Origin of the sequence: Bradyrhizobium sp. CB1717, assembly GCF_029714325.1 — a bacterium.
Lineage (GTDB): Bacteria > Pseudomonadota > Alphaproteobacteria > Rhizobiales > Xanthobacteraceae > Bradyrhizobium.
In genome coordinates this window covers 7,413,249-7,528,591 of record NZ_CP121666.1, presented here as the reverse complement: position 1 = coordinate 7,528,591, position 115,343 = coordinate 7,413,249, and the positions used below count along the sequence as shown (strand labels likewise).

Genomic DNA, 115,343 nt, shown 5'->3' with positions numbered 1-115,343 from the left:
ACAGCGTTTGATCCAACGCAACCGAACAGCACCGAGTCTCGCCCGCACTACCTGCGACCTGAGACTGATCGCCAAGTCACCGCCCTGTCTTGGTAGTTGCTCTAGGGCAGTCGTCCGGAGAATACACCGCTGTCAGCTTCTTGCCCTCGCTTGAAGCTGATAAGTTAGCGGCACGTGGCAGGGACAGCGCTTTATCGGTCCACTTCAAAGCGCCGAGTCACGTGGCCGCTAACGTTCCCGCTGTTTAGGTCGCGCGGCTGCCACCGTGAGCCCGGTGTGATCCTTGAGGCTATCGATTACCTTGAGCGCGGCTTCGAGTTCATCTCGAAGACGCTTCGTAATCCGCAGAATGCCGCTCGCGAGCTCCTCTCGGCTGATTTCTGCACCGTGAGCAACTTTTTATTCGAGGTCTTATAGCTTCGCACTTGCGTAGCGAGATGTGCTAAGCATCATCCGGCTCCGTCCTGATTAAGGGGTCCGGCATCCGCCGAAAATGTCCCCTATATCCCTAGAATCTACGCATTCTTTAGGGATTTGGCCCCATGTCTCAGTTCAACGCGCCCCATTTCCAGACCCACGAAGCCGCCCGCGCTTACCTCGAAAAGCTGCGCTGGGGCGACGAGCGCGTTTGCCCGCACTGCGGCACGGTCGACCACTCATACGAGAATGCCAAGAAGCCCGGCGTCTACCGCTGTGCCTCCAAGGAGTGTCGCAAGGACTTCACCGTCACGACCAAGAGCGTGATGGAGAGCAGTCATATCAAGCTGCAGATCTGGCTTCAGGCGTTCTTCCTGATGGCGTCCAGCAAGAAAGGCGTGAGCGCCCGTCAGCTTCACCGCACAATTGGCTGCGCCTACAAGACGGCTTGGTTCTTGGCCCATCGTATCCGCGAGGCTATGCGCGCTGGCGGCTTGCTTCCGCCGATGGGCAGCGGTGGCAAGCCGGTCGAGGCCGACGAAACATTTTTTGGCCGCCTTGAAGGCGTGAACAAAGGCAAGGCTGCGTGGGCTCATAAGAACTCGTTATGACCCTTGTGGAGCGCGGCGGCTCTGCCCGTTCCTTCCATATCGATGGCACGCGCGCTGGCGACATCATGCCAGTCATTCGCGAAAATCTCTCGCGTGAAGCGCACCTGATGACCTACAAGTACATTGCCGAAGTCGAAGGCTTGCAGCACGACACAGTGAAGCACTCAAAGGACGAATATGTCCGCCGCGATGGCGACAAGGTGATCTCGACCAACACCGCTGAGGGCTACTACAGCATCTTCAAATGCGGCATGAAGGGCGTCTATCGTAAGCGGCGTGTTTCCCGCACCTTGTTGCTGTTGAGCAGATCGGCAATATGCGTTCCGTCTTGAAGAGGACGGTTTGTATAGATGATCGAGCGTGTTTTCGACGCATCGCAGCTACGGGTCCAGCGGCGCTGGAGCGACGAGGTCAAGAGACGGATTGTCTCGGAATCCTTTGTGCCGGGCGCGATCGTCTCGGACGTCGCGCGGCGCCATGATCTGTCGCCGCAGCATTTGTCGGCCTGGCGCAAGGCGGTGCGCGACGGGTTGTTGAAGATGCCGGAAGGCACAGAGCCGGTGGCGATGGAGCCGGCTGGATCGGTCGCGATCCAGGAAGCGAGTTCATCAAGCGGTGAGGCTGTTAGCTTGCTCGGCGCTCCACGCCCAGGGCATGAGTTCGTCCAGACGCGAGGCCGGCCAGAGGTTGACGAGTCTGGTGAGGACGTCGGTCAGATAGGCCTGCGGCTCGACGCCGCAGAGCTTGCAGGTCTCGATCAGCGAAGCGATGCAGGCCCAGTTCTCCGCGCCCTCATCATGCCCAGCGAACAGCGCATTCTTGCGATTAAGGACAAGAGGACGGATGCTCCGCTCGACAATATTTGTGTCGAGCTCGATGCGGCCGTCGTCGAGGAATCGCGTCAGGCCACCCCAGTGGTTCAAAGCGTAACGGATGTGCTCGGCGATTGTCGCTTTGCCCGAGACGCGGGTGAGTTGCTGCTCGAACCAGGCCTTGAGCGCCGCGACCTGCGGCTTGCTGCGCTCCTGGCGGACGGCACGGCGCTCATCGGCGCTGCGGCCCCTGATCGTCTTCTCGACGGCATAGAGAGCGGCGATACGCTCGAGAGCTTCACTGGCGATCGGGGCAGGACCGTCCTGGACAACGTCGAAGAAGCGCCGCCGCAGATGAGCCCAGCAGAAGGCGAGCGTGATCGCCGCGTCAGGCGCGGTGTTGGCAATGGTCTTGTAGACGGTATAGCCGTCGCATTGCACGATGCCGCGATAACCGTCGAGCAGCTTCAGCGCGTGGACGGCGCCGCGACCGGGCGCGTAAGTGTAGGCCACTGCCGGCGGATCGGCTCCGCCCCACGGCCGATCGTCGCGTGCGATGGCCCAGAAGAAGCCCTTCTTGGTGCGGCCGCGGCCGGGATCGAGCACTGGCGCTGTGGTCTCGTCGACCGCGATGTTGCGCGCGGTCAGAATGGTCTCGCGCAGCCTGAGCCAGAGCGGACGAAGCTCCGCGGCCGCATAGCCGACCCAGAACGCCAGAACCGAGCGCTTGATGTCGATGCCCTGCGCCAGCAGCATCTGAGCCTGCCGATAGAGCGGCAGGTGCCAGGCATATTTGGCGACCAGCACATGGGCGACCATCGCCTCGGTCGGCAAGCCGCCCTTGATCAGCCGCTCCGGCGCCGGCGCCTGAACCACGCCATCCGTGCAGGCCCGACAGGCGTATTTGGGACGGTGGGTGACGATCACGCGGAACTGCGCCGGGACGACGTCGAGCCGCCGTGAGGTCTCCTCACCGATCACATGCAGAGGCGCGCGGCAGCACGGGCAGCAGGTCACTTCCGGGGCAATCGTGACGTCGATATGCGGCAGATGGGCCGGAAGCGCACCACGGCTGGCGCGACGCCGTTCAGCGCGCTGGCGTGCGCCTGCCGTGTCCTTCCGGTCCTGAGCCGCCTCGTCGCTGGCAATGGCCTGCTCGATGTCTTCGATCGCCAGCTGCAACTGCTCAGGATCGAGCTTCTCCGAGCGGCGACCGAACTGCGCGCGTTGCAGCTGGCGCAAGAGATGCTGAAGGCGATCCATTTGCGACAGCGCCTGGTCGCGTTCGGCGATCGCAGCGTCGCACTTTGCGATCGCAGCGTCGCACTTTGCGATCGCAGCGTCGCACTTTGCGATCGCAGCGTCGCGCTCCGCGCATGCCGCGGCAACCAGCGCCTGCAGCGCCTCAATATCGGTCGGAAGCTGATCCGTGGTCTCGCTCACGCCCGGCACTCAAGCTGATTCGTGGGCCGTTGTGGAATATTGCAGCCGACGTGATTCAATTGGTCAAAGGGTTTATGACGTTGCGGTCGGCTGAGCAATGTCGCGGGCATGCAGGCGCGACCAGTCCAGGCCGTCCATCAGCGCGGCGAGCTGTGAGGCAGACAAACGCATCACGCCATCGCTGATCGGTGGCCAGCGGAACGAGCTATGCTCCAGCCGCTTCCACAGCAGCACGAGCCCGGACCCGTCCCAGGCAAAAATCTTCAAACGATCCGCGCGCTTTGAACGGAAGACGAAAATCGTTCCCGCGAATGGATCATCATGGAGTTGCTCGCGCACCAGCGCGGCCAGACCATCCGCACCTTTACGGAAGTCCACCGGCCGCGTCGCGATCATGATCCGTACGCCCGCCGAAGCCGCGATCATGTCGTCGCCCTCACGGCCCGCAGCACATCGCGCACCCCGGATCGACCCCGGCCGCTGCCCGAACCACCGCATCACCAATCTCGATGCTGATCGTTGTTGCGTTCCGCCTTGCCGCTTCCGCGGTCGTCCCAGCGGCGGGGTGCAGCTCCGATACCACCGGAACAAAGAATGGCCCATCCTCCGCCGGCAAGCTCAGCACACCGGCACGCGCGGCCTTGCGCCAAACGAAGAGATGTTGCGGCGCGAGGCCGTGCCGGCGCGCCACCTCGGACGCAACAGCGCCCGGCGCATACGACTCTGCCACGATCCGCCCCTTGACCGCGTCGCTCCACCGCCGCCGACGCCCCGCTCCGACCTGGATATCCACCCGGCCCCGTGGCTCCGAAGCGTCAACCATATCGTCAACCATATATGCGAACCTAACTGTAAATGACGGCTCGCATGTTGCCGATCAGCTCACGCCGAACAAGGTGCGGGAGACACGCCGCTTACCGTCTATCAACATTGCAGCGAGAAGCACCTGCATCGCTATCTTGCAGAATTCGACTTCCGATATTCAAACCGCTCCGCGACTGGCGTTGAGGACGGGGAACGTGCAGGCCTTGCTGTCAAAGGCGCGGCTGGCAAGCGTTTGACGTATCGGGGTCTCACTAAACCCGACTTCAAGCGGCTGGCACGGCGCTTCCTCAAGTGGCGCGCCAAGAGATATGCACAGCGTAACCGCAAGCGGATACGTGGGAAATACGGATCGTCACGTTAGCATCCACAGGGGTAGACAAACGTGCAACCGTTGAGACACTCGCGCGAATCACTGGTAAATTGCAACCGAGTCGGGGGCGCTCCGCCAAGAGCTAACCCCCGATCCTGCCAATTTCAGCTTAGGGGCTGACGGCAGGCTTTGGTCGGTACCAAGCAGGACTATAACCCCTGACTCGCCCATAACGTCAAGTCGGCCCCACATTTTGAAAGGGGCCAGAATGGCTTCGAACTACAGCGTCACTTTTCGTCTCGCGACAAAACCATCAACGGTAAGACTTACGAGGAGCGTCGGCAGATGCTCATCGACAATGTCAGAACCGATGGTCTTGGCTACTGGGATGAACCGACTTCATTCTTCTTGGTCGAATCCCGTTTGAACACAGATCAATTCGCAGCAAAGGCCTGCAAGGGTTTGAGCGCGAGCGAAGACTTGGTTTTCGTGTTCGATCCAGAAGACAAATCTGCTAGTTACTTTGGCGCGGTCAAACACGTTGAGGTGTTAAGGTCCTTTTTCCCCAAGCTGAAAAAGGTCCCTTGAACCTCAACTGGCACTCTGAGCAATCTGGCAAAGCGCATCACCAAGCGCAGACGGAAAATTCTCATTGTGCCTCGCGATCAGGAAGTCCGGCTTTTGCCGGGCTTCTTCTTGGCCTTCTTCACCTACGGCTTTTCCTTCAACGGCGTCGGCGCGTGCAAGAGGCCGCCACGCAAAGCAGCCTCAAAGCGCTTCTGCGCTTCCTGTTCATCGTATTCGCTTCCGCCGCGAGGCTTTTTAGACATGTCAGAGCCAACGGATTGTGAAATTGAGCTGATGCCTCAGCTTTTAGCTTGCCTGAAGAAAGAACAGGATAGAGCCATATTCACCGCTATCGGCATCGCTCTATCTGGCTTCGCTCGACTAGAAGAAAACTTGGTCACGGTTGCAGCCACACTGCTGGGCGTCAACAAACGCAAAGTTGGCCTAATCTTGTATTCCATCATCAACTTCCAAACCTGGCTCTCGATTATAGACCAACTGTTTGCCGAAGATGAGATTTATGGCGCCCTAGCGCCGCAATGGACAAAGATCAGCTCAGGAATCCGCGCGATCAAGGACGACAGAGATCGATTTGCTCACCACTCCGCACTAGGAGCGGCATCGCATACGGGAAACTAACCCCGTCTCGGTGGGACTCTCGAACAAAATCAGTAAAGCAAGGGCAGATGTCCACAGACGAGGTTTATGAGTTCATTACCAAGGTTACGCGTCTGGCAGAAACTGACCAACCTAATCGACGCCATGACGGCGATTGCGAGAGCATCGCGAGGTAGACCCGCGTAACCGCGTCACGATCAGCAAGAACGCAAGGGTTCTCGACGGCGCCAGTTTCCCATAGCACACCGACGCCCGCGTCGATCATATCGGGCGTCAGTTCAACATCGGGCGCGCCAGCCCCCGGCTTTCGCCGGTGACGGGCTCGTACCTCTGAGCGCCTCGAATTCGTATAAGGTCGAAAGAGGGCAATCCGCGAGATGGGGACAGATGTTCCCGCAACGCCACGGGAATTATACGCCAACCGCGTCCATTTCTGAGCCGATAACTTCAGCCCGGGATCGCCAATCGGCCAGCTGTTCTTCAGTTCGCTGTGGCCCCTACGTGTCTTCTGCCGGTGTATGGCTTGGCCTACGGAGGTAGTCCGTGAATGCTTGGATTGCCGCTGCCACTTCCGTCCTAGGCACGGCGGTTACTCCTATGAGCGGAGCCAGCTCGAACAGTTGCAGGCCAAGGGTTTTAATATGACAGGCACGCCGGGAAGGCGGCAACCCACTGGTGCGGGTAGGTGCCCTCCGGTAATTTTTCGACGATTTTGCTTTGGTGGCCCCTTGGGAATTTAAGCCTCTCGGGAGCGAGCGCGGTCAGCTTTGCTACCAGACGGAACGCTGGCCGTGTTGAAGTTAACGGTGCGTGGCAGAGACAGCCGCTCATCGGTCCACTTTCAAGCCCGCCGAGTCACGTTGCCGCTAACTTCACTGGCAGCGCGGGCGTGGTGGGGACAGCGTCCGATCCCTCCCAGCTGACCGGCGCCGAGTCGCGCCCGCGCTGCCTACGGTCACTGAGATTGAGATCATTCGGGGCACTCGGCTAGGAGCGGGAGAACATTGTCTGGTTGAATGTCGTCGGCCGTTGTCTTGATGTACTTGTGCCCGTTGTGCGTGGCTCCAACCACACCAACCCTGCGTCCATTTTCTTCGACATAGAACTCCCATTCGGCGCTCTCGATATCTTTGACAACCTGGTCGATGGACCGCTTCCACGGCTTTCCATCGGGGTTTACTCCGCCGACATGTGTTATTCTTTCGTGAGGATTCTTTCTGTCCGTCTTGTTGGCGTAACGAATGCGTGCGCGTTTGGCCATTTGAGTCTCTCCCAAATCTGCAAGCCTGAGGCACTAGCTTAGACCGGAGCAGTCAATTCGACCGGCTGCCAATTCAGGTAGGTGCTTCCAGTCCTTCTCAGCGATACTCCTTGATCGCACCCCTTGGGAAATTGAGCCTCTCGGGAGCAAAGGTGGCCAGCCTCACTCTTCGAGGACGGGCTGGCCACCGAAGTTAGCGGCTCAAATCCATGGGCGCAGTACGGGCTAACGGATGCACGTATTCGAGCGGCACATCACGTCCCTGCGGTCGCAAGCGTGCGGCCAATCAGGCCCACGCGGTCGATCCGTCTCTGAGCCCATCAGATCGCCAAGTCGCGACATCTAAGGCCGCTGAGGCTCAGGCAATGGGGGACATACTCGATTACGTGAAACCCAATCTCGGGTCGAAGGAGGCACAGAAGATCACTGCACGCATACGCGCTCTTCTAGGGGCGCCGCGTGAGTGCCAACCGGTTCGGGTGGGATGCCTGTGAGACTTTCGCCAGCGCGCCGCGCCCGCACTGCTCCCGGTGTGCGGGTTAGTCATAAAGGCACTGGGTGCGCTCGCGATAGCTGGCGAAAGGCTGGCGGACTGTCTTGCTTCAATCACGACCGACAGTCTGCCAGGACTCCAAGTCGTCCCCGAATGAGGTGCCCCAGCGCAGGTAGCATGCCGGGGCGAGAGTTGGGCTGCGGTAAGCCAGAAATCGAGCCACGACTCGATCATCATGACCGAGTGAATGTAGAGCAGCATCACGCACCGCTCAAAATCGCAGCGCGTTGCAAATCTACGTCATACTCCCTGCAGCGGCGGTAGGATACTCGTTCGCGCTTTGAGGTGCAGTCCAAGCACGCAAGAAAACGGCAGTTGCCAACCGCGCATAGGTGCGTCCCGCTCTGATATGAGCGCATGACCGTCGCGGTGGAAAGCTCTCCTATGCAACGCTACTACTTCCCGATCATTCGCGCCGGGCGCCTACAGCCAGACGAGGAGGGTGAAATGTTCGGCTCGGCAGATTTCGCCAGTCAATATGGCGCTCTGCGTTGGCCAACCTCACACCTGGCCCACCGACGATAGATTGGCCGTCGTTGAGGAAGATGACGCCTGCAGATTCGAGGGCGCGCTTCAGCACATCAAGGGTAGCGTGCTGCGGGGTGGATTTACTGCCCTCGAAATTTCTGATCGTCGCGTTGCCGACTTTGGACGCATCGGCCAATTGCTGTTGTGACCACCTCTGATTATAATGGTTTGATCAAATCTAGCTAGTCCTAGCGGTTGCCGCTTGCATTGATGCCCGCTATCGCTAGCGATATCGAAAATCGCTATATCGCTGAATGCCGCAGACCGCCGAACGCCCCACCACGCTCTCCCAATATCTTTCCACCCACGAAAAGGTGCGAAACCTGGCCCGTGGCCTGCTTCCCGACGCCGTCGTTGAAGAGATGACGCACACAGCGTGCGGGATCGCCGAAAGGGTGCTCGATGCGCCCGCGCAGACTGGCGCGAACTGAGCCGGAAGGTCCTGGTGCTGAATGATGAGTTGCCCTATGAGCCTGAGTGGCTTGATCGTAGCTGTGAGAGCCTCCGGGAGGACGCCGCACGCCTGCCGCTGGCTGCGTCGGCTGACGGGATGTTCGCGCAGGCGGCTGAATAGCCGGAAGCGGATTAACGAGAAAACGGGCCGACACAAAAGTGCCGACGGGGGCGTTTTTCTTGCCTATTTGCCGCCCAGCGCTAACGCTCTAAGGACCGCGTAAGGGGATACGGTGAGCAAGGCACGCGAGTTTATAGATTTCTGGACCGAGAACAGTATCCACGCTGTCGAGCAGTATCGAACTGCCGGCGCCTCGCAGGATGTGGCGGAACTCTCGCGGCGTCTAGTCGAGGCTGCCAAGGGGCAGGATATTTCAGAAGCGGATTTGCAGGCTGAGATTGGCGAAATCTCGGACTACATTAGAGACCGGCTCAAGGCCGCGAACAAGGCTGAAAGCGAAAGGTGGAAGCCTTCTTAGGCCTTGTCCAGAATATCCCCGGGTTCCAGGTTAAGCTCCTCAAACGTGCGCTGCTGCTTGGTGTCAGGTCGACACTCAATACTTCCGCAGTCCATCCTTCAGGAACGGCGGAGAGGACCAGCGTCAGCGCTTGGCTGGGCTTGCTACGGCGAGCCAAACCTGCGTTTCATCGTCATCACCGGTCGCCTCAACGACCGTGAAGACTTGCCAAAGGACTGTCCCACGACAGCCAATCCTGTCAGCGACGGTTGAATGGCAAACTGCCGTCTTAATCTGGCGGCCTCAAGCCCCGCGAGTGGAGCCACTCGCTTATATTATGGGAGCCAGTGTTGAGCGCCGATGCGTCCGACTAGCCAGCCTCGGGAAGGCTACCATTCAAGTGCATATTCGGTGGACAGCCGACACGAGAGTTTCGACCTCCTGGAATGTATTGTAGTAGTGCGGCGATGCGCGGACGATATCAGGAAGGTCTCTGCGCGTTGAGTCTAACGGGGTGCTTGTTGGTGGTGAGACTGACACATTGATTTTCCCTGCTGCCAACCGACGCATGACCTCGCGTGCACCCACATTGCGAATGGTGAAGGAGACGATTGAAGCGGGACGATCTCCGAGATCGTGCAGCGACACTCCCGGGATTGCGCCGAGTGCTGCGCGCAATTCGTTCGCAAGCAGGCGGCAACGTCGTTCGATTCTATCGATGCCGATTGAAAGTGCGTAATCGACAGCGACCCCAAGTCCAACCCGGGCCGCATAGTTCGCTTCCCACGTCTCGAATCGTCGTGCGTCCGATCTAAGTTCGTAGCGCTCAGGTCCAACCCAAGGTGCGCCGAACAGATCTATCATGGCCGGTTCAATGTCCTTTAGGAAATCGTCGCGCATGTAGAGGAAGCCGGTTCCGCGCGGACCACGCAAGAATTTCCGACCTGTTGCCGTCAGCATGTCGCAACCAAGTGCGCGGACGTCGACGGGGATCTGGCCAACAGCCTGGCACGCATCCAGCAGGTAGGGAACACTATGAGTGCGCGCAATGCGTCCCACGGTTTCCGCTGGGTTCACCAAGCCGCCGTTGGTCGGTATCCACGTGATGGCGATCAGCCTTACGCGCTCATCAATCATTCGCTCGAGCGCCTCCGGGTCCATAACCTGATCGGCGTCGTCGGGTATAACCTCGACCCGTGCGCCCGTACGGCGGGCGACCTGCAAGAACGCAACATAGTTTGCCGCAAACTCTGCGGAGGTGGTCAGAATTCGGTCGCCAGGGCCAAAGCGGAGCGAATAGAAGGCGCGCTGCCATGCCAGAGTGGCATTCTCAGTCAGCGCAATTTCTTCGCGCTTTGAGCCGACTAGTCGAGCAATGCTATCGTATACGCCCTCCAAACGCGCCGTGCTTTCAGCACTCGCTTCGTAGCCGCCGATTGTGGCTTCGCGCCGGAGGTATGCGACCATGCCATCGACGACGGGGCTCGGCATCAACGCAGCGCCGGCATTATTGAAGTGGATTCGGTGTGCAACGCCGGGCGTATCCGCTCGCAAGCGAACGACGTCGGCATCGGAAAGATCGCTGATCGAGCTTGCAGTTTGCTTTCGAATATTATGCACCCGAAGTCCCTTCTTCGCGACGCGGTAGATGGACAGATTCGCAGGCACTACCGGTCTTCGATCAACATCTCTGGAAACATGCCTGACAGAAGAGCCCAAACCCGCCATTTTAAGGCCCACATTGCCAAAATCCGTCATTTGCGGCTTCATAGATTGCGCCAAACGGCCTCACGGGTTGGCAAAGTACGGTCCGAGAGGATCGTACTTGCTTGCCAGGAGGATGACTTTGGTACCCACCTCAAAGCCCGCGGGAACTCCGTCGGAAACGCTTGCCAATCATCGGCCCTTTCTGCTGCGCAATCGTTCACCCGGCTTAAAACAGGCTCCTTGGTGGTGCGACCGCAACGCAGGAAATGAGCCCCTCCGCCTCCTTCAGGCCTGCCCGCGCTATGCACCGACCAGCCTGATTTCTCTGCCGCGTACCGCCGAAAAGCTGGGGCTCGGCGAAATCTGGATCAAGGATGAGACACAGCGGCTTGGCATAGGCAGCTTCAAGGGGCTCGGCGGAGCCTACGCAGTGCTGAAACTCGCAATGAAGCACGTTGAGAGGCGGACTGGACGCTCGATTCTGCCTGCAGAATTGGCGGAGCCGGGCGTACGATCTATGCTTTCAGGGCTCACATTTTCATGTGCTTCGGACGGCAACCATGGCCGTTCGGTTTCGGCCGGAGCGAGGCTCATCGGAGCGCGGGCGGTCGTATATCTCCACGCCGGCGTGAGCGACGAGCGGGCCGCTCATATCTCGCGGCTCGGCGCTGCGATCGTGCGCGTGGCCGGAGACTATAACGACTCGGTCGAGGCTGCGGCCAAGGCTGCCTCGCAGGACGGTTGGATCGCTGTCCCGGATACGGTCGGCCCCGGGGAGGACGACACCGCTTGCACGTTTGTGGTCCAGGGGTATGCGATACTGATCGATGAAATCATTGCGGCCACGGCAGGACAGTCAAAGCCGTTTACGCATGTTCTGGTTCAGGCTGGTGTTGGAGGTCTTGCAGCTAGCGTGTTCGGCCATGGCTCGGCACGGGGTCTATTCGGCCGCGATACCCATCTTTGGATCATCGAGCCAGAACGGTCGGCATGCCTTTACGAAAGCGCCCGAGCCAAGATGCCCGTGCGGCTCCCGCCTGGGCCTGCGACGAACATGTCGATGCTTGAATGCCAAAGCCCATCGTTATTGGTCTGGCCGATCATCGAAGAGTTGACCAGCGGCTACATCACGGTAACGGATGAAGAGGCCGCGGACGCGGTACGTTTGCTTAATGAGGGCGTTTCAGGCGATCAGCGTCTTCGCGTCGGAGAGTCGGGAGCGGCGGGATTGGCGGGCCTCTTAAGGGCAGCCGAAGTGAAGGACAGAAAGAGACTTGGCCTCGATCAGTCCGCCAAGGTTCTGCTCTTTGCCACGGAAGGGCCCACCGACCTATCGGTTTGGAGCGGAAACGAAAAGGCATGAACAGGGCCCGGCCAGTCAGGATACGTCAAGATTGATGCGGGTGGTGAACTTGACCGTCTGCATCGACACATATGTGTTGAATGACTTGATGTTCTTGTCGGGAAAGAATGCTCGCTCAGTGAAAGCCCCATATTCCTCCATAGAGGCAGTGTTGACGACCAGAATGAAATCAGCCGAACCCGTTACGTAGTAGCACTGCGTAACCTCAGGATAGGCGCTCATTCGATTTTTAAAGGTGTGCAGAAGGTCGAGCTGCTCTTGCTCGAGCGCAACAAGCACGATCGACGTGACCCGTTTGCCGGCGACCGAAGGCGATATGATCGAGACGTCGGACATGATCGCCCCGTTTTCGCGCAATCGCCTGAGTCGACGCAGGCAAGAAGTCGGCGAAAGTCCCACGCGTTCTGCCAGTTCCTCAGAGGTCTGCAGATTATTCTCCTGCAGCAGCATGAGAAGCTTCAGATCGAGGCGATCGAGGTCAGTGCGCGTGACAGCCATTTAATATTTCAATTTGCAGTTTTCTGGCATTTTGAGGGGGCAGAACGGCGGATTCAGCCACCCGCTTGTCGGATTATATGCGCAAAGCCGGATCGAGCAAGGCATTAGCCGCACACAACGGAGTGGAGCATGGTGGATATCGTCAGACGCAAGCTGCTTCAGGGCACCGCCTTGGCCGGGGGACTAGCGGCCGCGCGCTCGCTGTTTCCCGCCCCCGCGATTGCGCAAATCCCGAAGGGCACCGGTGAGGTCGTGGTCTACGACGGCGGCGGATCTTGGGGCGAGGCCAAGCGGATCGCCTATTTCGAGCCGTTCGAGAAAGAGACCGGCATCAAGGTCATAGCTCAACCGCGGACCGACACGGGAGCCGTGCGAGCGAGCGTGTTGGCCGGCGCTCCCCGATATGACGTGACGATTCTTCCTGGCGGCAAGGCCCCGACTTTCGAGCGGGACAATCTTCTGCTTCCGATCGACTATGGCTACTTCGAAAAGGCAGACCTCGGCGCGTTCAGTCCGGTCAAGGTCGGCAAGTTCACTGTGCCCGCGATCATCTATTCGCTGTTCATTGCGTATGACGCGTCGAAGTTTGCCTCCGATGCTCCGAACTCTTGGGCGGATGTCTGGGACGCCCAAAAATTTGCGGGACGGCGTTCACTCATGGCAGGAACCTGGGCCTCGGACGGCGGCACGTTCGAAGCAGCTCTGATGGCGGACGGTGTTGATCCGTCGAAGCTCTATCCACTTGATTGGGATCGCGCGTTCAAGAGTCTCAGCCGGGTCAAGCCGAGCATCTTGAAATGGTGGAACACCGGCGCGGAAGCTCCGCAGATGATCATTGATAAGTTGATCACGGCCGGTAGCGCCTGGAACGGCCGGGTTTCGGCAGCCAACGAGCAGGGGGCCAAGATCGGCTACACCTGGAATCAGGGAATGCTGCAGTACGACACCTGGGTGGTCCTGAAAGGCACGAAGAATGCGGACAATGCATTCAAGTTTCTTGCGTTCTCAGCGCGAGCCGAAAATCAGGCGAAATTCGCCCAGCACATTCTCTATGCGCCACCGAACTCGCGTGCATTCGAGCATGTGCCGTCTGAACGGGCAAAGCTCCTGCCGACCTCCCCCGAAGCACGGAAGCTGCAGTTCGTCCAGGACTACGAGTTCTGGAACACTGTGAGCTCCAACGGCAAGGCCAACAATGAAATTGCCGTTGCTCAATGGGAGCGTTGGATTTCCGGCGTACGGTAGCTCAAAATGGTGGATGCGAGTCTGGCTATGCCGCATAGGAGAGACACCTCAGGATGGGCGCGCTTGGTGCCCATCCTCCTTCTCTTGCCGATCGTGATCCTGTTCTCGGTCGGCTACGTCGTGCCGCTCGCGCAACTCGTGCTCAAGAGCCTGCAGCACGATGGTGCCTGGTCGCTCAACAGCTACATCGAGATCTCCAACTCGCCGGCGTTTCTATGGATCGTCCTCAGGACAATCGCCCTAGCAGCGACCGTGACGATCGTCTGTTTGCTCATTGCTTATCCTCTCGCTTACGCCATATCGAAATGTTCTCCGCGCGCGGCTTCACTTCTTCTGCTTATTGTCACGCTTCCATATTTAACGAGTGTCTTGATCAGAACCTACGCATGGATTGTCCTGCTCAGCCCCAACGGGCCTATCAACCAGCTGTTTTTGCGCCTCGGCCTCATCTCCGAGCCGCTGCAAATGGTGTTCAATTCAGTCGGCGTCTATGTCGGCATGGTGCAGGTCCAGCTGCCGCTCATGGCATTTCCTCTCTACGCTGTCTTGGCACGGGTTGATCCAAGCCTTGCAAAAGCGGCACAAAGTCTCGGAAGTCCTCCTACCGACGCCTTCTTGAGGGTCACGCTGCCCGCCTCGATCCCCGGCGTGATTAGCGGCTGCACGCTCGTGTTTCTGTCCAGTCTCGGCTTCTATATTACGCCAGAGCTTCTTGGTGGACCGGATAGCTATCTGATCGCTCAGGGCATTAGTCTGCGCGTGCTGATCCTCGGAAATTTCGATGAAGCCGCAGCCCAATCATCGATCTTGATGTTCGCTGTCATCGCGGTCTTCCTGATATTTCGTCAGCGGATTGCGGAAGAGCTGGACGATCGACCACATAACAACATTTCCCTGGTCGGCAAGTCGACATCCGGTCTCTCCGCGCGGTGGCCGATCCTGGTGCGACTGACGGCGGTTTTGCATGGCCCGTCAACGAGGCTGCATGAGGCCTTGACGGTCGCGCGCCGACCCGCGTTGTACGTTAGTGCAGGGCTGACGCTTCTTTTTCTGGTGCTGCCCTTCGTGGTCGTAATTCCTCTTGCATTCAGCGATGCACCATACCTCACCTTTCCGCCGCCCGCCTACTCATTGCGGTGGTTCTCAAGTTTGCTCAAGAATACGCAATGGCTCGATGCCCTAAGCTTCAGCCTGAGATGGGCAGGACTGTCCGCTCTCCTGAGCGTGGCCATTGGTGTGCCCGCCGCCTTCGCTCTCGTGCGGTACCGGTTCTCTGCGCGCGTGCCTGTCTATCTTCTCCTGATTTCCCCGCTGATTGTTCCTCATGTCGTAATCGCAGTTTCCCTGTTCTTCGCTCTCGCCGGATCCTCGCTGATCGGCAATCCGCTGGCATTTGCTCTCAGCTATACGATCATTGGCGCACCATATACGGTCGTTGTCATGATCGCGGGGCTCAAGCGCTTCAATCGCACCCTGGAGCTCGCTGCCGCGAGCCTAGGCTCGAGCCCTCTCGTGACGCTGAGAACGGTGACGCTTCCATTGCTGTTGCCGACGCTAGCGAGCGCGGCGCTCTTCGCGTTCATCGTGGGGTTCGATGATGTTGTGTTCGGTCTGTTCCTGAGCGGGCCCACCGCGACGCCGTTGCCCATGAGAATGTGGGACAACATCCGCCTGGAAATCAGCCCCCAGATCGCCGTCATCGCCGTTCTGTTTCTCATCGTACTTGCGCTTCTAATGCTTCTGCGGCTCTTCGTGGGCGCTGTCGTTCAAGGTCGTCGCCCGCAGGAAAGCCTCCATCGTTGAGCAGATCGATGGATTGCGCCTGTGCATTGCTCATCCTACGAGGAAGCCAATGGCGCCTTTACTGAAGCAATCCTCTCGACCCAATCTGGGCCGAGGTCCCGCAGTCGTAACGGAGCATCGACCATGAGCCGCGACCTCACTTTCTCCGTCGAGGAGTACAAGCGGCGGTGTGACGCCGTCCGAAAACTGATGGCAGAGCGTCGTCTTGACTGTCTCATCTTTGACGAGCCCGAGATGATGTCCTGGCTCTCGGGCTATACAGTCTCCGAAAATCTCTGGCGAGCGTGCATCGTTCCGGCATCGTCCGAGCCGTTCCTGCTGGTGCGCAAGCTTGATATGCCACCAGCGCGGCAGCGCACGTGGATGGATAACATCGTGGGGTTTGGCGATTGGGACGATCCGCTGGCGGTGCTGGCGAGCACCTTCCGGGAAAGTGGTTCGGTGCCCGCCCGGATCGGCGCTGAATTTCAATCGAATTCGTTCACGATCCACAGACTCCAAGCGCTTCGCAAGCTCTTGCCGGATACCGAGTTCTTTGACCTTGAGCGTTCGGGATGGGATCTCAGGCGATGCAAGTCGCCGGAAGAGATCGCGCATATGTCCCGGGCTGGTTCACTTTTGGATGCGGCCTTCGATGCGACTGTCAAGGAGGTGGCGAGTGGCAAGAGCCAACGTGATATCGCTGCAGCTGCCGCTGCGGCCTACTATCGGCTTGGGTTCGACGATGGCTTTGTTGGGCCTCTCAATGTCGGATCGGGCTGGGATTCGCTGCATGGGTTCCTCGCAGAGCGACCGCTGGTCGATGGCGATATCGTTCATATCGAGCTCTTGCCGCGGTTACGCTTATATACGGTCCGGATCATGCGGTCGGTCATCGTAGGACGGGCAACCGAGGAGCAGCGAGCTGCGGCTCAGGCTCTTATCGCGTTACAAGATCGCCAAATCGCCGCGCTTCGGCCTGGCGCGATTGCCGCTGACGTCGACCGCATCGTGCGGGACGGCGTTGTCGCGGCCGGGTTGCGCGAGACCTACGATAACATCACCGGGTATACGCTTGGTACCGCTCCGCTCGTTTCCCAGCACACGAGTGACCTATATCGCTGTTTCACGCCTCGTGCGGATTGGGCCATCGAGGAAGGAATGGTCTTTCACATGTACACATCCGCTGCTGGCCTTGCCGTCAGCGAGTCCGTCGTGGTGACCAGTTCGGGTGGGAAGCGATTGACCTCAATACCGCGCAAGATATTCGAGACGAGGCCGAAATGAGCGTCAGCACAGCAATGGTGAGCGAAAAGGCGACGGCAGGTGTAGCTACGTCGCAAAGTCAACGTGGCTCCGTCTCGGTCAACTCGTTGACCAAGATGTTTGGTCCGGTCAAAGCGGTCGACGACGTCTCACTGTCGATCGAGCCAGGAGAGTTCGTCGCCTTGCTCGGATCGAGCGGGTCAGGAAAATCTACTCTGCTGATGATGATCGCCGGGTTCGAGGTGTCCTCCTCTGGCGATATCATGCTCGACGGCGTGCGGATCAATGATGTTCCGAGCCATCGTCGCGGCTTCGGCATGGTGTTCCAGAGCTACGCGTTGTTCCCCCATATGACCATCGCTGAGAACATCGCCTATCCGCTGCGGCGCCGGGGCTTGCGTGGCGGAGACGTCGAACGTGAGGTCACAAAAGCTCTGAAGCTCGTTGCACTTGACGGATATGGCGCGCGACTTCCAAGCCAGTTATCGGGTGGGCAGCAGCAGCGTGTCGCTCTGGCTCGCGCTCTTGTCTTCCGTCCACCCCTGTTGCTCATGGACGAGCCGCTCGGGGCACTCGATCGCAAGCTCAGGCAGCAGCTCCAAATGGAGATCAAGCTGATCCATAAGGAAGTCGGTAGCACCATCATTTTCGTTACCCACGACCAGGAGGAAGCGCTGTCCATGGCCGATCGCGTTGCCGTTCTCGAGCGAGGCCGCTTGCAGCAGTGTGGGACACCGCGTGAGCTATATGAGCAGCCGGCGACTGCATTTGTCGCGGATTTCATCGGTGAGATGAACTTTCTGCCGGTCGAGTTGCGGCGATCTGGAGGCGAGGTCTGTGCCCGCAGCGCCGATGTCGGCCTTGAGGTTGTACAGGAGGCCAGTCAGGTGCTGACGTCAGGCGACCGAGGGTTGCTGGCGGTTCGCCCGGAGTATATCGGCCTGACACCGGACGAGCGCGCTACCGCGACCGTTTTGGAATCGGCTTACACGGGCACGAACCAGAGCGTGCTTGTGCAGGTGGGGTCCATTCGATTGACCGCCCGGACTTCGGTGAGCCCCGGACGGCCGCTGTTCCAATCCGGTCAACGCGTCCGCATCGAGATCGAGGCGGCGCATACCCGCGTGTTTCCCGGCGCCCGTTGACCTGCCTTTGGCGTGCGAGGAGCTGCCCGTAATGAGCCGGAACGCCGCAATCTCGCGCGCGAGAAGCCATCTGGATTCTGGAGACTTCGAGACGGTGCTCTCGCGGCTCGTCGCTATTCCTTCCGAGAGTCAGAACCCGAAGCGAAAACCTCAGCTTGCCGAGTATCTCGACCAGCTCCGCTGCATGCTTGAAGAGTTCGGCTGCGGTTGCCAGGTTTTGGCCGCTGCAGGCGCGCAATTCCTTTATGCAGAACGTATAGAAGATCCATCATTGCTGACAGTGCTCGGATATGGGCACGGCGACGTAGTTCGGGGAATGGACGGATCGTGGGCCGCAGGAAGGTCCCCTTGGCATCTCACAAAGCTCAATGATCGCTGGTACGGACGCGGTGTCGCCGACAACAAGGGGCAGCACGTCATCAACATTGCCGGCCTCCGTGCTGTGCTCGAAACGAGAGGTCGGCTGGGTTTCAACCTGAAATACCTGATCGAAATGGGTGAAGAGGTCGATTCGCCTGGCCTCCGCGAACTATGTACGACACACAAGAAGCTCCTGTGCGCAGATATCTTCGTTGCGTCGGACGGACCGCGCTTGTCCGAGGATCGGCCGACAGTATTCCTGGGCTCGCGGGGATGTGTTACATTCGATATCTCAATTAATGCGCGCCAGAGCCCATATCATTCGGGCAATTGGGGCGGTCTGCTTTCCGATCCCGCAATCCAGATCGCGCACGCCCTGGCTACGATCGTCTCCCCGACCGGCCGCATACTGATTCCAGAATGGCTTCCAAGTGAGCTGCCCGACGCCGTCCGGCGAGTGCTTGCCGATTGTGTCGTTGACGGGGGACCTGGCGGACCTGACATCGATCCGGCCTGGGGCGAGCCGGGGCTGACTCCGGCAGAGCAGGTATATGGCTGGTGCTCGTTTGATGTCCTCGCCATCAGTTGCGGAAATCCGCAAGCGCCGGTCAATGCCATTCCCGCGAGCGCCTGGGCGCGCTGTCAGCTCCGCTTCGTGGTCGGCGTTGATTGCGAGGACATCGTGCCGGCGCTGCGGCGACATCTCGCGAGGACCGGTCTCGACATGGTCCAGGTGACGCCCAGCCCTGACGATGGTGTCTTTCTCGCCACGCGCCTCGATCCTGAGGATCCCTGGGCCAAATGGGCCCAAGACTCGATCGTTCGGACGACGCGGAAATCGCCGGCGATCTTGCCCAATTTCGCTGGCTCGCTTCCGAACGACATTTTTGCCAACCTGCTAAATTTGCCCACCTTGTGGGTGCCCCATGCCTATCCTGGATGCCAGCAACATGCACCCGACGAGCACTTGCCGGTCGAGCTCGCGCGTGAGGCCCTGGAGATGATGGCGGGCCTGTATTGGGATCTGGGCGAGCTCGATACCCTTCCGCCGGTGCGACGAGACTGAACTGATCGGGTGCGGTTTGCCGGTGGTCGGGTGATCGCTTTTCTGCGAAGGCCCTTGCGCATTTTCAAAGTACCGCTTCCCGACTGATACGCCAAGCTCCGTCAAGGCAGCGACGGGCGCCATGTTTGAAACCGGACGCTGGAACGGGGGCAGGGCACATGACTGACGCATCGGATGATCATGGCTTCGGCGGCAAGCGTTGCCGCTGTTGCGAGCCCGGTCCAGCCCAGCCAGGCTTCGAGGCCGCCATCTCGGACCAGGTCGAGCAGGCGCTGCTGCATGGTCTGTTCCCCCAACCCGTCTTGCGACGTGAAGTGCTGCGCAAGGTCGGAGCAAGTGCGATCATCGGGGCGCTGTCGAGCATTCTGCCGATCGAGACGCTGAAGGCGATTGCCCAGGAGCGCAAGCCCCTTGAGAAGACGAAGCTTGCCGTCGGCTTTTTGCCGATTACTTGCGCCGTTCCGCTGATCTACGGCGAGAAGCTTGGAAGCTACAGCAAGGAAGGCCTCGAGGTCAGCCTGCAGAAGATCGCCGGAATAGCTTTGATCCGAGACAAGATGCTCAACGGAGAACTGGACGTCTCGCAGCAGGTGATGCCCGTGCCTCTGACGATGACCGCAGGGCTTGGGGGCAATGTCCAGTCAATCAAAGTGCTTACCATCCTGAATCAAAACGGAAACTCTCTCGTGCTCGCCAACAAGCACAGGGAAAACCGCGATCCGAGGAACTGGAAGGGCTTTACCTTTGCCGTTCCGTTCGAGCAGAGCCACCAGACCCTGCAGCTTCGGAACTATCTGGCTGCGGCTGGCCTCGATCCGGACCAGGACGTCAAATACCGGATCGTCCCGCCGACCGAGTACGTCGCGAGCCTTCGCGTCGGGAGCATCGATGGTTTCTTCGGTGGTGAGCCGGGGGGCCAGCGCGCGGTTTACGAGGGAGCCGGCTTCATCCACCTCATTTCGAAGGAGATATGGGACGGTCACCCGTGCTGCTCGGTCACTGCCTCCGAGAGCTGGATTCAGCAGAATCCGAACACTTTTATGGCCTTCTACCGCGCCATCATCGCCGCCAGCCTTCACGTTTCAAAACCGGAAAACCGCGTCGGCATGGCGAAGGTGCTGTCGGAGCCGCAATATCTCAATGCTCCTGAAGTCGTCATCGAGCAGGTGCTGGGAGGCACCTACGCTGATGGCCTCGGTAGCATCAAGAAAGATCCTCGGCGGGTCGATTATCAGCCATTTCCGCAATATTCAGCCGCCGTCTGGCTGATGACGCAGCTCAGGCGCTGGAACATGCTGAAGGAGGATGTCGATTACAAGGTGCTCGCTGAAAAGGTGATGCTGGCAACCGACGCTGCGCGCATCATGCGCGAGCAGGGCGCGTCTGCCCCCGTCGTCGGTTTCGGCAGCGAGAGGATTCTTGGGAAGGACTTCGATTCCAACAAGCCGCAGGAATACCTGGCTTCTGTCAGGAAGCCAGGTTGACGCCATGTTGCATCGGCTGCAGCAGCCCTGGTTGGCCTCAATTGCGATATTCGTCGCGTTCCTCTGCATCTGGACGTGGCTCACGACGCCGCCGTCGGGACCTGTCAGCGCCGCCGATGCTGAGTATGCGCGGCTCGCTGGCCAAAGCGCATCGGGGCAGCAGGCCAGTGCAATTCCTTCCCCATGGGCCGTCGCACTGCGCGGCTATGAGCTGGTCGCACACGCGTTGGACCGAGATAACCCCAACAATCTGGGTATTGCCTGGCACCTCGTCTATTCCATGGGACGAGTGGCTCTTGGATTCTCGTTGGCTCTGGTCGTCGCCGTTCCGCTGGGATTCATGCTCGGACTGTGGCCGGCATGCTATCGGGCCCTCGACCCTTTCATTCAGGTTCTTCGGCCGGTATCGCCGCTCGCGTGGATGCCGCTTGCTCTCTACACCTTTCGCGACAGCACGATCTCGACGATCTTCATTATTTTCATCTGCGCCGTGTGGCCGATGTTGATCAGCACTGCGACGGGAACGGCGTCAGTGCGTGCGGAGTGGCTGAACGTGTCGCGTGTGTTCGGGGTACCCAAACTCGAGCACGTGACGCGAGTCGTCTTCCCCGCCAGCGTGCCCATGATCTTGTCGGGAATGCGTATTTCCATCGGCATAGCGTGGTTCGTCATCGTCGCTGCGGAAATGGTCGGTGCGCAAAGCGGGATTGGGTATTTCATCTGGAACGAATGGAACAACCTGCAGATCGCCAGCATGATCGTCGCCATCATTCTCGTTGGTAGTATCGGCCTGGCGCTCGACGTCATCCTGAAACGAATCGGCGAGCGCCTCAGCTTTCGGGAATAGAACGATGGCCGATCTAGACATCAACGACGTTTCGATGTCGTTTGCTGACCGCTCCGGCAAGCAGCTGCTCGCGCTCGACCGGATATCGCTCGCAATCGAACATAGCGAGTTCGTCTGCCTGATCGGCCACTCCGGATGCGGGAAGAGTACGTTGCTCAACATCGTAGCAGGGCTTCTGACGCCCACGTCAGGTACAATCCGCTGCGCCGGTGCGGGCGTTACTGGTCCCGGGCCGGAGAGGGCGATGGTCTTTCAGAGCCATGCCTTGCTCCCCTGGATGAGCTGCGTCGAAAACGTCTATCTTGCCGTGAAGCAGGCGTTTCGGGGAGCGCCGAGGTCCGAGCTGATGGATCGGGCCGAACAGGCGCTGAAGCTCGTGCACCTGGAGCACGCGATAGGCAAATACCCTTTTGAAATCTCTGGGGGCATGAAGCAGCGCGTCGGTATCGCGCGGGCGTTCGCCGTTCAGCCGAAGGTCCTCCTATTGGATGAGCCCTTCGGTGCGCTCGATGCATTGACGAGATCGAGCCTTCAGGACGAACTCGTGCGGATCGTCGAGACGACGAAAACGACCGTCGTGATGGTCACTCACGACATCGACGAAGCGATCTTTCTCAGCGACAGGATTGTAGCACTCTCCAACGGACCGGCTGCCCGTATCGGTCGCATCTGGAAAGTCGAGACGCCTCGGCCACGCGATCGGCTAAAGCTGACGACCGATTTCGAGGGTATCAAATATCGAAAGGAGATCCTCGAGTTCTTGTACAAGAAGGAGCCGTTCCCGCAATCGGCCAGCTGACGCCATCGCAGAGGTGAGCTCTCGGATCGCGTGACCGCGGGCCAACCATCAGGCGGGGAGCATAGCGAAAACGCGCAAGTCTTCTCTCGCATATTCTCAGTGGGCAATGATTCAAGGTCTCTCGAAACTGTCACAAACAATTCAGGAGTAGCAGGTGACTGTATCTTCAAAGGCGCTGGAAAGAGGAATGGTCGCACTGGCGCGATCGAGATTGACGGTTGCGGCGTCGTTGAGCTTTGCGATGATCGCGATCTATTTCGGTTTCATGGGGCTGTTCGCGTTCGGCAAGCCTGTTCTAGGCGCGATGCTCGCCCCCGGCTTGTCGCTTTGCATTGTGCTCGGCCCGTTGGTCATCATCAGCTCGTTTCTTCTCTGCCTGCTCTACGTGTACTGGGCAAATACGATCTTCGACCGCAACGTGAAGTCCACGCTGGAGCAAGCGTGATGCAGTCGCAGAGCAGCAACATCTCCATCGCATTCTTCTTTGCGTTCATGGCCTTGACGCTCGCGATAACCTATTGGGCGGCCAAACGGACCAAGACGACCGAGACGTTCTTTGCGGCCGGTGGTGAAATCACCGCGTGGCAAAATGGCTGGGCCCTCGCCGGAGACTTTCTTTCTGCGGCGGCGCTTCTAGGCATCGCCGGTATTGTCACTTCTAACGGCTTCGATGGCATGGTGTATTCGATCGGGTGGCTCGTCGGCTGGCCGATCATTCTTTTTCTCATCGTCGAGCCACTCCGAAATGTGGGCAAATTCACCTTTGCCGATGTGGTGGCGTATCGTCTGTCGCAAAAGCCGGTTCGCTCTGCCGCCGCGATCGGAACGCTGGCCGTGATTTCGTTCTATCTCATCGCGCAGATGGTTGCGACAGGGGCGCTCATCAAGCTGCTATTCGGCATCCCGTATTCCTGGTCAGTCATCATCGTCGGGACCGCCATGCTGATCTACGTGCTCTTTGGCGGTATGCTCGCTACGACCTGGGTTCAGGTCGTCAAAGCGGCGCTCCTGATGGCAGGTGGGGCATTCCTCTGCATCCTGGTTCTTGCCCAATTTCAGATGAATCCGGTACGGCTATTCGCGGCCGCGGCTGAACGATACGGCGCGAATGTGCTTCAGCCGGGTTCGCGCGTCGTTTCCGGTCAATGGGACGCGATTTCTCTTGGGCTGGGTCTCATGTTCGGTACGGCGGCGATGCCGCATATCCTCATGCGCGTCTACACGGTCAAGGACGTCAAGGCGGCGCGGCTCTCCATTCTCTATGCGACCGGCCTGATCGGAGCATTTCATCTCATGGTCTTCGTCATCGGCTTTGGGGCCATGGTGATCGTCGGACCACAGGCCGTACTCAAAGCCGGAGGCGGCGGCAACATGGCCGCGCCCTTACTGGCTCAAGCGGTCGGAGGCAACGCCTTCTTCGGCTTCATTTGCGCCGTAGCGTTCGCGACCATGCTTGCAGTCGTTGCTGGATTGACCCTTTCGGGGGTTGCCACCCTGTGCCATGACCTCTGGACCAACGTCATAAGGGCGGGGAAGGCGACAGAGTCTGAGCAGTTGAAGGTTGCGCGTGTCGCCACGATCATCATTGCCGTCGTCGCAGTCGTCTTGGGAATCCTATTCGAGGGCCAGAATGTGGCCTTCATGGCGGGACTTGCGTTCTCCGTAGCTTGCGCAGCAAACTTTCCTTCGCTGGTACTCGCAATCAGTTGGAAGCGTTTCACCACGCAGGGGGCGGTGGCGAGTATCCTCGTCGGCACTGTTGGCTCGATTGTTCTGATCTGCTTGTCGCCGACCATTCAAGTCGACGTACTTGGGAAATCACTGGCGGACATTGCCGGCGCCTGGTGGTTTGTCCCATTGAAGAATCCGGCAATTGTCGCCATGCCGCTTTCGTTTGCGGTAGCCATTGCGGTATCCGTTGCCACCCCTGAGATGGATGCCGACCGCACCTTCCGAGAGATGCAACGAAGGATCTTGATGGGCCCATCCGATCCGGCGCGAGCCGGGGCTGGTTCACGTGAGGAGGGATAGTTGGAGATGATTTCAGAACTAAGTGGCTGATTTCCCGATTGGAATAAGTACATCTCCCTGCAGGCCCGCTGCTACGGCTAATGGTTCATATGCGTCCTGGGGATGCTGGCAATCTCTTGAGACTAGTGCGAAATTCGCTGGAGTCTTCGAGGGGCAGAGCGGAGCGAATGTTCGACTGGAACGATCTAAAATTTTTTCTAGAGCTCGCAAGGCAGGGCCGATTGATGCCAGCCGCTCGGCGCCTCAAGGTCGATCATACGACCGTCAGTCGGCGGATATCGGAGCTCGAAAGAGATCTTGCGATCAAGATATTCGACAGAAAACCGGATGGTTTCGTCCTGACTGAGGACGGCCACAAGCTCTACCAGGCCGCCGAGAAGATCGAAGCTGCCGCATTGGTGGTTTCAGAGGATTTCCGTTCAGCGCCAACTGAGCCCACCGGCCGGGTCCGGCTCACGAGCATGGAAGGTATTGCCGCCTTCTACCTCGCCGAGAAACTGGTGCAGTTCAACGAGAAACATCCAGGTGTTCTCGTTGAGCTGGTTACCGAGCGGCATCTGATCAACCTCACGAAGCGTGAGGCGGACGTCTGCGTCAGTTTCGTACCGCTGGCGGGTCCTAAGCTATCGGTCAAGAAAGCTGGAGAGTTTAAGCTCGGATTATTCGCGTCATCGAAATACATCGTAAACAGGGGCGCCCCCGGTTCGATGGAAGAACTAAAGGGCCATGACTTCATTGACTACGTGGACGACCTCGTGGCGATTCAGCCGGTGCAGTGGCTGCATGATGTGCTGGTCCCGGAGAACGTTGTGTTCCGCTCGACAAGTATGGCTGCTCAGCAGAATGCAATCGGGGCGGGGCGCGGTATCGGCCTATTGCCGTTCTTTTCGGCGAAGAAGGACCCTCGCCTTGTTCGCATCATGAAGGACGTCGTCGTCACGAGGTCATTGTTTGTCTCGGTGCATGAAGATATCGAATACATGGGACGGGTTCGCACATTGCTGCGTTTCCTTAATGAGATATTCAAGGCTGATAAGGCTTTCTTGAACGAATTCGATTGATCGAGTTCGCGCAAGCGGTCCTGCGGATTTTTGGTCAAGCGCTTCCCTGAGATCAAGTTTTGCGGCTGCCAAGGAGCGCTGTGATGTCTGACAAATTCACATACAGGAGTCGCGGGTTTTTTGGCCGAATTCCATCCGAGCCTCATGACCTGACGGACCGTATCACGCCGGTCGAGGCCTGCATCGTCCTGTGCCATCTCGGCGTTCTGGAGGTCCCCGCCGCCGAGGATTGGAAGCTGGAAGTCGGCGGGTTGGTGGAGAGGCCCGTCGTTCTAACACTTCGCGAGCTCAAGAACTTTCCAAGGCGTGAAATCGTTTCGGTGCATCAATGCGCAGGAAGTCCGCTAGCGCCCGACAAGCCGACAAGGCGAGTCTGCAACGTATCATGGGCAGGGTTTCGTCTGGACCACCTATTGGAAATGGTCGGAGTTGAACGGACAGCACGCTTCGTCTGGTCGCACGGCGCGGATTCTGGCGAGTTCGGCGGCATCGAGTGCGGTCACTATTTAAAAGACCTGCCGCTCTCGAGGGCGGCCAGCGATGTTCTGGTGGCTTACCAGATGAACGGCGCCGACCTGCTCCCAGAGCATGGATATCCGCTGCGCCTTGTCGTTCCGGGGTATTACGGCACGAACAGCGTCAAGTGGCTGCGCAAGATCGAGCTTCGTTCGGAACGAGCACCCGGTGTTTTCACGACCAAATGGTACAACGATCCCGAGCCTGACGGGTCCACCCGACCAGTCTGGGGAATTGCACCCCAGTCGATCATCGTCTGGCCGAAACCAGACAGCCAGCTGCGCCGCGGCGACCTGGTGCAGGTGTGGGGATGGGCTTGGGGGGATGCGGATCTGGATATAGTCGAGTTTAGCTCTGATGAGGGGGCCTCTTGGCAGGAATGTCGTCTGGAGCGCATAGCTGGCTGGTCGTGGACCAAGTTCGTGTGGAACTGGTCCGTTAGGGAGGGCTGCACCGGGTTGTTGTCGCGAGCCAGATCCCGATCGGGTGAACTTCAGCCAGAAGCGGGACGGCGCAACGCCATCTATCGTGTCCCGATCTCGGTGCTTTGAAGACGTGCAACAAGCCGTGCAGATTTTCGCATTCGCGCGCATCCCGTGAGGGACTAACCTCTATTGGCCAACACCGGGAGGTAGTCTCAAATGGTTTCCACTTTGCCGCGCTTCAAGGCCGCCGCATGCCACACGTCTTCAGTCTTTCTCGATGCCGCCAAGACTGCTGAAAAGGCGTGTGATCTCATCGCGGAGGCGGCGCGCAACGGCGCCTCTCTGGTCGCCTTTCCCGAGTCTTTCATTCCGGGTTTTCCGGTCTGGGCAGCACTACAGGCGCCCATCATGTCCCACGATTTCTTCGGAGCCTTATCGGCGCAGGCGCTTTTGCTCGATAGCCCTGAACTGACGAGGATCAGAATGGCCGCCAAGCGCCACGGTGTCGTGGTCTCGGTCGGCTTCACTGAAGGGACCGTCGCTAGCCTGGGCTGCATCTGGAATTCCAATCTCCTGGTCGGCGAAGACGGATCGATCCTCAATCATCACCGCAAGCTCGTGCCAACATTTTATGAGAAGCTGGTCTGGGCAGCCGGAGACGCACGAGGCTTGCGGGTGGTCCAGACGAAGGTAGGCCGCGTGGGCATGCTGATATGTGGCGAAAACACAAATCCGCTGGCCCGCTATTCGCTGATGGCTCAGGGCGAACAGGTGCACATCTCGACCTACCCGCCGATCTGGCCCACCCGTCCATCTCAACAGAAGGGGGGGTATGACCTGCGCAAAGCAATCGAAATACGGGCTGGCGCCCACTCATTCGAAGCGAAGTGCTTTAACATCGTTTCGTCAGCCTGCGTCGACGTCGGAATGAGGGACGCACTCGCCCAGGCAAATCCGGCGATGCTCGATCTGATCGAAGGGACGCCTCATGCCGTCTCGATGATCCTCGATCCAGCCGGACAGGTCATTAGCGAGGTGCTTTCCGAGAGCGAAGGCATCGCTTATGCCGACATCGACGTCGCTCGTTGTGTCGAGCCGAAGCAATTTCATGACGTTGTTGGCTACTACAACCGGTTCGACGTGTTCTCACTCACAGTCGACAGGTCGCAGCGGGATCCGGCGGTCTTCGTCGAGGTGGAAGGACAAGAGCTGGTGGACCGGTCGGGACAGTCTAAGCGCCGCGAGATGCCGGAGCCGCCAGCCAGCGAATTTGAACGCCTGGTTGCGAACTGATCCACTTTCGAAGCGATGGATGAGCACGTCTTCGGCGAGTTCCTTAAAAGTGGTGAAGAATAGCCGCCCTTAACTGCGAACCGCGCCAAGTGCACAATCGTCCGATGCAGAGGGTCGTGGAGCGTCCACGCCCCTCTGCTGATGCGCATCAGCTCATCGTCGGCATCACGAACTCGGCGCCGGCGCGGATGCCGGTCGGCCACCGTGTGGTGATCGTCTTCAGCTTGGTATAGAACCGAACGCCCTCGGGTCCGTGCATGTGGTGATCGCCGAACAGGGACGCCTTCCAGCCGCCGAAGGAGTGGAACGCCATCGGCACGGGTATCGGCACATTGATGCCGATCATGCCGACCTGGATCTGATGGGCGAATTCCCGGGCCGCATCGCCATCCCTCGTGAAGATGGCGGTACCATTGCCGAACTCATGCTTGTTGATCATGTCGGCGGCTTCATCGTACGATTTGGCGCGTGCCACCGCGAGCACCGGACCGAAGATCTCCTCGCGGTAGATCTTCATGTCGGTGGTTACGCGATCGAACAGTGTACCGCCGAGGAAATAGCCTTTCTCGTAGCCCTGCCGACGGAAGTCCCGTCCATCGACGATAAGCTTGGCACCTTCTTCGACGCCAGCGTTGATGTAGCTGTGGACCTTGTCGAGATGCTGCTTCGTCACCAGCGGACCCATTTCCGCTTCTGGATCGGTGCCCGGGCCGATATTGAGAGCCCGAACCTTGGGCGCCAGCTTCTCGATCAACCGGTCCGCCGTGGTTTCTCCAATCGGGACCGCCACCGAGATCGCCATGCAGCGTTCGCCGGCGGAGCCGTAAGCCGCGCCCATCAACGCGTCGACCGCCTGATCCATGTCCGCATCGGGCATGACGATCATGTGGTTCTTGGCACCTCCGAGCGCCTGGCATCGCTTGCCATGGCGCGTGGCGGTCTCATAGATGTAGCGGGCTATCGGGGTCGAGCCGACGAAGCTGACAGCGACGATGTCCGGGTCGGTCAAGATGGCATCGACGGCCTCCTTGTCACCATGCACGACGTTGAAGACGCCGTCGGGCAATCCGGCTTCTTTGAGCCACCGCGCGAGCGTGAGCGAGGCGGATGGGTCCCGCTCGGACGGCTTCAGGACGAACGTGTTGCCGGAGGCGAGGGCAACCGGGAACATCCACATGGGCACCATGGCCGGGAAGTTGAACGGCGTGATTCCGGCCACGACGCCAAGCGGCTGACGCAGCGAGTGGCTGTCGACCCGGGTGCCGACGTTCTCTGTGATCTCTCCCTTGAGAAGCTGCGGTGCAGCGGTCGCGAACTCTACCACTTCCATGCCGCGCTGGATTTCGCCCTTGGCGTCCGAGAGCACCTTCCCATGCTCCGCCGTGATCACCGCGGCGAGCTCGTCGATCCGATCTTCGAGGATCCGCAGGAAACGGTTGAGGATGCGCGCGCGGCGGAGAGGAGTAGTATTGGCCCAGGCGGGAAACGCCTTCCTCGCTGCCGCAACCGCCGATTGGACCTCCTGTGTCGTTGCCAATCCGAGCGTTCCCGATTGCTCGCCGGTCGCTGGATTGTAGACGGGCGATGTGCGAGCGCTCCGGCTCGGTACCAGCTCGCCGTCGATAAAATTCGGAATAGTCGCGGTCATGGGGCTCCTCTCCTCCAATGAAGCTTGATCGCACCCGATATGATCGCATAAAAACGCTTATCAACGGCCGGTTTTGCGGCTCCGTTGTGCAGAAAGTGTAGTCAATGGATTGGGAGCGGGTTCGGATATTCCTTGAGGTCGCGCGGGCGGGGCAGATTCTGAAGGCGTCGAAACATCTGCGCTTGAATCATGCCACGGTGGCACGCCAGCTCACGGCATTGGAGCGCAGCCTGAACGCCAAGCTGCTCGAACGTCATACTTCCGGCTGCACGTTGACGGCGGCAGGCGAGGCCCTGCTCGCTGCCGCGGAGCGCGCAGAGAGCGAGTTTCTCAAGGTTGGCTCAAGCATCGGAGGCTCGACCGAGGCAATCACTGGCACTGTACGAGTGGGGGCACCCGACGGGCTCGGCAACTACTTCTTGGCCGATCAGCTTGGCTCGCTTGCGGCGAGAAATCCAGGCCTCATCGTCCAGCTCGTGCCGCTGCCGCGAACTTTCTCCCTGTCGCGGCGCGAGGCAGACATCGCGATCACGCTGGATCGGCCGAAGCAGGGCCGTCTGATGTTGTCAAAGCTGACCGACTACACCCTCAGCGTCTATGCGGCAGCGAGTTACCTCGCGCGCGAGGGGCCCATACGCGATCAAGCCGACCTTGCCGGCCGCCTGTTTGTCACGCATGTCGAGGATTTCGTTTACAGCCGTGCGCTGGACTATGCGTCAGTGCTGGGCCGGCTCATGTCCCGGCGCTACGAATGTGGCAGCGTTGTCGCTCAGATGGAGGCGGTTCGGAGCGGCCACGGTGTCGGCATCCTGCACGACTACGCTGCCGGACGCTATCCGGAGTTGAAGCGCCTGCTGCCTGACGTGCGTTTTGTTCGGAACTACTGGTTGACGTCGCATCCTGACACGCATGAAACCCGTCGCGTTCAGGAGGTCCATCGATTCATCACGACCGCTGTGAAGACCGCGAGATCATCTTTCGAGGCGGACTAGCGGCATTCACCACCGCGGTGGTCGCAGGCATGTCAGCAGACGAGATCGATCCCGCGCATTCGATCAATGCTCGCAATGCGGACGAAACGAATGCATCTTTGCGATGGACGAACAGTGTGGTGGCTCTGCCCGTTCCATTCGGCAGCGGATGAATTCGAATCAGGCCCTGCAGTGCCGCGGGCTCAGCAACCACGTGCGGGACCAACGAAAGGCCGACCGAAGCTGCGACACAGCCGATGATGCCGTCGAGCGTTCCCATTTCCATCCAGCGCAGGTCCACGAAACCGCGGTGGGCGAGATATTCCGACAAGCGTTGCCGATAGGAGCAACCCGCACGGAAAACAATCACTTTGCGGCCGCTTCCGGTTGCGAGAAACTTGTTGATCTGCTCGGGGGACGTAACCATCGGCGGCGTGACAAGGACCAGCTCCTCTTCCACGATCGGCTTGCTGGCCAATTCGCCATGCGTCACCGGCGCGGAGACAAAGGCGCCATCGAGCTTCCGCGACAATACGGCGTCCACAAGACTTGCCGTTGGTCCCGTTTCGATCTGAACGTCGACATCCGGATAGGCAATTGCGTAATGCGTCAGCAAGGGCGGCAAGCGCAAGGCCGCCGTCGTTTCCATCGACCCGATCCGCAATTCGCCACTGGGAGAGGCCTCGTCCTTTACCGCGCGCTGCGCTTCCGCCAAGAGTTCGCTGATCCGCTTGGCATAGGGAAGCAGCCTGTTTCCCATTGAGGTGAGCGTCACCCCCTTCTTGGACCGGTGAAAGAGCTGGACGCCAAGCTGAGCCTCCAGAGCCCGAATTCGTTGTGTGACATTGGACTGCACTGTGTGGAGATCGTTCGCAGCCCGGCCGATTCCACCAGCCATCGCCACGGCGGCAAAGAAATTGAGGTCGGTGCTATCCATGGGGTCATCTGCAATAATGATGGTATCGATCAAAAATAATCACTTTTCCGTTGTCAATGGTCAATCTAGCCTTCCCGCATCGAAGGGCAGATCGCCTGAGGGGAGGGACTATGGCTATCAAGACGAGACTGACCGAATTCTTCGGACTTGAGCATCCGATCGTGCTCGCGCCGATGGATCCAGCCTCCGGTGGTGAACTCGCGTCGGCTGTGTCCGCAGCCGGGGCGCTAGGCTTGCTCGGTGGGGGGTACGCAAACAGGGCTTGGTTCGAAGAGCAATCCGCCAAGGTTAGCCGCCCCGACGTCGGTTGTGGTTTCATCAGTTGGGCGCTAGCGAGCGATCCGGGTCTGCTCGACCTTGCTCTGCAACGGCATAGCAGAGCACTCATGTTGTCGTTCTCCGATCCCGCGCCTTATGCGCCGAAAGTGAAGCAGGCGGGCATTCCGCTGATCTGCCAGGTGCACACCCTCGAACACGTCAAGCGGGCAATCGACGTAGGTGCCGACGTCATAGTCGCGCAAGGCACCGAGGCGGGCGGGCACGGGCTGACGGCACGCTCCACGATGCCGTTCGTTCCGGCGGCTGCTGATCTGATCTCACGGCGAGCGCCCCGGGTTCTCTTGCTTGCCGCCGGAGGCATTGCGGACGGCCGCGGCCTCGCCGCGGCGCTCATGCTCGGCGCCGACGGTGTATTGATGGGAACGCGTTTCTGGGCCGCGCAGGAATCTGTGATCCACCGCAATGCTAAGGAAAAAGTGGTCACCGCCTCGGGCGATGAAACAATCCGCACTCGTGTCTACGATGTCGTTCGCAAGAAGGCTTGGCCTACCGAATATACCGGCCGTCTGATGAAAAACGGCTTTATCGAGAAGTGGCACGGTCGCGAAGATGAGCTGCGCACTCTCCAGGAAGCGGAGTTGCAACGTGTCGAGCAAGCCTGGACGTCGGGCGACTACGACACGGCCAACGTCACTATCGGAGAGGGCATCGGCCTCATTAACGACATCCCAACTGCCGGCGACCTCGTGAAGCGCATTTCGGCGGAAGCGAGCGCCTGCCTTTCGCGCTACGCTGCTGCGCGGAGTTCGATCGCGGCCTGAGCGACTTCCCTCACCTTCTATATATTGCCGGGCGAAAACGAGCGCGTGCGCCACGGCGCCCGCGATTGAGAGAACGCGTGCCCTAGAGATCGAAAGAGAGATGTTGATGAGCGAACCGAGATTGGATGCCCGGGCTCCGGGAATATGGACATCGTACTTGCCTCAAGTGCAGGTACGATTATCGAGTGGTACGATTTTTATCTGTACGGCAGCCTCGCCGTATTTTTTTCGACACTCTTTTATCCGGCCAATGATCCGACCGCGGCGGTCCTGATCAGCGTTGCGACCTTTGCTACTGGATTCGTTATTCGTCCCTTTGGCGCTATCGTCTTTGGCAGTCTCGGCGACCGGCTAGGACGGAAACACACGTTCCTGCTCACCCTGATCCTGATGGGCATTTCGACCACCATGGTCGGATTTCTGCCGACATACTCAAGCATCGGATTTGCAGCTCCCGTCGCGCTTGTGCTGCTGCGCCTGGTCCAAGGGTTGGCCATTGGTGGAGAGTACGGCGGCGCCGCCGTTTACGTGGCGGAACATGCTCCGGAGAACCGTCGCGGCTTCTTCACAAGTTTCATACAAACCACCGCGACCGTCGGTTTCTTTGTAGCCATCCTCGTCGTGCTTGCGTGTCGCTTGTCCCTCGGCGAAGAGGCATTTCGCGCGTGGGGATGGCGCATTCCGTTCCTGTTGTCGGCCGTTCTCGTCTTGCTCTCGATCTATCTCCGCCTGAAGCTTAGTGAGTCGCCCGTCTTCGAGCAGATGCGTCAAGCCGGAAAAGTCTCACGTGCGCCCGTGCGAGAAAGCTTCGGCAGTGGGCAGGGACTGCGATATGCCTTGTATGCCCTATTCGGTGCAACGGCCGGACTTGGTTGCGTATGGTACACGGGGCAATTCTACGCGCTGTATTTTCTACAGAGCGTTCTGAAGGTGGACTTTCTCACGGCGAACATTTGTGTCGCTGTGGCGCTGGCCATCGGAACGCCTTTGATCGTGGTAAGTGGCGCCCTTTCTGATCGCATCGGGCGTCGGCCTCTAATCGTAACGGGACTACTGCTCGCGGCTGCTCTGTATGTGCCGATCTACATGGGAATGGCAGCGGCGACAGCGGTTCAAAACTATGTTGCAGTGACGGCCCTCATCTTGGCCCAGCTCATCTTCGTCGCACTGGTCTATGGGCCGAACGCCGCTTTCCTCGTCGAGCTTTTTCCGGCGCGGTTGCGGTATACTTCCCTGTCTCTTCCCTATCACATCGGGACGGGCATATTTGGCGGCTTCGTCCCGCTAATCAGCCTCTCGCTTGTCAGCTACACGGGCAACATCTATTCGGGTTTAATCTATCCAATAGCGGTCTCGGTTTTGACGGCGATTGTCAATGTGTTTTGCCTGCCGAAGGCTGCGCCAGCCGCGGCGTCAGGCGAGCGCGAGGCAGAACCTACGGCGGAGCGGCAGCTTGCGTGAGAAACGTAGGCCGCCTGATCCAAGTGCTCTTTGCGCGAATACTCGTCTGAACCTAGCTATCGCTGTGATACACTGTCGGCCTGGAAGTTCCGATGACGCGCCCACCATTGTCGTTCCTGCAATGCGTTTCTCCCTAGACTTGTCGCTAGATGTTCTGCGACCCCGCTGCTCGTAGCAGCGGGGCGTTTCTCGAAGGGCAGATCGCATCCTAAGCATGGACATCTTAAAGCGCAGACCCACGACGGAGCGTCATATGAATTTTCGGGCTTTGGACCGGATCAACCCGCTACGCAAACCAAGGGGGGGCGAGCCTGTAGTGCAACGTTGGTCCGTCGGTTTTCCGCGCAAATTCGGTTCATTGTGTGTGGCATTTCACGGCGTTCAGGGCACAGACGCGGAGACAGTCCACAATTCTGGCTTTATTCCTTGGCTGTCGGAGGCAATCCACCTGCCCAGCGGACCGGACGTGGTCGATCACGCCTGGTTTGTTGACCAGAACGGCCTCTACACGCATGTGGTAGCGACCTATTGGGTCGAATAGATGCGTCGGGGTAGCTGGCTTGATGATGCTCACGTTGCGAATTGGTGGAACAATCCAGCGAGAAATTCGGAGCGCACCGGCTACTTTCAAGAAAGTTTGACGATTCCGATCGAGCGCCTCGAGACGCTGTATTGGGAAGACTATCAGGTTGGCCTCAGTCGTTCCAAGGACGTTGCGCTCTATCCTACGCCGTATTGTGGATATTACGGTGCAATGCGTGACCGCATTCCTCTAGCTGCAGTCGATCCGCTGGCGTCGGCGCTCAATGAGCTTCAACCCGCAACTCGACGTTAGACAAGGTTTCATCGCTGGCGTATTGCCGCTCCACAGAATCTCGCAGTCATACGCTCTGGCGCGTTTTGGGGACGCTGTGATCCAGAGCAAACCGAGGACTACATGCGTGACCTGCGTGCGCCTCTTGAGCAAGGAATGGAGTTTCTGCGCGAAAGCCCCGAGGCGACTGGCTGCTGCTCGTCACGCTTCCAACAAACTTGCGATGCAGCCGGCGCACCCGAGCTTGAGACCCATGCGCTCGGATATTTCCTGTCGCTCAACCACATGGAAGAGCGGGCTGAACATCATCCTTCGCATGGAGCCATTTTCTGTGCAGCGATGGCCAGATACCGCAGATTCGGCAAGAAAAACCAGCTGCGAACCTGGCACGAAGTCTTCGTATTGCCAGCGCAAGATCAGGCTTTCGAGTACGTCAACTGTGCGCCGGGTACCGGCTTGGTGAACTATTTTGAAGGGCACCGACTATCATAGCGGCCCGCTTCGATTCCGGCTTAGATCCGAGCAGGTCGAACAAAGCCTTCATGGCGCTCGACACATAGGCGTCATGACGACGGACGAACACCGTTTCTACCATTGCGCGGGAAGGGGGAAGCTTATGCACGGCAACTTGGCCGTTCTTAAGAGCGGGAGCAATGACGCCCCTTGGCAGCAGAGTGACGCCAACGCCGGCGGAGACGCAACTGACGATCGCATCGAGAGATCCGAACTCGAGAGGCTGGGCCACTGCAATGCCCATTTCGGCCAAAGCGGCCTCCAGCTTTTGACGATATGAGCAGCCGATCTGGAAGACGATCGTTTTTAGATCATTGATCGTTCCCTAAGCACGAAGGCTGCATGAGCATCGTCGATACGCGAGACGATGCCGCTCCGTCGGGTCGATGGCCGCATCACGCACGGTAATCATCGGAACATGAGAGGCCCGACCGGGTCCGCTGGATTGGTCTCCAGCGGGGGACAGCGGCAAGGCACTGCCAGAGCCGTTGTTCGAGCTGAGGTCGGGAGTCGGACTGGTCCATACTACCTGTGAAGTCGTCGAAGGTAACGAGACGCATGGAGGGAAGGGACCAGCCCGAGGCGAGCCTGCGCGAGGAGGCCAGGGTCCGGACACAGAGCCGGGTTACCTTCTCTCCCGTGGGCGGCTGGCCAACTGCAGAATGACCAGCTTCTCGGTACGCTCGAAACCAAGACCAGTGTCGAACGCAGCTACGCAAGACCGCGGATGAAGATGCACGACCTGATAGCGGTCACGGGCCGGCACGTGCAGCGTCTCAACCAGCACTTCATGAGTGAGGTCCAGCAACTTCCGGAGCTCACCATCGCTCCATCCCTCGATCAGATCTGCCACGTGAAAACGCGCAATACCGGTTGCAACTTTTTCATCAGGTGACGCATTCGAAATTCCGATGATCATGATCACGGCTTCAGATGACGCGAACTCTCCACGGTTTAAATCTCCGAGGCAGAGCCGACGAAGGCATGCTGCAGGCACCAGCGATCGCCCAATTCGCCGAGCACGCTGGCGGAAAAAGGTGAAAAAATGTGCGCCAAGATAGACGCGCACCATCATTGCGATTTTTGCAACAATATGTTGCCGGGCGGCGGCATTCCCGGCTAATCCGATCAGAACTACTAGGAAGCCAAAACAGGAGAAGAGTTCGATGAACCAGCAAATTCGGCTCTACGGTGGCAAGTTGTCGGGTCACAGCCATCGTGTGGAGTTGTTTCTCAGGCTTCTCGATTTGCCGTTCGAGTTTGCCGCTACGCCGCCACCTGATCGCAAGACGCCGACGTTTCTGGCGATGAACGCATTCGGCGAGATTCCAGTCATCGACGACAATGGCATCATCATCGCTGACTCGAATGCGATTCTTGTCTATCTCGCCACTCGCTACGACGCGTCCAGGACCTGGCTTCCTGTGGAGGCCGTTGAACTCGCGCAGGTTCAGCGATGGCTCTCCGTCGCTGCCGGCCCCCTCGCCTTCGGACCAGCAACCGCTCGCCTCGGCGCCGTGTTCGGACGATCGATCGATCGTGAGCGGTCAAGCGAGATCGCGGATCGGCTCTTCAAGGTGATGAACGAGCATCTGGCACAGAGAGAGTTCGTCGCCACCGACGTGCCGACAGTTGCTGACGTCGCATGCTACAGTTACACGCGCGCCGCACCGGAAGGTGGCGTGGCGCTGCAGCCTTACCCGAACATCGTTCGATGGCTCGAGCGTATCGAAGCATTGCCAAGATTCGAGCCAATGCCGCCCGCACCTCGATAGATGCCTTCTGGAGCGGTAAATCATGATATCGGAACGCGGTTCGTCTCCGTTTCACCCAGGTGAGCTCGAGGTCCAGCACCGGGCGGGTGTCGGCGAAGGCATCCGGAGGCGTGCGCAGGTGGCAATAAGAAAGGAGATGCCCGAACAGCACCGGGATTTTTTCGCTAACTTGGGCTACGTCTTTGTTGGATCCGCTGATCGGGACGGCTTGCCGAGCGCATCGGTTTTGACCGGGCCGACAGGCTTCTTGTCGTCGCCAGACCCGGGGCGCCTGCTGGTCAGGGCTTGCCCCTCTAAGGACGATCCCTTGAGCGATAATCTAGTAGTTGGCGCCCACTTGGGGTTGCTAGGTCTAGACCTGACGAACCGACGGCGAAATCGACTCAACGGACGAGTTGCAAGCGCGGACGCTGAGGGATTTGAGGTGCATGTGCATCAAAGCTTTGGCAATTGTCCGAAATACATTCAGGTTCGCCAAAACATAACCTCGGATCAGTTTTCGTCTCATCAAAGGCCGAGAGTCGAATTCAAGCAGCTCGACGAGGCGCTTAAGCGGGTCATTCAAAACGCGGACACGTTTTTCGTGGCATCCTGCATTCGCACGCAGAATGGGGAGCCAGACACCTATGACTGCGATATATCTCATCGTGGGGGCCGACCCGGTTTCGTACTGGTCGGCGATCGCGAGATCACTGTTCCAGACTTTTCTGGCAACCTCTATTACAACACGCTAGGCAACTTTTCAGTTCATCCATATGCCGCTCTGCTCATCATCGATTTTCTGACCGGCGAATTGGTACACATTCGCGGGCGCGTTGAAATTCTTTGGAGCGACCCTCGTGTTGCCTCGTATTCCGGTGCCCAATGGGCTTGGCGCGTATATATCGAGGATGGATACTTCGCGCCGAGCGCCTCCATTCGATCTGGCCCTGAAGTCGAGTTCTCGCCGTTTACGAGCACGACAGGGCTTTGGCGAAATGAGTAGGCTCAGCTAGACCATCGCATCAGTCGCCCAACACTCAAAATCGGCCCCATGTCAGAACGGAGAACTCCCTTGTATGTGCCTCCCGCGTTCAGAGACGATGACGCGGACGACTTCGTCATGGGATTCGAGAGCAAGGCCGATGCGCAGGAAATGCTCTTGGCTCTCAAGGTGCGGCTGGCCAGCTTCGGCCTGACGCTCCATGAGAACAAGATCGAGTTTGGCCGGTTCGCGGCCCTCTCGCGTCAGCGGCGGGGCGAGCGGCGGCCAGAGACCTTCGCCTTCCTCGGCTTTACCCACTACTGCGGGCGGACACGAGATGGCCGGTTCATCGTGAAGCACAAGACGGAAGCGAAACGCCTGACGCGCAAGCTGACGGCGTTGCGCCAGGAGGCCTGGCGGCTCATGCATGCGCCACTGGCCACGCAGTACGAGTGGTTCGCCGCCGTTCTGCGCGGGCACTATGGCTACTATGGCAGGCCGCACAACTATCCAGCGCTCAACGGCTTCTACCGCGAAGTGCGTCGAACCTGGCTGCGTTGTCTGAGACGGCGCAGCCAGAAAAGTCGGCGCATAAGCTGGCCGGAGTTCGAGACCCTGACGGCACGCTTCCGCCTGCCAACTCCACGCATCACTCGCACATGGGCGCAGGCGCGGATATGACGCGGGTTACCCTCGGGAAGAGCCGGGTGCGGGAAAGCCGCCTGCCCGGATCTGTGAGGGCAAAGCCAAATGGCCGAGCTACTCGACCACGATCCCTGCGCCCACCGGCTCTCGCGTACTTAGAACTCGAGATTGCGCCCCCAGTGTGATCGTGAAGCTTGTGGGGTAACGGTCGAAGACATGAATTAGACTGTACAACCTGACCCCACGCAGGCCTTAAGCTCTTTCAGGTGCCGGTCATGGCGAGGCTGATTGAGGTATGTGCACGCGTCGAGCCTCAAGTTAATGATCCTCTGCGGATTCCGACGAAAGAAGCGCGAGGCGGACCCGCTTTCTCGACACTTGCACATACCTCAATCAGCCTCGCCACAGCCGTCAAGGCTTGATTCGTACGTGGCGTGAGGTTGTAACCTGAGACCGAGCGCGCGGCCAATTCCCAAATTGAAGCCGGAGCTGGACGGGTTGTTTGAGATGAAAGCGGACGTCTTGCGTCTATACGGGCCAGGTTCAAACCCGACGTGCCGCACCGCTCTTTCAAAGGAGGATGCGGGTAATGAGCGAACAGAGAGAAGGGGGAGGACTGTCGTTCTTTGGCTTTGTTGCGGTCGTCGACCTGAGCGAACGGCTTAGCTCCGGGTCAGCTATGAAGAGTTACCTCATCTAGGGAGAGTGATGTGGAGTCCAACTATAACGAATGGTTCAATACGGACGCTTGGATGCATCAATACGCTGCTTTGCAAGAGCAGCAGCGGGCGAGGCAAGAGTCGGATCATATTCCTGCGGATCGTCGGATTATCGCGCCAATCTCATCAGGGTGACGGCACAGCGCGCGGTGGCAGGGATGGCGTGATCATGGGTTTCTTTTTCGCCGAGCACTTGCAGCGCACTCGGTGAGTTCTCCCCCACTGCGAGGACCTCGTGTCCTCGCGACCTTTTGCGCCGCATTCATCTAGCCAGGAGCAAATCGATATGAGCTGGAAAGCCCCAAAAATCGTCGAATTACCGGTCGGTCTCGAAATCAACATGTATGCGTGCGCCGTTCGCAAGGAGGTTACCAGAAAGCTGGGAGCTTGAAGACAGATCCTATCCTTGCGGTCAACGATCGGAGTGAGCACTACCCTCGCAAACGACACCACACCTTAGGCAATCTCAAGGAGGAGACAAGATGTCGATCACGATGACTCATAACGCCAAGTCTGCCGCTGAGGACCGTACTCAGCCGTTGGCGAATTTCAAACTTGCAGCAGGAGTCACTCTGGCGGTGCTAGCGCTGATGGTGTTCTGGCGCATCTTTCAGCAGGTCTATGCTTGGAGTGCCGGCCTGGATTCGACTGAGCCCGCGTTCGATGTCGCCTGGATGACGTTGCTGAAGGTTGAGCTTAGCGTCATCCCTTTGCTCTGGGTGGTGACCTGGGCGTATCTATGGTTCACGCGAGACCGCAATCTTGGCGCGCTCAAACCGCGGGAAGAGCTCCGGCGTTACTTCAATCTGGTCCTGTTCATCTTCATCTATGCCCTTTGCGTCTGGTTCGCTACCAGCTTCTTTGCCGAGCAGGACGCCTCATGGCATCAGGTTGTGGTCCGGGATACAAGCTTCACGCCGAGTCACATCGTGCTGTTCTACGGCACCATGCCACTCTACGTCCTGTTTGGCGTGGGATCATTTCTGTACGCGATGACGAGGCTGCCGAAGTTCGCAACGCAGATCTCAATTCCATTCGTGCTCGCGGTTGTAGGTCCGTTTCTAATATTGCCGAACTTGGGCTACAACGAGTGGGGCCATGCCTTCTTCCTGATGGAAGAGGTGTTCTCCTATCCCTTGCACTGGGGCTTCGTCGTGATGGGCTGGAGTGTGCTGGCCTTGGGTGGGCTCCTGATCCAGATCGCGATGCACATGCTTGAAGTGATCGGGCGGCTTTCCCAAGAGGACGAAGTTTCGGTCGCCACCCAGCGCTGAAACCGCTTATGAACCATTGATCGCTGACAGCCCGGCATGTGCAAAGCATGCCGTCTTGTAATCATGTCGGGCGTCGGTTTCCAGGAAGGTCGATCTCAACTCGGCAAAAGCAATTAGGAGGAAGCCATGCAAGGAGGAACGTCTGTGAGACTGTATGGGCTCGAATGGCCTAAAGAGTCAGCAAGAATCTCAAGAGTGTTAGACCTTCTCGTCGCCGCCATCCTTTTTCTGGCCGTCTCCGGCGCATTCCACCTACATTACATGCTGACCGCAGGGGACTGGGATATGTGGATCGATTGGAAAGACAGACAGTGGTGGGTCACTTTGTCTCCAATTATGGCCATAACATTCCCTGCAGCTTTGCAGTATGTGTTTTGGACGAAATTTAGACTTCCAATCGCCGCTACATTTGCGGTCGTTTGTCTCCTGTTCGGTCAGTGGATAAATCGATATTTCGGTTTCCACCTTTGGTCGTACTTTCCGATGAGCGAGGTCATTCCAGCGCTGCTGATACCTGGCGCACTAGTCCTCGATGTCGCTCTTTTGCTGACCGGGAATTTTTTGTTCACGGCCATGTCCGGCGCCTTTGCATTCGCACTGCTTTTCTACCCGACTAACTGGTTTTGGCTGGCGCCATATCGGCTACCCGTAGAAGTGATGGGGCAGCTTGTTTCCGTGGGCGATTACATCAGCTATGCCTTCACCCGCACCGCCCTGCCTGAGTATATCCGGCTGATAGAGCGGGGCACGCTTCGAACTTTTGGTGGCCACTCAGCCATTATCGCGTCCTTTTTCTCGGCGTTCGTATCCATACTGATGTATTTGGCGTGGTGGCATATCGGAATGCTCCTCGCTCGTGTGGTAACGACGCCAAACACCCTGAAAAATTTTATGGGGCTCACCGATAAGGATGAGCCAGCTGAGGCAGCCCAAAAAGCCATAGACGGCACCGGCCTGCAAGGGCGCTTCGTCGCAGCCGAATGATCCTGCTGGGACTGTGGAGGACTCCAAATGAGAACATTCTGTTTCCGCAAAAGCTCACGCTTGCTTGTAATCTTATCGGCAGCGGCGGCGATCATGCAGATCGGAATACTGACCTTCGTCCCAGATGCTGCTCTGGCGCATGGTGAGCGCAATCAGGAGCCGTTTCTGCGGATGCGAACGGCTCATTTTTACGATGTGAACTGGAGCACGAACGAAATTCCCGTGAACGGTGAAATCGTTGTCACCGGCAAGTTCCGACTCTTCCCGATCTGGCCAGTCAACCTACCCCTTCCCGAAGCGGCCTTTCTGGGAAACGGGACGCCGGGCCCGGTGCTAGCCCGAACCGAGAGCTACATTAATGGCGTCCCAGCAATTCAGTCCACCAAACTGGAGTTGAACCGGGACTATGAATTCAAAACAGTGCTCAAAGGACGAGTGCCAGGCCACCATCACGTCCATCCGATGATCAACGTGATGGGAGCCGGGCCGCTGCTCGGACCGGGAAACTGGCTGACGGTGACGGGGAACGAAAGCGACTTCAAGCTTCCAATCAAAACTCTCAGTGGCGAGACTATCGACAATCTCGAAACCTGGGGCCTTGGCAGGGTGTTCTTCTGGCATGGCTTGTGGGTTGCGATCGCCATCGTGTGGCTTGTCTGGTGGTTGCGCCGGCCGCTCCTGCTGCCTCGTTTTCGCGCGTTGACGGAAAAAGGCGGCGATCGATCTCAGCTCGTTACCAGCACCGATCGCCTATTTGGGGCCGGTTTGCTCGTGGCGACGATTCTCATCGTATTCTTCGGCTTTCAGGCGACCGACATCGCTTATCCAAGGACCGTGCCGCTGCAGGGGTCCCGCGCAACCGTCGAGCCCCTACCGGAAGTGCCTGAGCAGGTCAAAGTTGTGGTCAACAAGTCAAACTATGACGTCCCTGGCCGCTCGCTTCGTATGAACGTGACACTGACGAACAATGGGAGCACGTCAGCACAGCTTGGCGAGTTCTTAACTTCCAATCAGCGCTTCATCAACCATGAGGTTAGCCAGGCAATGGCGGCGGTGGATCCGAATTACCCCAAGGAATTGCTTCCTCCGAATGGGCTTAAGGTGAGCGACAGCCGACCGCTCAAGCCGGGTGAAACGAAGACAGTCGATATCGAAGCGGCCGACGCGGCATGGGAGACGGAGCGCTTGAGTAGCCTGATCAACGATCCGGACAACACGTTGGGAGGACTGTTGTTCTTCTATGACGAGCACGGCAAACGGACAATCTCAAACGTCAGCGGCCCCATGGTCCCTGTATTCACCGATCCCGACAACCGCACGGCTGAGAATCCGAAAGGAGGTCCGGGTTGAACATCGTAAAAGCCGCAGTGCTTGGAATTCCATCTTTGCTCCTCATCCTAGACTGCGGTGGGGCGCGGCCAGCGATTGCACACGGGGGAGTATCGATGGAGAAAGACGTGTGCAAGCTTCGCGCTGGGCCCCATATGATGCATTTTACCGGATACCAGCCGGCCAAGCAGGGGAATCAGGAATTTTGCGAGGACATTCCGGAAATCGGCCGCACGGTCATCGTCTTGGATGCCGTCGGCGATGTGCTACGTGATCTGCCCATCGAGGTGCGGTTGTTGCGAGACGCCGGCAACGACGTAGACAGCGAGGCCGTCCTTCGAATCCCGCCAAAACAATATCCGACAGGCTCACTATCGTTTCAGTACACGTTCCCCGAATCCGGGCGCTTTGTGGGCCTCGTGATAGTCGGCGACGGACCGAAATACGTATCGAGATTTCCGTTTTCGGTTGGTTACGGCAACGGGATTTGGGTCCGATATAGGGACAGTTTCGCAATCGTTCTAGGAACGCTGGCAGCCGGGGCCGCCCTGTTTTGGTACTCCACGTTGCGCAAGGAAAGCTAGGCTAGCACTTTGTCGGCCGCTGTCCGGCAATAAGGGTCACACTCATGTCTCACGAAAAACACGGAAACAAGAGCGATTATATCCGAGTAGCGACGGGGCCGTCACTCGATCATGCTGGCACGCCAAACTTGACCGCCGGCACCGGCAGAGCGCGAACTAGGCTGATTCAAGGGACGGTAAAAGAACTCTCGTCCGCAAGCAGGCGTCCGGTATCAGCGCTTGGCATCACGTTGCTGTGCGTTGGCCTCGTGTGCCTGCCGACGGCCGCCTCTGCACATGCCGCTCTCGTGAAGTCCGATCCCGCGAGCCGGGCAGTGTTAGCTCATTCGCCGCAGCAGATCGAACTGTGCTTCAACGAACGCATAGAGCTCAAGTTTTCGAAAGTGGAGCTCAAGAACGCCAATGGTCAGTCGCTAACGCTCGGCGATTTGAAAGCAGGCAATGATCCGAAGTGCATGGTAACGGCAGTATCTGACATGAGACCGGGGAGCTATTCGGTTCATTACCGCGTGCTCTCGCAAGACGGGCATGTGGTGGACTACGGCTATCAGTTCACCGTCGAGGAACGTTAGGCATGCGGAATGACGGTATTGTTTCCAGCTCTGTGTAAGGCCATCGCTGACATTGCGCTTGCATGGGTCATAGGCGGAGTACTCTTTCTGTTGCTGGCAGCGCCGTCTTCCGATCCATTACTTGCCGCTTGGCAAAGACGAGTGCAGGTGAGCTTTCTCTGGGCGGCCGGCATTCACCTCTTCGCTACCGCTGGGTTATTTATCGCTCAAGTCGCGATTGCGACAGATATGGCACTATCGGAGATAGTCGCGGCCGGCCAGACGCTGGAAAGCTTCGGATTTGACACACATTACGGTCGGATCACGCTTGCAAGGTTAGCGCTCTCTCTTCTTTTGCTGCTGCCGACAGCGATCCTAATTCGCGGCTGGTCGAGGGAGCAGCAACGTTTAGCTTCAATCGTGACAGCCTGGACAGCAGCACTGATCGCTCTGATTGGTCCACTTGCTGGACACGCCGCCGGGGAAGACGACAGCCGTTGGCTCGTTCCGACCTATCAACTTCACGTGCTCGCGGTTTCGGCTTGGCTTGGGGCCTTACCGGCTTGGATCTGGCTGGTGGCTTCGGTCGCTGTCACCCCCACGGAGACTCGGCGCGTCTATGTCGCAGCGACGCTGCGACGTTTCTCCCAACTAGCAATCGGTTTCGTGATCGCCGTCGTCGCATCAGGTTTGGTGCTCGCGTTTAGCTCCGCTAGTTCGGCTGGCGAGTGGCTTGGCACGACCTACGGTCAACTAATTATAGCGAAGCTTGCTCTATTTGCATGCATCCTGTTGGTGGCCAATCGGATTCGCACGCGCTTCCTACCCGTCATGGAAACCGTAGGAGCAAAACCCGCGGCTTTTCTTGCAGGAGCTGGATGGGCAGCAACTGAATTCTTTTGCGGTGTTCTGATCGTCGGCTGCGCAGCCGCGCTCTCAACAGTCATACCAGCACGACATGATCAGCCCATCTGGCGGCTGCCGTTTCGCTTTTCGATCGAAGCCACGTGGCCGGCGTGGCCGACGCCCGTTATCGCGGCGGGCGCCTTCTCACTAGCACTATTGTCACTATTCTGGGGCCTACTCGTTTGTTTGAGAAAGCCGCAAAAGGCAAAAGCAGTTGCAGCAGGCGCCGCCGCCGTTATTTCGGTCGCAGGCGGTCTGTGGCAGATATCCGTGCAAGCCTATCCCGATACTTACCGCCGCCCGTCGGTTGCCTATTCGACGATATCAATAACCAATGGAAAGCATCTATTTGCCCAGAATTGTGCGGCTTGCCACGGCAGCGGAGGGCTTGGCGATGGTCCGGCGGCATCGACCCTTCCCAAGCCGCCCGCGAATTTGAGCGAACCGCATACTGTGCTGCACACGGCCGGCGACATGTTTTGGTGGCTTAGCCATGGAATTCCAAAAAGCGGCATGCCCGGATTTGCTGATGTATTGGACGAACAGGCCCGTTGGGATGTGATCAACTTCCTGCGGACGTTTTCAGAGGGATTTCAGGCGCGCATCCTGTCGCCTGAAATCGTACCCGATCATCCGTGGCTGGGGGCTCCAAACTTTTTCTTAGAGGACGAGAATGGGGCGGAGAGGGAGCTGAAGGACTTCCGTGAGCAAAGCAATGTGCTGCTCGTGTTTCCCGAAAAGTCCGACGCAATGCGCGTTGAACAGCTACGCCTTGAGCAGAAAAGATTCCGGAAAGAACGATTGTGGGCGATTATCGTGTCGCCGGACGCAACGCTGGCGGCGGGCGTCCCAAATGTCCGGCATGGAGCACAAGAGGTTAGAGAAAGTTACGATCTGCTCTCCCGGAGCACTACAAATCGTGGAGATCCCAAGCGTTTGGAAATGGGAAGACATTCCATGGAATTCCTAATCGACAGGTTCGGATACATCCGTGCGCGCTGGTTGCAAGCGGAGGACGAATGTGGTTGGCAAAATTCCGACGAGCTGATCTCGCAGGTCCGAGTTCTCAATAGAGAGTCCAAAATTCTCCCGCCACCCGCGCAACATGTGCACTGAATTAGTGGAAATCTTTCAGGGCTCGCAAACAAAGGAGGAAAGCATGCAAATATCATCCCGTCCCAACCGGTGTGGCGATCGATTCGAACAGTTCATTTGGTGCATGATTCTTGTGGCTGGCGCTCTGGTCGCGGCTCCAGCCCACGCACAACACCATGAGCCGGGCATGCACCATATGCACGGGTCTGACGGTGCGCCTGTTGCGAGATCGGGAAATACCGGCGAGCTGCCCGCATTGAAGATCCTCCTGCCGCAATCGGGTAATACCATCGGCGAGCGTGTTGCTTTCGTTTTCCAAGCCGACGATAACATCGCAGAAATGACCATGAGCTCCGCCAATGCGAGCGTTCATCTGCATGTTGCGATGGACGAAACCGAGCTCATGCCAATGGCAGACCAGCTGATCCAGCTTGGTGATGGCCGCTATCTCTATGTTTTTGATCTCCCTGCCAAGCCTGGTCGGCACACAATAAGACTCTATTGGGCGGATCCGCAGCATCACACAATCTCCGAGACGGTACAGACCCTCAACGTGGTTGTGAAGGAATCGAAATGAGCAAGCCGTCAATCATTGGGGGCTTAGGTGTGAGCCATTATCAGGAAAGTCTTGCGCGTGCGCTAGCTGATCCGGAGGGATTGTGGGCGGAAGCTGCGAAAGAGGTTGATTGGATCGAGTGGCCGAGAAAGATCTTCGATCCATCAATGGGCATCTACGGCCGTTGGTGCGCTGGCGGAGCGGTCAACACTTGCTACAACACGCTCGATCGCCATGTCGCACATGGCAGCTGCGCGGCGGCCGGATCACGCGGTTCTTCGCCGCGCAGTTCCTCGGCGGCTTCAATGGGCGCCTCCTGCAATGCGGCGCGTGACGAGCGCCGCTGATCTGACGTGAGTTGCGGCGTATCCCTCCGCCAAAGCTTTCAATTACCCACAAATGCTTGATTCGATGGCGGTAGTCCTGATCGAAAAATCTTGAATCGGATGAATCGCTTGTGATTCATTGTCGGGCACCTGAAACGCGATTGGCCCGACGCCCGGCGCACTCATCAGGCGGCGACAATGTGCATCTTGCTCCGCGATCTCGTTGATCTCCTTGGTGACTAACGCGACGCGACGGTCGAGATAGCGCCAGTCCTCGGCCAAGTCCTGGATGAGCCGAACCACCCGAGGTGACAGGCTTTCCGAAGGCACCGAGAGGATTTGGGGGAGCGCCAATCGGAGTGCTGCCGCTCCCTGCCGCACTGGTAGCCCTCGCTCAAGCAAAAAGCCCCGGATTTGATTGATGACCGCCGTTCTCTGCGTCACCAATCGACTGCGAACTCTGTGGAGTGCCTGCAAATTGAGCTGTTCGGCCGACTTCACTGGGACGAACCGCATTGTCGGCCGCTGAACGGCCTCGGCGATCGCTTCAGCATCCCGAAAATCATTCTTGTGACCTTTGAGGTATGGCTTGACGTACTGTGCCGGCAAGAGCCGGACTTGATGGCCAAATTTCTCGAGCTTGCGCCCTAGATGATGTGCGCCTGCACACGCCTCCATTCCGATCAGACAACGCGGAACATTGGCCAGCGACTGGTCAAGCTGATTTCTCGACCGCTTCTTGCGTAGCGTGATTGCGCCTGTGGCATCGAGACCAACGACATGGAATGTGTTCTTCCCGAGATCGATACCGATCGTGACAATGTTCGTATTCGACATGGCTTGCGCTCCTGCTGCTGCCCCGCCGGGCTCCACGTTGCCGCTGAGAGCGGGCGTGGTCCATGCCATTAACTCATGAGAACTTTCTCGTCGGAGCTCACGCTTCTCGAATGCTCAAGCGCTTCGGGGGCGTGAAATATCGATATTTTCCGGTGAGCGTACCGTTAACGAACTGAAGACCGTGATCGCCATAGATGATATCCTCGCGCAAGTAGCCGTCGGCTATGGCCTCTTGATTGTTGCCACCGACTGTCTTGCGGCTAGTCGCGACCCCATGGCGGGCTGACGGCGAGCCGAATATTTCAATTATGGATTCGCGTGGTGTGCCCAGTTTCAAGGCATCAAATTGTTTGGCAGGAATCATTCCGGATGCCTCGATGGACTCAGCTCTCATTGGTGGGAGGTCTTCAGATCCAATTGGCCTACGAGCCACAACTTTCTCGATGCAGTGCGAATGTATTGGAATGCCAGGATGCGAGTCCCATTTAATGTAATGATCAGACCGTAGAATCTCCCAGTCTGCTTCCGCATAGATGGCCTCCAGCTCTCCACGCGAGAACGACTTCTTGTGACCGGACACCAAACTCTCCTTCGAAATAGGATGGTCTGGTTGATCGAGAGTATTGGTGAAGCAATGAAATCCTCCCGGCCGAGTCCTATCGATGAAGGCCGTGACGAGCGGTTTCCAGACGCTCCGTTCCGTGAAATGCAATACGGAATGCGCTATAAGGACGTCGAGGTAAGCAGGCGGCCGGAAATCTTCAACGCGAACAACTCCGCTCGTAATGTTCACGCCAAGATCGCCTGCGAGCCGGTTCAGCTTGGAGATAGCGGCTTCAGAGATGTCAGTCGCGATCACCTGATGATCAAAATGGGCCAGATAGAGAGCATTGCGCCCCTCGCCGCAACCCAGCTCGACAACCACGCTCTTCGCGCGGAGAGCTGGCGCGATCTCGAAGATTTCGGGGCTAGGACCACCCATAGACGAAACGTTGTGGTCGGCGTAGCCCGAATCCCACCAACAAGGTGAATTCGCCACCTCTTTCATACTGAACCTCACGCCGCCTGATATTGCTCCTCAAGGCTAACCATCGTGTCGGAGTAAAACATCCGAGCTATAATGCTTGAATATTTGAACCCCTTTTGAGTAAGCTGACAAACATCATCATCTGCCAAATTGACGAGTTGCAAAGACTCGAGCGCCTTGAGTTCTTCACCAAAATCATCTGCTAGTGCTCGTCCGGATATGGCAGCGTACTTCTTTCTGCTTAAAGCTGACAATGTGAGGCCAAGCAGCGCGTAACGACGCGCAACGTCTTCCGACGTCAGTTTAATTCCGTGTGATGCTATCGCCCCAGAATCGAACGGTCGATCCGAGAATGCGCTGATGATGCGCGAAGCCGCGCGCCCGTCTACGGCATAATCAGTGCTATAGTGATATTGGCCGAGGTAGCTTCTAGCACCAGCTCCTAATCCTAGCAGGGGTGTCCCCTCGAAGTCCGACATCTCCTGCCGGTAGGCATGGTCGCCAGTCATCCTCGTGAAACGTGTGAAGGATTCTTGACGGTAGCCTTTGGACGCCATCAGAGCAACGTTCTGATCGTAGACTTCATACTTTTCCGCTTCAGAGAAAAATAACTCAGGATCGCACATTTTCGAGGTAATGACGTTCGTCATCGGACGAATAACAACGGGATAGAGAGAAATTGTCTGCGGCTCATAGTCGAGCATGCGGCCAAGCGAAAGGATCCAAGAGTTGAGGGTTTGGCCACGCAGGCCGTAAATCAGATCAAGATTGACGTGAGAAAAGCGCTTGATGAGGGCTTCGATTGCCGCTTTTGCGATCTCGATCGAATATGGCCGACCACAGTGCGCAAGCTCGCCGGGCTCCATACTTTGGATGCCCATGCTCATTCTGTTGACGCCAAGTGCCTGCAAGCAATCCATAAGGTTGTTGTCGAAAGAGTCCGGTGCGCCCTCGACCGTAATCTCGCATCGCCGGCTTCGTTTTGGAAATGCAGTATCGAGGGCGGCGAATATCTCGCTAAATTGATGCTTCGTTAGCAGCGTCGGAGTGCCGCCGCCGAAATAGATACTGACAACCTCTTGATCTCCAAAGTACTCTCCATAACGAGCGATGTGCTCTACCAACCGACCAACATAAGACTCCTGGGTTCCGTGCCTATTGCGCGTTGTAAGGAGAGTGCAATAGGTGCAGCGGTAACGACAGAACGGAATGTGGACATAGATGTTGATTTGCTTTGAGCGATTAACCTGCTCAATAACATCAGCGATGCGGAGTGGTTGCCGGAAAGCCCTGTACGCGCGCTTCGAAGGATAGCCATAAACATATGTTGGCAGCTCCTTCTTCTCTATCTTCGTCCGAAGAAATTCCAGACGATCCATGACTTAACCCCTCGGTCGTCGTGCGTGACCCGGAGGTCATGGACTCCGCTCGGCCGCTCTTGCCGCCGCGCAAAGAGGGACACTCAAGAGTCGTGCCAAGCCCGCGAAGTGTCCCAGAGAAGGTCGTTCTGCGTTCTATTCAATGGCTTAACTGCGAGCGCGGGACAGCACGTCGCGCGAACATCACTGTCTCAGGAGCGACAAACCCGACAACAGGGGCAACGTACCTAAGCCCAGTATGTCCTTTGGCGCCAGCATAGCGGCGCCACCGGTCTCCGTCACAGTCGAGCCGCCGTCGCGTATGAAGGCGCGGCGGCTCGACATCGGAGAGCGCAGATGCCGTAGGTTCTTTACGTGGGGCTCGACGTTCACAAAGCCAGCATTTCGGTGACTGTGGCGGAGGATGGACGGAACAGGACAGTGGGTTTCATCGGCTTTCAATTACCCATAACTTTGACCACTCGGGCTGATCCGCTGATCGGCGAAATCTTGAATCGAAAGAATTACTTGTGATTCCTTGCTGAGCACCTGAGTCGCGAAGGGGTGCTCTATGGGGCTGACATTAAGGGATCGATCGGCAAAAGGCTGTCTGCGGTCCTTGGAAGGCGATTGTTGGATTGATCGAGAGAGTAGTGGATGCGAGTTTAGGGACGCGCGGCTCGGCGACAGATTCCGCAAACTGCTCACGCAGATTGGAAGCGCCATGGGACAAAGCATTCCGCTCGTCTGCCAGGATTGGGCGAATGCCAAGGCAGCCTACCGCTTCTTCTCCAATGACCGGGTCAGTCGAAGCGGACATTCTGGCCGGTCATTTCCAATCGACACGTGATCGTGCCGCCGCCGCTGAAGGTCTCGCTCTTGTGCTGCACGATACAACCGAGTTCAGCTATCAACGCGAGAAGTCAGAAGCGATCGGCATCACCAAGAGCATAAACAGTGGACGGGATAAGGCAGGTCGCCTCAGATCGAACACGGTTTGCGGCATCCTGATGCATTCCAGCCTCGCGGTGACAATCGAGGGGGCGCCGCTGGGGTTGGCGGCCGTTAAGTTCTGGACCCGGAAGAAATTCAAGGGACGGCAGCGCTTAAAAAGAAGATCAATCCTGAAGTGGACCCCGGGAGCAGGACCACTGACGCCGCCTTCTTAGTTGGAAGTCTCGCCGCTCCGATTTTCTGATATCAGGCCGCGAGGGCCTCTGTCTGCGTCTGTTGTTGAGGTTGTGGGCATGTGGGCAACGCCTCTTCGGCGTTGTCCACCATGTCCACAGCCTTTGCCGTAGCGCCGGCGCGCCAGACCGCCATCGGGGTGCGATAGCCGTGTGCCTAGTGCGGGCGCTCCTCGTTGTACAACAAGGCTTGAGAACGCCCACGGGACCGTATGCCGTGAGGTTCTGTACCGGTTTCACCCTTGGGCAGGCCGCGAGGTTTTCGTCCATGCTGTGATCGACAAGGCGGACGGCGTTGTTTTCCGCTGCACGCTGGATGGATCGGAGACGCAGCGTTTTCTGAAGATCCCATCCTGGATGTTCGACCGCGCCATGTGCTCGGGGTTGCAGCCTAACGGCAGAGCCCTTTGTCAGCCTGGGCGCTCAACGCGTTGTCGTCGCTTCTCGATTCAGTGGTCAAGAGCGCGGCTTCATCATTGAATGAACTGCTTTCCGGTGCATGCGGAGTGTCTCACGACCAGAATCGGGGAGAGGCTCATGGCAAGCAGGACGGCGATATCAGCGAAGCCGGTTCGGCGCAACCGGCGGTTCGGCATGCATCAGATGGACCTGTTCGCGGGTGGCATCGCGCACGGCGCCGTTGGGGTTCCAGAGTGGCGGGAGCTGCCGAAGGAGGCGCAGGATGCGCTGGTGAACCTGATGACGCAGCTGGTGCTGGACCATGCGCGGCTGAGCGCGACGCGCGCGAAGAGGGAAGACGGTCATGATCAGTGACAAGGTCCGCCCTCACCACCTTGAGCGCAAGGCGATCCTCTATGTGCGCCAGTCCTCCGCCCATCAGGTGCTGCACAATCGTGAGAGCAGCGCGTTGCAATACGCGATGCGCGACCGATTGACGGCGCTGGGGTGGTCCAAGATCGAGGTGATCGACGATGATCTTGGACTTTCCGCTGCCGGCAGCGTCCAACGCGCGGGCTTTGAGCGGATGCTGGCCGAAGTCTGCCTCGACAAGGTCGGCGCAGTCTGTGCGCGGGAGGTCTCGCGCTTCGCGCGCAATAGCCGGGATTGGCAACAGCTGATCGAGATGTGTCGCGTCGTCGACACGGTGCTGGTTGACCAGGAAGCTGTCTATGCTCCGCGGCATGGCAACGACCGACTGCTTCTCGGGCTGAAGGGGAGCCTCAACGAGTATGAGCTGGACCTTTTGCGACAACGCTCGCTCTCGGCACGCTACGAGAGGGCCCGCCGCGGCGAACTGGTTGTGTCGACGCGAGTCGGTTTTGTGAAGGTCGGTGATCGCTACGAGAAGGATCCGGACCGACGTGCGCAGGAGGCCATTACGCTCGTCTTCGACAAGATCGAGGAACTCGGGACCGCGCGGCAGGCGCTGCTATGGTTCCATGAGCACGGCCTCGACCTACCGGTGAAGCAGCCGAACGGCCACACAGCCTGGCGGCGGCCCAGCTACGCGACCCTCCGCAGGATGGTCGAGAACCCGGTCTACGGCGGAGCCTACGCCTATGGTAGAACAGCTGTAGCGACGGGGTACGGCGTCCATGGCGCAGGCGCAAAGATCCGCCGGAAGGCGCGCGCGGAGTGGCTCGCCCTCAAGCCGGACGCCCACGAAGGCTATGTGAACTGGGAGAGGTTCGAAGCGATCCGTACAATGGTCTCCAGTAACGTGCCCACGAGCCGGCATCATGGCGCGCCCAAGCATGGCGAGGCGCTGCTCGCTGGGCTCATCCGCTGCCGGCGTTGTGGCCGCAAGCTGACGCTGCGCTACAGCGGTATGAACAATCACATCCCACGTTACAGCTGCTCGCGCGGCTGGATGGACAACGGCGAACCGCGCTGCATCGCGTTCGGTGGCTTGCGCGTCGATGACGCGATCGAAGAGGCACTGCTCGGCGTTGTCGACCCCGGCGCCGTCGCGGCGGCTACGGCCGCCGCAGCCCAGGCCACACATCAGAGGGATCAAGTTCGCGAAGCGCTCGGCCGTGATCGCGAAGCGGCCCGTTACGCCTCCGATCGCGCCTTCCGGCAATATGACGCCGCTGATCCGGCAAACCGCCTGGTTGCCGCAGAGCTTGAGGCGCGCTGGAATCGCTCGCTTGCCCGCGTCGCGGAGGTAGAGAGCAAGATTGCCGCACATGACGCGGCGACCGCACCGACAGCGATCGATCCAAAGCTGCTCAGCGTTCTGGCCTCAAACCTCAAGTCAGTCTGGTCAGGGCCGACCATCGATGCGCGGCTGAAGAAGCGCATCGTCCGTACGCTGATACACGAGGTCGTTGCCGATATCGATGACGAAGCGTCCGAGATCGTTCTCGTCGTGCATTGGGCAGGCGGCGCTCACAGCGAGATGCGGCTATCGAAGCGTCGACGTGGGCAGCGTTACAGCACCTCCGACGACATCATCGCAGCCATCCGGCAACTGGTGCTGATCGCCAGCGACGACCTGATTGCGGGCCTGCTCAACCGCAACGGCCTTAAGACGGGCAACGGCAACCGTTGGACCCGCGAGCGCGTCACAACCACGCGATCTTATCATCGGATACCCGTCTTCCGGCGGGCCGAGGATAGCGTCGAGCCATGGCTCAATCTCTCCGACGCCGCCAGGCTTCCCAAGGTCGCATCCAAGACGCTGCGCTTGGCCGCAGAAGCTGGTCAGATCGAAGCCGTCCACCCTCTACCAGATGGGCCATGGATCTTCGCGCGCGCGGCCTTGACCACGGATGCCGCCACATCCATCACCGAACGTGCGCGGCAGAACCCAAGATACCCCGCAGGATCGCATCCCAATCAGCAAAGTCTCTTCTCTTCAACAACATAGACAAATGGGTGTTCTGATGCACGGTTGTACAACGAGGAACGGCCCCACGGGGCGATCGGCAATCGGCCGCCGATTTTGCTGCAAAAACACGTCGGCGCTACCAGCCCGCCAACGTGATCAGAGGCGCAAAACTCTAATTCCAGCTGGGTCCAAAGTTCGGTCTCGCTACAAAAAAAACCGAGACTCTAACTGCCGCTGGATGAAAAGCAATGGCAGGTCACTCCTTCGTCAGGCTAATCGCTGTCGCTCAGGGATGCTGCTCATGCACCCTTGAAGCAAGACTCAACTTTCAGGAAAAGTGGGGACTACGCTAGGCCAATGCCACGGCTATCCTTCGAGTGCCGGGTAGCGATGTCCAATTGTTCACCGCATGCGCCCAAGTTAGGTTGTTCAGAATAACAAGGTCCCCTGGTTTTAGCTTGAGAATAATCTCGTCACAAAAAAGTTTCTCGTAATCGGCGCCTGAACACCAGCTCCGTCCTGCATTAACGGGGTCCAGTTGGTGCAACTCAAAACCGTCCGGCGGGAGCTTGAGAAGTTCGCGCTCCTGCAACATCCGAACGAAAAAGTGAAGACAGCTTTGGTCAACACTACCAATGTTATCCCAAAGGACATTCACATCGCGCCCTAGAAGAAGGGAAAAGCTTCTTTTCGGTCTTGCCATAACAATCGCCAGCAAAAGGCCCGGGATCTCGGATTTAACTTCGGCTACTATTTGGTCATCTGGTACCAAATAGTCATCCGACGAGCTCAGACGATAAAGTGCTTTTGCACGAGTGATCATGCCCCGAGACAATGGTTTTGATCCAGGCAATATTTTTGTGGTTTTTTCTCGTAAAAGTCCCCATGCCTCACTTGTGTCGTCGATGTTCAATAGGATTGTTTCTCCTCCGTCTTTACTATTCTCGAAACAATAAAAGCACGACAACTGCATATTAGATATTCTATCTCCTTCGGAATGCGGGGTGACAAGCTGATAATCATCTCGGGAATTAACGCTCATGAAGTATTTGTTGATCCGCCGTCGGTGACCAAGAAAATCGGAAAAGCCGGCCTCCAGCTCTAGCTTTTTTTGCAATCCCAGTTCACCGGCAATTTGATGTACGAGGCCGTCCGCCTCGCTCGGTGAGGCATTACGAATCAAAATGACACAGTCTCGACTGAGTGCCTCGATCACGCAAGTCACGTCCAAGCCGCTGCACCCAAGGGCCAACAGTATGCGCCGATGTGAGAGATCAGGAGTCAGTTGTGGTTGCGACATTCGCCGTGGACTCGTTCTTCGTCGCTTTCGTCGCCTCACGAGCAAGGGCCGTGCCACAGACGTCAGCGGGCATTAAGCGAAAACGCTACTTAGTGCCGAGCCCCGGCCAATCTACGAAAACGCGATGCGTGGCGAACTTTGTAACATCGAGCGGAATCCCTGCCGCAGGACCCTCTCTCACTCGACGAGCAGACCACCTGGAGAAAGCAGCGGCGAGCATTTTGGCTCGCAAAGGCAATTCGGGCAAGGGACGGGCGCCCGATCTTGAGTGGTCGTCGCTGTTGACGGCGCGTGCTGTTGTGTTGAGCTCTGTTCGGTTCAAGGCGTTAATGTCCCAAGCCCGACGGCAACCGGCGAGAAGCGAATTGTTTTCTTCAGAATGAGCTCGCAGAAGGTTATTGGCGCGTCCGTTACTTAACGTGAGCGCCAAGGAGAGTCTGCTGTACGCGCGGTGATGACCGCGGCTGTTGCAGAGCTTCCGACGACTTTGCGGACCGCCCATGCGGTGATCGTCGCCAATGACGTCCGTATTGTTGTGCTGAGCTGTGTCTGGTTCAGGACGTCGATGTCCCAAGTCCGACGGCGGCATTTCGAGCGAGGCGCGTTGTTTCTTCAGGAAACGCTCGCAGTACCTCATTGGTATGTCGATTGCTTGAGATGCGGGGTGATCCGTTACGGGCCTTCATCGTAACCCCTGTCTAAGAGTTCAGATGAAACTTGCTACACCGGTTGGCTCTTGCATCTTTGTTGGTGGTGGTACGCTAGCTGTTAGATGTGCTCAGCTAGTGATGGAGATGGGCCATGTGATCCGGGCGGCGCTGTGTGCCGACGCCGTATTCCGCGATTGGGCCGCTCTCGCCGATATCTTGTGTGTGACGAGCATTGAAGAGCTATCTGAGCTGCTCAACGCCGAGCCAGTCGAGTGGATATTTTCCGTTGCCAATCCGTTCATATTGCCAGCAGATGTGTTTGGGAAAGCGCGTAGAGGCGCTTTCAATTACCACGACGGTCCGTTGCCGCGATATGCCGGAACTCATGCGACGTCTTGGGCGCTTCTTGCCCGTGAGACCGAACATGGCATCACGTGGTATCGTATCGATCACGGTGTTGGTACTGGTGAGCTGGTCGTCCAACGCCAAGTGTTGATTGCGACGAGCGATACTGCGCTGACACTGAATCTCAAATGTTATGAGGCTGCTATCGATGGCTTCGGCGAGCTTCTAACTGGCTTAACAAATGGAGAGCTTAGTGCTCGTCCGCAAGCGCTAGCGGACCGAAGCTTTTTTCCGAAAGGTCGACGCCCAGATGCTGCGGGCTGTCTGCGATGGGATCGATCCGCACAAGATCTGGAAGCGATGACGCGCGCTTTAGACTTTGGCCCGTATCATACCAATCCATTGGGGTTGTCCAAGGCTCTCGTAGGAGATGACGTTGTCGTCGTCAGGCGCTTGGAGGTGACGGCTCGGCGCTCTGGTTTTGCTGCGGGGGCTTTAGTTGAGATCCACCCCAGCCACTGGCGTGTGGCGACAGGGACAGAGGATGTTGATGTTTGGCTTAACAGCTTGGATGGTAAGGCTCTGGATGCGCGGGTACTCGCGAGGCGTTCTGATTCCCATGTAGGCGACCGCCTCCCGATTCTGAGCGATGACGAGGCGCGCAGCATAACGGCTGCGCATGAAATGTTGGCGCCTCGTGAGGGTTTTTGGCGACGGCGGCTTGAACAGTTCAAAACATCCCAGCTTTCCTTTTTGTCCTCTTCAGTAGCTTTGGCTGCACCTCAATGGCAGTTGAGTTCATGGCGAATTCCAGGTGCTTTGGCTGAGCTGTCTCCCAGTAATCGCACGGAATTCTTGCTAACGGCTTGGCTGACCTACCTAGCCCGCATCACGGGAGAATTAGAGCTTCAATTGGGATGGACTCCCGCGCCGAGCGGATCGCGAGCGGGCTTCAAAGCGCTCGAGGTGCTTGTCGCTTCTGTTGTGCCGATGGCAATTACCATCGATCTCGACAATAATTTTGCAGAGGCGCGCACGGTGGTCGCGGCCGAATTCGCTCAGCTGAAGGAGCAGGATAGCTTCGCGCGAGATCTTATCGCGCGCTGCCCAACGTTGCTCGGTATGGAGGCGTTACGATTGCGCCGGCCATGGCCCGTTGGCGTTATGCTTACTGTAAGTGGCGAGTCTGCCGCTGGTGACCTAGCTTCGAGCCCGACTTCTGAGGCAGCCCTGCCCGGTGAGGCGTTAACATTTGAGGTTTGCGCTCTAGATGGGAGCTTTCGATGGCACTTTGATGCAAGTCGCTTGGAGGCCAAGCATATCGACCGTATGACCCAGCATTTGCAAAATTTGCTATGTGCTGTGAAGGCAGATCCGCGGCAGCCGGTGGGGCGGATTGAACTCTTGTCATCCGCTGAGCGTGCGTATCTGCTGGAGGAGCTGAACCGGACGGCATCGGCCTATCCGTCGGACATGTGCATCCACGAGCTGTTCGAGGCACAGGTTCGCCGTGCGCCGGACGCGGTGGCGGTGGTCCATGAGGAGGAGCGGCTAAGCTATGGCGAGCTGAATGCGCGGGCCAACCGCCTGGCGCATCATCTGATCGGGCTCGGGGTGAAGCCGGACCAGCTGGTGGCGATCTGCGTTGCGCGCAACGTGGCGATGGTGGTCGGGCTTTTGGCGATCCTCAAGGCGGGCGGGGCGTACCTGCCGCTGGACCCGGCCTATCCACCGGCGCGGCTGCGGCAGGTTCTCGACGATGCGGCGCCGCGGCTCCTGCTGGCCGATGCGGCGGGCCGATCCGCGCTGGGCGCCGGTGCGTTGGCCGATGTGAGCGTGGTGGATCTGGAGACGGCCATGCCGGCGTGGGCAAACCTGCCGGCGTCGGATCCGGACCCGCGCGCGCTTGGCCTCACCTCACGCCATCTCGCCTATGTGATCTACACCTCCGGATCAACAGGCACCCCCAAGGGGGTCATGGTCGAGCATCGCGGAGTGGTGCGTCTGGTGGCGGAGAATGATTTCGTCGAGATCTCGCCGCAGGACGTTTTTCTCAACGCTTCCTCGCCGACATTCGATGCGACCACGTTCGAAGTTTGGGGAGCCTTGGCGAACGGCGCCAGTGTTGTGCTCTATCCTGAACGCTATCTCTCGACGGCAACGCTGGCCCGGATCATCCAAGACCAAGGCATCACTATCGCTTGGATGACTGCGCGGTTGTTCGACGTCTATGTCGGGGAGGGGCGGAGCACCAGTGGGCTGCAGCAACTGCTGGTCGGGGGCGAAGAGGTCTCGGCCACTTCCATCAGAGCATGTCAGAAGCGACATCCGACGCTGCGAATCTCAAATGGCTACGGTCCGACCGAGAACACCACCTTCAGTCTCTGCTACCCGGTGCCTGCTGGCTTCGATGGCCAGCAGCGGGTGCCACTGGGACGACCAATCCGGAATTCGGTGGTCTATCTGCTGGACGGTCATGGTGCGCCGGTTCCGTTCGGCGCGGTCGGGGAGCTCTACGTCGGCGGGGCGGGTGTGGCGCGCGGTTATCTGAACCGGCCCGAGCTGAGCGCGGAGCGGTTCATCGCCAGTCCCTTTGTGGACGGCGACCGGCTGTACCGCACCGGCGATCTGGCGCGCTATCTGCCGGACGGCAATCTGGAGTTTTTGGGCCGCAACGACGACCAGCTGAAGATCCGCGGCTTCCGGATCGAGCCGGGCGAGATCGCGGCGCGGCTTTGCGAGCACCCGTTCGTGCGCGAGGCGGTGGTGGTGGCGCACGAGGGCCCCGGCGGCGAGCAGCGGCTGGTCGCCTATGTGGTGTCGCCGGAAGCAGCTTCGAACGGGCTGGACGGAAGCGAGCTTGCCGGCGCCTTGCGCGCGCACATAAATGCGCACCTGCCGGACTACATGGTGCCATCGGCGTTCGTGCGGCTGGCGGCGCTGCCGCTGACGGTGAATGGCAAGCTGGACCGCAAGGCGCTGGCTGCGCCGGACGATGAGGCGTATGCGCGCGCCGCCCATGAGCCGCCGCAAGGCGAGATCGAGATCACGCTGGCACAGATCTGGGCCGAGCTTCTCGGTGTGGAGCGGGTCGGACGCCACGACCACTTCTTTGCGCTCGGCGGGCACTCGCTGCTGGCGGTGCAACTGATCGAGCGTTTGCGGCGGCGGTCGCTGGGGGTTGAGGTGCGCACGCTGTTCGCCAGGCCGGTGCTGGCCGATCAGGCCGCAAGCCTGGGCAGTCATCAGGAGGTGGCGGTCCCGGCCAACCTGATCAGCGAACAGAGTCCGGCGATCACGCCAGAGATGCTGCCGCTGATTGAGCTGACGCAGGGCGAGATCGACCGGATCGTCGCCACGGTGCCCGGCGGCGTCGGCAACATCCAGGACATTTATGGCTTGTCGCCGCTGCAGGACGGGATCCTGTTCCACCATCTGTTGGCGACAAAGGGCGATCCGTACCTGCTGGTCTCGCAGATGGCGTTTGCCGATCGTGACCTGCTCGAGCGCTATCTTGCCGCGGTTCAGCAGGTGGTGGATCGGCACGATATCCTGAGGACGTCGTTTGTCTGGGAAGGGCTGTCGCGCCCGGTCCAGGTGGTGTGGCGCCGTGCGCCGTTGGAGGTGAGCGAGGTCGAGCTGGACGGGTCTGGTGGTCCTGGCGCCGCGCAGCTGAAGGATCGGTTTGATCCGCGCCGGCAGCGCATCGAGCTTGGCCGAGCGCCCTTGTTGCGGTTTGTGATCGCGCGCGAGCCCGGCAGCGCGCGCTGGCTGCTGTTGGAGCTGCAGCATCATCTGATCGGGGACCACACGACACTGGAGGTGATGCGTGCCGAAGTCCAGGCTGAGCTGGAGGGGCGGGCGCATGAGCTGACCGAGCCACAGCCGTTCCGCAATCTGGTGGCGCAGGCGCATCTCGGCGCTGATGCCAAGGCGGATGAAGCGTTCTTCCGGGGGTGGCTGGCAGACATCGACGAGCCATGCACGCCCTTTGGCTTGAGCGAGGTGCGCGGCGACGGCAGCGGGGTTCGAGAGGCGCAGCGGATGCTGCCGGAGCAGCTGAACGCGCGGCTGCGCAGCCAGGCGCGGCGGCTGGGGGTGAGCCTGGCGAGCCTGTGCCATCTGGCCTGGGGCCAGGTGGTGGCGCGCAGCAGCGGCCGCGAGCAGGTGGTGTTCGGCACGGTGCTGTTCGGCCGCATGCATGGCGGGGCGGGCGCCGACCGCGCGATGGGGCTGTTCATCAACACGCTGCCGCTGCGGCTTGACCTGGACGGGACCGAGGTCGAGGCGAGCGTGCGGACCACCCACGCGCGGCTGGCCGAGCTCTTGGCGCACGAGCATGCCTCGCTGGCGCTGGCGCAACGCTGCAGCGGCGTTGCGGCGCCGGCGCCACTGTTCAGCGCGCTGTTGAACTACCGCCACAACACGCCGGCGGCGGTCACCACCTCCGCAGCCGATGATGCGCTGTCCGGCGTGGAATGGCTGGGCGAGGAGGAGCGCACCAACTATCCGCTGACCTTGTCGGTGGAGGATTTTGGCGAGGCGCTCGGGCTGACGGTGCAGGTGGCGGAGCCAATCTCGGCGGATCGGATCTGCGGCTACATGCAGCAGACGCTGGCGCAGCTGGCGGAGGCGCTGGAGCGGGCGCCGAACACGCCAGTGCGGGAGCTGGACATCCTGCCAGCCGACGAGCGGGCGTATCTGCTGGAGGAGCTGAACCGGACGGCTGCGGCCTATCCGTCGGAGCGGTGCATCCATGAGCTGTTCGAGGCGCAGGTGCGCCGTGCGCCGAATGCGGTGGCGGTGGTGTGCGCGGAGGAGCGCGTCAGCTATGGCGAGCTCAATGCGCGGGCCAACCAGCTGGCGCATCATCTGATCGCAATTGGGGTGAAGCCGGATCAGCCGGTGGCGATCTGCCTGCAGCGCAGTCCGATGATGGTGGTGGGGCTGCTGGCGATCCTCAAGGCGGGTGGCGCCTATCTGCCGCTGGATCCGGCCTATCCGTCGGCGCGGCTGCGGCAGGTTCTCGACGATGCGGCGCCGCGAGTGCTGCTGGCCGATGCAGCGGGGCGATCGGCGCTGGGCGACGATGCGTTACGCGATCTGACGGTGGTGGATCTGGCGGCGACGCCGGAATGGACAAATCTGCCGGAATCGGATCCGGACCCGCGTGCGCTCGGCCTCACCTCACGCCATCTCGCCTATGTGATCTACACCTCCGGATCCACAGGCACCCCCAAGGGGGTCATGGTCGAGCATCGCGGCTTGGTCAATCTCAGCTTGGCTCAGATCGGGCTTTTTGGCGTTTGTTGCAACAGCCGCGTGGTGCAGTTCGCCTCCCTCGGTTTTGATGCAAGCGCCTGGGAGCTTGTTATGGCGTTTGGTTCGGGAGCCACATTGCATTTGCCTGCGGATGAGCTCCGTCAAGCGAGTAACAAGCTATCGGATTATCTGCGAAGCGAAGCCATCACGCACGCGACGCTGCCTCCAGCCTTGCTTCAGGGAAGCAGCCAGAAGCTGGAAGGCTTGGGATCGCAAGTTCTCATTCTTGCTGGAGAGCTGCCGAAGGCAGAACTCATCCGGAGTCTTGCTCCAGCATCCATTATCAATGCTTATGGACCTACCGAAGCAACAGTTTGTGCGGCGACCTGGAGTTGCCCCGATGGGTTTGATGGGGCCATTGTCCCGATTGGCCGCCCGATTGCGAACACGCGTGTGTATCTGCTGGATGATCATGGCGGGCTGGTGCCGTTCGGTGCGGTCGGGGAGCTTTGCATTGGCGGGGCGGGTGTGGCGCGCGGTTATCTGAACCGGCCCGAGCTGAGCGCGGAGCGGTTCATCGCCAGTCCCTTTGTGGACGGCGACCGGCTGTACCGCACCGGCGATCTGGCGCGCTATCTGCCGGACGGCAATCTGGAGTTTTTGGGCCGCAACGACGACCAGCTGAAGATCCGCGGCTTCCGGATCGAGCCGGGCGAGATCGCGGCGCGGCTTTGCGAGCACCCGTTCGTGCGCGAGGCGGTGGTGGTGGCGCACGAGGGCCCCGGCGGCGAGCAGCGGCTGGTCGCCTATGTGGTGTCGCCGGAAGCAGCTTCGAACGGGCTGGACGGAAGCGAGCTTGCCGGCGCCTTGCGCGCGCACATAAATGCGCACCTGCCGGACTACATGGTGCCATCGGCGTTCGTGCGGCTGGCGGCGCTGCCGCTGACGGTGAATGGCAAGCTGGACCGCAAGGCGCTGGCTGCGCCGGACGATGAGGCGTATGCGCGCGCCGCCCATGAGCCGCCGCAAGGCGAGATCGAGATCACGCTGGCACAGATCTGGGCCGAGCTTCTGGGTGTTGAGCGGGTCGGACGCCACGACGACTTCTTCGAACTGGGCGGCCACTCGCTCTTGGCGGTGCAGCTGATGGAGCGGCTACGGCGGCGGTCGCTGGGGGTCGAGGTACGGACCTTGTTTGCAAAGCCCGTGCTGGCCGATCAGGCCGCAAGCCTGGGCAGTCATCAGGAGGTGGCGGTCCCGGCCAACCTGATCAGCGAACAGAGTCCGGCGATCACGCCAGAGATGTTGCCGCTCATTGAGCTGGCGCAGGGCGAGATCGACCGGATCGTCGCCACGGTGCCCGGCGGCGTCGGCAACATCCAGGACATTTATGGCTTGTCGCCGCTGCAGGACGGGATCCTGTTCCACCATCTGTTGGCGACAAAGGGCGATCCGTACCTGCTGGTCTCGCAGATGGCGTTTGCCGATCGTGACCTGCTCGAGCGTTATCTTGCCGCGGTTCAGCGGGTGGTGGATCGGCACGATATCCTGAGGACGTCGTTTGTCTGGGAAGGGCTGTCGCGCCCGGTCCAGGTGGTGTGGCGGAACGCGCTGCTGGAGGTGAGCGAGGTCGAGCTGGACGGGTCTGCTGGTCCTGGCGCCGCGCAGCTGAAGGATCGGTTTGATCCGCGCCAGCACCGCATCGAGCTTGGCCGGGCGCCCTTGTTGCGGTTTGTGATCGCGCGCGAGCCCGGCAGTGCGCGCTGGCTGCTGCTGGAGCTGCAGCATCATCTGATCGGGGATCACACCACGCTGGAGCTGATGCATGCCGAGGTCCGGGCCGTGCTGGAGGGCCGCGAGCATGAGCTGGCAGCCCCGCAGCCGTTCCGCAACCTGGTGGCGGCGGCACGGCTTGGCGTGGGTGCAGACGCGCATGAAGAGTTCTTCCGGGGACTGCTGGGGGACATCGATGAGCCATGCACGCCCTTTGGCTTGTGCGAGGTCCAGGGCGACGGCAGCCGGACCCGTGAGGCGCAGCGGATGCTGCCGGAGCAGCTGAACGCGCGGCTGCGCAGCCAGGCGCGGCGGCTGGGGGTGAGCCTGGCGAGCCTGTGCCATCTGGCCTGGGGCCAGGTGGTGGCGCGCAGCAGCGACCGCGAGCAGGTGGTGTTCGGCACGGTGCTGTTCGGCCGCATGCATGGCGGGGCGGGTGGCGACCGCGCGATGGGGCTGTTCATCAACACGCTGCCGCTGCGGCTTGACCTGGACGGGACCGCGGTCGAGGCGAGCGTGCGGACCACCCACGCGCGGCTGGCCGAGCTGCTCGTACATGAGCATGCCTCGCTGGCGCTGGCGCAACGCTGCAGCGGCGTTGCGGCGCCGGCGCCACTGTTCAGCGCGCTGTTGAACTACCGCCACAACACGCCGGCGGCGGTCTCCGCCTCCGCAGCCGATGATGTGCTGTCCGGCATGGAATGGCTGGGCGGGGAGGAGCGCACCAACTATCCGCTGATCCTGTCGGTGGAGGATTTTGGCGAGGCGCTCGGGCTGACGGCGCAGGTGGCGGAGGGCGTCTCAGCGGATCGGATCTGCGGCTACATGCAGCACACGCTGGCGCAGCTGGCGGAGGCGCTGGAGCGGGCGCCGAACACGCCGGTGCGGGAGCTGGACATCCTGCCACCTGACGAGCGGGCGTATCTGCTGGAGGAACTGAACCGGACGGCGGTGACGTATCCTGAGCAGCAGTGCATCCATGAGCTGTTCGAGGCGCAGGTGCGCCGTGCGCCGGATGCGGTAGCGGTGGTCTGCGCGGAGGAGCGGCTAAGCTATGGCGAGCTGAATGCGCGGGCCAACCGCCTGGCGCATCATCTGATCGGGCTCGGGGTCAGGCCGGACCAGCCGGTGGCGATCTGCGTTGCGCGCAACGTGGCGATGGTGGTGGGGCTGCTGGCGATCCTCAAGGCGGGTGGCGCCTATCTGCCGCTGGATCCGGCCTATCCGTCGGCGCGGCTGCACCAGGTGCTTGCGGATGCGGCGTCCCACCTGTTGCTGGCCGATGCGGCGGGGCGCGCCGCCTTGGGCGGTGTGGGCGTCAATGCGAGCGTGGTGGAGCTCGATGCGGCGGCACCGGCGTGGGCCAGCCTGCCGGAATCGGATCCGGACCCGCGTGCGCTCGGCCTCACCTCACGCCATCTCGCCTATGTGATCTACACCTCCGGATCCACAGGCACGCCCAAGGGCGTCATGATTGAGCATGCGAGCACGGTGAACCTGCTGCATTGGAGCCGCGACGTGTTTACGGCATCAGAGATCAGCCGCACGCTGTTTGCCACCTCGATCAGTTTTGATCTGTCCGTCTATGAGTGCTTCGTTCCGCTTTCGCAAGGAAGCACGCTTTACCTTGTCGAGAATGCGCTGGCGCTGGCCGAGAGGTCTTTGGATATCTCTTTGATCAACACAGTGCCCTCGGCGATCGCCGCTCTGGTCGACAAGAAAGCCGTGCCGGCCTCGACAAGGGTCATCAATTTGGCGGGCGAGCGGCTGAAGGCAGGCCTCATAGAGAAGGCTTTCGAGAGCAGTCGGGTCGAGAAGATCTGCAATCTGTACGCGCCTTCGGAAACCACGACGTACTCGACCTGGATTTGCATGCGACGGGGAGAGGCTGTCGTCGAGACGATTGGCCGTCCGATCGCGAACACGCGCGTGTATCTGCTGGATGATCATGGCGGGCTGGTGCCGTTCGGTGCGGTGGGGGAGCTCTGCATTGGCGGGGCGGGGGTGGCGCGCGGCTACCTGAACCGGCCCGAGCTGAGCGCGGAGCGGTTCATCGCCAGTCCCTTTGTGGACGGCGACCGGCTGTATCGCACCGGCGATCTGGCGCGCTATCTGCCGGACGGCAATCTGGAGTTTTTGGGCCGCAACGACGACCAGCTGAAGATCCGCGGCTTCCGGATCGAGCCGGGCGAGATCGCGGCGCGGCTTTGCGAGCACCCGTTCGTGCGCGAGGCGGTGGTGGTGGCGCACGAGGGCCCCGGCGGCGAGCAGCGGCTGGTCGCCTATGTGGTGTCGCCGGAAGCAGCTTCGAACGGGCTGGACGGAAGCGAGCTTGCCGGCGCCTTGCGCGCCCACATAAGTGCACACCTGCCGGACTACATGGTGCCATCGGCGTTCGTGTGGCTGGCGGCGCTGCCGCTGACGGTGAATGGCAAGCTGGACCGCAAGGCGCTGGCTGCGCCGGACGATGAGGCGTATGCGCGCGCCGCCCATGAGCCGCCGCAAGGCGAGATCGAGATCACGCTGGCACAGATCTGGGCCGAGCTTCTCGGTGTTGAGCGGGTCGGACGCCACGACCACTTCTTTGCGCTCGGCGGGCACTCGCTGCTGGCGGTGCAGCTGATGGAGCGGCTGCGGCGGCGGTCGCTGGGGGTCGAGGTGCGGACCTTGTTTGCAAAGCCCGTGCTGGCCGATCTGGCTGCAAGCCTCAGTAGCCATCACGAGGTGGCGATCCCGGCCAACCTGATCAGCGAACAGAGTCCGGCGATCACGCCAGAGATGTTGCCGCTCATTGAGCTGGCGCAGGGCGAGATCGACCGGATCGTCGCCACGGTGCCCGGCGGCGTCGGCAACATCCAGGACATTTATGGCTTGTCGCCGCTGCAGGACGGGATCCTGTTCCACCATCTGTTGGCGACAAAGGGCGATCCGTACCTGCTGGTCTCGCAGATGGCGTTTGCCGATCGTGACCTGCTCGAGCGCTATCTTGCCGCGGTTCAGCGGGTGGTGGATCGGCACGATATCCTGAGGACGTCGTTTGTCTGGGAAGGGCTGTCGCGCCCGGTCCAGGTGGTGTGGCGCCGTGCGCCGTTGGAGGTGAGCGAGGTCGAGCTGGACGGCGCTGCTGGTCCGGGCCGCGCGCAGCTTAAGGATCGGTTTGATCCGCGCCGGCAGCGCATCGAGCTTGGCCGAGCGCCCTTGTTGCGGTTTGTGATCGCGCGCGAGCCCGGCAGCGCGCGCTGGCTGCTGTTGGAGCTGCAGCATCATCTGATCGGGGACCACACGACACTGGAGGTGATGCGTGCCGAAGTCCAGGCTGAGCTGGAGGGGCGGGCGCATGAGCTGACCGAGCCACAGCCGTTCCGCAACCTGGTGGCGCAGGCGCATCTCGGCGCTGATGCCAAGGCGGATGAAGCGTTCTTCCGGGGGTGGCTGGCAGACATCGACGAGCCATGCACGCCCTTTGGCTTGAGCGAGGTGCGCGGCGACGGCAGCGGGGTTCGAGAGGCGCAGCGGATGCTGCCGGAGCAGCTGAACGCGCGGCTGCGCAGCCAGGCGCGGCGGCTGGGGGTGAGCCTGGCGAGCCTGTGCCATCTGGCCTGGGGCCAGGTGGTGGCGCGCAGCAGCGGCCGCGAGCAGGTGGTGTTCGGCACGGTGCTGTTCGGCCGCATGCATGGCGGGGCGGGTGGCGACCGCGCGATGGGGCTGTTCATCAACACGCTGCCGCTGCGGCTTGACCTGGACGGGACCGCGGTCGAGGCGAGCGTGCGGACCACCCACGCGCGGCTGGCCGAGCTGCTCGTACATGAGCATGCCTCGCTGGCGCTGGCGCAACGCTGCAGCGGCGTTGCGGCGCCGGCGCCACTGTTCAGCGCGCTGTTGAACTACCGCCACAACACGCCGGCGGCGGTCTCCGCCTCCGCAGCCGATGATGTGCTGTCCGGCATGGAATGGCTGGGCGGGGAGGAGCGCACCAACTATCCGCTGATCCTGTCGGTGGAGGATTTTGGCGAGGCGCTCGGGCTGACGGCGCAGGTGGCGGAGGGCGTCTCAGCGGATCGGATCTGCGGCTACATGCAGCACATGCTGGCGCAGCTGGCGGAGGCGCTGGAGCGGGCGCCGAACACGCCGGTGCGGGAGCTGGACATCCTGCCACCTGACGAGCGGGCGTATCTGCTGGAGGAACTGAACCGGACGGCGGTGACGTATCCTGAGCAGCAGTGCATCCATGAGCTGTTCGAGGCGCAGGTGCGCCGTGCGCCGGATGCGGTAGCGGTGGTCTGCGCGGAGGAGCGGCTAAGCTATGGCGAGCTGAATGCGCGGGCCAACCGCCTGGCGCATCATCTGATCGGGCTCGGGGTCAGGCCGGACCAGCCGGTGGCGATCTGCGTTGCGCGCAACGTGGCGATGGTGGTGGGGCTGCTGGCGATCCTCAAGGCGGGTGGCGCCTATCTGCCGCTGGATCCGGCCTATCCGTCGGCGCGGCTGCACCAGGTGCTTGCGGATGCGGCGTCCCACCTGTTGCTGGCCGATGCGGCGGGACGATCGGCGCTGGGCGACGATGCTCTACGCGATCTGACGGTAATGGATCTGGCGGCGGCGACGCCGGAATGGGCCAGTCTGCCGGCGTCTGATCCGGACCCGCGTGCGCTCGGCCTCACCTCACGCCATCTCGCCTATGTGATCTACACCTCCGGCTCCACCGGCACGCCCAAGGGGGCACAGAATGAGCATCGGGCTATCGTCAATCGCCTGATGTGGATGCAAAACGCCTATGGTCTCAAGGCAACTGATGTCGTGTTGCAGAAGACGCCATTTGGCTTCGATGTCTCGGCCTGGGAGTTCTTCTGGACCTTGCTTGAAGGGGCGACCCTGGTGCTGGCGCCTCCGGATACGCACAGAGATCCCGCTGCATTGGTCGACTTGATCATCGGCGAGCGCATCACGACGGTTCACTTCGTGCCATCCATGCTGGTCAGTTTTCTGGATACGAAGAGTGTTAACCGCTGCACGTCGCTGCGGCGTGTTTTATGCAGCGGCGAGGCGCTTCTTGCCGCCAGTGTGCATAAGGTTCGGCGCCTCTTGCCTTGGACGGGCCTGCACAATCTGTACGGTCCGACCGAAGCTGCGATCGACGTGACAGCGTGGAGTTGTCCGGGTGAGTTTAATGGCGCCATTGTCCCGATCGGCCGTCCGATCGCGAACACGCGGGTGTATCTGCTTGACGGACATGGTGCGCCGGTTCCGTTCGGCGCGGCGGGTGAGCTTTACATCGGCGGGGCGGGGGTGGCGCGCGGCTATCTGAACCGGCCTGAACTGACAGCCGAATGGTTCATGGCCAGTCCCTTTGTCGAGGGCGACCGGCTGTACCGCACGGGCGATCTAGCGCGCTATCTGCCGGACGGCAATCTTGAGTTTTTGGGCCGCAACGACGACCAGGTGAAGATCCGCGGCTTCCGCATCGAGCCGGGTGAGATCGCGGCGCGGGTTGCCGAGCACCCATTCGTGCGCGAGGCGGTGGTGGTGGCGCACGAGGGCCCCGGCGGCGAGCAGCGTCTTGTCGGCTATGTGGTGTGTGCGCCTGAAGCTCAATCGGATGAGCCGGATGGTGCTGGAGCTGAGCTGGCCGCCACGTTGCGGGCGCATGTGGGCGCGCACCTGCCGGACTACATGGTGCCGGCGGCGTTCGTGCGGCTGGCGGCGCTGCCGCTGACGGTGAATGGCAAGCTCGATCGCAAGGCGCTGCCGGCGCCGGACGATGAGGCGTATGCGCATCGCGCCTATGAGCCGCCGCAAGGCGAGATCGAGATCACGCTGGCACAGATCTGGGCCGAGCTTCTCGGTGTGGAGCGGGTCGGACGCCACGACCACTTCTTTGCGCTTGGCGGCCACTCGCTCTTGGCGGTGCAGCTGTTGAGCCGGGTCTCGCAGGCCATCGGCTTCACACTGCCGCTGACCATGCTGTTTGCCAAACCGGTGCTGGCCGATCTGGCCGCGAGTATCATGGATGAGTTGAGCCGCTCCGGCGCGCAAGACCCGCCAGCCATTGTGCCGGTGTTGCGTGAAGCGCCGCTTGTGCTGTCGTTTGCGCAGCAGCGGCTGTGGTTTTTGGCGCAGCTGGATCAGAGCAGCACGAACTATCACATTCCGCTCGGGTGGCGGCTCAAGGGTGGGCTCGACCGCAGCGCCTGGCAGCGCAGCCTTGATCGTGTGTTGGCGCGTCATGAGGCGCTGCGCAGCGTGTTTGTCGCGCCGGAGGGCAAGCCCTGGGTGGAGCTGCTGCCGGAGGATGCGGGGCTGCCGGTTGTGGAGCACGATCTGCGGGACAGGCCGGATGCGGACGAGGCGCTATTGGGTCTGTGCAGGGAAGAGGCGCGCACGCCGTTCGATCTGGCGCGTGGCCCGCTGATCCGCGGCCGGCTGATCCGGATCTCGGATGAGGAGCACGTTTTGCTGCTGACGCAGCACCACATTGTCTCGGATGGCTGGTCGCTGGGCGTGTTGGTGCGTGAACTCAGTCAGCTGTACCGGGCGTTCGTGGCCGGAGAAGGCGATCCGCTGCCGCCGCTTGCAATCCAGTATCCGGACTATGCCGCCTGGCAACGGCAGTGGCTGTCGGGCGAGCGGCTGCAGAGCCAGGCGCACTATTGGCGCAACAAACTATCTGGCGCGCCGGCCCGTCTGGCGCTGCCGACAGATCGGCCTCGGCCGGCCGAGCAGTCGTTTGCCGGGGCCAGTGTGACGGTCGTGATCGATGCGGATCTGACGCGGGATCTGAAGCGGCTGAGCCGGCAGCATGACACGACCTTGTTCATGACGGTGCTGGCGGCCTGGGCGGCGCTGCTGTCGCGTCTGTCAGGGCAGGACGACCTAATGATCGGCGTGCCGAGCGCCAATCGCGGTCGCCGCGAGGTCGAAGAGCTGATCGGCTGCTTCGTCAACACCCTGGCGCTGCGGCTTGACCTGTCGGGCGAGCCGAGCGTGGCGGAGCTGTTGGCGCGGACGCGGCGCTCGGCCTTGGGAGCGCAGGAGCATCAGGACCTGCCGTTTGAGCAGGTGGTGGAGATCGTGCAGCCGCCACGGCGTCTTGATCACACCCCCTTGTTCCAGGTGATGCTGGCCTGGCAGAACAACGCCGCTGGGACGTTCGATCTTCCTGGGCTGATGGTGGAGGCGGCGGCAGACGGCTTCGATCAGGTCAAGTTCGATCTGGAGCTGAGCCTTGGCGAGCAGGGTGAGGTGATCGCTGGGACGCTGGGCTATGCCACGGCGCTGTTCGATCAGGCGACCATCGAGCGGCAACGAGGCTATCTGCTGGCGCTGCTGCGCGCGATGGTTGCCGATGCGCAGCAAGCGGTCGGGCGGATTGAGCTGCTGCCAGCCGACGAGCGGGCGTATCTGCTGGAGGAGCTGAACCGGACGGCTGCGGCCTATCCGTCGGAGCGGTGCATCCATGAGCTGTTCGAGGCGCAGGTGCGCCGTGCGCCGGATGCGGTGGCGGTGGTGTGCGCGGAGGAGCGCGTCAGCTATGGCGAGCTCAATGCGCGGGCCAACCAGCTGGCGCATCATCTGATCGCAATTGGGGTGAAGCCGGATCAGCCGGTGGCGATCTGCCTGCAGCGCAGTCCGATGATGGTGGTGGGGCTGCTGGCGATCCTCAAGGCGGGTGGCGCCTATCTGCCGCTGGATCCGGCCTATCCGTCGGCGCGGCTGCGGCAGGTTCTCGACGATGCGGCGCCGCGAGTGCTGCTGGCCGATGCAGCGGGGCGATCGGCGCTGGGCGACGATGCGTTACGCGATCTGACGGTGGTGGATCTGGCGGCGACGCCGGAATGGACAAATCTGCCGGAATCGGATCCGGACCCGCGTGCGCTCGGCCTCACCTCACGCCATCTCGCCTATGTGATCTACACCTCCGGATCCACAGGCACCCCCAAGGGGGTCATGGTCGAGCATCGCGGCTTGGTCAATCTCAGCTTGGCTCAGATCGGGCTTTTTGGCGTTTGTTGCAACAGCCGCGTGGTGCAGTTCGCCTCCCTCGGTTTTGATGCAAGCGCCTCGGAGCTTGTTATGGCGTTTGGTTCGGGAGCCACATTGCATTTGCCTGCGGATGAGCTCCGTCAAGCGAGTAACAAGCTATCGGATTATCTGCGAAGCGAAGCCATCACGCACGCGACGCTGCCTCCAGCCTTGCTTCAGGGAAGCCAGAAGCTGGAAGGCTTGGGATCGCAAGTTCTCATTCTTGCTGGAGAGCTGCCGAAGGCAGAACTCATCCGGAGTCTTGCTCCAGCATCCATTATCAATGCTTATGGACCTACCGAAGCAACAGTTTGTGCGGCGACCTGGAGTTGCCCCGATGGGTTTGATGGGGCCATTGTCCCGATTGGCCGCCCGATTGCGAACACGCGTGTGTATCTGCTGGATGATCATGGCGGGCTGGTGCCGTTCGGTGCGGTGGGGGAGCTCTGCATTGGCGGGGCGGGGGTGGCGCGCGGCTACCTGAACCGGCCCGAGCTGAGCGCGGAGCGGTTCATCGCCAGTCCCTTTGTGGACGGCGACCGGCTGTATCGCACCGGCGATCTGGCGCGCTATCTGCCGGACGGCAATCTGGAGTTTTTGGGCCGCAACGACGACCAGCTGAAGATCCGCGGCTTCCGGATCGAGCCGGGCGAGATCGCGGCGCGGCTTTGCGAGCACCCGTTCGTGCGCGAGGCGGTGGTGGTGGCGCACGAGGGCCCCGGCGGCGAGCAGCGGCTGGTCGCCTATGTGGTGTCGCCGGAAGCAGCTTCGAACGGGCTGGAGGGAAGCGAGCTTGCCGGCGCCTTGCGCGCGCACATAAGTGCGCACCTGCCGGACTACATGGTGCCATCGGCGTTCGTGCGGCTGGCGGCGCTGCCGCTGACGGTGAATGGCAAGCTGGACCGCAAGGCGCTGGCTGCGCCGGACGATGAGGCGTATGCGCGCGCCGCCCATGAGGCGCCGCAAGGCGAGATCGAGATCACGCTGGCACAGATCTGGGCCGAGCTGCTCGGTGTGGAGCGGGTCGGACGCCACGACGACTTCTTCGAACTGGGCGGGCACTCGCTATTGGCGGTGCAGCTGCTCAGTCGAGCGCTCGATGCCGGGTTCAAGTTTACCGCCGCCGATCTCTTCCAAGCCCCTGTTCTGAGGGAACTCGCATCGAAGATTCATTTGAAGCGACAGCCCAGCAGTCCGCAAGTGATTTCCGTTCTGGAAACGGGATCACAGCCACCGCTCTTCTTTGTTCCCACAGGATTGGGCGATTGTTCCTATGTCCTCCCCCTTGTGAAGGAAATGGACGTCGACTGTCCGGTCTATGCTTTGCCATGGCCGCATTTCGACGACGAACGTCCACTAACTCTTGAGGCGATAGCCGCGGAAGTAATGCTGGTAGTTAGAGAGATCCAGTCACGTGGACCGTATCGCTTTGCTGGATACTCATCAGGGGCAATCTTGGCTTACGCGATTGCGCAGCAGTTACTGAATCTGGATGAAGCTGTGTCGTTCATGGCCTTCATCGATACTGCGTTATCTGCAAATCGACGAAGCTTATCGCTGACCCAGATGGTACGGGAAGTGCTACTGGATTCTTTGGAATTCTTAGAAGATGACAGCTTCCAGGTCTTAGAACGATTTGCTGCAAACAGCTCGATTGGCCAACTGATTCAAAAGGCACAGCAAATTGGGGCGATACCTCTGGATCGTGATCTAGAAAGCCTTCTTCTGACGTATGAAAAGGCAGCGCAGTTCCAAAGGGCACTGGACTTGTATGAAGCTCCACCTCTTGGAATCGAGATCAACCAGTTTTATGTCAACGGACCTGCCCGCAGCCGTCGTGGACGAGGTTCAATGGGTCAGGGAGCAAGTTCTCCGTTGCGGGGGTGGGACAGGGTTTTGCGTGCTGAAGCCATTCACGCCGTGTCCGTTCCGGGTGACCACACGACGATGATGAACATCCCAGAAAACCGCCGAATTCTGGCTCGATGCCTTTCGATAGCCTTGTCCAATTCACCAGACCGTCGGCAGCAATCGCACGTGCCGCCGAGCTAACCTTGTTCGAGCATCGATTGGAGCGGCGGATATTGACCTGCCACTGCGTATTTCCTCCAGATCGAGTCAGGTCCGGCCTCAGATCAAGATCACAGATCATTTGATTTGTTTAATCAATCGCAATAATCGGATGTTGGGCCTCCCCGCAACCACCGATGCTTGCGATAGCAAGCCATCCAGAGCCCCGGCTTCCGAAAGGAAGTCGGGGTTTTTCTTGCCCGCCGCAAAGCGCAGGATCGCGGCCAGGTCGCCGCGCAATACGATCGCCAGCTCTTCGCCATCGGGGACAAGTGTTACCTGATCGACCAACGCGCGCAAAACCTCCGCCGCTTCGGCTCTCCCGCCTTCACCTTGCAGGCTCTCGTACAGGGCGGCCACGCGTTGACGGTAGATCTCCGCCATATTCGGGTGAAGGAGGGGCGGCGGCTCCGCCGCGTTCGCCAGGAGGTCTATTAACTCGACCTTGCGGGCTTCCAGAGCGCCAATCTTTTCCTTCAGCTTCACTCCCCGAACGCCATCAAGGATAGCTTGAACCGCTTTATCCAGCTCGCGGTCGGTACGCTCGAGTTCGCGCCTTTGCGCCTCGATATCGGCTCCGCGCTCGATCCTGAGTCGATTCACCTCCCGGGTAAACTCTTGGCAGAATTCCTTAAACAGCTCGGGTTCCATGAGATGCGTGCGGAGACCGCTCAGTACGGACGCCTCCAACGCGTCGCGCCGGATGTTCAAGCGGTTATTGCACGTTCCCTTGTTGCGCGCCGTTGCGAAGCCGAGCAGGTCCTGCGAAATCATCGTGCACCGTAACGAGACCGCGGCGGAATACGCCGAGCTGCGCTTTCAATCAGCTTCCTCAGCTATGGATACGCGCGCTTCGTATTCCGTACCTGAATGTCCGATTACCACCTCAATGTCGCAAATATGACAGAGCTGCCGGAGCAACTCCGCACGAAACGCTGTGCGTCGGCATGTTCTTCTGTCCAACAAGGCGCAGTCGAGATTTTGTCGCTGGCACGGCGGTTGCTAATGAGCAGAGACCGCCGGGTGGGGACGGGGGAGATGGTTGCAACCGGACTTTGCACCGATGAGATGGTTGCCGATTCCAGCAGACGGGTTGCACGACGCGGCTATTGCGGATGCGCAATTCATCACGTCTCCTGCGGCTACAGGCCAAGCCGCTGCCCCAACCCAAGTCACACAAGCGTGCCTCAGTCATGAAGGGCAGAATCCGCACCCAGGCAGAATTTGCGCGAGCCCCGAGACCAAAAACTTGCGCGAGCTCAAAGAGACTTCTGTGGAAATGCTGGATGTTATTGGAATTGGGATCGGCCCATTTAACCTCAGTCTTGCAGCGCTTATTGAACCAACTCCGCTCCGTGCACGTTTCCTAGACAAGCGAGACACATTTTTCTGGCATCCAGGGCTTGGGCTGCCCAACAGTCGCTTACAGGTGTCGCCGCTCAAGGATTGCGTGACCCTGGTCGATCCTACGAGCCCACACTCATTTCTCAACTATTTGGCACTGCATGGCCGGCTCTACAGCTTTGTCAACAAGCGCAATGCTTCAACGTCCCGGCAGGAGTTCATCGAGTATTACCGGTGGGTCGCAGGGCGGCTCAATACTCTCCGGTTCTCCGAGGACGTCACGGACGTTGTTCCGTTTAGGGATGGCTATCGTATCAGCACGAATGCAACCACATATCTGACCCGTGCTATCGTTGTGGGCGTAGGCGTAGAGCCCAATATCCCCGACTGTGCCAGATCTTTGTCATGTGAAACCGTCTACCATGGGGCCGATTATCTCGATCGGCAGCTACCGCATGCAGCTGAGCATGTGCTCGTAGTGGGAGGCGGTCAGAGCGGGGCTGAGATTATCGAGGACATTCTTGGTCGTTCTGTATCCACCCAGATTACATGGGTAACGTCGCGCTCAAACTTGTTCTCCATGGACGACAACAGCTTTGTGAATGAGGCTTACACGCCGGCCTATAGCCGCCGCTTTCACGCTTTACCGCTTCAGCAACGCCGGGACATAGTCGAGGGCGAGATGCTTACGAGCGACGGCATTTCTGCCGATTTATGCAACCGCCTTTATGAGATGCGGTACGACCGCAGCGTGGATCGCACGCTGGCCGACCGTTTTCGTGTGTTGTCCAGCGCAGTGGTGAAAGACATCACGTCGCACAACAAGCGCTGGCGAGTGGATCTAGATGAGATTGCAACGCAACGAAGTAGCAGCGTTGTCGTCGATCGTATAGTGCTTGCTACAGGGTTCCAACCACGTATGCCGCCTTTCTTGGAGGCCCTCCTCGAGGGGGCGTGTAAGGAAGGTGGGTTACCCGTGCTGGGGCCGGACTACGCAGTCCGCTTCGGTCGGCACATGCCAGGACCAATATACCTACAAAATCAGAGCCGCGTGCAACACGGATTGCAGAGCGCCAATCTATCTTTGGTCGCGTACCGCAACAGCCAAATTATCAACAGCCTCCTCGGCCGACCGTTCTATTTGAATACATCCGACAGGCAGATGATTCTGGGGTGCGCACCTTTGGACACGTCTGAACGAGACGCCGGTGTAGTTGCGATGCAATCAACCCGACACGTATTGGTTGGCACATGAACGGTGGCTCTGCCTCGCCGCTGCGAGGCCGCATCGCGGATGGAACGGTCATCACCGCCGAGCTGCTTCCAAGCACGCTCGACTACCGCGCCTTTGTTCCATTTTTGATTGCTTCCATTGTCGTAGCAGCAGCTTACGGCACTAGTTTTCTATTGCCGGACTACATGGATGCGCTTGAAACGGACAGTCGTGCCGCGGGTCATATCATTTCCAGTGGCATGGCTACGACTCTCATTTGCTGTTACTTGGCAGGGTGGCTGTCAAAGCGGATAGGCCTATTACCAACGTTGGCCGTCGCATCGCTGTTTATGGCGTTAGCCATGCTGGCCTTTGCCGGCGCTACCATCGATACGCGAGCAGCGTATGGTGGAGGACTCCTGGTGGGCGCTGCTTGGTCCGTGTTCTTCATTCTGGCGCCGCTGCAGCTCATCCGCCATCTGCGGCCGTCGGCACGTATTCAGTATTTGACGTTTTTATCGGGGTCACAAATGGCTGGGCTTGGCCTAGCTGCCCCACTTGGTCACTTGCTCGCAAGATACACTGGTTCGTTGGCCACGATCTACACCGTGCTTGCGATTGCGTGCCTGCTCGCCGCCGCCTGCGTAGACCTTACTAGACGCGCGATGTCGAGGCTATCGGCCCTGGCTATGCCCGATATCGCAATTACACTAGCCGCTACAACGACACTCCTTCAGAAATGCACGGCACTCCCCGTCGCCATGATTGCGATTTCAGCCTGCATATTCGCGGGGCTGTCCACATATCAGAGTGCGTATTCCGCATCTCATCACTTGAATTCCGATCTGTTCTTTCTCGTTTTTACTGCAACGAGTGTGGTGCTGCGCTTCTCAGTCGCTCACCTCATAGGCAGCCTGCCGTTACGCCGACTGGCGTTCGCTCTCATCCTAATGACCGCTGCGTCCCTGGTGCTGTTCCTTCTCAACAGTGGCAGCACCTCGCTCCATTTCGTAGCTACCGTCCTTTTTGCCGCCGGCTACGGGTTAAGTTATTCAACCTTGAACACGATAGCGGTCAATCTCGCCGGCGAGCACGGCGTCTCCGTGCCCACGACCTCGCAGATCTTTACCCTCGCATACTTCCTCGGTCTCTTCGGCTTTCCCATGGTCGGAGGGCAGCTGGTCCTTGGATTCGGCCCTGACGTGATGTTGCTGAGCTTATTGGGCGCGACCGCTCTAAATGCAGTGCTAGCAACCCGCCTCGAACAAAGCACAACCGATCCATCTCATCTTAGGAAGGAGCTCACACATGCTGACTGAGGCGCAACAATCGAAATGGCACCACGATGGATATCTTCGATTGGCAAAGTTCTTCAATCCAGCCACCCGCGACAAGATTTCTCGTTACGTTGAGGAAGTTGCACGTTGGGATGTAAGCTCCGACAAGTGGATGTTGTGGTTCGAGAAGACGAGTGACAGCCGGAAGCTTATCTCCAAGGCCGAGAACTTCTTAGACTACCATGCCCCTCTACGGGAGGCGCTTCTAGCAGATGGCCGCATTCGTACGGCGGTCGAGACACTCTTGAATGAGAAGACACGGATGTTGAAGGAACTCCTGATCTTCAAGTATCCGGACAGCGGCGGATACCGCCCTCATCAGGACATTTATCATGTCCCCCACAAGATACCCGAACGCATGGTCCACGCAATTGCATCAATTGCCGTGGACGGCTCCGACCCGGGTAACGGTGGGCTGTTCTTCACGCCAGCTCGCCACAAGGAAGGAATGTTCCCGATGGATGCTGGCGGCGTGCTTTCCCCAGAGATCGCCGAGACCTTCACATGGGAGCCGGTGCGATTGAAAGCTGGCGACGTTTTGATTTTCGACGATTATGCGCCCCATTACTCCTTGCCAAACAAGAGCGATCGGTCGCGCCGCGCGATTCACTTGGTATTCCAGCGCGCATCCACTGGCGGTCCGACGCGCGCCGAATACAACCGCATGAAGCGCGCCTACAACCCACCAGAGGACGCTGTGGCGGATCTTGAAAACCTAAAGCGTCCCAATGGCATATTCTATCGCAATTGATAGCCACGTCCGAGGAAGACCAGCGTGTACACGATGCGGGCCGACCATTCTCTAATGCGAACCGAATACGGCGTTCTGGTCTGGCGCCTTTTGGAGCATCTCCCGGAGGGGATCAGCCCAGCATTTGGCGCTTCAATCGTGGAACTCGCTCCAGGCGATGCGGTCGACCCGCACGATCATCAGGAGCACGAACTGTGGCTGCTGATCTCTGGACGGGGAGAATTCGAAGTCGACGGTCAGGTCCGCGATGTCAGCGAAACGACCTTGTGTTACATGTCGCCACACCAGACGCACACTATCCGCAATATCAGCCAAGACAGCGCTCTCAAATTTATCTCGATCTGGTGGGATTGACGTGCGCACCTATTTTGTCTGTCCCGCGCCGCCTTGTCCTAACGGCAAACTACATCTCGGCCACATCGGCGGTGTGTATTTACTCGCGGATATTTTCGTTCGCTTTCAACGCATGGCTGGCCATCGGGCCTACTACATCACTGGCTCGGACGAGCACGGCACACATACGCTCGAAGCGGCACGAAGGCTCGGCCGATCCTTTGGCGAGGTCGCAGAACAATATGTTCAGCAGATCTTGGAGTGTCTGCGCGCCGTGCAAATCACGCCTGATGTGTTCGTGCGAACGTCTAGCGCAATTCACAAGGAAAATGCGCTAGCGATATTTAGCGAGCTGCAAGTGGCCGGCTACGTCGGCGTGCGGCCGGGCGTCCAACTGTATTGCGAACATTGCAGTGAGCTCGTTGCGGACTCGCTTGCAACTGGTCGATGCCCGGCTTGCTCATCGCCTTGCGATAGCAACCTGTGTGAGAACTGTGGGTTGGCTCTTCAGCACGACACCATCCGTGAAGCGCGGCACGCAAGCTGTGGCCGCGATCTTGTGCTAAGACCCATCGCGCAGGCCATGTTCGACATGCCACGTCTCGCTGGCCAACTAGACGAAGCCATTGGAGAGAGCGCATGGTCCGAGCCGATACGCTCCAAGGCGCGTGCTTGGCTACGCCGCGAAGTCGGTGGCTTGCCGATGACCCGCCATTTTAAGCACGGAGTGGAGATCAAAGAGCCTGATTCTCTAGCCGGCCAAACGCTGCTTACATGGTTTGAGGGCCTCTGGTGCTTCGACACCGGAATTCGCGAGCTATGCGCCCGCTCAGGTCTGGACGCGAACGCGACGTTGCACGACGAGAACAGCGAGCTTCTCTTCTTCATGGGACAAGATAATCGCTTCTATTACACGCTGGGTGTGGCGGGCGCTCAGCTCGCGCGCGGTTATCCAATTCCAAAAAACAACTCCGTCCAAGATTTCTACAAGCTTGAGGGCGAGAAGTTTTCTACCAGTCGTGATCATGCTCTTTGGGCCGATGAGGTGGCGCGCGCGGTGGGCCCAAACGTACTCCGTTATGCGCTGGCACGGGTGGCCAAGCCGTTTGGAACCGACGCAAACCATTTCGATCTCGATGTGCTCATGTCGGCAGCCTCACGCATTCGGGTCTGGGAGGATGCGTTACGGCGATATGCAGAAAGCGCAGGCACCGCAGAGAGCACCGAACTCTCCCCGAAATGCCGCCGCTTCGCTGATGATTACGCCGCCGCGGTCACCGCCCTTCGCTTCTGGGACGCCCTTGATATCATCGACAGGTATTTCGAGCTAGTTGCCTTCGAAAATGCAGAAAATGGGACATGGAATTCTGTCCAGATCTCGCTGTTCCTGAGCTTACTCTATCCCGTAATACCTGAGCTCGCGATGGGCTACGGCCGGAACTACTTTGGCGAGGCGTGGGCGCCGTCCCTCGAGAGGTCAGCTGTAGCAGCCCAGCCAAAAGCGTCGGTGGACCTGCCCCGTTTTGGCGCGCCAATACCTGCAAGCTTTGCCTTGAGTACAAAAAAGCGCTTTCGCTAAGGAAAAATTTGACAATCATGAAGGTCCGAATGACGAAGCCATGAATATGCGCATTTCAAAACGGAGCGCTCTCGCTCGAGGTTTTGCGCCGTTCGACGCCTCAAGTGCGAGGAAGGGTATCAATTTCGGTTACGCGCTGCCCGACCCGGTAATGTTCGCAGAACTGCCGTGGCCTGACGCGTTCGACGGACGGACAGGCGTGGCTCCCGCCGATCTGCCGCAGTATACGGATTCGGCGGGCTTGCCCGAACTTCGTACAAAGCTGGCACTGAGGTACGGTGTGGGGCGTGACCAAGTTATGCTGACGGGAGGAGCTTCACAGGCCCTGCAATTGCTTGCCGATGGCTGGATTGACGGCGGTGACGTGGTCCTGACGGAGGACCCCTCTTACTTGGGTGCACTGCGTATGTTTTCGATCGCGGGCGCAACCGTGGTCCAGCTAGGTATGGCCGCAGAGGGTGTGGATCTGAACGAGGTGGAGGCAATCCTGCAGACCAGCACCCGGGTGAAGCTTTTTTACACGATGCCGGCATTTCATAATCCAACCGGGCACCAGATGTCGTACGACTATGTGGCCAAACTGGCGGCACTGCTAGCCCGCAGTGGCGCTCTCTTGGTGCAGGATCTTGTGTATTCTGAGTTGCCTTATAACGGTCCAGCGCATTGGTTGGCGCCGGGCAACAACGTGGTCAATGTCCATAGCATCTCAAAAATTGCCGGACCGGGACTTCGGGTGGGCTGGGTGCTTGCGGAGTCTGACATCATCAACGGGCTTGCACACCTCAAACGCGACGGTGGCGTAAGTCCCGTTCTCAGTAATGTCGTTTTGGGATTGTTGCAATCGAGCGCGCTCGACTCGCACATAGCACGCTTGCGCGAGCACTACCGAGCGAAGCGTGACGGCGTACATAGGTTGTTGCAGCGAAGCCGGATTTGCGAGCCGGGGTACAGGGTACCAAGCGGGGGCTTCTCGTTCTGGGTTCGGCTTACCGCGGGTACGGATCCGGAGAGGTTTATTGAAGCTGCAAGCCACGAGCACGACGTGCACCTTATAAATGGTCGGAACTATGGCCCACGAAGTGGCCGTCACGTCCGCTTGTGTTTCAGCTATCTTCCAATGTCTCTCATCGAGCGCGGGTTCGATCGCTTGGATAATTTGCATGCGAACCTCTAGACGCGCGTTTCAGCAGAGTGTGCCCATTTGAGACGTGGTCGCAGGTCCTGCTCTCAGCGCCGTCTGAAGGTTGAAGGTGATGAACCGCACGCCTCTGAGCTTTCCGTGGCTGCGGCGGCACCTGATGAACCGACCCAGCGCGGACAAATCACGAGGGACGCCAAGCGCCTTCCGGCTCTTGCTCACGGCTCACGTGCGACTGCTGCTTACGCGCTGGACCTCGCGGGTCCGCAAACTCTCTTGCGGAAGAGATTCAATGTTGCGGCGACGTTCCGTTCTGTCGCTCTATATGTTGGTATTGCGGCTTCCATACGAGCCTTACTCGCAGCAAGTGACGGGTTCGCAACCATCTCGCAGTATTGCCGGACGAGATAGGTTTGGTCGCAGAGCAAGTGGCGCGCGCTCTGCCGGTGAGCGCGTGCATTTCGGCGGTGGCACGCCGACCACCATTGCACCCAGCGATTTTCTCGCTTTGATGGAGCTTCTGCGCCACCGCATTGAGTTCAGCAAGTCAACTACCATCGCCATAGAGATTGATCCGCGTGGACTCACGGCCGAGATGGTCGAAGCGTTGCAAGCGGCCGGCGTCGGCCGCGCGAGCATCGGCGTGCAGAACTTCGATCCGGTGGTTCAAAGGTCTGTCAACCGCGTGCAGAGCGAGGAACTGACGGCTTCGGCCGTCGAGAGCCTACGCCAGCATGGGATAAGACACATCAATTTCGACCTAGTCTGCGATTAAAGGGAAATCATTCTACGATTTACGGGGCAGCCCACTCATTTGTTTCTTCCGGTCGACGATCTGAGAGACACGGCTCCCCCGTCATCAGCGCTCGCCAATCTCGAGGCCATAGCTGAAAGCTGTGCCATCATCCCGTTGTATTCTGGGGATCTGACTGGACGCGCTTCTTCGGGTCGTTCCATCGCCCCAAAAGGTTCTGGTCAGCTTCATGAGAGGTTTAGCTAGTAGGCTGTCAAACGCGCATCGTGGTAATGATGCTCGGAAGAGTGTGGGCGATGCCTGCTTACGGTCCACGCGGCAGCCGGTGTATACTCGACTGGTCGACCGGCGTCTATAATCCGCATGTTGACATCAGCCAGGATACGACGACGCTCTACGCGTCCGATCGCGACGTCTTCCTGTTCCTGGTGGACGACCTCAACCCGATCGAGGGCCGGCCGGCTGCGTGATGGCTCGCCGGACCTCTACTTCCGTGGCTTCTAATGACGTGCTCGCCGAGGCTGCGCCGAAACGCGTGGTCTTCGGCAACGTCCTGCAACCCGATGCCAATCCCGATTTCAAAGGGCCAGATGGAATGGCCTTTGGCAGGGACGGCCGGCTGTATTGCACGGTCTACAACCAGAAGAACGTCACGGTACTGGACCGCCGGGGCGAAGTGGTCGACCGGCTGATGCTGGATGGACCGCAGCCGACGAATTGCGCCTTCACGCTCGAGGGCAGGAAGCTGCGCGTCACCGAAGTCGGCAAGGGCCAGGTCGAGGAGATCGATATGCCCTGCGAAGGTCTGCCGCTGTACCTGCCTAAATTCGCCTGACGCGGAGCCTCGCGGTTTTGTCCGCGAGGCGTCCAGCTCAAAGGAAGCCGATCGACAGCCAGGGTACCGCGGCGACGATGAGCGTGCCGATCAAGAGCGCAATCATGTAGCCCACGATCGGCTTCATGCCCTCGTCCGGGTTGATCCGACTGATAGCGCAGGCCGCGTAGTAACCGACGCCGAACGGCGGCGCGAACAGACCAATGCCCATCGCGAGAACGACCACCATCGCATAGTGAACAACGTGCACCCCGACCTGCCGCGCGATCGGGAACAGCAGCGGACCGAACAGGACGATGGCCGGGATCCCTTCCAGTACGCTGCCCAGCATCACGAAAGTCACGATCGTCACAGCCAGGAAGACGGGCACGCCGCCGGGAAGGCTGGTCATGAACTTGGCGAGAGAGGCAGAAAATCCCGACTGGGTCAGCGCCCCTGCCATGCCCGTCGCCGCGCCGATGATGAGCAGGATCGCCCCTGACAGCGAGGCCGTCTCGACCAGCATCGGATAGATCCGGCGCCAGTCGAACTGCCGATAGATCAAGAGACCCGCGCAGACCGAGTACAGGATGCCGATGGTTGAGACCTCCGTTGCGGTCGCGCCGCCTTCGACGACGGCGGTCCGGATCACGAACGGCAAGGCGATCGCGGGTATCGCGATGACAAAGGCGCGGCCGATCTCCCACCCCGCCGCCCTTTTGACGTGCGACAGGTCCTCGCGGCGGTATCGCCACCACACGACCGCCGCAAGCATCATCGCGAGCACCACGCCCGGAAGCAATCCGCCGGTGAACAGTGCCGAGATCGACACGCCCGTCACCGAGCCGATCGTGATCAGAACCAGTGACGGGGGAATCGTCTCCGTCTGTGCCCCCGTCGCGGCAAGGAGCGCAACGAGATCGCATGGCTTTGCTCCTCTCTGCCGCATCTCGGGAAACAACACAGGAGCCACCGCAGCCATATCCGCCGCCTTGGACTCGGAAATGCCCGAAACCAGGTACATCGCACCGACCAGCACGTAATGCAGACCGCCACGGACGTGACCTAAGAGGCTCGCCAGGAACCCGACCATGGCTCGTGCCATGCCCGTCATCTCGATCAGAAGGCCGAGGAAGACGAAGAGAGGTACAGCGAGCAGGATCAAGTGGCTCATGCCTTCGTCCATTCGTCCGATCATCACCACGTCGGGCGTGGCGGTTGTCAGCGCGAGGTAGCCGTCGGTGGCGAGGCCGCTTGTCATGATGCGGTCCATCATGTCGACTGCCTCAATCGAATAGGCTCCGCTCGCCGATTCGGCAGGCAGCATTACCGCGTCCGCGCCATCATAGATTGCTGTCGCAACGTCAGAAGCTTCCGCCCGCGGCGGGGTGGGCGCGGCAACCATCGAGTCGAGCATTTGCGTCGCGATGATGACGGGCTTTGCCGCCAGCCGACAGGCGCGTACGAGCTCCTTTTGGCGACCGGGCACCTCTTCAGGCGGGATCTCGACACCGAGGCCACCACGAGCGACCATGACTTCTTCAGCTTGGCGTTCTCATCCTCGAGCTGTTTCAACAGCCGCATGTCAGTCGGCAGCAGTCCGTCATACTTCTTCTTCCAGTTGAAGTAGTCGCCTGGCTGATCCCGGCGTTGCGGCAGATCTCCGCCACTGCACCCCCGTCATGGCCCTGCTTCAGGATGAACGCCTTCTAGGCGTCCGAAAATCTTGAGGCCTTCATCGTCGTCCGCTCCTCCCAGCCGAGGGGTGCAACGAGGATGCACTTAGACTCGTCACTCTTGGGTGCTTGCGTCGTGGTGGTCATGGCCGGAATAATTCTGATCCTGGGCGTATAGAGATCAGATCACACTGACCACGGCTTGATAGAAGGAGGCATAAACGTCACTCTTTCATATCACCCAATATACTGCCGAAGGAAGCTTACGACGCGTGACCTGGCAAGACGATGGGCCTTCTCGTTGAATCGGTCCGTCCGGAACCGATTATAGAATGCATGCTCCGCGTCGGGATAAGTATAGAACTCGTCGTTCGGCGCAGCTCTCTCCGTCACGATTTCGCGAATCCGGTTGATCGTGACCATGGGATTGTGATTGTCATTTTCACCAAAATGGAATTGCATCGGGCTTCTCGCCTTCCTGATCTCCTCACCGAGCGAGTCGAGCCGCACTCCGTACATCGAGACCATGCACGCCACTTCGGTGAGCGAAGCGGCGCGAACGGCCAGGCGACCTCCAAGGCAAAAGCCCACGAGGCCGGGTCGCGACGACTGCTTCAAGTAGTTTGCAAGCCAATCAAGGCTTGCGCAGATATCAGTCGTTCCGACTCGTTCGTCGAAGCGCTCGGAGAAATCGACTGCCGCTTGTCTTTGGGCAGGATCTTCGCCGTTACCGAGGTCGAGGTCTCGCTGCATTCGCCAATAGATATCAGGCACTAGGGCGGCATAGCCCTCGGTCGCAAAATCGTCGGCAATGGCGCGCATGGCTGGCGTAACGCCGAAGATCTCCTGCAGAACGACTACTCCGCCGCGGGGGGCGCCCCGCGGCAGGGCGAGGTAGCCGCCCATATAGGAGTTGTCGATTTTGATTTTTGCAATCGTTGATGTGACTTTCATGGCGACCCAGTTCTCCATCCGAACGAAAAGAATATCTGTCGACAAAGGTAGTTTTCCAATATATATTTTCTGAATTGGCGGTGAAATGCAACCAAATCGAGCGGGCTAATCATGGACAAAGACGCGCGCAGCTCCCTCACAGGTATTAGGATCATCGAGCTCACTGCGATGATCACTGGACCGCTTGCAGGGACTATGCTTGCCGATCTTGGGGCAGACGTCATCAAGGTCGAAAATCCCCCCGATGGAGATCCCTTTCGGTCCTTTCGTGGAGGGAACTATAGCCCCTACTTCTGCACGTATAATCGGAACAAGAGGAGCGTTGTTCTCAACCTGAAGGGAGAAAAGGGCCGCGAAGCGTTCCTCAAGTTGATTGAAACGGCGGACGTTCTCATCGAAAATTTTCGAGCGGGCGTCATGGACAGGTTGGGACTAGGGGTGGCGCGCCTGCGTGAGGTGAATCCGCGCCTGATTATTTGTTCGATCACCGGGTTCGGCGACACTGGACCTTATGCCGATCGACCGGCTTACGATGCGGTTGGCCAGGCGCTGAGCGGTATCTCCGGCCTGATGCTCGGGGCAGAGGGGCAGATCACAGGGCCCTCTGTGGTCGACAATCTTACCGGCATGTACGCGAGCTACGCCGTCTTAGGGGCGTTGTTCGAGCGCGAAAGAACCGGTACGGCGAGGACAATTCAGCTTAACATGCTGGAATCGGCCATCGCCTTCATCGCTGATCCGTTTGCGAATTATACCATGGCCGGGATCAAGCCGGATCCGTTGATGCGAGTAAGGGCATCGCAGTCCTACGCGTTGCGCTGTAGCGATGGCGCCCTTTTGGCAATTCATATGTCCTCGCCAACCAAATTCTGGGTTGGTGTCCAGAAGGCGTTCGATCGATCGGACTTGGGCTCTGATCCAAGGTTCGAGAGCCGCGCTGGCCGTATGGAGAACTACGAGCAGCTGGCGCAGGAGCTCGGGGCTACGGCTAAAACGCAAGAACGCAAATATTGGATTGATCGTTTGGTTGATAACGACGTTCCTCATGCGCCGATCCTTACCTTGCAAGAGGTAATGGATGATGCCCAGGTGCGTCATCTAGATACGTTTACCGAGATAAGCCATCCCGTCCATGGTCCGCACATCACCATCAGGCGTCCAGTTCGGTACGACGGGAGCCGTACGGACCAGCCGTTGAATGCTGCGCCCGACCTCAATGAGCACGCGGCTGAGGTTCTCGGTCCACTGGGTTACTCCACGGAAGCGATCCTGGAGTTGCAGCGCGGATAGTAGGCTCTACGCTCTCGCGCAAACGGTTTCCGAGCTTAGAAAGGTAGAGAAATGGCTACAACCAGGATTGGCAGTCATCCGAACGATGTCGCTCGTCTGCGAATGAGAGGGTGCGATGCGCTGTCTCACGTCGTCGGCGAGATGACCTTTACGCAGGGGTTCTATTTTATCGTGACGGGGCGTCGCCCCACGGAAGCTCAGACCAAGGTCCTCGATGCAGCCCTTTTGATTCTCATGGATCATGGGCTCACGCCCGGGGCGCTCGTCGCCCGCCTGGTGGCAGATTCAAATCCAGACGACGTGCAAATTCCCTTGGCTGCTGGCATTCTGATGGTAGGCAACCGCTTTGCGGGTACGATGACTGGTGCTGGCCGCATCTTAAGCGACGGAATAGCCTTTGAAGGTGAGAAGGCTACCTGGGCCGATCAGGTGGTCCAAGACTTCAAGAAGCAAAAACGGCGCATTCCCGGCTTCGGTCACCAGCAATACACTTCAGGCGATCCTAGGGCTGAACGTCTCTTCAAGATTGCCGGTGACGCGGGAGTGAAGGGCGACTACATCTCTCTGATCAAGTTACTAAGCGCGGCTATCGACAAGGACGCCAAGCGGCACATTACACTCAACGTCACCGGTGCGTTAGGTGCCGTTCTTCATGAAATTGAGTTTCCAGTCGGAGCCATGCGGTCGGTTGCGGCCGTCGGGCGCTGCGCAGGGCTGGCAGCTCACATCGAGGAAGAGCGTCAGTCGCCTGTCGCGCCCGAACTCTTTAATTTTGGCGAAACAATCTCTTACATCGATTGAGTTGGTACGCCCCCTCTATTCGTCAAATAGGTATGTTGACTAAACTATTAAACGAAGCTAGATTGGCTGCCAGAGAGATATAGTGCCAACGGTGGCTCCATTCTCAGGGAGGCTATAATGTCAATAAGCAGAAGATCCCTTTTGGTCAGTTCAGCTGCCGTTTCCGGGAGCGCATTGCTCCCGGGGCTTCGCAAGTCGGCTAGGGCGGAGGCGGGGCCTATCCGGATTGGGGTTCCGACCGGGATTACGGGCAACTGGGCCGCGCTGGGTCAGCAGGTGCAGCGGTCGTGCCGCCTGTTCGCCAAGACCGTGAATGCCAAAGGTGGCATCCATGGCCGGCCCGTCGAATTCATCTATGAGGATACGCAGGGCGATCCTGCTGCGTGTGTGCGTAAGGTAACAGAGCTTGTCGAGCGCGGCGGGGTGAATCTGATCACTGGCATCATTTCGAGCCCTGAATCGCTGGCAGTGATGCCGCGTCTCAACGACTGGAATACTATCTATGTCGGAAGCATTAGCGGAGTCGGGTCAATGACTGCCGCCAACTTTGTGCCGAATGCATTCCGCTCATGTACGTCTGGGCCTATGCGTGCGAGGACGATTGCTCTCTGGTTGGCGGACTCGCCTAAGAAGCGTCACTTCGCGATTGCGCAAGATTATGCTTGGGGCAAAAGCAGCGTTGCAACTTTTGAGAAGCTCATAGCTGATCTCAAGAAGGAGGTCGTAGGACAAGTATTGTCTCCTTTGGGTACCAAAGATTATTCCAGCTTCATTGCCAGGATCAGGGAGGCCAATCCCGAAGTGCTCTACATCGCGATGAGCGGAGATGATGCGACGGCCTTCCTTAAGCAGGCCGCCCAGTATCGTTTGGCCGATCGAATGCAACTTGTAACAGAGGTCTTGGATATTCTGAATATCAAGCCCCTTGGAGATGCTGCGGTCGGACTATACGGCGTTAGTCAGTATAATTTTGGATATGACGCGCCCGGGAATGCGGAGTTCGTTCGGTTGTTTAAGGCCGAGTACAACGATGTTCCGGATACTTATGAGGGTGAGCAATGGCAGGCGCTCGCGTTCCTGGCTGAGGCAATCCGCCGGAGCAATTCTACGGACGCCACCGCTGTGCGGGGTGCTCTCGAGGGGCTGGAGATCGATAGCGTCAAGGGCAAGGTGAAGATGCGCGCCTGCGACCATCAGGCCGAGCAGCAGGTCTTCATTGCCAAGGTCGAGAAGACCGACCAGGTGGCGTACCCGGTGCCGAAGATTGGCAAAGCCTATGCGATTGATGCGGTGATGCCCGGTTGCCGTAAGGACACTTACTGAGGCGCGGAGATCCAGCTTCTTTCTGAAGGGGCTGGGATTTCGAGGGGTGCGTAGATGATCTCTTGGCAAGTCTTGCTCAATCTGACTTTGAACACCCTCGCTTTGGCGTCGTTGCTCGCGATGCTGATGATGGGCCTCACTCTTATTTTTGGAATATTGCGCATCATGAATTTTGCTCATGGTGCGATCTATATGCTTGGAGCCTATTGCGGCATATCGGCAGCTGCTCTCCTCGGGACTTTCTGGGTGGGATTGTTAGTCGCGCCGTTTGCCGCGGGTCTCCTGGGCTGCATTCTCGAGTTCACCCTCCTGCGGCGGCTGTATCGACGAGATGGTGGTAGCTTTTTGCTGATCACATTCGGCTTGAGCTTGGTTTTGAGCGAGTCGATCCGGCTTATTTGGGGGCCAAACACTCGCGATGTGGAGCTTCCCGAAATACTTTCCGGAGTGCTGTGGATTGGCGACGAGCCTTATCCTGCATATCGGATCTTTTTGATCTTGTGGGGGATCATCGTTCTGTTGGCGCTCACTTACGTGTTCTTGCGCACGCGATTGGGATTGTTGATCCGGGCGATCGCCCAGAATGCGGAAATGACCCAGGCGCTCGGGATCGACGTCGGGCTGATGAGGTCGCTGACGTTTGCCGTTGGCTGCGCGTTCGCGGGTCTGGGTGGCTATCTCGCGGTGCCGCTGATTACGGGCTACATCGGCATGGGCGGGGCGGCAATCATAGACTCGTTTGTTATCGTCATGATCGGCGGCATGGGGAGCTTGTTCGGCTCTGTCGCTGCTAGCGTCCTGGTCGCGCTCACGCAGACGTTCGGCAACTTCTATCTTCCGGAATTGGCACTAGTCGCGACCTATCTGCTGATGATTGGGGTGCTTCTGTATCGGCCTGGCGGATTGTTCGGAGAGCAAGACTAATGAAGTACGCAGTACCAGTCGTCGCACTTCTATTGTCGGCGCCGTTCTTTCTTCCCGGCTTTCACGTTACCCTTTTGACCGAGATCCTGATCTTCGCCCTGTTCGCGATGAGTCTCGATGTCCAAGTGGGCTACGCCCGTATGTTCTCGTTTGGGCACGCTGCGCCCTACGGGGTCGGAGCTTATGTGGCGGCCTTCGCTTTGGTCGTCGGTCAGTTGCCACTGCCGATCGCCATCTTGATTGCGGTGGTTGCGGTGTTCATCCTGTCCATCCCGATCGGTTGGCTCTGCACCAGGGCAAGCGGCGTCGCATTCGCGATGCTCACGCTTGCGTTCGCGCAGCTGGCGTTTGCCGTTGCTTTCAAATGGAATGCCGTAACCGGAGGCTCGGACGGAATTTCGGGACTTATCCGAAACCCGGGGCCTTGGGGATTTGCTGGCCTGGAATCCCGTGACGGCTATTACTGGCTCACTGTGACTCTTGTGGTGGGTACCGCATGGCTCGCGAGCAGGTTCGTTCGTTCTCCTATGGGGACCGCTATTGTTGCCGTTCGAGAGAACGAGAGGCGAGCTATCGCGATCGGCTACGAGCCTTGTCAGCTTCGGCTGGCTGCGTTCGTGATCTCGAATACAGGCGCTGGTTTGGCCGGCGCGCTTCATGCCGGCTTCTTGTTGTTCGTTTCGCCTGAACTCCTTCATTGGACACTATCCGGCTACGTTCTCGTTGCTGTGGTGCTTGGCGGTAGCGGGACTTTGATCGGCCCGATGATCGGTGCGGCGTTGATGGTGATCGGCGGGCATCAATTGAGTGCAGTAGCGACGAGTTGGCCGCTCTTTATGGGACTGCTCTTCATGATCGTCGTCGTGGTTGCTCCGAATGGTCTCTGGGGGATCAAGTCCTCAATTTCGAACGCCCTCGCTTTGCGGAAAGCCAGCCGCCTGGAGATGAATCATGTCGCTTCTTGAGTGCAAGGGATTGACCAAGAAGTGGGGCGCACTTGCTGCGGTGAGCGATGTCGACATAGTCGTTGAAACTGGCGAGGTCGTCGCGCTAATCGGACCGAATGGCGCCGGCAAGTCTACTCTGTTCGATCTGATTGCCGGTAGGATACAGAAGACCTCAGGCGCTGTGTCGTTTTGCGGCGATCGGGTGGATAGCTTGTCCGCTGCGGCTCTCACTCGTCGTGGTCTGAGCAGAACCTATCAGATCACGACGCTGTTCCCCAGCCTCACTGTTCTCGAGAATGTCAGGCTGGCGGTGCAGGCTTGCAGCTCGGCGCGTAGTCATCCGTTGTTCTCAAAGTCCCTTCATGAATCGACAACGAGCGAAGCACTCGAATGGCTAGTCAAAGTAGGTTTGCGCGAAAGGGCCAATTCACTCGCTGGTCAGTTGTCGCACGGAGACCAACGGCTAACTGAAATTGCGGTCGCTTTGGCAACGCGACCTAAACTTCTGCTGTTGGATGAACCGACGCAGGGAATGTCAGTCGAAGAGACACGCGGCACGGTGGAATTGCTCAAGTCCTTGCTGAAGGATACCGACATCGCTGTTCTGCTCGTTGAGCATGATCTGGAAGTCGTCTTTGGACTTGCTCATCGCATTGTAGTGCTCGATCGGGGCACGAAAATTGCGGATGGTTTACCCGCTGCAGTGAAAGCTGATCCGGTCGTGCAACAGGCGTACCTGGGAGTGGGAAATGTTGCGCATTGATGGTCTGGAGGCGGGCTACGGCAGCGGCAAGGTATTGTTCGGGGTCAACCTGGAGGCTCCTGCGGGACAGGTTACCGCAATTATCGGACGCAATGGCGTTGGCAAGACCACGACATTAAAGGCGATACTCGGCTTCTTGGCCGTGTCGGCCGGCAGGATTTCGCTTAATGGCAAGGATCTTAGCCGAAAGCAGGTCCATGATGTGGTTCGTGCTGGCATCGGCTACGTACCCGAAGGTCGACAGATCTTTCCGACTTTGACTGTGTTGGAGAATTTGCGCGTTGGTCAGCGTCGCCCCCCGCAGGTGTGGACGGAGGAGCGCCTTCTTGAGCTATTTCCGAACCTGCGGGAGCGATCCCAGAACCTCGGGCGTGCGCTGTCGGGTGGGGAGCAGCAGATGCTGGCCATCGCGCGCGCGCTCGTAACGGACGTCAAAGTATTGATGCTTGATGAGCCGACCCAGGGCCTCGCACCGAAGGTTGTGGATCAGATTGGAGATGTAATTCGTCGCCTGAAGGCCGAGGGAGTTGCAGTTCTTCTGGTCGAGCAGAACTTGAATCTCACGGAGAACGTGGCCGATCGGATCCTTGTCATGTCCAAGGGAAGAATCGTCGAGACTGTGACCGGCGAAGGCTTCAGAACCAATGGTGACGAGATCCGCCATCGATGGCTCACGATCTGATTAGGCGCGTCTAACAGAGTAGAACGACCTAGGAACGATAATCATGGACTTGGACGGTAAGCCACTCCTGGACGGTCAAGCAGCAGTTGTAACCGGTGCTGGTCAAGGTATGGGCAGAGAGATTGCCTTGGCCTTGGCCACGGCCGGCGCGCGCGTCGTGGTGTGCGACATCAACGCTGGGACGATCGAGGCAACGGCGAACGAAATTCAACGACGCGGCGGAACGGCGTGGCCGGTCGCGTGGGACGTATCCGATGCTGCGGATGCTGTGCGCGTAGCGGCCCAGGTGAAGGAGCTTGCTGGCGACATCTCGATACTCGTCAACAATGCGGGAATTCATCGTAGAGGTTTAGTCGGTGCTCCGAACCACGTTGAGACGTGGCGGAGCATCATGGCTGTCAACCTTGATGGCGTGATGTTCGGAATAACCGCGTTTTTGGAGCAGCTAAAGCAGACGCGTGGCTGCATCATCAACTTGGGTTCGATCCAGTCCTTCACGGCGGCGCCCAATGACACCAGCGCGTACACGACGAGCAAGGGCGCGGTTCTTATGTTGACTAAGGCCCTGGCCGTGGAGTTCGCCCGATATGGGATTCGGGTCAACGGAGTGGCTCCTGGATTCATCGAAACACCACAAACGGAAGCGTCTCGCGCAAATCCAGATCGCGTGGCTTTCGTTCTATCTCATACTCCGATGAAGAGGTTCGGACGAGCTGACGAAATCGCCGGTCCTGTCGTATTTCTTGCCTCGCCAATGGCGAGTTTTGTGAATGGGGTGATGCTGCCAGTCGATGGCGGTTTCCTCACCCTCTGACAACTTTGAAAGGATGCTGACCATGTCACGTACCAACCAAGTTGATGTTCTTTCTCATGTGGGGCCTGGCACCAAGCTCGGCGAGCTCTTTCGCTCCGTTTGGCTTCCGGCGTTGCTGTCCGCACAACTGCCGAAGCCAGGCTGCGCGCCGGTACGTCTGAAGCTCCTCGGTGAGGAACTTCTCGCTTTCCGCAGTGGAAATGGACAGGTCGGTATTGTGCAGGCGAACTGCGCCCACAGGCTGGCGCCGCTCTTCTATGGACGGGTTGAGGAGCAGGGAATTCGTTGTGCCTACCACGGGTGGCTCTACGATAAGTCCGGCCGGTGTTTGGACATGAAAAATGAGTCGGACAAGGCGGTCTGTGCTAAAGTCAAGATCAAGTCGTATACGGCGGTCGAACAGGCAGACGTTGTCTGGGTCTATATGGGACAGGATACCCCGCCGGAGCTGCCGAAATTTCCGTGGATGGGCCTGCCGAAATCGCAGCGGAATGTCACCGTCTGGATCCAGGAGTCTAACTGGCTCCAAGGCATGGAGGGCGAGCTCGACAGCTCGCACGTGTCGATCCTTCATACGAATCCGGCAACGATGGCCACTTCGCCGGTGCATCAGCACTACTCGGCTTCGGACCTTTCTCCAAAGCTGTATGCAAAGAATACTGCCATTGGCGTGCTTGCTATCGCCAGACGAAACGCGGAGCGGAACTTCTACTGGCGTGTATCCCAGTTCATGGTTCCGGCATTCAGCTCCATTCCTAGCGCAGATTTCCCAATCGGTGGCCGCGCGTTCATCCCGATCGATGACCACAATACCTACACGTGGGACTTCAACTATTATAGAAAAGGCGACTTGCCTCAGGCCTTCCTAGACTACGTGGGAAGGGGCCTCGCGTTCCCGCCCGAGAGCACGTATCAACCCTTCAAGCTGAATACTGGGTCGATCATCGATACGTACGTTCCGGTCCGTACGGCCCAGAACAATTACTTGATCAACCGGGAGGGGCAGAGCCTTTCCAGCCCGACTGGCATTCATGGTCTTAATGATCAAGACCGGGCCATGCAGGAAGGGATGCTAGCGCTCGAAGGTAGCAGCGGACGCATTGTTGACCGAGCCAAGGAGTTCCTTGTGGCTGCCGACATCGGCATCGTCCGTGCGCGCCGCCGGATCCTGGACATTGTGCAAGACGATGCAAGTCTCGCAAAATTCAAACAGACCATCAAAGACGGCACAGCCTACGCCGTTGAACCTCTTGATGTTGTGTCTGAGCATGGCGAACTTGACACCTTTTTGGCACAGCACGATGGGCAGCTCATGCCAAAGCGCGAAGCAGCTTAGATCGAGGCATCACCAGCGGAACAGAATATGGCTTGGCAGCAAATAACGACCCGTGACAAAGTGTCGGCAGATACGCCGTTTGCGTTCTCCATTGGAGAACGCAGCTTTGCGATTTTTCAGGTCGACTCCACCTACTATGCGTTGGACAATGTCTGCCCGCATGCGTTTGCGCTAATGTCGGATGGCTTTGTGGAGGGGGACACCGTCGAGTGTCCCCTACATGGCGCGCTTTTCCATATTCCGACTGGTCGTTGCCTCGGGCCGCCTGCAGATGCGGATTTGAAATCCTACCCAGTACGGTTGGAAGACGAACAGATCCTCGTGGACGTGTGATCCCCGGCTATGTCAACAACGGGAAACGGAAAGCAATACGTCATTGTGGGAGCGGGACAGGCTGGAGGATGGGCCGCTCGGACGTTGCGCGAGCGTGGTTACGCCGGCCGGATCGTACTTGTCGGCGAGGAGGACCATCCGCCGTATGAACGCCCTCCGCTCTCGAAGGACTTTCTCGTCTCGGGTAAAGACCCAGCAGGCACTTATCTGTTCACGATAGAGAAGCTGCACCGATTGGACATTGATGTGCGCAGGGCATCCACCGCCGTAGGGATCGACCGGTCAGGACATGAGCTTTTGCTCCGGAGTGGAGAAAAGATCCCATATGACCGGTTGCTGCTGGCCACGGGAGCCCGGCCCAGAAGACTCTCCAATCCTGGAGCGGATCTCAAAGGCATCCATTATCTTCGCACGATCGAGGACAGCGTTCGCATTCGTCAATCGCTCGGAGCGGCCAAACACCTCCTGGTGGTAGGTGGTGGCTGGATCGGGTTGGAGGTCGCCGCGGCTGCCATCGCCCTGGGCGTGGGGGTGACGCTCGTGGAAGCGGGCGATCAATTGTGCGGTCGATCGCTACCCAAAGCGACGGCTGCGTACTTCCAGGAACTACATGCCCGTCGGGGCGTAGACGTGCGATTGAACGCAAAGCTCACCGCACTCGAGGGGAACGACACCGTCGAGCGAGCGATTTTTGCTGACGGGCACTCCGTGCAGACTGCCATCGTGGTCGTCGGGGTGGGAGTAGAACCGAACGTTGAGCTCGCCGCCGGCTGCGGGCTTAGTGTAGACAACGGAATCGTTGTGGACGAGACCACTCGTACCTCCGATCCATACATCTTTGCCGCTGGAGACGTCGCAAGCCACCCAGTGGATCGAGTGGGACTGCGACACCGTCTTGAAACATGGCACAACGCGCAGAATCAGGGAATCGCGGCTGCTAAGGCCATGCTCGATGAGGATTCGAGATATCGCGAACTACCATGGTTTTGGTCGGACCAGTTCGACCTCAATTTTCAGCTTTTAGGAATACCGCGCCGGGCAGACGACATCTACGTTAAGGGCAACTGCGACGTCGGCCGCTTCGTCCAGTTCTTCGTCGCGGGCGAGCGCATCAATGCGGTCGCAGCATTCAACAGTCCTCGCGAGGTACGGGAGGCAAAGCGAATGATGCTGGCCAACTCGCCGATCGATAAGACCGCGCTAACGAACCTACCGAAAGTACAATGAAAACCGCCGAGGTCACGAGCTACGACGAAGGCTGGTGCTACGAGAACATCCGTGAAGGGCATTGGATCCCGTGCGGCTGCTCGGTAGGAGAGGGGACTCCATGTTCGTAAGCGTACTCCTGTTGGTATGGCAGTGGCTCATGCGCAGCTTGAATCGTGTGAGTTAGAGCTGCGGAACTGCCGCTCGTTCGCTGAAGTCCTGTTCGAAAGTGGCATCAATCTGAGGTGTTTAATGACGAAGGCACTCGCAGCCGTTCTCGAAGCTCCGAAGAACTTTCAATTTCGCGAGTTCGCTATTCCAGGGATCGCCGATGACGATGCTGTTCTGCGTGTCGAGGCCTGTGGGCTCTGCGGAACGGACTATGATCAATGGCTGGGGCACCTTAAAGACTGGGGCGGGGGTATGCCCATCATCCCGGGGCATGAAGTAATGGGGGTCATTGAACGGGTTGGACCGAAGGCCTCCAAGCTGTGGAACGTGAAAGAGGGAGATCGCGTCGCCATCGAACCGATAATCCCCTGCGGCCATTGTGAGGATTGTGTACGGGGCGCCTATACCCGTTGCCAGACGGATTTGGGGTATGGCCTATATCAGAGCACCAAAGTGACTCCCTCGCTTTGGGGCGGATACGCCACGCATACCTATTTGCATCCGCGCACGATGGTGCACAAACTGCCGTCAAACATCCCGACCGATTTGATGACGCTGGTAAACCCGTTGTCGAACGCAATCCGCTGGGCGTACGAGATCGGAAAGGTCGGGATGGGGTCGACCGTCGTCATCGAAGGACCCGGGCAGCGAGGATTGCTCGCCGTCGCAACGGCGAAGAAGGCGGGCGCTGCGAACATCATCGTGACTGGAACAGGCGCGGATGCAGGGCGCCTGGCACTAGCCGTAAACCTAGGCGCGACGGCCACCATTAACGTGGATGAAGAAAATCCCGTCCAGCGAGTTATCGAGCTCACAGACGGCCGGCTTGCCGATGTCGTTCTCGACGTCTCATCTGGGGCCATGGCGCCTGTGTTGCAGGCAATCGATATGGTGAAGCGTGGTGGAAGGGTCGTGTTGGCGGGTCTCAAAGGCCAGAACAAGCTGAATGGTCTGCCGATCGACAAGGTTGTTCTAAGTGAGATCGAGCTCGTCGGCGTCCTGAGCGCTGGATGGCAGTCAACTGAAATGGCAATCAATATGATCAGGGAAGAAGGAGCCGCCCTTCAGGCGCTTTGTTCCCACTCGTTTGCGCTCGCTCAAGTGACCGACGCCGTTCGAACCCTTGGCCGAGAGGTCGTCGACGGCCACGATGCCGTTCACGTTACACTGACGCCATCGTGATAGGCATGTGCAACCTTTGCCTGCTCCGATTGGCACGTCAATTCAATGTACTGTCGCTGACGACTCGGGACGACGCCACCAGCGATGAGATGGCTTGCGATGTGGGCGGCACCGAGCTTACGGAAAGTTGTCGAACGAAGATGGCGTCAAACAGTTCTGCCGTGTCTGAGAACTGTGGAGCAGAAAACGAGCCAAGGTCGTGACTCACATTCTACGCCAAAAGTGCATGACGACGCGAGAAGGCTCGTGCTGAAGCGCGTCGCTAGTGCTGTTTTTTTCGACCATATGAAGGAGCCAGGACGGTCGAACGGTCCGTCCGAGGAGATGCGTTGAATGATGAATCAAGATGCAAACCATTTGCCTGCGGTATGCTTTCTTCTGGGGCTTCCCCGCTCGGGGACAACGCTGCTGGCGCATTTGCTTCAGTCGCACCCGGATATTTTGGCTCCGCCTGAGCCCTGGCTGATGTTGGCACTTGAGGCTTTTGGTCGGGTCGACCACCGTCACCCCGCCGGGACCTCAATGGTTCAGGCCGCAACTTCCGAATTCTTGGGCCGAATAGATCGAACGGGCGTCACGCGCGCTTTTGCTGATGCAGCCTATGGGCAGTATTTGGCAGCTGTCGGCAAGCGCACCCTGATAGACAAGACTCCGCGGTATTGGACCGTGCTCGACTTTTTGGATTTGCTCTATCCGGAGGCGCCGCGGATCGTTCTGATGCGCAATCCTTACGCCATTGCCGCATCACTGAAATCGACGTGGGGCGTTCCGCTTCTGGCGGCAAGTTCCCCACCCGCGATCGCCTCGTGTGTAGCCGATATCGTGCTGGGTCGGCCTACGCCCGCGATCGCATCTTCGCTCGCCGACCTTGTTCTGGGTCTGCCCGCGCTTGCGGCGTACCGTAGTGAACTCCACACACAAGTGGTGCAGTATGAAGTACTTGTGACGCATCCCGACGAGGAAATCCGGCGCGTGGTTGCTGGCCTTGGACACGCCCCGATGGACATGTCATCGGCGCCATTGGCGCAAACGGAATATCTCCGGTCTAGTGCGTTCGGCGATCGAAAGATCCTCGAGAAAAAGACCGTTGACGATCGCTCAGTCCGGGCCTGGCAAACCGAATTGTGCATCGAAGAGATGCAGGTCGTGACAGATCTGGTTGGCGCGCAGCTTTTGATAGAGCTCGGTTATGAGCAGGATCTTCGGTTTGCAGAACAAGCTGGCGTAGTAGACAAGGGCCCGGAAGTCACCGAAAGCTATCGTCAGCTATTTCGAAGCTGCTGGGATTTCCTGGAAGGTAAGACAGGAGGATCATTTGACATCTCCACTAGCGATGCCGAGCTAAACAGTACTGGCCAGCAAGCTCAAGAGAACTCCTCGTTGGCTTTTGGCCCTTCGATACTTCTGCAAGCGCAACGTCTGGCCGCATCCAAGAGAGAGGAAAATTTGCGGGTCGCAAATTCAATCGCAGCGCAGCTGACCGAGGCGCTCACGGCAGCGAAGGCTGCTCAAGATGCGTTGCCCGAAGGCCATTCGTAATGGCATGACTGCGTGATGTTGAGGCAACATCGCGCGGCTCAGCACACCCTCTTTATTTCAGAAGCTGCTCGAGCCGCAGCTTCCGCTGTCATCCGCAGACCAACGTGAAAGTGGAGAAACACGAGTTGCGGCATTTGAGGCATGGTTGGCCGAGGTATCCGGCACAGGTCAGAACAATTGCCAAGTTGCTCTCGACGAGATCTGACGATCTCGGCCGTCCCGCGCCGCCCCCCATAACTGGCCCTGGCACACTTGAATCCGCCAATTCAGGGAACAGCCGCGGCGCCGCCATCGAGCATCCGAAGGGACGACCTCGGCCTGCGTTCAGCAGCCTAATTGTCGCGTGGCGTCAGAGGAGACGTTTTCATACCCGAGCCAAATAAACCTGCCGGCGTGACGCCACCGCGCATGAGTGCCAAACCGGCCTTAAGCAGGCGGATAATTCGGCTGCGCAGCGGGTGGGTTTTCCAGGCCTGCTCAGAGATGCGCCTTGGACCGAACAGTACCACGGCGATGTCACGGTAGGAGGCGCCGTCCATGTGCCCATCGAGGGCGCGCAAGCTCAGAGCCAATCGCTTACGCCGCTGTGCCGATAGGAGAGCAATCGGAGGCCCTGGCGGACGACCATTGATCGCGCGCCACAATCGAAGCGAGGCGTGGGCTCGGATCTCGAAGTCCGCGTCGTGGATCGGCTGTTCGATGCATAAAGGGTACCTAAACGTGGGGCCTGCTTCAGCCGCAGGTGATGTTGCGTTTCGTGAATGCGCACTACAGCATGCCAACCATCAGCTGCCTGTCGGATACTGTCCGATGGAAGATCGGCAAGCTCAATCCTAGCGACAACGCCATGTGGATCGGAAACGCTTTCAACGAGCGATACCACGTAGCCTCGGGCGCCCAGAAGATGGTCAGCTCGTGAAAAGACCTCTGCGGGTCATGAGCGAAAGCAGAGGCCCCATCTCCTCCGGAATTGAGGAGTCACTTGCCCGTGTTTTGAGAGCGTGTCTCGGTAGTCAGCCTGATATTCGGGATTGCGACGGAGGCTTTCCCAAGCGAAATCCGACGTCTCGCCTGCTGTAACGCCAAGGTTCGTTGGACCTGCATTTGCCATGGCTCGACGATCAGTGGGCGTCCGACTGTCGAAACGGAGCTGAACTTTGGCGCCGCCTGAAGGCGCGAGGCTTCCGAGGCTCGCTTCGCGTCATCAGCGAGTGGGCGACCCGCAGACGACGAACTGAAAAGGTTGACACGCAAAACCTTCAACGGATTCCGTCGGCCAGAACGATCGCTCGTCTCATGACGATCGGCCGGGACTTGTTGACGAAAGCGGAGACCGTCACGATCGGGGCGATCGAAGCCGGCGTACCAACCTTGGTCGAGGCCCGCGACATCATCGCCGAATTCCACGTGATGATCCGGCGCAAGGCTGAGGAAGGGCTCACCCCGTGGATCGAGCGCGCCCGCATCAGTCTCGTCGCCTCGTTCGCGAGCGGTGTCGTAAGGGATGAAGCGGCGGTTCGGGCGGCAATCACCTCGCCTTGGTCCAACGGACAGACTGAAGGTCAGATCACGCGCCTCAAGCTCGTCAGACGTCAGATGATGTATGGCCGCGGGAAAATCGATCTGCTTCAGCCAGACTAATCGGCGGAGAATAACCGGAGCTGCACCAAAACTGCGACAGAGCCCAAATTTGACCCCTCCCCGGCTTAGGGGGCAATATTGCAGGCCGAATGACAGCATTTCGTGCAAAAGGCCGCTTTGCAGACGGCGTCAGCATTCGTATCCCCCAAAGCGAGACGCACCATTTTGCGGAGCGCATCGGGGCCGGGCCGGCCCGCCCGCAATGCTGCAGCATCAGAACGCCGGCAGAGTAAGCGCCTTCTCAACGAGTCCCGTCGCCCTCTTGAAATCATAGTTCCGGAACATGTTCTGCTTCACTAGGAACGAAGCCCCGCCGTAGAACTTCTCGTATTGCTGCTGGCGACTTCCAAACTCCGAGCCGATGAAGTCCCAAGCCATACGCATTACGGCAACACGCGCTTTTGCGTCCGCCGCTCCCGACTGCATATAGCGCTCGATATCAGCGTTCATCTCGGCGTTCTCGAAATCTGCCGCCGACGACGGCAGCGTGATCATTGCGGCGCCGCTCAACTCTCGAATGATCTCGAGCATCCGAGCGTTCAACTCGGACTGCAGAGCCATAATTGAATACAGCGCCGTCTTTGAGGGCCAAAGCACGCCGTTGGAATCGACAGATGCGGTTACTTCCTGCGACAGCAGCATGTTTTCAATGATGGAGACGAGCGAAGCCAACTCACCCATCTGCACCTGGACCGCCGGATTGTTGTCGTTGCCGGAAAGCTCGTTGATCCGCTTCGCCAAACCGATCATGAAACGCAGCTTCACCGTGTAACGCGTTTGAGCCTGACAATTGCCATACGCATGAGCCGGGGTCTTCCACCACTGATCCCGGCACACATCGATGTTGCGATGAATGAAGACGTTCTCCCAAGGAACGAATACATTGTCCAACACCACGAAGCAGTCGGGCTCATCAAACCGTCCGGACAGCGGATAGTCGAGGGAATTCGAAGCCACCGCGCCGAAAGGACGCCGCGGATACAGCTTCAGTCCCGGAGCGTTGGCCGGAATCATGGCGCCATTAGCGTAATTCTCGTCTCCAGGCTGAAGCGGATGGATGCAGCTCAGATAGATATAATCCGAATATAGGCCACCAGTTGCCAGCTGCTGGGCGCCCTTGAGGACGATACCCCCGTCCTTTTCGGCCACGATCCCGGCATACAATGTCGGGTCAGCCTGCTTGTGAGCCGGCTTACTGCGATCGATCTGCGGAGGAACGATTGCGTAGCTAGCATAGAGATGATTGTCGCGCATCTTCTCGTAAAAGTTCACGACGTTTGCAGCGAACTGAGCGCCGCCAGCCTTGAAGACCTCCGGAACGGCCGCATAGCCGCAAAAAAAGCTGGCCACGTGATCCGGGGTGCGTCCCATCAGCCCGAACGTTGCCTCGGCCCACACCTCTGAGAACAAGCGGCGCGCGCGCAGATCGTCTGTCGTCTTCGGGATTTGGTAAGCCCTAAGCACGGGCTGTCCAGTCTTTGGGCTCGTGAAGGTCATGCGATCCCTCAGGCCGGGTTCGGCCGCCAGATCAAACAAGCCGGCAAGCGTGTGAGCCGTTCGAGCCAGCGACGAGTGCTTCGTAACGTCCTTTACCAGCTCGCCGTCCAGAAAGACCTGCCGCCCATCGTTCAGCGACTCCAGGAAATCGCGACCGGAACGTAGGCCGCCGGCGGATGAAGCAGTAATGCTCTTGGGCTGAGGGTTCACTGGCGAGCTCCATTTGGTGGTATGAGAAATGTTTTGACATACGTCAGCTAACATAGGTAGTCTACTTAGCGTTCGATTTCAACCGAAAAGAGCGGCCCTATCAGTTCATTTGCATTGCACTGCACGGATGGACCGCGGAAGACACACGTGGCGGAGTGGTACAAAGTGACGAAATTGGATGAGCTTATCGTGTCAGAGCGAGGGGGATCGGCCGATCTCGTCAAGGGGACAATCAGGGATTTGATCATTGCCGGCTGGACCGGCAGCAACGAAGCCGCGCTACTGGCGCACATTGAGGAACTCGAGAAGTTGGGAGTGCCGCGACCGAAGACGACCCCGATTTTCTACAGGGTCGCCTCATCGCTCCTCACGACGGACGAAATGATTGAAGTCGTCGGCAACAATTCGAGCGGAGAAGTTGAGCCGGTCTTGATGCGGCTGAAAGAAAGTGTCTGCCTCGGCTTGGGTTCGGATCATACCGATCGCAAGATCGAAACCATTGGCATCACGATTTCAAAGCAGTCCTGCCCCAAGCCGATTGGCCGCAGCTGGTGGCTTCTGGCGGACGTCGAGGATCACTGGGACGAGCTCCAAATGCGTTCCTACGCTGTCATAAACGGCGAGCGCCGGCTGTATCAAGAAGGATCGCTGAAAGCGATGCGACATCCCCACGACCTGATGACCCGTTGCTTTGGTGCGGGCAGCGGGCTGCCGATGTCGACCGCAATGTTCTGTGGGACCTTACCCGTACATGGAGCCATCGAACACGGCGATTCTTACGAGCTGGAGTTAGCAGACCCGGTTCTCGGGAGGGCCCTCCATCACAGCTATACCGTCAAGACCCTACCAACGGAGTGAGCACGAATATGTCGAATGGTAAACCTCATCTCGAATTCCACACGCTGGATCTGCAGAGCGGCTGGGAAACACCGCCCGGGTATCCAGAAGGCATCAAGCAGAAGATTCTCGCGAGCGATTTCAACGAGGACGGCAAGGCGGGCGGCAGGAGCCGCCTGCTCAGGTTCGATCCTGGCGTGTTTACGACCGATCCTTTCGTACATGAGTACTGGGAAGAGGTATTCCTCATTTCAGGTGACTTGACCGTCGGCAATGACAAATCTGGCAATGGAGGCGCTGCATTCGCTCCGAATACTTATGCTTGTCGTCCCCCGGGAGCTTACCATGGGCCGTTCAAGTCAAACGGAGGGTGCTTGCTGTTCGAGCTGCATTATTTCAGCGAAAAGCCAACCAACAAGTGACGGGCGAGTTTGCATGATGTCGCTCAAGGGCAAGACGGCCCTCATTACAGGCGCCGCGCGCGGGATCGGCCGATCAATGGCGGAAGGTTTGGCCGAAATCGGCGCAAATCTTGTCCTTGTCGATATTGACGCACATGCGTTGACCGCAACGGGTGTGCAACTCAAAGCCAAGGGTGGGCAGGTCCTCACCCGGGCAATGGACGTTGCGGACCCGGCATCGGCTGAGGCACTGAAAGTCGAAGCGGAGAGTCACTTCGGGGGCGTCGACGTTCTCGTGAACAATGCAGCAATCGGGCCTGAGAGCATCTCCAGCCGATATCTCACCGACAGGGCAAAGTTCTGGGAGGTGAGTGACGAACTCTGGCTCGCTATGCTTCGTGTAAACGTATTCGGGCCTCAACTGATGTCTCGAACTTTCGTGAGGCCGATGCTTGAGAGAAGTTGGGGTCGAATAGTGAATATCACCACGAGCCTTGACACGATGTATCGCCCCGGCATCGGCAGTTATGGACCGTGCAAGGCTGCATTGGAAGCTGCATCACGGATCATGGCTGGAGATGTGGACGGGACTGGCGTGACGGCCAACGTTCTGGTTCCAGGAGGCCCGGTAAACACGCGCCAGGTGCCATCAGAAAACGGCCTGCCAGCCGACAAGTTAATCCAGCCCGAGCAAATGCGTGCCCCTTTGATCTGGCTCTGCTCCGACGAAGCGGATCAGATCAATGGGCTTCGCTTGATCGCCCGCAGATGGAATCCTCAACTGCCACTCGAGCGTCGCCTCGCCGAGGCCAGCGCGCCCGTTGCTTGGCCTCAGCTAGGCGCTCAGTCGGTCTTCCCTTCTACTCAACCGTGAGTATCCGCATGAAAATCGGAGTGCCCGATCTCATCTCGAATTCATACTTTCCGGCTGTCGCGGCCGTCGAGCTCGGAATTATGAGGGAGGAAGGAGTGAATGCCGAGATTGAGCTCGTCTTCCCTGTGGACCGTGCCTACGCAGCTCTGCAGAACGGAGACCTAGATTTTGTTGCAGGTTCGGCTCATTCGGCGCTTAGCGCGTTTCCCGAGTGGAACGGTGTCAAGCTTGTCTGCGCGCAAGGCCAAGGGATGTATTGGTTTCTGGTCATGCGCAAGGATCTCAGCCCGCAGCGGAACGATCTATCGATCGTAAAGGGGCGGAGAATAGGTGCCGCGCCTTGGGTTGACATGGGACTTCGCCAGCTGCTCATCGCTGGGGGAATCGACCTCAACAGGGACGAGGTCCAGATCGCACCAGTGCCTGGCGCCATGGGTAAGACCGTAAACTTCGGTCTCACAGCAGCTCGTGCCCTTGAGAACGGTCTGATTGACGGCTTCTGGGCAAACGGAATGGGCGCAGAAACAGCTGTACGTTCCGGAGCCGGATCCGTTGTCATCGATGTGCGCCGGGGCGATGGCCCGGCGGAATGCTTCAACTATACCATGGCTTCAATCGCGACGACTGAACGGAAGATCGCGACAGATCCACAGCAAGTCGAGGCGGTTGTGAGGGCGATCGTTCGCACGCAAGAGATTCTCAAGGCTGCGCCAAAGAAAGCTGCTGAAGTAGGCGCCAAAGTATTCCCCGCTACGGAAGCGAAGCTGATAACCGATTTAATCCGCCGCGACATTCCACAATATTCGGCGGGAATCTCTAGGACGTTCGTGGAAGGCATGAACGTCTTTTGCAGCAGAGTCGGTATTTTAAATGGTGCGCCGGCCTATGATGACGTAGTGGCGACGCGCTTTCAATCGTTATGGCAACCCAAAAATATCTAGGCGGGCCAGATGGAAAGCTTCGACTCTCGCGCCTTTCGAGATGCTCTCGGGTCATTCGCAACCGGCGTTGCTATCATTACCGCTGAAACGCCTCAAGGACGTCTTGGGGCCACCGTGAGCTCCTTCAATTCGGTGTCTCTGGACCCGCCGCTAATATTGTTCAGCTTATCGCGGCGCGCCCTCGGAATAGATCAATGGCGATCGGCCGCAAACTACGGCGTCATTATTTTGCCGGAAGACAAGAAAGACCTTTCGAACCGATTTGCGAAGAGCGGAGGCGACAAATGGGCGCATCTGACGGTCAGCCGGATGCAAAACGGGTCGCCACTGTTGTCCGACTGGCTCGCATACTTCGAATGCGCCGCCTACGCTACATACGACGGAGGGGATCACGACATATTCGTCTGTAGGGTATCGCGGTTCGAAACTCGAACAGCTGGCGCGGGTCCGCTGCTATTCTTCAGGGGCAGTTACAGCGCCTTGGCGCGGGCCTCCACGGCCCCAGCATCACCGGACATCGATTTTGCTCTCCACGGCTGGTGATACCGAAGCACCCTACGTCAAAAGTTCAAGTACGAGCTGATTTCGCCAAAATGGAGGAGCGCATGGCGCTGGCACCAACAATTCGCGCCAAGGTGGAGCATTGCCTCGAGAACGCGGCGGATCCCAGGGGCGAAGGCTCTAATACTTTCACGCGAATTTATGCGGACGAGGCCAAGCTTACCGCCGACTATTTCGATCAGGCGCTCGTTCTCAGGATCGAGTTGCCTCCACTGGCAGGCATGGTCGTCTCAATTAAGGACCTGTTCGACGCCACAGGTGAGGTGACGCGCGCCGGCTCGCGAGCGAGAACGGGCGAGGAGCCTGCCCCACGCGACGCGGAGATCGTCCGGCGCCTTCGCGAGGCCGGCGCGATTATCATCGGTCGCACAACGATGACCGAATTCGCCTTTAGTGGCCTCGGGCTTAATCCGCACTTCGGAACGCCAGCCAATCCATGGGAACGAGACCAACGGCGCATCCCGGGCGGATCCTCTTCCGGCGCTGCAATATCGGTTACTGATCGAATGGCAGAAGCGGCCATTGGTACCGATACCGGTGGCTCGGTACGGATTCCGGCGGCACTATGTGGTCTCGTTGGGTTCAAACCGACAGCCCGAACGGTACCCCTGCAAGGCACTCTTCCTCTCTCCCCCTCATTTGATTCGATCGGGCCGCTAGCTCCCAGCGTCGGCGAATGCGCACGGCTCTACGGCGTGTTGTCCGGTCACAATGTATCGCCTCAGCCACCCTCCATGCGCCACCCCGCTACCTTCATGGTGCTGAAGAACCAGGTCTTGGAGGATCTCGATGCTCAGGTCGCCCGGACTTACGAGCAAACGCTCAACCTTCTGTCTGATTTGGGATTCAAGCTGGTTGAACGCCACAGCAGCGCGGTCGCTAACCTGGCCGAGATCATGCAGGACGGGGGTATTGTGGCTGCTGAGGCATTCGAATGGCATGAAACACTGCTCGGTCGAAAGGGGGCTGCCTACGATCCGCGGGTACGCTCCCGGATAGAAAGAGGTGCTAAACACCGGGCTGCTGACTATATCCGCCGCCTTCAGCTGAGGACGCGCCTAATCTCCGAATGGGAGCGAGAGTTGACGGGATTCGATGCCGTCCTGGCACCGACCGTCCCGACTATTGCACCCCGAATCGGCGAGCTCGAGACGAGCGACGAGGCGTATTCCCGCGCCAATCTTCTGATGCTACGAAACACAACCATTGTTAATGCATTGGACGGTTGCGCGATTAGCCTGCCTTGCCAAGAACCCGCAACAGCTCCAGTAGGCCTGATGGTGATAGGGGCCAGTCGTAGCGATTGGCCGCTACTTTCGTTGGCCGCAGAGCTCGAGAGCGGCATCAAAGCTGTGCGTTTCAAGGGCGAGTGACGTTGACATGACGCATCTGGCAAATATATCTACGCAAAGTCACTTACTTACCTTGTGTATCCATGTTATTTGCCGGACTGACGTAGCCGACTCGGCTGCACCGAATGGAAAGATTGGATATGGCAACTAAAGCAAAAAGAGCCGACGAGCGTGCCCGAGAACCTGCTCCGTCTACGGCCTTCACTCCTCAACCACTCGATCTTGAACGACTGAGGCGCCGAAGGAACGCAGCAAAAAAATCTCGCGAGACGGAAGATAAGCACACGTATTTCATAGGAGTGGCAGAAGCTCGTTATGTTCTACGCAAGGCCTTCCGCATAGTCGAAGATCAGGCAAGAGCCTTCGGGATAGACCCCTTGGCCCATCAGGCTCTCATCCAGATCTACGGCAGCGCTGAAATGCATCTGCAGGTAAATCAGATCGCCGCTCGGCTCGACATACCTCCGGCCTTTGCTTCCACCCTGGTTAGGACCTTGGTTGAAAAGGGCTTGGCAGATCGTAGGCGCGACGATCAAGATCAACGGGTTACATTCGTTGGTGTTACCGACTCAGGAAAAGAGCTCCTCCACGCGATCGACGAGAAGGTGAAGTTTCACGTTGATTACTTTGCTGGCCAACTCACGCCTAGCGAGCGCGAGAGCGCACTTTCAATACTGATGTTCTATGTTGGAGCCAAACTGTAGAGTTGAGCTCACGGCCTCGTCTACGGGTAGGCCTAGTTGCGCGCAACGACATCGTAAGACGATCCGTTGCGCCTTTTTTACTGTGCGATCAAAACTTTTTTCAGATCCTGTACGACAGTCTGAGACGGCGCTTCGGAAGCGCTACCCCGACAGCAACCGAGCGCCCGATCCCCGTCACCTCCTCGCGGCTGACAGTTCGCAATCGGGAAGGCAGACGCTCCTCAGAACCTCTGAGCTATCACTGCGGCATTTTTCGAAGCCGCAATGACAGTTGCGATTCCGAAGCCGTGAGGATGATCAGGCGAACGCGTGTCGTCTCTGCAACCGATGAGCTCTGATGAGACGAGCGCTGCCGGTGAGGGCGCAAATGCAGGCTCGTCCGAGCGATTGGGTGCCTCTGTGTTCGCGCAAATTAGTTTGCCCTAAGCGGATCGGTCTACAATGTGAGTTAGTAACTTAAGGACGGCCTTGCAGAATTAGGGATGGATTGCTGTCCCTTCGTGAAGGCGGTGAAAGCAAGTGAACGGGATATGCAGGCTGGACGCAGGGCAAGTGACCGCTGTGCCTCAAAGAACGACCGCTTTTTCGAGGCCAGTGGTAGCGCCGCTCTTTTCGTAGAGCAGATTGATCCTGTTGACTCGCTTGGCTATTCTTTGTCACCCCTTTTCTGTTGATACTCGATGGCGTATCGATGGGCGTGACTCCTTGCTGAGTGTGGATATCGGACTGACGGTTGTTGACCGCGGCCCTTATTCGGAGCGGGCGTCTAGAGAAAAGTCGTTGTCGCTGATTGCGGGAGGGAACAACAATTATGTCTAGGCTTCGAGTGACCGATGCGACAACTGGTCGTCCTTCCAAAGAGGAGCTGGATGAATTGCGCCGGAAGCAGGCGATGCTCGAAGAAGCTGAACGCATCGCGCACGTCGGCTACTGGGAACGGCACCTAGGATCGGAACAGATCATCTTTTCAGAAGAAGCCTATCGCATCTTTGGCGTAGCTCCACGCGAAGGCACCATTGGGCTTGAGGAAATCATCGAGCGGATACACTCGGACGATCGCGCAGCCTGGAGCGCGGCGATAGAGGAGATGCTTCGCGGCGACTCTCGTTATGATCTGAATTATCGCATAGTGAGACCCGACGGTGAGGTGCGGTTCATCCACAGCCGGGGTGATCTGACCAGAGACTCGTCGGGCCATTGTCTCGGTGCATTTGGGGCGGTCCAAGATATCACTGATCTTAAGCGAGCTGAGCATCTGACGCAGATGGTCTTCGAGCGTTCACCCGATGCCATCTGCATTATCGGACGAGACTATCGATACCAGCGCGTCAACCCGGTCTTCGAGCGTATTGCAGGAAGGCCAGCGAAGGACCTTGTCGGGATGCATGTCGCCGATGTTTTAGGGAATACGGTCTTTGAGCAGATCCTCAAGCCGAAACATGACCGATGTTTCGCCGGAGAAGAAGTCAGATACGCAGATTGGTTTGTATATCCTAATGCGAGGCATTTCCTCTCGGTAAGCTATTCTCCCTTGATTTCGACGTCGGATCGCGTCGAAGCGATTCTGTTGATCTTTCGCGACCTCACAGAACATGTATTCGCATCCGACGCCTTGCGCTCGGCGCAAGCCGAACTAGCGCATGCTAATCGTGTCGCCACTTTGGGGCATCTCACGGCATCGATTGCCCACGAAGTCAACCAGCCAATTGCTGCGATGGTAATGAATGCCCAGGCTGCTTTGCACTGGCTTGACGGAGCACCCGCCAACCTTCCGCAGGTCCGTCGATCCTTGAACCGGATTGTTGAGGATGGAGAACGGGCCGGAGAGGTTATTGGACGGATCCGCGGCCTCGTGAAGAAGGCGCCGCCTCGGAAAGATCGTCTCGACGTCAATACCGCTGTCCTTGACGTGATCGCCTTGACGCGCAGCGAAGTGCTCAAGCATGGGGTCTGCCTTCGGACAGAGCTTGCGAACAACCTGCCCTTTGTCGAAGGTGACCTGGTCCAGCTGCAACAAGTCATGCTGAACCTTATCATGAATGCGGTCGACGCAATGAGCGGATTAGCTGGGAACGAAACCGAGCTCGTGATCAGCGCTTCGAAGGATGCGTCAGGCAGCGTGCTTATATCCATACAAGACACGGGACCTGGCGTGCCTCCGCACCTTGTCGACCGCTTGTTCGAGCCCTTCTATACGACTAAGCCCGAAGGGATGGGAATGGGTCTAGCCATTTGTCGCTCAATCATTCAGGCGCATGGAGGGCGGCTGTGGGTCAGCGCGAATAACCCCGGGGGGGCTGTATTTCGATTTACCCTGCCGACCGGCGACGACATTTCCGCTGGGCTGGCGGAGCCACAGAAGTCCGTCGTTCCGTAGCCGGACATATGTTGCAGTAAGCGCATGGCGACTGGCGTCTCGCGCTCGTCGTTACTTCGCTTGTTGCGACCCGGTCCGAAGGATGCCTGGCGCGAAAAGTAGCGTTGTCCGCGCGAAGGTGGTCCGGATTTGGGAGCCGCCTTGGTCGGCCCAGGCGCGGTCGGGAATGTCTTTTACGGCGATGATCAAGAGTAGACATTGCCGCTGATTGATCGGACGCAGGGCGCGACCGGAACCGTCTTCCTGCTTGCTGCCAGAGCTATGGAAAGGACGTTGCTGGACAGGAAGGGCAGCACGCGCTCGTTGACAGGGCAAGCACTTGGGACGCGAGTCTGATCCATCCCAGCTTCTTCTCCGAACCTGCGGCTTGCAATTTCGGATCCTAAACTCCAGAAAATGAGCTGGTTGTCGAGCACACGGGCTTGCGTCGCCTGTTCCGCTACCCAAGCCCGGGGTCGGCTACTTCTCGCGATCGCAAAGCCATTCCTAGGCCAAGGGACAACGTCTCCACGAGCGCACTTGCGGGTTGCAGTGATAGCGGTACGACGACCCCACCTCGTTTAGGTGGACGGGATGAGCGAAACTCGCGCGTGGATTTGACAACGTGAGGGACGACTCATTCCATGCATCAAGACAGGCATGATGCCGCCTCCTATCAGCGGATCGAGGTGATCACGGGGGAGAGGCGACGGCGCAGTTGGAGCGATGCGGAGAAGGCGCGGATCGTGGCCGAGAGCGCCGATCCGGAGACGAGCATTTGCGAGGTGGCTCGACGCAACCGGGTCAACCGGGGACTGCTCAGTGTGTGGCGGCGCCAGGCGCGGCTCGCGTCGAGCGAAGCGCCGCAGTTCGTGCAAGTCAGGCTCGACGCCGCCGTCGAGGCGCAGCCGAACGCGATCGATAAGGCGCATGTTCTGGTGAGTCCGGCCGAGCGGATCGAGGTGATGATCGCGGGCGCGACGGTGCGCGTGCCCGTCGGCGTCGACGCCGCGACGCTGGAGCGCGTGCTGGCGGCGGTGAGGTCGACGCGATGATCTCGTTTGGTCCAAATGGTCCGTGTGTTCGTCGCGACGCAGCCGATTGACTTTCGCAAAGGCGTTCATGGCCTGGTCGCGCTGGTAGCGGAGGGATTAGGCGGCAAGCCCTACAGCGGCGACGTTTATGTCTTCCGATCGAAGCGATCGGATCGTTTGAAGCTACTGGTTTTTGACGGCTCGGGAATGGTTCTAGCGACGAAGTGGCTCGAGAATGGGGGCTTCGCCTGGCCACCTGTTCGCGAGGGTACGATGCCGGTGACGGGGGCGCAACTGGCGATGCTGATTGAAGGTCTTGCGGAGTGGTCGCGTGTGGTCCCGAAGGTGACGAAGCGGCCGACGAAAGTTGCCTGAATCGTCTTGTTTTGCTGGCGATTGCGAGTGTGTTCATGTAGCTCTGCGATATGGCGCTTCGCCTTGAAGATCTCCCCTCTGACCCTGCGGCTCTCGCCGAGATGGTGCTGGCTTTCGAAGGCGAGAACGATGATCTGCGCGCAGAGATCGCCACGTTGAAGAGCCTGATCTTCGGCGCGCGATCGGAGCGCTCGGCAATCGTCTGCGCTGAACAGATCGCGCTCGATCTGGAACGGACCGCGGGCGCGCAGCCTCCGGCTAAGAAACCGGACGCGCCGAGACCGAAGCGGCGCAAGGCGAGGCGCAACATCGGCGCGCTGCCGGCGCATCTACCCCGGGTCGAGCGGGTGATCGAGACGGCGTCCACGCTGTGCCCGTGCTGTCAGATGCATCGGATCGGCGAGGAGAGCAGCGAAGCGCTCGATCGGATTCCCGCGTGGCTGCGTGTGCTCCGCACGATCCGTCCAAAATACGCCTGCCGCTCCTGTGAGGGCCCGATTGTCCAGGCCCCGGCACCGGCGCGGCTCGTCGAGGGCGGCATGGCGACGACGGCGCTGATCGCGCATATCGCCGCGGCCAAATATGCCTGGCAATCGACGCTCTACCGCCAGGCGCAGATCCTGGCGGGCCAGGGTGTCGTCGTCGACCGTCAGACGCTGGCGCGCTGGATGGGGAGGCCGGCGTGGCTGGTCAGGGGCCTCTACGATCTGCAACTGAAGACCATGCATGGCTTCGAGCGGCTGTTCTGCGACGAGACGCCGATGCCAGTTCTCGATCCGGGACGCGGCCGCACGAGGATCTGCCGGTTCTGGGCGCACGCGACGGACAATCGGGCGTGGAAGGGGCCGGCGCCGCCGGCAGTCGCCTACGTGTTCGCAGGCGGTCGCGCCAAGAAGGAGAACGTGGCGCAGTTGGCCGGCTTCGAAGGCGTGCTGCAAGTCGACGGCTATGCCGCCTACGCCTCGCTGGCCGGCGATGCGAAGATGTCGGGCCAGATCCAGCTGGCGTATTGTCTCGTTCACGTGCGCCGCAACTTCGTGAGGGTGCACAAGACGACGAACTCATCCGGTCGGACGGCGTGGCGCCGCGGTCCCGAATCTTCGGCCGGGCGACCTCGACAGAACCAATTCCGGTTTGAATCTTCCGCACCGGACCGTGCCCATGCCGCACCACACGCACGCTCCCGTCCGGCAACGTCAGACCGGCCGTGCTCGCCAGAAAGCCTTCGACCTTATGGAGCGACAAACAGGATGAGAGCGCGTTCTCACCTTGATCGCCGCCGCCCACGACCTCGATCTCGATCGCCCTGGCGAGCAAATCGCGTGCACCGGCTCGCAAGATATCGGTCAGGGGATCGTCCACCTGACCGAGCTGACGCAGTTGGAAAACCTTGATAGTCTCGTTCATGGCGTATCGCTCTCCTTGAGAGGTTCTGGCAGGCTTGATCACCCGCCTCGATACGCTGCCTCGCTCAACCCGTCATCACCCAGATTCCGCCATAGCTCGCGGTGAAGTTGGTGACGCCGTAGCGCGAAAGGACCTTGAAGGTCGTCGCGGCGTCGAATCCTGAGGTCAGGAGCAAACTCGGCACCCCGGTGGTGAATGATCCGAGGATACCGAAGTACAGACCATAGGCCCAGCCGGGGTCTGCCGCACACCAGTAGAGATCGTCCGGGCGGAGGCCGAGGCCGAACTCCGCGTAAGCCCGGAAACCTGCAAGTGCTTTGATCGGGACCAACACGCCCTTTGGCGTACCCGTGGTGCCATGCAGACTCCAAAAGCGCGGGGCCGATCACATCGGGCAGATGTCGCGTCAGAGCACGCGCGTCACCCGCCTTTCGGCTACAGGACGTATCATTGTGGCTCGACGGCCCTGACAGCCCAGATGCCGGCGCTGGTGCCCTGCGCCCGCTGCGGGTGGAGTATTTCGGCCAATCGAGCGCATGCCGATCACCGCCATGCCTCCTCCGTCTCGCAGCCGGAATGACTATACGCGAGAAATGTCGGCTCCCTTGGTCTCGCGAGCGAACACTAAGCTCAAGACCAGGCATGCGCCCGAAACACAGACAGGGTAGTACAAACCCGAATACGTGTTGCCCGTTGCCGGCACAATAGTAAACGGCTGTCGCCGGCAGAAATCCGCCGAACCAGGCCGCGCTCATGTGGTAGGGGAACGACATGGCCGTATATCGAATGCGCGAAGGAAACATCTCCAGAAGGGATGTCGTGCTGGGTGCAAAGGTGGTCGTTCAAAAACTGCGTTGCGGCTGCGCCCATCTTTTTCCGGCGACTGGCGGCCAGCCGGGGCGAAGACGAGCCGAGCCTCTGGTGTAATTCCTGGCTTGAATTAATTTGTTGACTCAGCCTCTTGACGAAATGTTTATTGTTGCCGATGAACAACACTGCGCTGTTAGGCAAGGGTCGCAATAATGAAGGCGATCGCCGCTCTATTGTCTTTGCTTGCCATTGAAGTGGCTTGCAGTTTCCCAGCACGATCCGCGGAATATCCGATCGCACCGATCAAACTGCTGGTCCCATTTCCGGCTGGGGGCCTTGTGGACTCGGTTGTGCGGATCGTGGCTGCACGTCTTGGGGACGAACTGCGTCAGCCTCTCGTAATTGAAAATAAAGGTGGGGCTAGCGGCTCCATTGCAACGGCAGTCGCGGCGCGTTCGGCAGCCGACGGGTACACCATAGTAGCCGTAACGGACAGCCGCGCAACCAATCCGCTAGCCATCAAGAACCTTCCCTATGACTCGATCTCGGATTTCTCTCCAATCGCATTGGTCGGAAGCACGCCACTCATACTAACCGTGGGGAAGGAGGTGCCAGTCAACACGCCGCCGAATTTATCACGCTCGCAAGGAGTAGAAGAAGCAGTCCTCTTTCCTGCGGTACCCTCGGTTCGGGCAGTGCCGCACATCTTGCCAGTGAGCTATTCCAGTCAATGACCGGCACGGAATTAAATCAGATTCCATATAAGGGGGGCGCGCCGGCCATTAACGAACTTCTAGCGGGCCACATCGACTCAATGTTTCTGAGCATCACGGTCTCGAAACAACACTACGAGGCGGGAGCGTTCAAACCGGTGCGGTCGCAGCAACGTCGCGGATCGCAATCTTGCCGAACGTTCCTACCTTGGAGGAAGTCGGTGTCCCAATGAAAGCGGGTTATTGGGTGGGGCTCCTTGCCCCGGCCAAGACGCCGCCTGATATTGTCGAGACCCTAAGTCGCGCTCTTCAGAAAGCACTTTCGGATCCTGCAACCCACAACCGGCTCACCGACCTGGGCTTCGTCGTGGATTTCAAGAATCCCGGGGAATTCAAGGACTACATCAGCGAGAGATGAAGTTCTGGAAAACATTTGTCGTAAAGAACGATATTAAGCTCGGCGTTCAGTGAGGCTGAGAGCGCCGATCCTCTTCAACCCGGTCCGCCCATTGAGCGCGACCTGTTCAGGATCGCCTGGGCCATAGCGCAACAGTGTTACGTCTTTCCGCTCTTTGCGGCCTGATAGGCGCAGTCGGCCCACGCGCACAGCTTGTCCCCATCTTCGAGCACCTCGGCCGGAACTTCCCAGTAGGATTTGAGCGCCTGGTCTACCCCCCTGCTCACATAGCCCAGTGGATGCGACTTCGCCAACTCGTATTTTCCGCGAGAATCATCATCGACCTTAAAGTAGAGGGCTCCATGCCACACCATCGCGAAGACATGGCCATTTCTGTAGAGCGCTACGGCGCCGAACAGGGGCCGTGTCGTGATCTTCGCCCAATCCGATAGTTGATCGACGTAATGATCGGCCAAGTGCTTTGTCCGTTCGGATTGTTTCGACAACTGCT

General features: G+C 59.1%; 87 protein-coding genes and 15 pseudogenes. 76 read left to right on the top strand and 26 right to left on the bottom strand.

Annotation, left to right across the window (positions count from 1 at the left end; translation table 11 throughout):
- Positions 1–542: 542 nt before the first annotated feature.
- Positions 543–1,297, top strand: a pseudogene (locus QA649_RS35250) (IS1595 family transposase); the annotation flags it as partial.
- A gap of 81 nt (positions 1,298–1,378) precedes the next feature.
- A pseudogene (locus QA649_RS35245) lies at positions 1,379–1,540 on the top strand (transposase); the annotation flags it as partial.
- A gap of 96 nt (positions 1,541–1,636) precedes the next feature.
- Here the strand turns inward: QA649_RS35245 and QA649_RS35240 are convergent.
- The 3 genes and pseudogenes from QA649_RS35240 to QA649_RS35230 form a co-directional block, all read right to left on the bottom strand.
- On the bottom strand, positions 1,637–3,283 hold the full coding sequence (locus QA649_RS35240; RefSeq protein ID WP_283021238.1) for an IS66 family transposase: 1,647 nt from the start codon (positions 3,281–3,283) through the stop codon (positions 1,637–1,639).
- 72 nt (positions 3,284–3,355) lie between these two features.
- Entirely contained in the window at positions 3,356–3,709 is a 354-nt protein-coding gene (gene tnpB / locus QA649_RS35235; RefSeq protein WP_283021237.1) for an IS66 family insertion sequence element accessory protein TnpB, read from the bottom strand.
- 10 nt (positions 3,710–3,719) lie between these two features.
- A pseudogene (locus QA649_RS35230) lies at positions 3,720–4,052 on the bottom strand (transposase); the annotation flags it as partial.
- Between the two features lie 150 nt (positions 4,053–4,202).
- Here QA649_RS35230 and QA649_RS35225 point away from each other — a divergent pair.
- The 3 genes and pseudogenes from QA649_RS35225 to QA649_RS35215 form a co-directional block, all read left to right on the top strand.
- A pseudogene (locus QA649_RS35225) lies at positions 4,203–4,352 on the top strand (IS1595 family transposase); the annotation flags it as partial.
- Positions 4,353–4,763: 411 nt separating this feature from the next.
- The gene (locus QA649_RS35220; protein ID WP_283021236.1) at positions 4,764–5,006 is read left to right on the top strand and encodes a hypothetical protein; all 243 of its coding nucleotides are present in this window, start codon (positions 4,764–4,766) and stop codon (positions 5,004–5,006) included.
- A 93-nt stretch (positions 5,007–5,099) separates the two neighbouring features.
- Positions 5,100–5,624, top strand: coding sequence for a hypothetical protein (locus QA649_RS35215; RefSeq protein ID WP_283021235.1), 525 nt, complete (start codon positions 5,100–5,102; stop codon positions 5,622–5,624).
- A gap of 949 nt (positions 5,625–6,573) precedes the next feature.
- Here the strand turns inward: QA649_RS35215 and QA649_RS35210 are convergent.
- Positions 6,574–6,864: a DUF3892 domain-containing protein gene (locus tag QA649_RS35210; RefSeq protein WP_157337901.1), complete on the bottom strand. Its 291-nt coding sequence runs from the start codon at positions 6,862–6,864 to the stop codon at positions 6,574–6,576.
- Between the two features lie 959 nt (positions 6,865–7,823).
- A complete protein-coding gene (locus QA649_RS35205) occupies positions 7,824–8,081 on the bottom strand; it encodes a hypothetical protein (protein ID WP_246251252.1) in 258 nt (85 codons plus the stop codon).
- 118 nt (positions 8,082–8,199) lie between these two features.
- On the opposite strand from QA649_RS35205, the gene QA649_RS35200 reads away from it, so the two are divergent.
- Together QA649_RS35200 and QA649_RS35195 are read left to right on the top strand one after the other, a co-directional pair.
- The gene (locus QA649_RS35200; RefSeq protein ID WP_205751234.1) at positions 8,200–8,376 is read left to right on the top strand and encodes a hypothetical protein; all 177 of its coding nucleotides are present in this window, start codon (positions 8,200–8,202) and stop codon (positions 8,374–8,376) included.
- 255 nt (positions 8,377–8,631) lie between these two features.
- Positions 8,632–8,877 carry a hypothetical protein gene (locus tag QA649_RS35195; protein ID WP_100233499.1) on the top strand — a complete coding sequence of 82 codons (246 nt, stop codon included), beginning with the start codon at positions 8,632–8,634 and terminating at the stop codon, positions 8,875–8,877.
- A 375-nt stretch (positions 8,878–9,252) separates the two neighbouring features.
- Here QA649_RS35195 and QA649_RS35190 read toward each other — a convergent pair whose 3' ends face one another.
- Positions 9,253–10,443, bottom strand: a complete 1,191-nt coding sequence (locus tag QA649_RS35190) for an aminotransferase class V-fold PLP-dependent enzyme (protein WP_245452372.1) — start codon at positions 10,441–10,443, stop codon at positions 9,253–9,255.
- Between the two features lie 259 nt (positions 10,444–10,702).
- On the opposite strand from QA649_RS35190, the gene QA649_RS35185 reads away from it, so the two are divergent.
- A complete protein-coding gene (locus QA649_RS35185; protein WP_283021234.1) occupies positions 10,703–11,926 on the top strand; it encodes a diaminopropionate ammonia-lyase in 1,224 nt (407 codons plus the stop codon).
- Positions 11,927–11,941: 15 nt separating this feature from the next.
- On the opposite strand, the gene QA649_RS35180 is transcribed toward QA649_RS35185, so the two are convergent.
- Positions 11,942–12,424, bottom strand: coding sequence for an Lrp/AsnC family transcriptional regulator (locus QA649_RS35180; RefSeq protein ID WP_091966391.1), 483 nt, complete (start codon positions 12,422–12,424; stop codon positions 11,942–11,944).
- 129 nt (positions 12,425–12,553) lie between these two features.
- Between QA649_RS35180 and QA649_RS35175 the strand changes: the two genes are divergently transcribed.
- The 13 genes from QA649_RS35175 to QA649_RS35115 all read left to right on the top strand — a co-directional run bounded on the left by QA649_RS35175 (position 12,554) and on the right by QA649_RS35115 (position 27,744).
- Positions 12,554–13,669, top strand: coding sequence for an ABC transporter substrate-binding protein (locus QA649_RS35175; RefSeq protein WP_100233501.1), 1,116 nt, complete (start codon positions 12,554–12,556; stop codon positions 13,667–13,669).
- Between the two features lie 66 nt (positions 13,670–13,735).
- Positions 13,736–15,472, top strand: coding sequence for an ABC transporter permease subunit (locus QA649_RS35170; RefSeq protein ID WP_283026170.1), 1,737 nt, complete (start codon positions 13,736–13,738; stop codon positions 15,470–15,472).
- Positions 15,473–15,595: 123 nt separating this feature from the next.
- Positions 15,596–16,738: a Xaa-Pro peptidase family protein gene (locus QA649_RS35165; protein ID WP_283021233.1), complete on the top strand. Its 1,143-nt coding sequence runs from the start codon at positions 15,596–15,598 to the stop codon at positions 16,736–16,738.
- A complete protein-coding gene (locus tag QA649_RS35160) occupies positions 16,735–17,862 on the top strand; it encodes an ABC transporter ATP-binding protein (RefSeq protein WP_283021232.1) in 1,128 nt (375 codons plus the stop codon). The genes QA649_RS35165 and QA649_RS35160 overlap by 4 nt, the downstream gene beginning before the upstream one ends.
- 31 nt (positions 17,863–17,893) lie before the next feature.
- Positions 17,894–19,288: a M20 family metallopeptidase gene (locus tag QA649_RS35155; protein ID WP_283021231.1), complete on the top strand. Its 1,395-nt coding sequence runs from the start codon at positions 17,894–17,896 to the stop codon at positions 19,286–19,288.
- Positions 19,289–19,446: 158 nt separating this feature from the next.
- Positions 19,447–20,772: a CmpA/NrtA family ABC transporter substrate-binding protein gene (locus QA649_RS35150; protein ID WP_283021230.1), complete on the top strand. Its 1,326-nt coding sequence runs from the start codon at positions 19,447–19,449 to the stop codon at positions 20,770–20,772.
- Positions 20,773–20,776: 4 nt separating this feature from the next.
- Positions 20,777–21,619: an ABC transporter permease gene (locus QA649_RS35145; protein ID WP_283021229.1), complete on the top strand. Its 843-nt coding sequence runs from the start codon at positions 20,777–20,779 to the stop codon at positions 21,617–21,619.
- Between the two features lie 4 nt (positions 21,620–21,623).
- Positions 21,624–22,418 (top strand): ABC transporter ATP-binding protein, encoded by a 795-nt coding sequence (locus QA649_RS35140; protein WP_283021228.1) that lies wholly within the window; start codon positions 21,624–21,626, stop codon positions 22,416–22,418.
- 187 nt (positions 22,419–22,605) lie between these two features.
- A complete protein-coding gene (locus QA649_RS35135; protein ID WP_245452363.1) occupies positions 22,606–22,863 on the top strand; it encodes a DUF485 domain-containing protein in 258 nt (85 codons plus the stop codon).
- Positions 22,863–24,449 (top strand): sodium/solute symporter, encoded by a 1,587-nt coding sequence (locus QA649_RS35130; protein WP_283021227.1) that lies wholly within the window; start codon positions 22,863–22,865, stop codon positions 24,447–24,449. The genes QA649_RS35135 and QA649_RS35130 overlap by 1 nt, the downstream gene beginning before the upstream one ends.
- Before the next feature lie 167 nt (positions 24,450–24,616).
- A complete protein-coding gene (locus QA649_RS35125; protein WP_100233507.1) occupies positions 24,617–25,510 on the top strand; it encodes a LysR family transcriptional regulator in 894 nt (297 codons plus the stop codon).
- 83 nt (positions 25,511–25,593) lie between these two features.
- The gene (locus tag QA649_RS35120; RefSeq protein WP_100233508.1) at positions 25,594–26,577 is read left to right on the top strand and encodes a molybdopterin-dependent oxidoreductase; all 984 of its coding nucleotides are present in this window, start codon (positions 25,594–25,596) and stop codon (positions 26,575–26,577) included.
- 90 nt (positions 26,578–26,667) lie between these two features.
- Positions 26,668–27,744 carry a carbon-nitrogen hydrolase family protein gene (locus tag QA649_RS35115; protein ID WP_283021226.1) on the top strand — a complete coding sequence of 359 codons (1,077 nt, stop codon included), beginning with the start codon at positions 26,668–26,670 and terminating at the stop codon, positions 27,742–27,744.
- 148 nt (positions 27,745–27,892) lie between these two features.
- Here QA649_RS35115 and QA649_RS35110 read toward each other — a convergent pair whose 3' ends face one another.
- Positions 27,893–29,392 (bottom strand): CoA-acylating methylmalonate-semialdehyde dehydrogenase, encoded by a 1,500-nt coding sequence (locus QA649_RS35110; protein WP_100233510.1) that lies wholly within the window; start codon positions 29,390–29,392, stop codon positions 27,893–27,895.
- Between the two features lie 104 nt (positions 29,393–29,496).
- Here QA649_RS35110 and QA649_RS35105 point away from each other — a divergent pair, with 104 nt between their 5' ends.
- Positions 29,497–30,384, top strand: coding sequence for a LysR family transcriptional regulator (locus QA649_RS35105; RefSeq protein WP_100233511.1), 888 nt, complete (start codon positions 29,497–29,499; stop codon positions 30,382–30,384).
- Here the strand turns inward: QA649_RS35105 and QA649_RS35100 are convergent.
- Entirely contained in the window at positions 30,338–31,333 is a 996-nt protein-coding gene (locus QA649_RS35100; protein ID WP_283021225.1) for a LysR family transcriptional regulator, read from the bottom strand. The two genes, QA649_RS35105 and QA649_RS35100, sit on opposite strands and share 47 nt — an antisense overlap.
- 77 nt (positions 31,334–31,410) lie before the next feature.
- On the opposite strand from QA649_RS35100, the gene QA649_RS35095 reads away from it, so the two are divergent.
- The 3 genes and pseudogenes from QA649_RS35095 to QA649_RS35085 all read left to right on the top strand — a co-directional run bounded on the left by QA649_RS35095 (position 31,411) and on the right by QA649_RS35085 (position 35,167).
- Positions 31,411–32,400 carry a nitronate monooxygenase gene (locus QA649_RS35095; RefSeq protein ID WP_283021224.1) on the top strand — a complete coding sequence of 330 codons (990 nt, stop codon included), beginning with the start codon at positions 31,411–31,413 and terminating at the stop codon, positions 32,398–32,400.
- Positions 32,401–32,544: 144 nt separating this feature from the next.
- A complete protein-coding gene (locus QA649_RS35090; RefSeq protein WP_283021223.1) occupies positions 32,545–33,861 on the top strand; it encodes an MFS transporter in 1,317 nt (438 codons plus the stop codon).
- A 541-nt stretch (positions 33,862–34,402) separates the two neighbouring features.
- A pseudogene (locus QA649_RS35085) lies at positions 34,403–35,167 on the top strand (phenylacetaldoxime dehydratase family protein).
- On the opposite strand, the gene QA649_RS35080 reads toward QA649_RS35085, so the two are convergent.
- Positions 35,109–35,441: a LysR substrate-binding domain-containing protein gene (locus tag QA649_RS35080; RefSeq protein WP_245452365.1), complete on the bottom strand. Its 333-nt coding sequence runs from the start codon at positions 35,439–35,441 to the stop codon at positions 35,109–35,111. The pseudogene QA649_RS35085 and the gene QA649_RS35080 sit on opposite strands and share 59 nt — an antisense overlap.
- Positions 35,442–35,813: 372 nt before the next feature.
- Complete coding sequence (locus QA649_RS35075) at positions 35,814–36,263, bottom strand: hypothetical protein (RefSeq protein ID WP_283021222.1); 450 nt, start codon at positions 36,261–36,263, stop codon at positions 35,814–35,816.
- Between the two features lie 91 nt (positions 36,264–36,354).
- Between QA649_RS35075 and QA649_RS35070 the strand changes: the two genes are divergently transcribed.
- From QA649_RS35070 to QA649_RS35025, 10 genes are all read left to right on the top strand, one after another.
- Positions 36,355–36,963: a glutathione S-transferase gene (locus QA649_RS35070; RefSeq protein WP_100233515.1), complete on the top strand. Its 609-nt coding sequence runs from the start codon at positions 36,355–36,357 to the stop codon at positions 36,961–36,963.
- 136 nt (positions 36,964–37,099) lie between these two features.
- A complete protein-coding gene (locus tag QA649_RS35065; RefSeq protein WP_283021221.1) occupies positions 37,100–37,948 on the top strand; it encodes a pyridoxamine 5'-phosphate oxidase family protein in 849 nt (282 codons plus the stop codon).
- A 69-nt stretch (positions 37,949–38,017) separates the two neighbouring features.
- Positions 38,018–38,608 (top strand): maturase, encoded by a 591-nt coding sequence (locus QA649_RS35060; protein WP_283021220.1) that lies wholly within the window; start codon positions 38,018–38,020, stop codon positions 38,606–38,608.
- A 969-nt stretch (positions 38,609–39,577) separates the two neighbouring features.
- The gene (pqqA, locus tag QA649_RS35055) at positions 39,578–39,682 is read left to right on the top strand and encodes a pyrroloquinoline quinone precursor peptide PqqA (RefSeq protein ID WP_283021219.1); all 105 of its coding nucleotides are present in this window, start codon (positions 39,578–39,580) and stop codon (positions 39,680–39,682) included.
- A gap of 91 nt (positions 39,683–39,773) precedes the next feature.
- Positions 39,774–40,565 (top strand): bacterial ammonia monooxygenase, subunit AmoC, encoded by a 792-nt coding sequence (amoC, locus tag QA649_RS35050; RefSeq protein WP_100233520.1) that lies wholly within the window; start codon positions 39,774–39,776, stop codon positions 40,563–40,565.
- A gap of 195 nt (positions 40,566–40,760) precedes the next feature.
- The gene (gene amoA / locus QA649_RS35045; protein WP_283021218.1) at positions 40,761–41,549 is read left to right on the top strand and encodes a bacterial ammonia monooxygenase, subunit AmoA; all 789 of its coding nucleotides are present in this window, start codon (positions 40,761–40,763) and stop codon (positions 41,547–41,549) included.
- Between the two features lie 27 nt (positions 41,550–41,576).
- A complete protein-coding gene (gene amoB, locus QA649_RS35040) occupies positions 41,577–42,899 on the top strand; it encodes a bacterial ammonia monooxygenase, subunit AmoB (protein WP_100233522.1) in 1,323 nt (440 codons plus the stop codon).
- A 95-nt stretch (positions 42,900–42,994) separates the two neighbouring features.
- Complete coding sequence (locus tag QA649_RS35035) at positions 42,995–43,462, top strand: hypothetical protein (RefSeq protein ID WP_283021217.1); 468 nt, start codon at positions 42,995–42,997, stop codon at positions 43,460–43,462.
- Between the two features lie 44 nt (positions 43,463–43,506).
- A complete protein-coding gene (locus QA649_RS35030; RefSeq protein ID WP_283021216.1) occupies positions 43,507–44,034 on the top strand; it encodes a copper resistance CopC family protein in 528 nt (175 codons plus the stop codon).
- A 9-nt stretch (positions 44,035–44,043) separates the two neighbouring features.
- A complete protein-coding gene (locus tag QA649_RS35025) occupies positions 44,044–46,035 on the top strand; it encodes a c-type cytochrome (RefSeq protein ID WP_283021215.1) in 1,992 nt (663 codons plus the stop codon).
- A gap of 52 nt (positions 46,036–46,087) precedes the next feature.
- On the opposite strand, the gene QA649_RS35020 is transcribed toward QA649_RS35025, so the two are convergent.
- Positions 46,088–46,534, bottom strand: a complete 447-nt coding sequence (locus QA649_RS35020; protein WP_283021214.1) for a hypothetical protein — start codon at positions 46,532–46,534, stop codon at positions 46,088–46,090.
- A gap of 53 nt (positions 46,535–46,587) precedes the next feature.
- Here QA649_RS35020 and QA649_RS35015 point away from each other — a divergent pair.
- A pseudogene (locus tag QA649_RS35015) lies at positions 46,588–46,818 on the top strand (acetyl-coenzyme A synthetase N-terminal domain-containing protein); the annotation flags it as partial.
- A 237-nt stretch (positions 46,819–47,055) separates the two neighbouring features.
- Here QA649_RS35015 and QA649_RS35010 read toward each other — a convergent pair.
- The 3 genes and pseudogenes from QA649_RS35010 to QA649_RS35000 all read right to left on the bottom strand — a co-directional run.
- Positions 47,056–47,733 (bottom strand): annotated as a pseudogene (locus tag QA649_RS35010) (IS110 family transposase); the annotation flags it as partial.
- Positions 47,734–47,830: 97 nt separating this feature from the next.
- Positions 47,831–48,781, bottom strand: a complete 951-nt coding sequence (locus tag QA649_RS35005) for a class I SAM-dependent methyltransferase (protein ID WP_100233528.1) — start codon at positions 48,779–48,781, stop codon at positions 47,831–47,833.
- A gap of 8 nt (positions 48,782–48,789) precedes the next feature.
- Positions 48,790–50,139: a radical SAM protein gene (locus QA649_RS35000; RefSeq protein ID WP_283021213.1), complete on the bottom strand. Its 1,350-nt coding sequence runs from the start codon at positions 50,137–50,139 to the stop codon at positions 48,790–48,792.
- Between the two features lie 550 nt (positions 50,140–50,689).
- Here QA649_RS35000 and QA649_RS34995 point away from each other — a divergent pair.
- The 4 genes from QA649_RS34995 (at position 50,690) to QA649_RS34980 (ending at position 54,138) form a co-directional block, all read left to right on the top strand.
- Positions 50,690–50,968 (top strand): transposase, encoded by a 279-nt coding sequence (locus QA649_RS34995; RefSeq protein WP_283021212.1) that lies wholly within the window; start codon positions 50,690–50,692, stop codon positions 50,966–50,968.
- Positions 50,883–51,287 (top strand): hypothetical protein, encoded by a 405-nt coding sequence (locus tag QA649_RS34990; protein ID WP_283026256.1) that lies wholly within the window; start codon positions 50,883–50,885, stop codon positions 51,285–51,287. The genes QA649_RS34995 and QA649_RS34990 overlap by 86 nt, the downstream gene beginning before the upstream one ends.
- A 555-nt stretch (positions 51,288–51,842) precedes the next feature.
- Positions 51,843–52,079, top strand: coding sequence for a hypothetical protein (locus QA649_RS34985; protein ID WP_283021211.1), 237 nt, complete (start codon positions 51,843–51,845; stop codon positions 52,077–52,079).
- Positions 52,069–54,138 (top strand): recombinase family protein, encoded by a 2,070-nt coding sequence (locus QA649_RS34980; RefSeq protein WP_283021210.1) that lies wholly within the window; start codon positions 52,069–52,071, stop codon positions 54,136–54,138. The genes QA649_RS34985 and QA649_RS34980 overlap by 11 nt, the downstream gene beginning before the upstream one ends.
- A gap of 310 nt (positions 54,139–54,448) precedes the next feature.
- Here QA649_RS34980 and QA649_RS34975 read toward each other — a convergent pair whose 3' ends face one another.
- Positions 54,449–55,315 (bottom strand): hypothetical protein, encoded by an 867-nt coding sequence (locus QA649_RS34975; RefSeq protein WP_283021209.1) that lies wholly within the window; start codon positions 55,313–55,315, stop codon positions 54,449–54,451.
- A 2,408-nt stretch (positions 55,316–57,723) separates the two neighbouring features.
- Between QA649_RS34975 and QA649_RS34970 the strand changes: the two genes are divergently transcribed.
- A complete protein-coding gene (locus QA649_RS34970; RefSeq protein WP_283021208.1) occupies positions 57,724–73,500 on the top strand; it encodes a non-ribosomal peptide synthetase in 15,777 nt (5,258 codons plus the stop codon).
- A gap of 96 nt (positions 73,501–73,596) precedes the next feature.
- Here the strand turns inward: QA649_RS34970 and QA649_RS34965 are convergent, their stop codons facing one another.
- On the bottom strand, positions 73,597–74,292 hold the full coding sequence (locus tag QA649_RS34965; protein WP_283021207.1) for a hypothetical protein: 696 nt from the start codon (positions 74,290–74,292) through the stop codon (positions 73,597–73,599).
- A 475-nt stretch (positions 74,293–74,767) separates the two neighbouring features.
- Between QA649_RS34965 and QA649_RS34960 the strand changes: the two genes are divergently transcribed.
- The 9 genes and pseudogenes from QA649_RS34960 to QA649_RS34920 all read left to right on the top strand — a co-directional run bounded on the left by QA649_RS34960 (position 74,768) and on the right by QA649_RS34920 (position 82,802).
- Positions 74,768–76,117, top strand: coding sequence for a SidA/IucD/PvdA family monooxygenase (locus QA649_RS34960; RefSeq protein ID WP_283021206.1), 1,350 nt, complete (start codon positions 74,768–74,770; stop codon positions 76,115–76,117).
- Positions 76,114–77,394: an MFS transporter gene (locus tag QA649_RS34955; protein ID WP_283021205.1), complete on the top strand. Its 1,281-nt coding sequence runs from the start codon at positions 76,114–76,116 to the stop codon at positions 77,392–77,394. The genes QA649_RS34960 and QA649_RS34955 overlap by 4 nt, the downstream gene beginning before the upstream one ends.
- Complete coding sequence (locus QA649_RS34950; RefSeq protein ID WP_283021204.1) at positions 77,384–78,163, top strand: phytanoyl-CoA dioxygenase family protein; 780 nt, start codon at positions 77,384–77,386, stop codon at positions 78,161–78,163. Before QA649_RS34955 ends, QA649_RS34950 begins: the two co-directional genes overlap by 11 nt.
- Positions 78,164–78,196: 33 nt before the next feature.
- On the top strand, positions 78,197–78,517 hold the full coding sequence (locus QA649_RS34945; protein WP_283026169.1) for a cupin domain-containing protein: 321 nt from the start codon (positions 78,197–78,199) through the stop codon (positions 78,515–78,517).
- A gap of 1 nt (position 78,518) precedes the next feature.
- A complete protein-coding gene (locus QA649_RS34940) occupies positions 78,519–80,075 on the top strand; it encodes a class I tRNA ligase family protein (protein ID WP_283021203.1) in 1,557 nt (518 codons plus the stop codon).
- A 40-nt stretch (positions 80,076–80,115) separates the two neighbouring features.
- Positions 80,116–81,249: a PLP-dependent aminotransferase family protein gene (locus QA649_RS34935; protein ID WP_283021202.1), complete on the top strand. Its 1,134-nt coding sequence runs from the start codon at positions 80,116–80,118 to the stop codon at positions 81,247–81,249.
- A 269-nt stretch (positions 81,250–81,518) separates the two neighbouring features.
- Positions 81,519–81,979, top strand: a pseudogene (locus tag QA649_RS34930) (radical SAM protein); the annotation flags it as partial.
- Positions 81,980–82,296: 317 nt separating this feature from the next.
- Positions 82,297–82,468: pseudogene (locus tag QA649_RS34925) on the top strand (DUF932 domain-containing protein); the annotation flags it as partial.
- Positions 82,437–82,802: an SMP-30/gluconolactonase/LRE family protein gene (locus tag QA649_RS34920; RefSeq protein WP_349254045.1), complete on the top strand. Its 366-nt coding sequence runs from the start codon at positions 82,437–82,439 to the stop codon at positions 82,800–82,802. The pseudogene QA649_RS34925 and the gene QA649_RS34920, both read left to right, overlap by 32 nt.
- A 37-nt stretch (positions 82,803–82,839) precedes the next feature.
- Here the strand turns inward: QA649_RS34920 and QA649_RS34915 are convergent, their stop codons facing one another.
- From QA649_RS34915 to QA649_RS34905, 3 genes and pseudogenes are all read right to left on the bottom strand, one after another.
- On the bottom strand, positions 82,840–84,315 hold the full coding sequence (locus QA649_RS34915) for a pyruvate kinase (protein ID WP_283021201.1): 1,476 nt from the start codon (positions 84,313–84,315) through the stop codon (positions 82,840–82,842).
- A pseudogene (locus QA649_RS34910) lies at positions 84,288–84,481 on the bottom strand (transposase); the annotation flags it as partial. The pseudogene QA649_RS34910 and the gene QA649_RS34915, both read right to left, overlap by 28 nt.
- A gap of 213 nt (positions 84,482–84,694) precedes the next feature.
- The gene (locus QA649_RS34905; RefSeq protein WP_283021200.1) at positions 84,695–85,456 is read right to left on the bottom strand and encodes a dienelactone hydrolase family protein; all 762 of its coding nucleotides are present in this window, start codon (positions 85,454–85,456) and stop codon (positions 84,695–84,697) included.
- Between the two features lie 66 nt (positions 85,457–85,522).
- On the opposite strand from QA649_RS34905, the gene QA649_RS34900 reads away from it, so the two are divergent.
- The 13 genes from QA649_RS34900 (at position 85,523) to QA649_RS34840 (ending at position 98,722) form a co-directional block, all read left to right on the top strand.
- Positions 85,523–86,701, top strand: coding sequence for a CoA transferase (locus tag QA649_RS34900; RefSeq protein ID WP_283021199.1), 1,179 nt, complete (start codon positions 85,523–85,525; stop codon positions 86,699–86,701).
- Between the two features lie 51 nt (positions 86,702–86,752).
- Positions 86,753–87,502, top strand: a complete 750-nt coding sequence (locus QA649_RS34895) for a citryl-CoA lyase (RefSeq protein WP_349254044.1) — start codon at positions 86,753–86,755, stop codon at positions 87,500–87,502.
- Positions 87,503–87,619: 117 nt separating this feature from the next.
- On the top strand, positions 87,620–88,825 hold the full coding sequence (locus QA649_RS34890; protein WP_283021198.1) for an ABC transporter substrate-binding protein: 1,206 nt from the start codon (positions 87,620–87,622) through the stop codon (positions 88,823–88,825).
- Between the two features lie 54 nt (positions 88,826–88,879).
- On the top strand, positions 88,880–89,749 hold the full coding sequence (locus QA649_RS34885; protein ID WP_283021197.1) for a branched-chain amino acid ABC transporter permease: 870 nt from the start codon (positions 88,880–88,882) through the stop codon (positions 89,747–89,749).
- Positions 89,749–90,714: a branched-chain amino acid ABC transporter permease gene (locus QA649_RS34880; RefSeq protein ID WP_283021196.1), complete on the top strand. Its 966-nt coding sequence runs from the start codon at positions 89,749–89,751 to the stop codon at positions 90,712–90,714. The genes QA649_RS34885 and QA649_RS34880 overlap by 1 nt, the downstream gene beginning before the upstream one ends.
- Positions 90,701–91,459 (top strand): ABC transporter ATP-binding protein, encoded by a 759-nt coding sequence (locus QA649_RS34875; RefSeq protein ID WP_283021195.1) that lies wholly within the window; start codon positions 90,701–90,703, stop codon positions 91,457–91,459. The genes QA649_RS34880 and QA649_RS34875 overlap by 14 nt, the downstream gene beginning before the upstream one ends.
- Positions 91,446–92,141 (top strand): ABC transporter ATP-binding protein, encoded by a 696-nt coding sequence (locus QA649_RS34870; protein ID WP_283021194.1) that lies wholly within the window; start codon positions 91,446–91,448, stop codon positions 92,139–92,141. Before QA649_RS34875 ends, QA649_RS34870 begins: the two co-directional genes overlap by 14 nt.
- Positions 92,142–92,184: 43 nt before the next feature.
- Entirely contained in the window at positions 92,185–92,955 is a 771-nt protein-coding gene (locus QA649_RS34865; protein WP_283021193.1) for an SDR family oxidoreductase, read from the top strand.
- Between the two features lie 22 nt (positions 92,956–92,977).
- Positions 92,978–94,291 (top strand): Rieske 2Fe-2S domain-containing protein, encoded by a 1,314-nt coding sequence (locus QA649_RS34860; protein WP_283021192.1) that lies wholly within the window; start codon positions 92,978–92,980, stop codon positions 94,289–94,291.
- A gap of 27 nt (positions 94,292–94,318) precedes the next feature.
- A complete protein-coding gene (locus QA649_RS34855; protein WP_283021191.1) occupies positions 94,319–94,624 on the top strand; it encodes a non-heme iron oxygenase ferredoxin subunit in 306 nt (101 codons plus the stop codon).
- Between the two features lie 84 nt (positions 94,625–94,708).
- Positions 94,709–95,851, top strand: coding sequence for an FAD-dependent oxidoreductase (locus QA649_RS34850; protein WP_283021190.1), 1,143 nt, complete (start codon positions 94,709–94,711; stop codon positions 95,849–95,851).
- A gap of 231 nt (positions 95,852–96,082) precedes the next feature.
- Entirely contained in the window at positions 96,083–97,183 is a 1,101-nt protein-coding gene (locus tag QA649_RS34845) for an alcohol dehydrogenase catalytic domain-containing protein (RefSeq protein WP_283021189.1), read from the top strand.
- 333 nt (positions 97,184–97,516) lie between these two features.
- A complete protein-coding gene (locus QA649_RS34840; protein ID WP_283021188.1) occupies positions 97,517–98,722 on the top strand; it encodes a sulfotransferase in 1,206 nt (401 codons plus the stop codon).
- 332 nt (positions 98,723–99,054) lie between these two features.
- Here the strand turns inward: QA649_RS34840 and QA649_RS34835 are convergent, their stop codons facing one another.
- Entirely contained in the window at positions 99,055–99,366 is a 312-nt protein-coding gene (locus QA649_RS34835) for a DUF2285 domain-containing protein (RefSeq protein ID WP_283021187.1), read from the bottom strand.
- Positions 99,367–99,656: 290 nt separating this feature from the next.
- Positions 99,657–99,734: pseudogene (locus QA649_RS34830) on the bottom strand (hypothetical protein); the annotation flags it as partial.
- Between the two features lie 56 nt (positions 99,735–99,790).
- On the opposite strand from QA649_RS34830, the pseudogene QA649_RS34825 reads away from it, so the two are divergent.
- Positions 99,791–100,363 (top strand): annotated as a pseudogene (locus tag QA649_RS34825) (ISL3 family transposase); the annotation flags it as partial.
- Positions 100,364–100,576: 213 nt separating this feature from the next.
- Here the strand turns inward: QA649_RS34825 and QA649_RS34820 are convergent.
- Positions 100,577–102,070, bottom strand: coding sequence for a 4-hydroxyphenylacetate 3-hydroxylase N-terminal domain-containing protein (locus QA649_RS34820; protein WP_283021186.1), 1,494 nt, complete (start codon positions 102,068–102,070; stop codon positions 100,577–100,579).
- 165 nt (positions 102,071–102,235) lie between these two features.
- Between QA649_RS34820 and QA649_RS34815 the strand changes: the two genes are divergently transcribed.
- From QA649_RS34815 to QA649_RS34770, 10 genes and pseudogenes are all read left to right on the top strand, one after another.
- Positions 102,236–102,928 carry a DUF2848 domain-containing protein gene (locus tag QA649_RS34815; protein WP_283021185.1) on the top strand — a complete coding sequence of 231 codons (693 nt, stop codon included), beginning with the start codon at positions 102,236–102,238 and terminating at the stop codon, positions 102,926–102,928.
- Positions 102,929–102,936: 8 nt separating this feature from the next.
- On the top strand, positions 102,937–103,329 hold the full coding sequence (locus tag QA649_RS34810; RefSeq protein WP_283021184.1) for a cupin: 393 nt from the start codon (positions 102,937–102,939) through the stop codon (positions 103,327–103,329).
- 13 nt (positions 103,330–103,342) lie between these two features.
- Positions 103,343–104,182, top strand: coding sequence for an SDR family oxidoreductase (locus tag QA649_RS34805; protein WP_283021183.1), 840 nt, complete (start codon positions 103,343–103,345; stop codon positions 104,180–104,182).
- 8 nt (positions 104,183–104,190) lie between these two features.
- Positions 104,191–105,123 carry an ABC transporter substrate-binding protein gene (locus tag QA649_RS34800; RefSeq protein WP_283021182.1) on the top strand — a complete coding sequence of 311 codons (933 nt, stop codon included), beginning with the start codon at positions 104,191–104,193 and terminating at the stop codon, positions 105,121–105,123.
- Between the two features lie 605 nt (positions 105,124–105,728).
- Positions 105,729–107,057 carry an amidase gene (locus QA649_RS34795; RefSeq protein ID WP_283021181.1) on the top strand — a complete coding sequence of 443 codons (1,329 nt, stop codon included), beginning with the start codon at positions 105,729–105,731 and terminating at the stop codon, positions 107,055–107,057.
- Positions 107,058–107,176: 119 nt separating this feature from the next.
- On the top strand, positions 107,177–107,740 hold the full coding sequence (locus QA649_RS34790) for a MarR family transcriptional regulator (protein ID WP_283021180.1): 564 nt from the start codon (positions 107,177–107,179) through the stop codon (positions 107,738–107,740).
- 826 nt (positions 107,741–108,566) lie between these two features.
- Positions 108,567–110,117 (top strand): PAS domain-containing sensor histidine kinase, encoded by a 1,551-nt coding sequence (locus QA649_RS34785; protein ID WP_283021179.1) that lies wholly within the window; start codon positions 108,567–108,569, stop codon positions 110,115–110,117.
- 623 nt (positions 110,118–110,740) lie between these two features.
- Positions 110,741–111,151: a transposase gene (locus QA649_RS34780; RefSeq protein WP_283021178.1), complete on the top strand. Its 411-nt coding sequence runs from the start codon at positions 110,741–110,743 to the stop codon at positions 111,149–111,151.
- Positions 111,148–111,505: pseudogene (tnpB, locus tag QA649_RS34775) on the top strand (IS66 family insertion sequence element accessory protein TnpB). Before QA649_RS34780 ends, tnpB (QA649_RS34775) begins: the two are co-directional and overlap by 4 nt.
- A 50-nt stretch (positions 111,506–111,555) precedes the next feature.
- Positions 111,556–112,515, top strand: a pseudogene (locus QA649_RS34770) (IS66 family transposase); the annotation flags it as partial.
- A gap of 52 nt (positions 112,516–112,567) precedes the next feature.
- On the opposite strand, the pseudogene QA649_RS34765 reads toward QA649_RS34770, so the two are convergent.
- Together QA649_RS34765 and QA649_RS34760 are read right to left on the bottom strand one after the other, a co-directional pair.
- Positions 112,568–112,912: pseudogene (locus QA649_RS34765) on the bottom strand (hypothetical protein); the annotation flags it as partial.
- A 64-nt stretch (positions 112,913–112,976) separates the two neighbouring features.
- A complete protein-coding gene (locus QA649_RS34760) occupies positions 112,977–113,243 on the bottom strand; it encodes a hypothetical protein (RefSeq protein WP_283021177.1) in 267 nt (88 codons plus the stop codon).
- A gap of 691 nt (positions 113,244–113,934) precedes the next feature.
- On the opposite strand from QA649_RS34760, the gene QA649_RS34755 reads away from it, so the two are divergent.
- Both QA649_RS34755 and QA649_RS34750 read left to right on the top strand, forming a co-directional pair.
- A complete protein-coding gene (locus QA649_RS34755; RefSeq protein ID WP_283021176.1) occupies positions 113,935–114,456 on the top strand; it encodes a tripartite tricarboxylate transporter substrate-binding protein in 522 nt (173 codons plus the stop codon).
- 169 nt (positions 114,457–114,625) lie between these two features.
- Positions 114,626–114,853 (top strand): tripartite tricarboxylate transporter substrate-binding protein, encoded by a 228-nt coding sequence (locus QA649_RS34750; protein WP_283021175.1) that lies wholly within the window; start codon positions 114,626–114,628, stop codon positions 114,851–114,853.
- A 137-nt stretch (positions 114,854–114,990) separates the two neighbouring features.
- Here the strand turns inward: QA649_RS34750 and QA649_RS34745 are convergent, their stop codons facing one another.
- Positions 114,991–115,308 (bottom strand): TfoX/Sxy family protein, encoded by a 318-nt coding sequence (locus QA649_RS34745; RefSeq protein ID WP_283021174.1) that lies wholly within the window; start codon positions 115,306–115,308, stop codon positions 114,991–114,993.
- Positions 115,309–115,343 lie beyond the last annotated feature (35 nt).

Excerpts from the sequence above, each read along its gene's own strand:
- tnpB (WP_283021237.1), bottom strand. The coding sequence starts at position 3,709 with ATGATCGCGGCTTCGGCGGGCGTACGGATCATGATCGCGACGCGGCCG.
- QA649_RS35220 (WP_283021236.1), top strand. The coding sequence starts at position 4,764 with ATGCTCATCGACAATGTCAGAACCGATGGTCTTGGCTACTGGGATGAA.
- QA649_RS35210 (WP_157337901.1), bottom strand. The coding sequence starts at position 6,864 with ATGGCCAAACGCGCACGCATTCGTTACGCCAACAAGACGGACAGAAAG.
- QA649_RS35200 (WP_205751234.1), top strand. The coding sequence starts at position 8,200 with ATGCCGCAGACCGCCGAACGCCCCACCACGCTCTCCCAATATCTTTCC.
- QA649_RS35180 (WP_091966391.1), bottom strand. The coding sequence starts at position 12,424 with ATGGCTGTCACGCGCACTGACCTCGATCGCCTCGATCTGAAGCTTCTC.
- QA649_RS35175 (WP_100233501.1), top strand. The coding sequence starts at position 12,554 with ATGGTGGATATCGTCAGACGCAAGCTGCTTCAGGGCACCGCCTTGGCC.
- QA649_RS35165 (WP_283021233.1), top strand. The coding sequence starts at position 15,596 with ATGAGCCGCGACCTCACTTTCTCCGTCGAGGAGTACAAGCGGCGGTGT.
- QA649_RS35160 (WP_283021232.1), top strand. The coding sequence starts at position 16,735 with ATGAGCGTCAGCACAGCAATGGTGAGCGAAAAGGCGACGGCAGGTGTA.
- QA649_RS35155 (WP_283021231.1), top strand. The coding sequence starts at position 17,894 with ATGAGCCGGAACGCCGCAATCTCGCGCGCGAGAAGCCATCTGGATTCT.
- QA649_RS35150 (WP_283021230.1), top strand. The coding sequence starts at position 19,447 with ATGACTGACGCATCGGATGATCATGGCTTCGGCGGCAAGCGTTGCCGC.
- QA649_RS35145 (WP_283021229.1), top strand. The coding sequence starts at position 20,777 with ATGTTGCATCGGCTGCAGCAGCCCTGGTTGGCCTCAATTGCGATATTC.
- QA649_RS35140 (WP_283021228.1), top strand. The coding sequence starts at position 21,624 with ATGGCCGATCTAGACATCAACGACGTTTCGATGTCGTTTGCTGACCGC.
- QA649_RS35135 (WP_245452363.1), top strand. The coding sequence starts at position 22,606 with ATGGTCGCACTGGCGCGATCGAGATTGACGGTTGCGGCGTCGTTGAGC.
- QA649_RS35130 (WP_283021227.1), top strand. The coding sequence starts at position 22,863 with ATGCAGTCGCAGAGCAGCAACATCTCCATCGCATTCTTCTTTGCGTTC.
- QA649_RS35125 (WP_100233507.1), top strand. The coding sequence starts at position 24,617 with ATGTTCGACTGGAACGATCTAAAATTTTTTCTAGAGCTCGCAAGGCAG.
- QA649_RS35120 (WP_100233508.1), top strand. The coding sequence starts at position 25,594 with ATGTCTGACAAATTCACATACAGGAGTCGCGGGTTTTTTGGCCGAATT.
- QA649_RS35115 (WP_283021226.1), top strand. The coding sequence starts at position 26,668 with ATGGTTTCCACTTTGCCGCGCTTCAAGGCCGCCGCATGCCACACGTCT.
- QA649_RS35110 (WP_100233510.1), bottom strand. The coding sequence starts at position 29,392 with ATGACCGCGACTATTCCGAATTTTATCGACGGCGAGCTGGTACCGAGC.
- QA649_RS35105 (WP_100233511.1), top strand. The coding sequence starts at position 29,497 with ATGGATTGGGAGCGGGTTCGGATATTCCTTGAGGTCGCGCGGGCGGGG.
- QA649_RS35095 (WP_283021224.1), top strand. The coding sequence starts at position 31,411 with ATGGCTATCAAGACGAGACTGACCGAATTCTTCGGACTTGAGCATCCG.
- QA649_RS35090 (WP_283021223.1), top strand. The coding sequence starts at position 32,545 with ATGGACATCGTACTTGCCTCAAGTGCAGGTACGATTATCGAGTGGTAC.
- QA649_RS35075 (WP_283021222.1), bottom strand. The coding sequence starts at position 36,263 with ATGATGGTGCGCGTCTATCTTGGCGCACATTTTTTCACCTTTTTCCGC.
- QA649_RS35070 (WP_100233515.1), top strand. The coding sequence starts at position 36,355 with ATGAACCAGCAAATTCGGCTCTACGGTGGCAAGTTGTCGGGTCACAGC.
- QA649_RS35065 (WP_283021221.1), top strand. The coding sequence starts at position 37,100 with ATGCCCGAACAGCACCGGGATTTTTTCGCTAACTTGGGCTACGTCTTT.
- pqqA (WP_283021219.1), top strand. The coding sequence starts at position 39,578 with ATGAGCTGGAAAGCCCCAAAAATCGTCGAATTACCGGTCGGTCTCGAA.
- amoC (WP_100233520.1), top strand. The coding sequence starts at position 39,774 with ATGTCGATCACGATGACTCATAACGCCAAGTCTGCCGCTGAGGACCGT.
- amoB (WP_100233522.1), top strand. The coding sequence starts at position 41,577 with ATGAGAACATTCTGTTTCCGCAAAAGCTCACGCTTGCTTGTAATCTTA.
- QA649_RS35035 (WP_283021217.1), top strand. The coding sequence starts at position 42,995 with ATGGAGAAAGACGTGTGCAAGCTTCGCGCTGGGCCCCATATGATGCAT.
- QA649_RS35030 (WP_283021216.1), top strand. The coding sequence starts at position 43,507 with ATGTCTCACGAAAAACACGGAAACAAGAGCGATTATATCCGAGTAGCG.
- QA649_RS35025 (WP_283021215.1), top strand. The coding sequence starts at position 44,044 with ATGACGGTATTGTTTCCAGCTCTGTGTAAGGCCATCGCTGACATTGCG.
- QA649_RS35020 (WP_283021214.1), bottom strand. The coding sequence starts at position 46,534 with ATGCTGCGGATCCGCCCAATAGAGTCTTATTGTGTGCCGACCAGGCTT.
- QA649_RS35005 (WP_100233528.1), bottom strand. The coding sequence starts at position 48,781 with ATGAAAGAGGTGGCGAATTCACCTTGTTGGTGGGATTCGGGCTACGCC.
- QA649_RS35000 (WP_283021213.1), bottom strand. The coding sequence starts at position 50,139 with ATGGATCGTCTGGAATTTCTTCGGACGAAGATAGAGAAGAAGGAGCTG.
- QA649_RS34995 (WP_283021212.1), top strand. The coding sequence starts at position 50,690 with ATGGGGCTGACATTAAGGGATCGATCGGCAAAAGGCTGTCTGCGGTCC.
- QA649_RS34990 (WP_283026256.1), top strand. The coding sequence starts at position 50,883 with ATGCCAAGGCAGCCTACCGCTTCTTCTCCAATGACCGGGTCAGTCGAA.
- QA649_RS34985 (WP_283021211.1), top strand. The coding sequence starts at position 51,843 with ATGGCAAGCAGGACGGCGATATCAGCGAAGCCGGTTCGGCGCAACCGG.
- QA649_RS34980 (WP_283021210.1), top strand. The coding sequence starts at position 52,069 with ATGATCAGTGACAAGGTCCGCCCTCACCACCTTGAGCGCAAGGCGATC.
- QA649_RS34970 (WP_283021208.1), top strand. The coding sequence starts at position 57,724 with ATGACCCAGCATTTGCAAAATTTGCTATGTGCTGTGAAGGCAGATCCG.
- QA649_RS34965 (WP_283021207.1), bottom strand. The coding sequence starts at position 74,292 with ATGATTTCGCAGGACCTGCTCGGCTTCGCAACGGCGCGCAACAAGGGA.
- QA649_RS34955 (WP_283021205.1), top strand. The coding sequence starts at position 76,114 with ATGAACGGTGGCTCTGCCTCGCCGCTGCGAGGCCGCATCGCGGATGGA.
- QA649_RS34950 (WP_283021204.1), top strand. The coding sequence starts at position 77,384 with ATGCTGACTGAGGCGCAACAATCGAAATGGCACCACGATGGATATCTT.
- QA649_RS34945 (WP_283026169.1), top strand. The coding sequence starts at position 78,197 with ATGCGGGCCGACCATTCTCTAATGCGAACCGAATACGGCGTTCTGGTC.
- QA649_RS34935 (WP_283021202.1), top strand. The coding sequence starts at position 80,116 with ATGAATATGCGCATTTCAAAACGGAGCGCTCTCGCTCGAGGTTTTGCG.
- QA649_RS34920 (WP_349254045.1), top strand. The coding sequence starts at position 82,437 with ATGGCTCGCCGGACCTCTACTTCCGTGGCTTCTAATGACGTGCTCGCC.
- QA649_RS34915 (WP_283021201.1), bottom strand. The coding sequence starts at position 84,315 with ATGGTCGCTCGTGGTGGCCTCGGTGTCGAGATCCCGCCTGAAGAGGTG.
- QA649_RS34900 (WP_283021199.1), top strand. The coding sequence starts at position 85,523 with ATGGACAAAGACGCGCGCAGCTCCCTCACAGGTATTAGGATCATCGAG.
- QA649_RS34895 (WP_349254044.1), top strand. The coding sequence starts at position 86,753 with ATGGCTACAACCAGGATTGGCAGTCATCCGAACGATGTCGCTCGTCTG.
- QA649_RS34890 (WP_283021198.1), top strand. The coding sequence starts at position 87,620 with ATGTCAATAAGCAGAAGATCCCTTTTGGTCAGTTCAGCTGCCGTTTCC.
- QA649_RS34885 (WP_283021197.1), top strand. The coding sequence starts at position 88,880 with ATGATCTCTTGGCAAGTCTTGCTCAATCTGACTTTGAACACCCTCGCT.
- QA649_RS34880 (WP_283021196.1), top strand. The coding sequence starts at position 89,749 with ATGAAGTACGCAGTACCAGTCGTCGCACTTCTATTGTCGGCGCCGTTC.
- QA649_RS34875 (WP_283021195.1), top strand. The coding sequence starts at position 90,701 with ATGTCGCTTCTTGAGTGCAAGGGATTGACCAAGAAGTGGGGCGCACTT.
- QA649_RS34870 (WP_283021194.1), top strand. The coding sequence starts at position 91,446 with ATGTTGCGCATTGATGGTCTGGAGGCGGGCTACGGCAGCGGCAAGGTA.
- QA649_RS34865 (WP_283021193.1), top strand. The coding sequence starts at position 92,185 with ATGGACTTGGACGGTAAGCCACTCCTGGACGGTCAAGCAGCAGTTGTA.
- QA649_RS34860 (WP_283021192.1), top strand. The coding sequence starts at position 92,978 with ATGTCACGTACCAACCAAGTTGATGTTCTTTCTCATGTGGGGCCTGGC.
- QA649_RS34855 (WP_283021191.1), top strand. The coding sequence starts at position 94,319 with ATGGCTTGGCAGCAAATAACGACCCGTGACAAAGTGTCGGCAGATACG.
- QA649_RS34845 (WP_283021189.1), top strand. The coding sequence starts at position 96,083 with ATGACGAAGGCACTCGCAGCCGTTCTCGAAGCTCCGAAGAACTTTCAA.
- QA649_RS34840 (WP_283021188.1), top strand. The coding sequence starts at position 97,517 with ATGATGAATCAAGATGCAAACCATTTGCCTGCGGTATGCTTTCTTCTG.
- QA649_RS34810 (WP_283021184.1), top strand. The coding sequence starts at position 102,937 with ATGTCGAATGGTAAACCTCATCTCGAATTCCACACGCTGGATCTGCAG.
- QA649_RS34805 (WP_283021183.1), top strand. The coding sequence starts at position 103,343 with ATGATGTCGCTCAAGGGCAAGACGGCCCTCATTACAGGCGCCGCGCGC.
- QA649_RS34800 (WP_283021182.1), top strand. The coding sequence starts at position 104,191 with ATGAAAATCGGAGTGCCCGATCTCATCTCGAATTCATACTTTCCGGCT.
- QA649_RS34795 (WP_283021181.1), top strand. The coding sequence starts at position 105,729 with ATGGCGCTGGCACCAACAATTCGCGCCAAGGTGGAGCATTGCCTCGAG.
- QA649_RS34790 (WP_283021180.1), top strand. The coding sequence starts at position 107,177 with ATGGCAACTAAAGCAAAAAGAGCCGACGAGCGTGCCCGAGAACCTGCT.
- QA649_RS34780 (WP_283021178.1), top strand. The coding sequence starts at position 110,741 with ATGCATCAAGACAGGCATGATGCCGCCTCCTATCAGCGGATCGAGGTG.
- QA649_RS34755 (WP_283021176.1), top strand. The coding sequence starts at position 113,935 with ATGAAGGCGATCGCCGCTCTATTGTCTTTGCTTGCCATTGAAGTGGCT.